The sequence below is a fragment of the Rouxiella silvae genome, from assembly GCF_002093625.1.
Taxonomy (GTDB): domain Bacteria; phylum Pseudomonadota; class Gammaproteobacteria; order Enterobacterales; family Enterobacteriaceae; genus Rouxiella; species Rouxiella silvae.
In genome coordinates, this window is sequence record NZ_MRWD01000001.1 from 1 (window position 1) to 115343 (window position 115343).

A 115343-nucleotide genomic window follows, 5' to 3' on the forward strand; every position below is an offset into this window, starting at 1 on the left:
GCATAAATAAATGCATGTCCGCACGGCAAACTCTTTCAAGCTGTATCAGCAACACGTTTAGCTCCCCCAAAAGTGACTCGGGCGGTGCTAAATAAATATTTTTTAGTCGCATTTTTATAAAATTATTAATTTCAAAAAGCAGCGCATCGGTATCAATACTGTTACTTTTCAGCAGCTCCTCGTGCCTGGAATAGAAATCAAACACGCTAACTCCCAGCCAAATTTCGGTAATCAAGTTGCCGCCCAGCGCCACATTGGGGATCGGATCAATTTTAATTCGCGGTAAAATAACATTCACTTTGTCGAGCATGCCAGAGACGTATTGCTGGCGGCCAAGCAGTGAAGACTTATTCATTTTAATCGTCTGCGTGAACTGCAATAGGTCTTTAATTCCCTTGCGCAGCGCACGCTTAGCCGTCCACGAGGGGCGCTTATTGCGAATGATCGCAGTGACTAGCACAGCGATCACAATGCCGACCACCGTTGAGATCGCCGAGTTAAGAATCGACAGCGGATCGGGCCTAAAGTCGTGGCTCATGCCCATAAAACTTGGGATTTGCGTCGCGATAATCAATCCAAAAATGTTGGTCGCTGGATTAGCAATAATGATCCCCAACGCTATCAGTCCTGGTGCAAGACAAATGATCAGTGCCTCGAAGCTGGTCGCCAGTGGAATAAGGATCACGGTATAAATCAGGCTGGCGGCAATGGCGATAATCACCGCCTTGAGAAACACCTGCAGTGACGCTATCGGGCTGTCGTGAGCGGCAAAAAATGAACAGGCGATGGCGGCCATTACCGGGGCGGTGCCACCATGTTTCCACCCGCTGCCTATCCAGAACAGGCAGCACAGCATGGTGACAATAAAAATGGTCAGCGAAGAGAGGAAAATCAGTCCTTTATCCGCATGTTTTTTAAACAGCGTAAACTTCGCCGGATTCCGTTCATCACCCAGCGCGTTAACCTTTTCTTTAACCGCCAGATAGGCCTGCGCGATACGAATGAAGTTTTGCAGTCGCTCTACCAGTCCAGTGAGTAGCAGCCCTTCTTCAGCACTCATTTCGCCCTCTACGTACAGCGCCTTAATTCTTTCCTGCGACGCGATCATCTCCTCGATTAATACGCCGGTATCGCCAAACTGTGCGGGATTATTCAGCCACTGTAGGAAGTGGGTGAAGGTTTCGGCAATAAAATCTGGAAAGCTAATGCCATGTTCGCTGAGCAAAATCAGACGTTTTTCAATCGCGGTAAGCGTCGGAATTAAATAGGAAAGATGCTGATACTGGACCGAAACCATGCGAATTAGCGTGCGGGCAGAATCCCCTTCATAGACGCAGTGGGTGATCAGCGCTTCAACGTTGGAAGGATAGTTCGCCATCTGGATTAGAATATGTTCATGCTCCAGCGATTTTTCTTTAGAAACGCGACTTACCATGTCCCCGCAAAGTTTCTTAGCGCTTTCAAACCAGTTATTGACGCTGTTTTCCAACAATGTGCTCATGCGTACGGGAAAAATAATCATGTGCACCAACGTGCTGCATACGATCGCCACCGCTATCTCTTCAATGCGAGAAATGACGGTATAGGTGATGTCCAGAGGGGAATCCACGTCAGCAAAGCCCATGATGGCAGCGCTGTAACCCGCCAGCATAAATACATAACTTTTCGGGGTACGATCATGCAGCGACAGATAGAGGCAAAATGCTATCCACAAAGAGACGCTTACACTAAAAAGTAGCGGATAAAGTACGGTAATTGGGTAGATAAAAAAGATGAAAGCGCCGCCGAGCAGCGTGCCGAGCAGTCGAAACACCGACTTTGACAGCGTTGAGGCGGAGTAGAGCTGGGAGATAATGAAAACGGACGTCAGCGACCAGGCGGGTTTATCCAAATTGAGTTTTAAAGCGATATATAAAGCCAAAAATGCGGCAATACAGGTCTTTACCGAGAACAAAAAAGCATTTTTTGTTAGCCACTTCATTTTCTAATTAAACAAATCACGTAGATTTTAAAGGATTATTTTATACCCCCACGAAACTTGTTATCTTGTTTTGTTTGTAACAAAGATGTTCGCAATTATGTACAAATAAAACAAAAAAGTCACCGCGAGGTGACTTGATGTATTAGGAATGCTGCTAGCTTTAGACAACTGGCCAGCGCTGGCTCGGGAACAGCGCCATACGGATGTTAAACAGATAAAAAAGCGGGCTGAAGAGCTGCATATCGGTGCGACACAGCCCCTCCGTTTTTAATAACAGATTGTCCAGTTCGTTAAGCAATGACGCCGGGGGAGCGAGGTAGATATTTTTCAATCGCATTTTAAAATATCCAGTTATCTCAGCCATTAACGCGTCGCTGTCGAGCATATTTTCTTTAAGCAATTCCTGGTGGCGCGCATAAAAATCATAGCAGTTGACCCCTAACCAGACTTCAGTGATCAAATTGCCACCCAGTGCCACGCCCGGCCTAGGGTCCACTTTGTTACGCGGCAGAATGATATTTATTTTATCAATCATGCTTGCCACATACTGCTGGCGCGACAGTAGCGACGAGGCATTCATTTTTATTTCAGAAGTAAACTGCAGCAGCTCTTTAATGCCACGACGCAATACGCGCCTAGCCATCCAGGCAGGTCGCTTGTTGCGAATGATTGCCGTGAGCACTACGGCGATAACAATGCCCACTACCGTTGATATCGCTGCATTAATAATCGACAGCAGATCCGGCTTAAGGTCGTGAGTCATGCCAATAAACCCAGGGATCTGGGTGGCGATAATCAGTCCGATAAAGTTGGTTGAAGGATTGGCAATGACTAAGCCCAATGCTATCAGTCCTGGCGCGAGAACAATCACCAAAGACTCAAAGGTGATCGTTAAGGGAATAAAAATACCGACGTACATGATGCTGATTACGATCGCCAACAGCACGCCTTTCAGAAACACCTTCATGGAGGCAATCGGGCTGTCTAACGAGGCAAAAAATGAGCATACCACCGCCGCCATCATGGGTGCCGTTGAGCCATCTTTCCAGCCGGTGCCTATCCAGAACAGGCACCCTATCATGGTGGCGGTAAACGCGGTAAAACATGAAAGCAGGATTAACCCTTTATCAGAGTGCTTGCGAATTAATTTAGTTTTGCCACGTTTTTTCTCGGGCGCAATCGATGTAACGCGCTCTTTGGCCCCCAAATAAGACTCGGAGAGGCGAATAAAATTTTGCAAACGCTCCATCAGGCCAATCAGCAGCAGCCCTTCTTCGGCACTCATTTCTCCACGGGCGTACAGCATTTTAATCCTTTCTTGCGATCCGCTGATGTCGTCCTGAATCGCCTGCGCATTGCCGCTCTGCTCAGGGCTGTTCAACCACTGCAGAAAATGGCTAAACGACTCGGCCACAAAGTCAGGAAAGGTAATGCCCTGCTCTGCCAATAAACTCAAACGCTTTTCAATTGCCGTCAGAGTGGGGATCAAATAAGAAAGGTGCTGATACTGAGCACTAACCAAGCGGATCAGTTTTCGAGCGGAATCCCCTTCGTACACCAGGTGGGTTATCAAAGCTTCGACGCTGAGGGGATAATTCGCCATCTGCACCAAAATATGTTCTCTTTCCGGTGAACCTTCTTTTGTTTCGGCAGTAAGCAATTCATTGCAAAGCTTCTTGGCACTGTCGTACCAGTGACTTACGCTGCTTTCCAGCAAATTGCGCATCCGCACTGGGAAAACCAACATGTGGATCAGACTGCTGCAAACGATGGCGACGGTTATCTCCTCAACGCGCGATATCACGGTATAAGTGATGTCGAGCGGAACGGTTACGTCGGCAAAGCCCATGATAGCTGCGCTGTATCCGGCCAGCATAAAGATGTAACTTTTCGGGGTTCGGTCATGTAGCGAAAGATAGAGGCAGCAGGCTACCCACAGTGAAACACTGAGGCTAAACAACAACGGAAAAGTGACAGTGATGGGATAGATAAGAAAAATAAATATCCCGCCCAACACGGTGCCAAGAAAACGGAACAGCGCCTTTGACAGAGTTGAAGCGGAATAAAGCTGCGAGATGACGTAAACCGAGACCATTGCCCAGGCCGGTTTATCGAGGTTAAGTTCAAGCGCAATGTATAGGGCTAAAAATGCCGCTACACAAGTCTTCACTGCGAACAAAATCGCATTTTTTGTTAACCATTTCATATTTTAATCAACAGCTCACAATATTCTAAAACAGTATTTTATACCGATTGAGATAAGAGTACTGCTTTTTAAATTTTTTAAGTTTGTAACAAAATAATCACAATTCATGCACTAAAAGGGCCTGACGTACGGCATAAATAACCGCACGACAGGCCCATCATTACCGCTTCAGTTTAAATTCTCACAATGTTGATCACCACCTCCATCTGCGACTGGGCCTGCTGGCGGAAGTTCATGTCTACCCCTGTCGTGTTATCAACAAAATCGACCGTAATGGCCGAGGTGCTATAACTCGAGATAACGTTGTGTGAATAGGTGCCCCCACTTGAAAGAACAAATATGCGGTAGGAACCGCAGTTCCCCGCATAGTTGGTTTTCAGGGTAATATCATAAATACTGCCTTCATCCAGGTGCTTGTCCTGCGCCGAGTCTTTGAGAGTCGTAATCGTGGTAGACGTGGTGCTGGACGGCCCCAGCTTGATGGCCACCGGTGTTCCCTCATACAGGCGATCTTGCATATAGAGCTTTTTCTGGAAATTAACGTAGTCCGCCGTCACATACGAGTAGGCTGAGGACTCAACCGGCGTGTTGATAAACGCCAACGTGGTGCCGGAGTTGGTCACGCTCAGTCCGTGGAAGCAGTCGGTCGGATCCTCGTAGGAGTTTTGGTATTGCAAATTGGAAGTATGCAGCAGGCCGCCAATAATTCCTGAAAGATATCCCGCCGTCACTTGAACTCTGCCAAACGCCGTCCTTTCAAAGTCATGGAAGATATCGAAGAAGTTGGTCTTGCTAGCATTATCCCCGCAGAGCGTGACGGCAGTATAAGTCAGACTCACGCCGGTGACTGTGGTGCAACTAATGGTTTGCCCCACGGTCCACGGAAAGACGCCACTGCCGTCATAAACTGAAATATTGCTGCTGGCAGCTACCACGGCGTAGGTGCTTCCTTGGTAGGTGTAGTAGAACAGAAACTCGAGCGGCGTAGTGCCATTGGTGAGCTTCAGTCCGGTCTGACCGGCAATCGACGACAGGCCGGTGGTAGAATCAAGTTCGACCACCCCGACGTAGCGACCGTTATAATCCCAATCGCCGCTCAACTGTGCGTACTGACCGCAGTCGAAGAGCCAGATCCCGCCCCAGTAGTTCGCCGCAATAAACTTGACCGAAACTTTCCAGCCTTCGACGATTGGGTTGGTCCCAGTGGTCCCATTTTTCAAGAATACGCCGACAAAGTTGCTCGACCAGTAATCACCTGTCAGTTGGTTCGAGGAATTTGGCCACTGATGCGCGCCGGTGCGAACCACCGCGATACAGTTGGTCGCTGAGCCGATATGAATATGCGACAACGCGAAACCATAGCCGGTTGGGACGACACCGTCGGCTTTGCTACCCCCGTCAAGTACGTTGATAAACAGATTCAATCCGGTGGCGTTACCGATCAGGTCGCCAATGGAAATCATCGGCGTTGCGTCCCAGAATGAGGTATTGCTCGGGAAGCTGCTGCTGACGCTCAGGGAGTGAATAGAAATATTCAAACCGTTGCCAAAAATATTACGAATTTTGACTGTGCCAGAAATCGAATAGCTGCCGGTGCCGCGCACCTCAAGAATTCCACGACTCACTGCCGCGTCAATGGCCGCCTGAATAGCCGTCGTCCAGTCACCGGCCGCAGAGTTGGTATCGGCGAAGTCTTCGATATCTAGATAGCGTGCCAGCTTATTGGTCTGTGAGGCCAGAGTGGTGCCCGAATAGTTGAAGGCTGAACCCAAGGTGCCGTTGGCGTAATCAATCGTTTGGTCATACCCCACGGAACCGGCCCCCGACGAGGTGGCAAGTGCAGACAGTTGATTGTTAATAGAGGTCAGATTGGTTGCCGCCGAATTGAAAGCCGAGCCTACAGTGCCACCGGCATAGCTCACCGTAGAGCTATAACCAACGGAACCGGCACCGGACGAGGTGCCGAGTGCCGCCAGTTGGTTGTTATTAGACGTTAAATTGGTTGCTGCTGAATTGAAGGCCGAGCCGACGGTGCCGTTAGCATAGCTGACCGTCGAATCATAACCCACCGAGCCTGCACCAGAAGACGTGGCGAGTGCCGCCAGTTGGTTATTGTTTGAGGTCAAATTGGTTGCCGCCGAATTGAAGGCTGCTCCGACCGTGCCGCTTGCATAGCTCACCGTTGAGTCATAGCCTACAGAGCCCGCGCCAGTAGAGGTCGCCAGTGCTGCCAGTTTATTGTTATTGGTCGTCAGATTAGTGGCCGCAGAATTGAAGGCTGCCCCAACCGTGCCGCTGGCATAGGTCACGGTTGAGTCGTAACCCACAGAACCCGAGCCGGTAGAGGTCGCCAGTGCCGCTAGCTTATTGTTATTGGTCGTCAGATTAGTGGCCGCCTGACTTAATGATGCCCCAATGGTGCCACTGGCATAGGTCAGAGTTTGGTCATAACCGACATAACCCGAACCGGTTGTGCCCGAGAGTGCTGACTGCATGGTCTCGAGCGCCCTTTGCGCTGCCGCAGTTTCAGCAGCAGAGGTAAAGATAACCGAAATGGTTTTTGAGGTTGCACCCGTTAACGCCGCAGTGACCACGTAAGAGGCCGCCGTAGTGCTGGTGACATAGCCAAACACGCTGCCGGCACTACCGGTAGTGACCGTGCTGGCAGTCAGAGTGGCGCCGGTGGTTACCGAAAGTGTTACCGTAACGTTCGCCACGCCAGCGCCGGTCACAGAATCGTTGACCAGTACCTGGAATGAGTTGTTCGAGCTGCCGTCTGCCTGTGCGCCGTTAGTGACGCGAGTTAACGTTAATACATTAGCCATGATAATATCCTTAGAGATTGATTAAGTTAGGGTTTGTGTGTTGTGGATCAGTGCTGTCTTGCGACTTCTATTTGGCGGATGCCGTCTAGCTGGGTGTTACAGTTTTCTAAATTGGTGAGTAAAAGCTCATTCCATAGCACCGATGCGCCATAAGTGAGGGGGTCACTGGGCGGTGGAGACGGCTGGCACTGCGCGAGCAGACCTGAGGGTATCGGTGTTACGGGAACTTTGACGTACTGCGTTGTAGTGGTTGAGCAAGCTGTCATTAGCGGCAGCAGCAACAGGCACCAAATTGCACGGCGCCGTTTGAAGAACTCGTTTAATGATAGTTTGTCTCCTCTGACTTGCGGTTTGGTTAGTCTGTTGGTCATTTAGCGTTGCCCCTGCAATCTGATTAAAAATACCCACGCTCAGCCCCTGAGACTGGACGATAAACTCGGCCTCCTTTTTCTGTTGGGTCAGTGTGGACAATGACGCAGCCTGAGAAACAGTTTGACCGTAGTAATGAAAAGCCAGAAACATCAGCAGGCCGATGCAGGCCATCACCAGCAGAGTGGTCATCAGCGCGATTTTATTGATCATGATTGCCCCATCAGGCAGACCTGCCGGTCAATCTCGCGCCGATTTATCAGGCCACGATTGCGTTTTTTATTGACGTAAACCCACCGCCGAAGGTCATCGCAGGCCTGCCTGGTATTACCGGCATTAATGTGCCTTAGTAAGGACGATCGTTTGAACGCGCTGACGCCTACGTTGTAGGCAAAGGAGTACAGTGCGGCACGGGTGTAGCGGTCCAAAGGGACGGTTACGGCGTTATCAACGGCCGTTTTAACCGGTGCCAAATGCTTGATAAGCAAAGCATCGCACGCTTTGTCGGAGTAATATTTTCCCGGTAATACGTCGGGACCGGTGATGCCGCTGCACACTGTCCATACCCCGCCAACGTCGCGATAGGGCGTGCTTCTCTGCCCTTCAACACCGTCAGGTCCGCCCAGCAGCGATATGGCGATGGTTAGCGCGGTTGCTCCGCCTAATTTAACCATTTTGCTTTTCAGTTCCGGTGACATAGCCATTATGTTTCTACCTTGTTGATGACTTCGTTGACCTCATTGGCAACGCCTGCTGGCTCGATATCGGCATTATTTTTTCTGCCGGCCAGATAGGACCGAAGTATCTCGGTTCTCTTTTCGTCCTCGCTTTGCCTCTCCTTTAAAGCAAGCTTGTTATTGCGATAAGAGTTAAACGACAGCAGTGCGCCAAAAATGGCGCAAAACACATAAATCCATTGCTCAGTGGTCAGACCCGCCGCACTAAATAGTGCGGTGATCGTGGCCCAGAAATGCGTCCAGAATCCGTCACTTTGTGGGTTCATTTTCATAGTCTCCACCTCCAACTGCCGTTGGCTGTGCACTGTTGCCATAGGGATTAGCGCCGGAATACGTTGCGACAAGAAGTCAGGGAAGGTTGAGTATTCGGCGCTAAGGATTTATTGAGGACCGCATGAGTATTTTTTAGAGGTATTTGCAAAGGCCTAAAGATACTTTTCTTTAAGCGCCACCAGTTCGGCTTCGGCGTCTTGCCCGAGCACCTCAATCCCTTTTTCAACAAAGGCAACAAACGCCTCAACCCTGGTTTTGAAGTCTGCCAAAGGAGAAGGTGTCGCCTCGTTTGAGATTGCGACCGGCGTTGCAACGGGCAGAACTGCGGCTGCGCTGGCCAGCGAGGCAATGGACTCGCCAGGCTGGGGTATGAAACTTAGGGTTTCGTTATTCATAGAATTCTCCAGATGCGTTGCGGTTTTACTCGCGGTGACGGGGATGTAATAGAGGCTTTTCAGCCAGTTGAACAAGTGTTGAATCATTTCGCCTCACCTCTGTTATTAAGGTTTGAACTGCATGAAATAATTGAGCCTGCGGGTCGCAGGCTCTTGAATATCTTACTGATACTTCGTTTTAAGCTGTAAAAATGCGGCACTGAGGTTTTGATTCAGTGTTGAAACATTTTGCTCGACGTACCCGTTGAACGTTTCATCATTAGTTTCAAACGCAGACAGGGCATCGGTCACACTGCTTTGGGTCACTGAGGCGCCAAGCTGTGACAAGGCGGCCTCCACGTTTTGGCCAACAGAATCGAGCTGCTGCTGGACATAGGCAATAAACGTAGCCACGTCGGTCTTGAACGCGGTGAGAGAATCATCGCCCGTTCCAGGCAGTGCCGTTTTAGAGACAAAAGTAATGATCTCCGAGGCAAAGGTGCCGTCTGCCAGTGTCGCGGTCAGATTGGCATTACCCACGGTATTACTGAATACATAGGCCACCGCCTGGCCGTTGGCGTCAGTGGTTGCCGGATTGACAGTGAGGTCAAGATTGGCGCCATTGTCCGCGCTCCAGGTCAGCGTCTGTCCCGCCGCCGCCGCGCCGGTAGAATCGAGCACCGTTGCCGCGACAGTATTGGCCGACCCGTTAGGCCCGGCCAGTTGATTACTGGTTCGGGATAACAGACTGATGCTAAACGGGCCGACCGGCGTAGTGACCGGCGGGGTCTCGGGCTTGGCGACAAAGTTGATCACCGTAGAAGCTGAAGTGCCGTCTGCCAGTGTTGCGGTCAGATTGGCATTACCCACGTTATTACTGAATACATAGGCCACCGCCTGGCCGTTGGCGTCAGTGGTTGCCGGATTGACAGTGATGTCAAGATTGGCACCATTGTCCGCGCTCCAGGTCAGCGTCTGTCCCGCCGCCGCCGCGCCGGTAGAATCGAGCACCGTTGCCGCGACAGTATTGGCCGACCCGTTAGGCCCGGCCAGTTGATTACTGGTTCGGGATAACAGACTGATGCTAAACGGGCCGACCGGCGTAGTGACCGGCGGGGTCTCGGGCTTGGCGACAAAGTTGATCACCGTAGAAGCTGAAGTGCCGTCTGCCAGTGTTGCGGTCAGATTGGCATTACCCACGGTATTACTGAATACATAGGCCACCGCCTGGCCGTTGGCGTCAGTGGTTGCCGGATTGACAGTGAGGTCAAGATTGGCGCCATTGTCCGCGCTCCAGGTCAGCTTTAATCCGGCTGTCGCAACGCCATTCGAGTCAACGACCTTGGCGGCAACCCTATTGGCAGTACCGTTTGGGCCCACGAGTTGATTACTGCTAAGTGCAGTGAAGCTAATTGAGTACATAACTTTTCCTAAATTGATTTAAGGTTTGGCAGAAATGCCAGGCAATAAAAAAGGGCCACCGAAGTGACCCTTAAACGAAAAAACCCCGCCGAGGCGAGGTTTTTACAGGAGTTGGCTACGTGACTAAGTAACCAGTATTGATAGAGTAAACGGCTTTTTGCGGACCGCGTGAGCGTTTTTTACTCCGCACGCCATTTATTTTTTCCCGTTAATGACGACGCGTTACTGATACTTCTGTTTGAGCTGTAAAAAGGCTGCATCGACGTTTTGACCCAGCGCCACCATGCCTTGCTGGAAATAAGTTTCAAAACTCTTCGCGTTGGTTTCGAACTGGGTCCACGCCGAGGGTACATCTTCAGCCGTGACCGAGGTTGAAAGCTGTAATAATGCGGAACCCACATTTTGCTCTAATGACGTAAAGGCTTGTTGCACATAAGTAATAAAGGTTGAGACATCGGCTTTGAAGGCGGCCAGTTCCGTTCCAGAGTCTCCTCCCGAGGCAACAAAACCTATCACCAGCTTGGCTGCCGTTCCGTCTGTCAGAGTAGCATTAACCGTAGCATCACCTGCTGTATCACTGAATATCGCGATACTGGTCGTGCCGTTACTTTGAGTTTTCATCTTATTTGAATCAATGAAATAGGCGCCATTATCTACGCTAAAACTTACCACCTGTTCGGCGATAGCCGCGCCCGTTTCATCAATCACCTTCGCCTCAACGACGTCCGGCGTACTGCTTACAATCTGATGATTAACAGAGGCATCGAGCGTTAGCGTCATTTTTCCGGTCGGGTTGACGACGGGGGGAGTTCCGGTGTCAGCCACAAAGGAAATCACTGTGTTAGCCGACGTTCCGTCTGTCAGCGTGGCACTCACCGCAGAATCACCGACCGTATTGCTGTATATGAGAATATTGGCCGTGCCGTTACTGCCGGTAATGACCTTGTTGCCGTCTAGGAAGTAGGCACCGTTATCTACACTGAAACTCACGGACTGTTTAGCGATGGCGACGCCGGTAGAATCGACAACCTTTGCCTCTACCACGTCGGCAATTTTGCCGACAATTTGATTATTGGTCGAGACGTTAAGAATCAACGTTAATGCCCCCACCGGTGTGGTGACCGGCGGCAGACCGGGATCGGCGATAAAGGTCACAACAACAGTGGCCGAGGTGCCATCGACAAGCTTTGCGGTTACCGTCGAGTTGCCCACGGTATGGCTGAATACTGAAATAGTGTTGGTGCCATTGCTTCCTGTCGTAACGGCATTTCCAAGAAAATAGGCGTTATTGTCGGCGCTAAATTTGACCACCTGCCCTGCTACGGCTGACCCGGCTTCATCGACAACTTTAGCCTCAACGACATCTGCAATTTTTCCGACAATTTGATTATTGGTTGATAGTGAAAGAGTCAAGGTATACATGGATGTGTCCTTCTTTATTTTGTAGGTACATGGGTCGAAAAAAAAGGGCCACCGAAGTGACCCTTTAAATGTAAAGACCCCGCCTGGGCGAGGTCTTTACTGACGTTGGCTACGTGACTCAGTAACCAGTATTAATACAGTAGCGGGCTTTTCGCGGACCGCGTGAGCACTTTTTTCGGTTCACGATAAATTTCTACAGTCGGGTCCATATCCAGCGGTACGTCGATCATCGCCAGGCACCCCTCAACAAAACCCTCAGCCATTTGCAGCATAATACGCACCAGCTTTTCATCCCTTTTCATGACCCGGGCAATGGCGCGCTTCGGCTGATTCATAACGTAATGCAGAACCAGCAGCTGATACTCCTCAGGCCTTAGGGTTTTTAAACGCGTGATACATCCATCAATCAGTAAACCGTCTTCATCGCAGCATGAAAGACGCGACTTTGAGGTGTTAGGTAACAGACTTTTGAAGCCGTTCGCCGTTCTCTGCCAGTCCAGTTGACTGTTATCCGCCGCCGCCCAACCGCCCCAGCGCTCTAAAACTTGTGGTATATCTCTCATAAGATGTCCTCTACAGGTCGCGTAATCATGCTTTGCCGCCTTGCAGCTGCGGGAACTTTTCCAGATTGAGGGCGCTAAACCCTGCGCTGGCTTCTCTAAGTTTCATTTGCAAACGTGCTTCACAAGCTAAGTTAACTTAGATAATATATCCAAGGTTAAATTTGATCAAATAAAACTAAGATAACTTAGTTAATTTTATTGAGAGTGGATTATGGAATCGGTTGGCGCGCGACTTAAAAGGCTTCGCAGAATAACCAAGACAACGCAGAAAGCACTGGGTGAGTACTGCGGCGTTTCGGATGTCACTGTGGGATATTGGGAAAAAGATCTCAACGTTCCTAAAGCTGAATCGTTATTGAAGCTTGCAAAATATTTCAATACCACAGAAGCTTATGTACTTTATGGTACTGATTTTGCAGGACTACAACCCCTAGTGACCAGCGTTAGAAAGATCCCTATTCTTTCGTGGGTTCAGGCAGGTGTATTCACGGAGTCAGAATCAAGTGAACTTTTTGAGAGAGCAGAATACTGGATGGAAACCGGCCTACGCGTATCATCAGACTCATTTGCTCTAACGGTGCGTGGTGATTCAATGACCAATCCTTCGGGGCTACCGAGTATCCCGGAAGGCTCAACCGTCATTGTCGATCCTCACGTAGAGGCCACTCATGGAAAAATCGTTGTCGCCCGCATTGCTGGAACCAGCGAGGCAACAATGAAGAAGTTGGTTATTGACGGGCCGAATAAGTATCTCGTTCCACTCAACCCGCGCTATGCCAACATTCCTATCAATGGCAACTGCGAGATTATCGGCGTAGTACGCGGCGTACAGTACGAAATATAATTTAATTAGCGCATGACCTATAAAAAGGAGCCAAGGCAGCGTTCACCTTTGCTCCTTTTTTAATGGCAGGCCCCTTTGCTCGGGAACTGTCAATACGGGCCTATTATGAATGGGTGCCGGGACATTGCTCTGACAAATTAGTCAGGTTCTCAGCCTCATGCTGGAAGCTGATTTTGTTGCTTGCGCTGCCCTGATTGATTTTTAGAACAAAAATACTGTCAAAATCACTGCCGGGCCAGGTAGGCACGGTGGTGGGGTCAGCCCCCTCAGCTTTCATAATATTTTTAACTAATTTATCGAGATTTTTGTGTTCCCAAGAAACAAATACCAGTGAATTGCTATACGTGTTGCTCAACAGTGCCTTTTGAACGCCAGCAATATCATCCGCATGGAACTGAATATCAATCGGCATAGAAAGCTGGATAGCCGTTGGGGTGATGGTGGTCAATGGTCTGAGAGAACTTCCTGACTTATCTTCCTTCGGCCCCGCGGCGAAGATAGCAGCCGGTTTTCCATAACGGGACAGCAAAACGCCAGGCAGAGCCAGTGCCCGGTTAAGTCCCTTACAGGTTAACTGCCCGCTGCTGTTAACCGGTTTTTCACCATGGCGGACAAAAACGATGGTTTGTTCGGCCTGAGCTACGGATATATTCGCGATGCCCGTAGCCAGCAATAAAGCAAATCCACCCATTCTAATTAGCGATTTCAATCTGGCACCCCTGATTTAATAATGTAGTTCAACGTGTTACATAGAGTTAATTCTGAGAAATCCGGTGAATTACCCAGCATGTGACAATAAAATCGCCAAGAATCCACCCTAAAATATGCCGCATTAAAGACGCTCAGTAAACGCAGTAATCGTTTCAATTTGCTTTCACAGAGGATGCTGCAAGATAGTGCAATTTCAATTGAGATGAAAATGATAGAGGGGTAAGGAGAAATATTATGAAACCCCAAAAACAAAAAAACCACCCGAAGGTGGCATAACGACATTACTACTTTATTGCTTTTGATTATTCAGCTAATTTTCCATGGTACCCGGGACGAGACTTGAACTCGTACAGCGCGAACGCCGAGGGATTTTAAATCCCTTGTGTCTACCGATTCCACCACCCGGGCTCCGGGAAAATTGGAGGCGCGTTCCGGAGTCGAACCGGACTAGGCGGATTTGCAATCCGCTACATAACCGCTTTGTTAACGCGCCTTAATTCTTTACTTTTCTTACTGTTAGCCAGAAATATGTTCTACCTAACGAATTTGGAGCGGGAAACGAGACTCGAACTCGCGACCCCGACCTTGGCAAGGTCGTGCTCTACCAACTGAGCTATTCCCGCTTTAATCAGAACTTACTGATTTTTTTAGCTTATCTTCTGGCTAACTGCTCACTGCCTTCCGATGCGTTGCATTCTACTTGGCTGACGCGATGAGTCAATAAAATTATCAGCTCATCGTGACTGATTGCCGTTTTTTAAATCAGTTCGATCAAGGTTCCAGCAGATCATTACGTGCAGCAAACAGATATTGGAACATTGACCAGAAAGTCAGCACCGCAGCAATGTACAACGCGACAACGCCGACGCCGACAGCGATATCGTTTGGACGCCATAATAGCGCCACCAACGACAGCATCTGCGCCATCGTTTTTACTTTACCTATCCAGGAAACCGCCACGCTGCTACGTTTTCCGATCTCCGCCATCCATTCTCTGAGCGCAGAAATAATAATTTCGCGCGCTATCATGGTCGCCGCCGGCAGCGTTATCCACCAGGCGTGGAAATATTCCGCCACCAGCACTAGCGCAATCGCGACCAGCACCTTGTCGGCCACGGGATCAAGGAACGCACCAAAGCGAGTAGTTTGCTTCCAGCGACGAGCAAGATAGCCATCAAACCAGTCGGTAATCGCGGCGAGAACGAAAATCAAGGCGCAAGCTGTAGGAGCCCAAACGTACGGCAGATAAAAAGCCAGCACGAAGAACGGGATCATGACAACGCGAAACAGGGTAAGGCACGTCGGTATATTAAATTGCATGTGCGTAGGTAACTATCTGTCCGATGTAGATATTATGAGTATGTTGCTACAATGAACCTAGTGTTTCAACGCATTATGAATTTTTTCTGCCAATGCGTGTGAAATACCCGGCACTTTTGCAATTTCCTCTGCACTGGCATTCAGTAAAGGTTGAATGCCTCCCATATATTTGAGCAAAACCTGACGCCTTTTCGGCCCCACGCCTTCTATCTCTTCAAGTGCACTGGTGTTTCTTACCTTGGCACGCTTCTGCCGATGTCCGGTAATCGCGTGATTGTGCGAATCGTCACGAATATGTTGTATCACATGCAGCGCTGGAGAATCAGAAGGCAAAGCAATTCCCTCACCTTCCGCTTTGAAGAATAACGTTTCCAATCCGGCTTTACGATCCGCGCCTTTGGCAATGCCAATCAACAGCGGTTTGGATTTATCCCATGATACATCCAATTCCTTGAACACGTCCAAGGCCATGCCCAACTGCCCTTTTCCGCCGTCGATAAAAATGACGTCAGGGATCTTGGCCTCCTCAATCGATTTACCGTAGCGCCGATTAAGCACCTGCGTCATCGCCGCGTAATCGTCACCGGGTGTGATCCCCGTTATATTATAGCGACGATACTCGGCACGCACCGGACCATTTGCGTCAAACACCACACAGGAGGCCACGGTTTGCTCCCCCATGGTATGGCTGATGTCGAAACACTCCATGCGATTTATTTCCGCAAGATTTAACGTCTTGGCCAGTTCGGCCAGCCGTTGATGAATCGTTGAGCGCTCAGACAAACGCGTAGTCAACGCCGTAGTGGCGTTGGTACGAGCGAGTTTGAGGTAGCGTGCACGGTCGCCGCGCGGTTTACTTTGTATTTGAACTTTACGACCGGCCATCTCGCTGAGCGATTCGGCGAGCAGGTCTTTCTCAGGCAGGCTAAAGTCGAGCAAAATTTCACCCGGCAAAGTTCTCGCCTGACTTCCTTGCAAATAGAATTGACCGACGAAGGTTTGAACAACCTCTGACATTTCAGTGCCGCCCGGCACCTTAGGATAGTAACTGCGGCTTCCGAGCACTTTCCCCTGACGGATGAACAGCACATGCAGGCAGGCCATTCCTGACTCAAAGGCAACGCCAATGACGTCTAAATCTTCACTGTTGCCGGTCACAAACTGCCTTTCGGTCACGCGACCCACGGCCTGAATCTGGTCACGAAAGCGCCCTGCATCTTCAAAACGCAGATTTTTACTGGCGTCTTCCATTCGCTCAATCAGCTGAGTCACCACCTGCTGGTCTTTACCCGCCAGGAACAATCGAACATAGTCGACCTGCTGCTTATATTCCTCTTCACTGACCAATCCACTGACGCACGGGCCAAGGCAGCGGCCAATCTGATACTGCAAGCAAGGACGCGAGCGATTGCGGTAAACGCTGTTTTCACACTGGCGGATAGGAAACAGCTTTTGCAGCAGTGCCAGCGTTTCTCTTACCGCATAGGAATTGGGAAAAGGACCAAAATACTCACCTTTGGCATGCTTCGCGCCGCGGTGGATAGTGAGTCGGGGATGATTGTCGGCGCTGAGAAAAATCAGCGGATAAGATTTGTCATCACGCAGCAAAACGTTGTAGCGCGGCTGATAAAGCTTGATGTAGTTATGTTCAAGCAGCAGCGCTTCTGTTTCGGTATGCGTAACCGTGACGTCTATTTGTTGAATGTTTTTGACCAGCGTCTCCGTCTTGCGACTCGAAACCTGGACACGAAAATAACTGGAAAGCCTTTTTTTAAGATCTTTGGCTTTCCCGACATAAATTACCGTCCCGGTTGCGTCGTACATTCTGTAGACGCCGGGTTGGCTGGTGACCGTTTTTAAAAAGGCCTGGGGGTCAAAATGCTCATTACTCACTGCCAGACAACGTCTCCGAGTTGAAAAGACCATGGCGTATTGCCAGATGAGTCAATTCTACATCACCGTTGATATTTAGTTTACTAAACATTCTATAACGATAGCTGTTCACCGTTTTCGGACTGAGATTAAGTTGTTCTGAAATCTCGTTGACCTTTTGCCCTTTGGTGATCATCAGCATAATTTGCAGCTCGCGTTCTGAGAGGCTGTCAAAAGGCGTTTCTGACTGTGGCTCGAGTTGGCTCAGGGCCATTTGTTGAGCAATATCAGACGCTATATAGCGCTGACCAGAATCAACCAGGCGGATAGCGTTAACCACTTCCTGAGGAGCAGCGCCTTTACTGAGATAACCGGAAGCGCCAGCCTGCATCACTTTTGCTGGCAAAGGGTTTTCGGTATAAATGGTCAGCATGATAATTTTGACGTCTGGGCAAAAACGCACAATTTTCTTCGTGGCTTCCAACCCGCCGATCCCCGGCATACTCATATCCATCAAGACAATATCGACTGAGTTGCTGCGGCACCATTTAACGGCGTCTTCTCCGCACTGAACCTCATCAACAACTTTAATGCCTTTGATATCCTCAAGAATGCGTCGAATCCCTGCGCGCACCAGTTCATGGTCATCTACAAGAAGAACGCTAATCAAAGAGAATTCTCCAAAATTAAGGGCGTCACACGGTCGTATTTTTCATTAGCTTGCTAAGTGACTGCGGTTTAGTAGGTAAACAACGGCGCAAATTCGCAAAAGAGACAGAACAATACATAAGCAAAAAAGAGTCTACCGCGTCAGGTCAAACACGTTACCGAGAAAACATGAAAACAACAAACTGACTGCGGACATATAAAATAAAGCGAATTAAATTAGCTGACCTATTTTACTGCATCAGGTAGAAATTAACCAAGCTTTGATCGTGAAAAAAATGATTTTTAATAATGTAAAAATTAACTTCCATCAAAGGTTACAACCCAAAATGAATTATAAGATTAAATCCTATAAAAATCATTTGCAAACCCGCCAAGCGCTCAAAAAAAGAGCAATCATTAAGAAGCCATCTGACTTTACTCATATAAGGTTTATTAATGCGCAAAATAACATCAGCGGAATCACTCGATATATTACTGATTTATCCTGAATTTATTTAACTCATGACGTAATACCCTCAGTTTAAATATGAAAAAACTGAAAAATATCTGAAGTAGTCTTATCTGTGACCATTCGTCTAGCATACTTGACGGTTTAGGATTATTTTTCTGTGCTAATTTCGTAAAACTTTGACCTTATAGCAAGAGTTGCACAACTGCCGTCTCCCAGCGTCACAGAGGAATGTGCTAGTATAGCGCCACATTTTCAGCAGCCTTCCTTTATAGAGGCTGTGAAGTTATTGAACGCGCTATCCGACCGCATACAGGCGGTTGGTTTTTTTTAAGGAGATTATAATGAGCACATGCAATTTTAACACCGAGGCCAGCGTTGAAACCCTGGCAACAGAGGTTGCCTGTCTTAAAGCGACTCTGACACTGATGCTTAAGGCAATTGGTCAAGCAGACGCAGGTAAAGTCGTTCTGAATCTTGAAAAATTTATTGCTCAGATTGAAGACCCTCAACAGGCAGAGATTTTCAATAACACCCTGCAACAAATCAAATTTGGATATCGTCAATAACGATAAGTATGACGCCATCTCGGGTCCATGTTTTGATGAAGCCGAAAGATCAAGAGAGCCCAAAATGGCTCTCTTTTTTTAGCCCACGTGGGTTTAGATTAAATCTGCTAAAATAAAGAACCGTTAATCTGCTTCAAGGTGTATCCCATGAGTGAAAAAAACAGCGAAAACAAAACAAAAGCTGATGATGTTCACGTCAGTGATGGATTGGCAAAGTTGCACAAAGTGGCTGAACAGTTGACAGAAGAAGAGCTTAATCGACTTGCGGAAGAGGCGAGAATGGCCGCCGAGAAGGCAAAAAAGAATCCTCACGCCTAGACGAATCATCTCTTAAAACCGTTTTTTGGATGTTATCTTCGCCATGCATGACAATATATTAGCTGGAAATCAATCGCTTGCCGCTATTGCTGTTGACTATCAACACGGTGATTGTGAGCCCCCGCACAGTCACAGCTGCTCCCAGCTAATCCATGCTCTCTCGGGCGTGGTTCAGGTTTCAACCCAACACGGCGTGTGGATGGTGCCACCCGGTCGCGGCGTGTGGCTTCCTGCTAACGTGACCCACAGTCTACGCTTTATCGGCGGCGTTCAGGCAAGAACCCTGTTTGTTGACTCTTTGGCGCGCGCCGACCTGCCCGCCCAGTGTCAGGTGGTTCAGATTTCTCCGCTGCTGCGCGAACTGATCCTCGCCTCCTTTAGCGTACCGGCCAACTATGCCGTAGGCGGACGCGACGAGCGAATCATTGAGCTTATTCTGGATGAGCTACGCTTACTGCCTATTTTACCGCTACACCTTCCCGAACCCAGTGACCCACAGCTGCTTACGCTTTGCCAGCGGATCCGTGCGGATTTTTCTGCTGCCTGGGAACTGGAAGAAATAGCCGCCAATATGGCGATCAGCGGCAGAACGCTGTCCCGTCGTTTTCAACGAGAGACCGGGCTACGTTTTAGTGATTGGGTAAGGCGGGCGAAAATTCTGGCAGCAATGAACGCACTGGCGATGGGACAGTCGGTTATTGATGTTGCGCTGGAGCTGGGTTATGACAGTCCCAGCGCGTTTAGTGCCATGTTTCGCAGAACGCTGGGTGTTTCACCCAGCGAATATTTCAATCCTGCGGCCCGTTTGGCGGACGCCTCAGCCGTTCTCTAAATGTTATACCTGAGTCATCTACACCAGCAATTGGGCACTGGCGTTGAATAGCGCCTGCAAAGATGCACTGGACACGTCACTGTCAATCCCGACGCCATAAACACGTTCCCCGTGTGGCCGCTGGCAGCTTACATAGGCTACAGCACGACTGTGGCTCTGATGCCCCAACGTATGTTCGTCATAGTCACCAATTTCCAACATCAGATCAAAGCTACGATGCAGAGCGTCAACTGCGGAAGAAAGCAGCCCGTTGCCACTGCCGTTAAGTGCCAGTTCCTGCCCTTGATAATTCACCTTCGCGCTGAAGTGGCGCAGATTATTTTCGTCGCTGCGAATATCATAGCTCAGCAATTTCATGGCCGGTTGATCAACCAGACCATAGCGCTGGCGGAACAGACGCCACACGTCGCTGGTGCTCATTTCTTTACCGCTGCTGTCGGTCTCTTTCTGCACCGCTTTGCTGAACTCTATTTGCAGGCCACGCGGCATTTTCAAGCCGTGATTTTGCTCAAGCAGCCATGCGGCACCGCTTTTTCCTGACTGACTGTTGACGCGGATAACCGCTTCGTAGCTGCAACCAACGTCGGCGGGGTCTAGCGGCAGGTAAGGAACCTGCCAATGTTGACCTTCGCGCTGCTTCTGTGCAGCAAAGCCCTTTTTGATAGCATCCTGATGCGAGCCGGAAAAGGCAGTGAATACCAGCTCACCGGCGTAAGGATGGCGAGGATGTACCGGCAACTGGTTACACTGCTCCACGGTTTCAACCACGCCTTTCAAATCACTGAAGTCCAGTCCCGGTGAAATCCCCTGAGTATAGAAATTCAACGCCAGCGTCACTAAATCGACGTTGCCAGTTCGCTCACCGTTACCAAACAGACAGCCTTCAACGCGGTCGGCACCGGCCATCATCGCCAATTCTGCGCAGGCCACGCCGGTTCCGCGGTCATTGTGCGGATGCACGCTGATTGAAACCTGGTCACGACGGCTGAAATGGCGGCAGAACCATTCAATCTGATCGGCGTAAACGTTAGGCGTGCTGACTTCGACCGTTGCGGGCAGGTTCAAAATCATAGGACGCTCGGCGCACGGCTCCCACACTGCCGCTACGGCTTCACACACCTCCAATGAAAACTCCAGCTCGGTAAAGCAAAAGGTTTCCGGCGAATACTCAAAGGTCCATTTAGTTTGCGGATATTTTTCACAAAGCTGACGGATCTGTTTCGCACCGCGCACGGCCAGTTCCAGCGTGGCCGCTTTGTCTTGGTTAAATACCACGTCGCGGAAAATCGGCGATGTGGCGTTATATAAATGCACGATGGCGCGTGGAACGTCGATCAGCGACTCAAAGGTGCGCTCGATCAAATCACTGCGTGACTGGGTCAAAACCTGGATATGCACGTCTTCAGGTATGGCTTTGTCGTTAATCAAGCCGCGAACAAAATCGAAATCGGTTTGCGACGCCGAAGGGAAAGCCACTTCAATCTGCTTGAAGCCACAGCGCAGCAACAGGTCGAAAAACAGACGTTTGCGCTGATTGTCCATTGGCTCGGCAAGCGATTGGTTACCGTCCCGTAGATCGCTTGAACACCATTGCGGCACCTTCGTGAGCGTTTTTCCCGGCCACTGACGATCGGGTAAATCCACGGTGGGGAATGCAACATACTTCTGCGACGGGTCGGCTAACATAGTTTTTCTCCATTCGTCGGCACGGACCAAATTCCGCTGCCTGACTTAATTATGGCGCAATGTTCTCTGAGCTGCGCCTCACTAAACGACATACACCCGTGCATAACGGACAAAATGCTGCTAATTAGGGAGGATTAATGCAACCGTTGGACTCAAACTGTAAAAATAAAGGTACATTTGCTGTTAGATTATTTACCTACGACGTTATAATTCGCTGGAATTTAACATTATTATGAGGCCAGTCTGCCCGAATGCAGTTCATCCTCACGCGGCAGAGCGCCCATAATATTAAAATTGAGAAAAGAGCCAGATAGAGCCCTTATTCCATACATGACAGGAAGAAATAACCTATGCCACACGATACTAAAACCATCGCACAATCTGGGAATGATTCCCCCGGTCACCTGCGCAGAAATCTCACAAACCGTCATATCCAGCTGATCGCCATCGGGGGTGCCATCGGCACCGGCCTGTTTATGGGGTCAGGCAAAACCATCAGCCTCGCCGGACCGTCGATCATCTTCGTGTACATGATTATCGGTTTTATGCTGTTTTTCGTCATGCGTGCGATGGGCGAACTGCTGCTGTCAAACCTCGAATATAAATCTTTTAGTGATTTTGCCGCCGATCTTCTGGGCCCGTGGGCTGGCTATTTCACCGGCTGGACTTATTGGTTCTGCTGGATTGTGACCGGCATCGCTGACGTGGTCGCCGTCACCTCTTATTCTCAGTTCTGGTTCCCCGGACTTTCACAGTGGGTCGCGTCGCTGATTTTCGTGCTGATTCTTTTTGGCTTGAATTTGGCGACGGTAAAAATGTTCGGCGAAACCGAGTTTTGGTTCGCGATGATCAAAATTGTGGCCATCGTTGGCCTCATTATCACCGGCCTGGTGATGGTATTAATGCATTACCAAACACCCGCGGGCTCGGTGGCGGACTTCAGCAACCTGTGGGACAACGGTGGATTCTTCCCTAAAGGCATCAGCGGCTTCTTCGCCGGTTTCCAGATAGCCATTTTTGCCTTCGTCGGCATTGAGCTGGTCGGCACCACGGCGGCGGAAACCAAAGATCCGAAGAAGTCCCTGCCGCGGGCGATTAACGCCATTCCTATCCGCATCATCATGTTCTACGTTTTTGCGTTGATTGCCATTATGTGCGTCACGCCGTGGAACACCGTGGCCGCCGACAGAAGTCCATTCGTTGAGCTGTTTGTGCTTGCGGGCCTCCCGGCTGCGGCCAGTATCATCAACTTTGTGGTACTGACGTCTGCCGCCTCGTCCGCCAACAGCGGGATCTTCTCCACCAGCCGCATGCTGTTTGGTTTAGGCCAAGACGGCATGGCACCCAAAGCATTTGGCAAACTCTCTTCGCGCGCGGTACCGTCAAACGGGCTGATTTTCTCCTGTATTTGCCTACTGTCTGGCGTCGTTTTGATTTATCTGATCCCCAACGTGGTGACGGTATTTACGTTAGTCACCACCGTGTCGGCGATTTTGTTCATGTTCGTGTGGACCATTATTCTCTGCTCGTACCTGGTCTATCGGCGTAAACGGCCCCAGCTGCACGCCACCTCTGAATACAAAATGCCATTGGGTATTGTGATGTGCTGGGTGTGCATGGCGTTCTTCGCCTTTGTTCTGGTGCTGTTAACCTTGCAGGATGATACCCGTCAGGCGCTAATGGTCACACCGCTGTGGTTCGTGGTCTTGGGTATCGGCTACTGGATCCGTAACAGAACTCAGCAGAAGACAAAATAGCCCTATCTGCATAATAAAAATGCCCATGCGGTTAACCTGCATGGGCATTTTTTTGCGCTGTAATCAGCTCACCCCACAGGCCTGATACCTTGGGCGATAATGTGTTGAATGTTGGCAACCGCCTGTTCGAAGAATGCGTCATCATTCAACGTTTGGCCGCTGATGGCCTCAATCTGCACGCCAAAATCAGCATAGTGCTGCGTGGTCGCCCAAAGAATAAACAACAAATGCAGGGGTTCAATCGGCGCAATTTGGCCTGCCTGCACCCACTCGCGAATAATGTCAGACTTTTCGTCCACCAGTTGCTTAAGATGCGTGCTTAAGACCTGTTTTAACAATGGCGCCCCCTGCAACATCTCCAGGCAGAACAGTCGCGAAGCCTGCGGATGGTCGCGTGAAACACAAAGCTTGAGATAGATGTACTGCTTAATGGCTTCCATCGGCTGCTGTTCAGCATTCAGCGCCTTGAGCGGCTCCAGCCAAATATCCAGTAAATCCTTCAGCACCGCCACGTAGAGTTCTTCTTTCGATGGAAAGTAGTAAAGCAGATTGGTTTTAGATACGTCTGCCCGCTCGGCTACCTGATCCAGACTGGTGCCGTGCATACCGTAGAGAGAAAAAAACTCCAGCGCGGCGCTCATAATGTTACTGCGCTTAGCCGCAACGGCTCGCGAACGCCTCGTCGGCGGCTTTTTACTGCCGGTAGCTCCATCAGCTGCCAATGGCTTCACCCTCTTCCTGTAAGCATTGCTTTCGTGAAGCATAACAAATGTGTCCCATCCCGACTACGACCAGCCACTGCTCCTGTGACTATTGCCCCTATGCTTTGAGCAAGAATTAACATTTGCGCACCATTTTCGCTCAATCATGTTCGTTTTGTGTGCAGTTATTTTTTACCAAATGGTCCACTTTTGACCATTTGCTCTACAAAACTTTCAACTTATTACTCAATACATTGATAAATAAGAAAATTAAAAAACTGGCATCGAGTTTGCAAACAATTCTGTAACGCGTCAAACAGCGTAGCGCAATTTGGAACCCGCAGGATGCACTCAAGCGGCGCTGCTTTGACCCAGGACATTGCGTGTTTTACGCGAGTGTCAAAGTCGGTAAAGGTCTTATTCAATTATGAGGTGTGCTATGAAAATCGGTGTCTTCATTCCTATCGGTAACAATGGTTGGTTGATTTCTGAAAACGCACCACAGTATCAGCCGACCTTTGAGCTGAACAAAACCATTGTGCAGAAGGCCGAGCACTACAATTTTGATTTTGCGCTTTCAATGATTAAGTTACGCGGATTTGGCGGTAAAACGGAATTCTGGGAGCACAACATGGAGTCGTTCACGCTGATGGCCGGACTGGCTGCCGTGACCTCCAAGATTCAGCTCTACGCCACCGCCGCAACGCTCGTCATGCCACCGGCGATAGTGGCGCGTATGGCTGCGACCATTGATTCAATTTCCAACGGCCGATTTGGCGTAAACGTGGTGACCGGCTGGCAAAAGCCCGAATACGAGCAAATGGGCATGTGGCCGGGCGATGACTATTTTAGCCGCCGCTATGACTACCTGACCGAATACGTCACCGTACTGCGCGACCTGTGGGGCACCGGTCACTGCGATATGCAGGGCGAATTCTTCAAGATGGACGACTGCCGCGTCAGCCCGCGTCCTAAAGCCGAAATGAAAGTGATCTGCGCTGGCCAAAGTGATGCAGGCATGAGCTTCTCTGCCAAATACGCCGATTACAACTTCTGCTTTGGCAAGGGCGTAAATACTCCCACAGCCTTTGCCCCAACCTCTGCGCGAATGAAAACGGCTGCCGAAGCTGAAAAACGCGACGTCGCCTCCTACGTGCTGTTTATGGTCATTGCCGACGAAACTGACGCCGCCGCCCGCGCCAAATGGGATTATTACAAGGCCGGAGCAGACAGTGAAGCCCTCGCCTGGCTTACCGATCAAAGCAGCAAGGACACTAAATCCGGGTCAGACACCAACGTGCGCCAGATGGCAGACCCAACGTCGGCGGTCAATATCAACATGGGTACTTTGGTCGGTTCCTACGCCAGTGTGGCAAAAATGCTCGACGAAATTGACACCGTTCCCGGCACCGAGGGCGTATTGCTGACCTTCGACGATTTCGTTCAGGGCATTGAAAACTTTGGTCAGTTTATTCAGCCACTCATGAAAACCCGTCAATATCTGTTCAATGAAACATCCGCTGAAAAAGAGGTCGCGTAATGAAAATTGTTGAAAACTCCGTCGTGCGTCGTGATCCAGGCTCCGTTGACAGTGAAGTGATTTTACCGGCTCGCCCCGAATCACTGGCATTTTCTCCGCAGCAGACCGCGCTGATTGTGATTGATATGCAGAACGCCTACGCCTCTCCGGGCGGCTACCTGGATCTCGCGGGCTTTGACGTGTCACACACTGGGCCGGTCATCACCAACATCAAACGCGCCATTGCTGCCGCGCGTTCGGCGGGTATAAAAGTCATTTTCTTCCAGAATGGTTGGGACAATCAGTACGTTGAGGCCGGCGGTGAAGGCTCACCTAATTTCCATAAATCCAATGCGTTGAAGACGATGCGCAAACGCCCTGAGCTGATGGGAAAACTGTTGGCAAAAGGCGATTGGGACTATGACCTGGTCGACGAACTGCAGCCACAGCCTGGTGACATCGTGCTGCCAAAACCGCGCTACAGCGGCTTCTTTAATACCCAACTTGATAGCCTGTTGCGCAGCTATGGCATTCATCACCTGGTGTTTACCGGCATCGCCACTAATGTCTGCGTGGAGTCAACCCTGCGCGATGGCTTCTTCCTCGAGTACTTCAGCGTAGTACTTGAAGACGCAACCCATCAGGCCGGTCCTGAATTTGTGCAGAAAGCGGCAATTTACAATATTGAAACTTTCTTTGGCTGGGTATCTAACGTCGATAACTTCTGCAATACCGTAGCGAAAAGCAGCGAAAAACTGAGTCAGACAACCTAGTAACGTCGCCTTTATCGAACTGATTGTTTTATTTACCAAGGATAAGCACCATGCCAAAAAGCATTATCATCCCCGAAGGCACCGGCGTCCCTATCGCGCCTTTCGTTCCCGGCACAATGGCCGACGGCATCGTTTACGTTTCTGGCACGCTACCGTTTGATAAAGAGAACAACGTGGTGTTTCCAGGAGACGCCGCCGCGCAAACCCGCCACGTTTTAGAAACCATTAAAAAGGTGATTGAAACTGCGGGCGGCACAATGGATGACGTCACCTTTAACTCGATTTTCATTACTGACTGGAGCAACTACGCTGCGATTAACCAAGTTTATGCTGAATATTTTCCGGGTGAAAAACCGGCGCGTTTCTGTATTCAGTGTGGCCTGGTGAAACCAGAGGCTTTAGTCGAAATCGCCTCTATCGCGCACGTGGGAAAATAGCCACGCGTACAACGAATCGAGTGGAATAAGCATGAGTAAAAGCACCTTGTACTGCAAAATATCGGGTAATACGTCGCCGACGGCGCAAACCGTCGTGCTCTCGTCAGGCCTTGGTGGCGTGCACAGTTTTTGGCAACCGCAGATGGCGATGCTGGAAAAGTATTTCCGCGTAGTGGTCTACGATCAATACGGGACCGGCGGCAGTCAGGGCGTGATTACCTCAGGCTATCGCATGGAGGACATGGCCGATGAGTTGGCAGGCCTACTCAACTCGCTGGAGATTGACCGCTGCCATCTGATTGGCCATGCGCTCGGCGGTATTATTGGCCTGCATCTGGCCAAGCGTTATCCAGCGCTGCTTGAAAGCCTGGTGGTCATCAACGGCTGGACAGTGCTCGACAGTCAGACTCGCCGCTGCTTTAACGTGCGTCAAAATCTCCTGCTTAACAGCGGCGTTGAGGCCTACGTGCAGGCGCAGCCGCTGTTTTTATACCCCGCAGACTGGCTGTCGGCACATTCTGATTTATTGCAGCAGGAGCAGCAGCATCAGGTTGCCCACTTCCAGGGCATGGAAAACTTGATCAATCGACTTCAGGCCCTGATGGCTTCGGATCTCAGCGACATTCTGAGCAGCATTTATACGCCTACGCTGGCTTTTGGTTGCAAAGATGACCTGCTGGTGCCGTGGCACTGCTCGACCGCGCTGGCAGAAAATCTTCCACACGGCGAACACGTACAAATGGCTTACGGCGGGCATGCCATGAGTGTGACGGACAGCACAACCTTTAACCCTATTCTTGAACAATGGCTGCTGCGCTTTGCCCCACAGGCGCCGGCAGCCAACGACACTCATTAATCAACGGAGATATTATGTATGGCCGAAGCATTAATCGATAGCGCACTCGCCACCCTCTTTACCGAGGCGCGCACTCACAACGGCTGGCAGGACACACCGGTCAGCGACGAACTGCTAAAGCAGGCCTACGATTTGGCGCGCATGGGGCCAACCTCGGCTAACTGTTGCCCGCTGCGCGTGGTGTTTATCCGCAGTAAAGAGGCGAAAGAAAAACTGGCGCCAGCGCTATCGAGCGGCAATCTGCAAAAAACCATGAGCGCGCCTGTCACCGCTATTTTGGCCTACGATCCGGCATTTTATGACCTTCTTCCCGAGCTGTATCTGCACGGCGATGCGCGTTCATGGTTCACCTCAAGCCCAGAGTTGGCGCACGAAACAGCATTTCGTAATGCCAGTTTACAGGCAGCTTATCTGATCCTCGCCCTGCGTTCGCTGGGACTTGATACCGGCCCGATGTCAGGCTTTGACCAAGGTAAAGTCAACGCATCCTTCTTGGCGGCAAGCGGTTGGAAAGCCAATTTCTTGCTAAATATCGGCTATGGCGACAGCAGCAAGGTTTATCCGCGCTCGCCGCGTCTCGACTTTGAGCGGGTGTGTCAGATTATCTGACCCATCGTGTCTGAACAGCGGAGTTAACCTGACCTATGCAAAATCAAAATCCTACGCCCATAAAAGAGTCAAAACAGATGAAAGACTTGCCGTTGGCCGAGCTGGCCGGCGTTGAAAAACAGGCGTTTCGCGACGCCATGGCACACCTTGGCTCGGCGGTGAACATTATTACTACCGACGGTGTCGCAGGTCGGGCCGGTTTTACCGCCTCGGCAGTGTGCAGCGTGACAGACTCGCCGCCAACGCTGCTGGTTTGCCTGAACCGTTCTGCTTCGGTTTATCCGGTTTTTCAGCAAAATCAGGTGCTGTGTGTTAACACGCTTTCGGACTGTCACGAGTCACTCTCCAACCTCTTTGGCGGCAAAACGCCAATGGAAACGCGCTTTGCGGCGGCAGAATGGGTCGCGATGGCTACCGGCTCTCCCGCGTTACAAGGCGCACTGACCTCGTTCGACTGCCGCATTAGTCAGGTAACCCGCATCGGCACGCACGATGTTTTATTTTGTGAAGTTATTGATATTTTACGCAGCGATGACAGCCATGGATTGGTCTATTTTGACCGACGCTATCACCCTCTGATACGTCAACAAGCACCGGTCTGATATTCAGGCCATTCCCCTGTTTTTATCTTATAGATAGCAACAAGACGTGGAGAAGATGATGGCGAATACTTGGTTTCCTCAGTGGCGTAAACGAACGGGCAGTCTGGAAGGTGCAGTGATAGCACCAGACGAGCGCTTACCTTTAGGATCAACGCTTATCATGGGATTACAGCACGTGGTGGCGATGTTTGGCGCTACAGTGTTAATGCCCTTGCTGATGGGTTTTGATGCCAATATGTCGATTTTGATGTCCGGCATTGGCACCCTGTTGTTCTTTATTATCGTCGGCGGTCGTGTACCGAGTTATTTGGGGTCGAGCGCCTCATTTGTGGGTTTGGTGATTGCGGTTACTGGCTACAGCGGTCACGGCCCCAATCCGAATATAGCCCTCGCATTGGGCGGCATTATCGCCTGCGGTGCGCTGTATACGCTGGTTGGCTTTGTGGTCATGGCTATCGGTACCCGCTGGATAGAAAAACTTATGCCTCCGGTAGTCACAGGTGCGGTGGTGATGGCGATTGGCCTCAATTTGGCACCGATTGCGGTAGGCAGCGTGTCATCTTCGATGTTTAACAGCTGGATGGCGGTGGTCACCGTGCTGTGTATCGGCGGCGTAGCGGTCTTTACCCGTGGACTGATGCAGAGGTTGATGCTGCTGTTGGGACTTATTGCGGCCTACGTTATCTATTTTATCATTACTAACGTGCTGGGATTAGGCAAACCAGTCGACTTCAGCGGCATCGCTACTGCGGCCTGGCTGGGTATGCCAAGCTTCACCGCGCCGGTGTTTGACAGCCACGCGATGATATTGATTGCGCCGGTCGCGGTGATTTTAATCGCTGAAAACCTGGGCCATATTAAAGCTGTAGCGGGAATGACCGGTAAAAATCTCGACCCTTTTCTTGGTCGCGCATTTGTGGGTGACGGTTTAGCAACCATGCTTTCGGCCTCGGCGGGCGGCACGGGGGTGACGACTTACGCTGAAAATATCGGCGTAATGGCGGTAACAAAAATCTATTCGACGCTGATTTTCGTGGCAGCAGCAGTGTTTGCTATTCTGTTGGGCTTCTCTCCCAAATTTGGTGCATTGATCCACACTATTCCAGGTCCGGTATTAGGCGGTGCATCCATCGTAGTGTTCGGTCTGATTGCAGTGGCAGGCGCGCGTATTTGGCTACAGAACAATGTGGATTTGAACCAGAACGGCAACCTGATTATGGTCGCGGTGACCCTTGTACTGGGGGCTGGCAACTTTTCGCTGACTTTTGGCGGTTTCACTATGGGCGGTATCGGCACGGCAACCTTCGGCGCAATTTTGCTCAACGCACTGCTCAAAAATAGAAAAATTGGCGTTATTGGCACAGATACTGCATTAAAAGATAACTGACGACCTCAGTTTCTCCTTAGCTCATCAACTTTGATGATCGCCAGCGGTTATTCGGTCCACCCGTCCGATTTAACCGCTGGTTTTTTTCTTTTAATCCCCCACTATTATCCTCAGTTTCAATGGCATACACACACCAAGATTCGTGCAAAACAACACAAGGGTTAGCCCTTCGCATCTTGCGGAAACTCAGAATCGGTGCCTACTTCAGGCAGGTCGTCCAACGGCGGACTGATGCCCTCGGAAATATAATCCTTGGCCGCTTTAACTTGTTCGTTACCCTGCTCGTCGCGTACTAAAACGTGTTTTATGGTGCCATCCTGCAAAATTTCGCGATGTATGCCAGTAAACTGTGCCATGCCGGTATCCTTTTTCAGTTTAGGAAACTATAAGCATAGCTTTTGTACAGCATTCGTGGCTCAACACGCTGGGGTCAATGAGTAAAAATTGATATCACTTCGTGGGTTATAAGACTCACTAATCGCCCAATAAAAATCCAAATTTTAGTCAGCGCCCGACACTAATTCCTGTTAAATTAATCATCTAGTAATTGGCACAGTTACTGCATTATCGCCGCAATATTCACAGGAGAACGACAAATTGGATGCGAGTACTATCAACACACTTTTTTTTATTGGCGCACTGTTGGTAGCAGCGAGTATTCTGCTTAGCTCGCTTTCTTCCCGCCTCGGGATCCCCATTCTGGTCATCTTTTTGGCTATTGGCATGCTGGCCGGCGTTGACGGCATCGGCGGTATCGCCTTTGATAACTATCCCGCGGCTTATCTGGTGAGCAACCTGGCGCTGGCGGTGATTTTACTTGATGGCGGAATGCGCACCCGCGCCTCTTCATTTCGCGTAGCATTATGGCCCGCCCTTTCTCTGGCCACCGTCGGCGTGCTGATTACCGCGGGCCTCACCGGGCTGGCAGCGGCCTGGCTTTTTCACATTAATCTCATGCAGGGCCTGCTTATTGGCGCCATTATCGGCTCGACGGATGCCGCCGCCGTATTTTCGCTCATCGGAGGCAAGGGTCTCAACGAGCGTGTGAGCGCGACGCTTGAAATTGAATCAGGCAGCAATGACCCGATGGCGGTATTCCTGACCATTACCTTAATCGACATGATAGCCAAGGGTGAACACGGACTGAGCTGGATGTTCCTGGTTGACGTTGTACGCCAGTTTGGCCTCGGCATAGCCTTCGGACTGGGCGGCGGCTGGTTGTTACAGCAGCTAATAAACCGTGTCACCTTGCCTACGGGACTCTATCCGCTGCTGGCTTTCAGCGGCGGACTGCTGGTGTATGCCGCCACCGTTGCGCTCGACGGCAGTGGAATTTTAGCGGTGTATCTTTGCGGCTTAATGCTGGGCAACCTTCCTGTACGTAACAAACACGGCATAATGCAAACCTTTGACGGACTGGCCTGGCTGAGTCAGATAGCCATGTTCTTGGTGCTGGGGCTTTTACTGACGCCAAGCGACCTGCTGCCGATTGCGATTTCCGCGCTGGCGCTCTCGCTGTGGATGATTCTTTTTGCCCGCCCGCTCTCCGTGTTTGTTGGCCTGTTACCGTTCAAAAATTTCACCCTGCGGGAAAGATTTTTTATCTCGTGGGTCGGCCTACGTGGCGCGGTGCCGATCATTCTGGCGGTGTTTCCGATGATGGCCGGCCTCCCACAAGCGCATCTTTATTTCAACGTTGCATTCTTTATCGTGCTGGTTTCACTGCTACTTCAGGGAACCTCGCTCGGCTTCGCGGCTAAAAAAGCCAAGGTCATTATTCCGCCAGCACCCGCGCCTATTTCTCGCGTCGGACTCGACATCGACATTTACACCCAGTGGGAGCACTTTATTTATCAGCTGGGCTCGGAAAAATGGTGTGTGGGAGCCGCGTTGCGTGACCTTAAAATGCCGAAAGAAACGCGTATTACCGCCCTGTTCCGCGGTACCGTGATGCTGCATCCGACCGGCAGCACACGCCTTAAAGAGGGTGATATTCTTTGCGTAATCGGCCAAGAGAAAGATTTACCGGAGCTAGGCAAACTGTTCAGCGATACCAATGCAGTGGTCATAGATGACCGATTCTTCGGCGATTTTATTTTGGAAGCCGATGCGCCATTGGAGGCAATTTCTCAGCTTTATGGCTTAAATCTGGATGAGGCAATCGATAAAACGCTTTCGCTTGGCCACTTTGTCATTCAGCTTTTGGGCGGAGAGCCGGTAATCGGTGACCACATCGAGTGGGACGGTCTGACATGGACCATTGCAGAAATGGAAGGTAAGCGGGTAAGCAAAGTTGGGGTACGCATTGTCACCCAACAGGCTTAAAGACTGATTATCACACTGAATAAAAAACATAAAAAAACCTGCCTTGTGGCAGGTTTTTCTTTGCAAGACAGGCGATAATTTAGCGATTAGCTACCTGACTGTGGGTCTTTATCGTAGTCAGAACAGGTCTGATAACCTTTATTCATTACATGACCGGTGTCGTTATAGCTCACGAAGTAGGTCTGTACTTTGCCATCACGTGGAGCAACGGCATAAGTCTGACAAGTACCCTTCGCGTGGATTAGGGTCGCTTCGGTTGATGGTGGACCAGCAATCGCACGTACCTGCGCTCTTGTCATCCCGACCTTAACGTCGCTCACGACAGGCTCTTTAACATAGCTTGCCGCGCGGTCATAAGTCTGACAACCCGCAAGCACTGAAACCGCTGTAGCAACCATAATCAACATTTTCTTATTCATGACTTCTCCTCCAGAAGTACTTTATGTCCTTTAAAGGTAGAAGAAAATGGTCCTTAATCAAATTTGTAATACTTTTATTTGTTGATTTTGGCCATATTTCGGTTTTTTCTGATAAATCTATGCCTTCTAACGCTAAAAAAACCTCAATGTGCCTGCTAATTTTTCGTGATATTCGCCGGATTTTGTTCTATACCTGATGAAGGTAAGCTATTGAGATTCATGCTGACTGATGAAATTTCACTCATCAGAAATGGCAGTTTTTTTAATTATCCTCGCAGACAGGGAGCCGTGCCAATGCAGCTGGATCGACGTCGCTTTTGTACTCTTCTCAGTTTAGTCCCTTTAATGGCGCTGTCGCGTTGGAGTATTGCAGAGCCAAGAGAGGTGGCTATGGAGACTCTGTACATAACTAAACCGGACGGCGGCGTGCCCAATAGTCCTTTACCGGTACTGATTTATCATCACGTTATTGCCCCCGAAGCCGTAGACAATGCCGATTATCTCGAGCATCTCTTTACCACCAACGGCTGGCCACCCCAATGGCGCTACGGCGTTTACCCCTTCACGCATTTTCACAGTAATACCCCTGAGGCGCTGGGCGTATTCGCAGGCTCGGCCAAGCTGCAGTTGGGCGGCGAGAAAGGCAATATTATTCAGGTCAATGTGGGAGATGTATTACTGCTGCCTGCTGGAGTGGGCCACAAGCAGGTTTCGGCTGACGAGAATTTTATGATGGTCGGGGCTTATCCGCCAAACGTGACTGCCGATTTGTGTCACGACGACGTCGCCAAACTGGCAATCCGCACCAAAGCCGTAGCAAAAGTTCCACTGCCGGAGACGGACCCCGTTACCGGTCACTCCGAAGGCAGCATGCTGTTATGGCGTCAGGCATCTGATAACAGCAAGAAGTAGTCGACAAACTGGCAGCAGCATTCAGCTCGTTTATAAATTCAATCCGCTTATAAAGCGAAACGCTACCCGCTGACACGTTCAGAAATGCATCGAGATAAAATGCAGACGAAAAAAAAGCCGCTAATTGCTTAGCAGCTTTTCTTCTGTTGTTTATGGCGGAGGAGGAGAGATTCGAACTCTCGAATGGTTTCCCATCGCCGGTTTTCAAGACCGGTGCCTTCAGCCGCTCGGCCACCCCTCCGCAACGGAACGCACTATAAACATTGGGAATGAGGATGTAAAGCCTAGCATTGTTCATTTGCTTGAAAAACCGGCATATATTCGATTTTTTTTAGTAATAACCCCCCCCTTGCTGATATTGCCGGTTTTACAGGCAAAAGATGCTGAAAAAATAGCAAGAAATGGGCCGCTAATTTATCCGCGCTGATGAACCTATCAATAGGGGTAAAAGGAAATGTTGGTCACGCTTGAGGTTTCGACGGCAGAATGGAAGATGCCGCTCAATGATGAGCGTTCATTCCCACCGATTGGGTGTTAGGCGTGAATTGAGGTGCTTCAGTATCTATTGAAAGCCAGCCAACCGGCTGGTTTTTCATTACGGGCTCAGGACCTCAAATTTTGGATACAAAAAAAGCCGCTAATTGCTTAGCAGCTTTCTTGTGTTGTTTATGGCGGAGGAGGAGAGATTCGAACTCTCGAATGGTTTCCCATCGCCGGTTTTCAAGACCGGTGCCTTCAGCCGCTCGGCCACCCCTCCGCAACGGAACGCACTATAAACATAGCCCTGCGAGTTGTAAAGCCTGATTTTATTCATTTGCGGCAAAAATAGCCGCTCGTTGCTTAAGTGGTGTTTTAATCGACGTTTTTTGCCAATCCTCTAAGGTCTTAGTCTAAAAATTCATCTTATCTCTGTTCTTCTCATTCATTTTGGGTAAAGAAGCGGTTGAGGTGGTAAAGAAGGGTAAACCCCCTTTAATCACCCTCAGCAACTATCTATTATCCTAGACTGAATGCTTTTTCACCGACTTCACTTTTTGTCGATAAGCGAGATTATAAAAATGGATCGTATCGTTGCCTCTTCTTCTTCACGCGCGGGCTCGCTGCTAAGCACGCATCGAGTGCTGCGTAACACTTATTTAATGCTGGCGCTGACGCTGGCTGTTTCTGCTGTAACCGCCACGGCAAGCACCGTTCTTAGATTACCGTCACCCGGAATGCTGATAACCCTGGTTGGTTTTTATGGGTTAATGTTCCTGACCTACCGCATGGCCGACCGCCCTGCCGGTATCCTTTGCACCTTCGCATTGACCGGATTTATGGGGTACACCCTTGGGCCGTTGCTGAGTTCACTGCTGGCCGCGGGCGCGGGCGACATCATCATGCTGGCATTGGGCGGTACGGCGCTGGTGTTCTTCTGCTGTTCTGCCTACGTGCTCACCACGCGTAAGGATATGTCGTTCCTTTCAGGCATGATGATGGCAGGTTTTGTGGTGCTGCTTGTCGCGGTCATTGCCAACCTGTTCCTGCAGATCCCGGCGCTGTCGCTGGCCATTAGCTGCCTGTTTATCCTGTTCTCCGCAGGCGCCATTTTGTGGGAAACCAGCAACATTATTCACGGCGGCGAAACCAACTATATTCGCGCCACCGTTAGCCTTTACGTTTCACTGTATAACGTATTCGTCAGCCTGCTGAGCATTTTGGGTCTGTCATCACGCAGTAACTGATGCAATAAGTTGAATGCCATTTGAGCCCTGCTTTTAGCGGGGCTTTTTGTTTGGCAGCAGGCCCTTTTTTGCTAAACTTGCGCCCTGCTTTTAAGATTTTTGAGGTTATATGTTGGAGTTTAACGGCCAGGTTATTGAAACCGATGCCAAAGGTTACCTAAAAAACAGTGCGCAGTGGCACGAGGCGCTGGCTCCGATACTGGCTGCGCAAGAGGGTATCACCCTGACTGACGCGCATTGGGAAGTGGTAAAATTTGTGCGTGACTTTTATCTGGAATTTAATACCTCTCCGGCGATCCGCATGCTGGTTAAGGCGATGGCAAAAAAATATGGTGAAGAAAAAGGCAACAGCCGTTATCTCTATCGCCTTTTTCCAGAAGGCCCCGCCAAGCAGGCCACAAAAATAGCTGGACTGCCTAAACCGGTTAAATGTATTTAAACAGCTTACAAGCCGCCGTTGGCGGTGTTTTAGCTTGCTCAGTGACGGATGCTAAAGTCATCGTAGTCCGTCAAGGTTTTTGGCTCGGTCAGCACGCGGTCAACTCGGGCGTATTTCGGTCCGCCCTGTCTGAGCCAGTCGAGCAGTAGATCGATGTTATGCTGTTCGCCACAGGCGATAATCTCTACGCCGCCGTCGTCGAGGTTCTTCGCGTAGCCTGTTAATCCCAGTCCGTTGGCCTGTTGCTGAGTGGCAAACCGAAAGCCCACGCCTTGCACTCGGCCATAGACGTAAGCGGCTATACTGGTTTTTGACATAATTATCTCCTCATAGCGATTTGATTCATTGCAATCTCATTCTCTTGCTCGGACAATGTCGCTCTTTTTTGTCTCCAGACTGACAGAACCTAATTATATGACTGCACGTTTGTATCTGGCCAAAGGCCGTGAAAAATCACTTCTTCGTCGCCACCCGTGGGTATTTTCCGGAGCTGTATTACGCGTCGAAGGTAAGCCGCTTTCCGGCGATACTATTGATATTGTAGACAACCAGGGAAAATGGCTGGCTACCGCGGCCTATTCTCCTGACTCGCAAATCCGGGCGCGCGTCTGGAGCTTTAAGCAAGACGAAGCTATCGATATCGATTTCTTTATCCACCGTCTACAGCAGGCACAAATCTGGCGCGACTGGCTGGCAAAGCGCGACGGCTTGGATGGTTATCGTCTGATTGCCGGAGAATCCGACGGTTTGCCGGGTATCACGATTGATCGCTTCCAAAACTTTTTAGTGTTGCAGCTGCTTTCTGCCGGTGCTGAATACCAGCGTGCGGCTTTACTGAGTGCACTACAACACTGCTATCCGGAATGCGCAATTTACGATCGCTCTGACGTCGCAGTCCGTAAAAAAGAGGGGCTTGAACTGACTCAGGGGCTAGTTTTAGGTGAAACTCCACCTGACCTGCTGCCGATTCAGGAACACGGCATGAGCCTGCTGGTCGATATCAAAGGCGGCCACAAAACCGGTTTCTATCTCGATCAGCGCGACAGTCGCTTGGCAGCACGCAACTATGCCGCTGGCCGGAAAGTGCTGAATTGCTTCTCCTACACCGGTGCGTTTGCTGTATCTGCACTGATGGGCGGCTGTGAAAAAGTGACCAACGTAGATACCTCGCAGGACGCGTTGGATATCGCTAAAAAGAACGTTGAGCTTAACAAACTCGATCTGTCGAAAGTGGACTTCGTGCGTGATGACGTGTTCCAATTGCTGCGTAAATACCGCACGCAGGGTGAGCAATTCGACCTGATTGTTATGGATCCGCCGAAATTCGTTGAAAATAAGAGCCAGTTAGCCAGCGCCTGCCGTGGCTATAAAGATATCAACATGTTGGCCCTCCAACTGATGCGTCCTGGCGGTATTCTGCTGAGTTTCTCGTGTTCAGGCCTGCTTTCTACCGACCTGTTCCAGAAAATTTTGGCAGACGCCGCACTGGATGCGGGTCGCGAGATCCAGTTCGTAGAACAGTTCCGCCAAGCTGCCGACCATCCGGTGACTGGGGCTTATCCTGAAGGCTTGTATTTGAAAGGTTTTGCCTGCCTGGTCACTGCTTAACCTTGAAAAGAGCGAGTTTGCCCCCATATCTCTTAAAAGATACTATTTTGAGGAGACTGCTATGATAGCCAGCAAATATGGGACCGCAAGCAAGTACGGCATTGGCCAACAGGTACGCCATCGGATGTTAGGTTATCTTGGCGTCGTTATCGATGTGGATGCAGAGTATTCACTCGATAAGCCTGAAGCAGACCAAATTGAAGCCGATGACCAAATGCGCGCCGCACCTTGGTATCACGTGGTGATGGAAGACGATGAAGGTCAGCCGATACACACCTACTTGGCAGAAATTCAAATCGATCATGAAGCGCGCATTGCCCACCCGGAACAAAGCTCGCTGGACGACTTGGCCGAGTCGGTTCGAAGTCAGTTACTGGCCCCGCGCCTTAGAAATTAAGCCTGCGTAATCAGCAAAAACCGGTCCTAAGTGACCGGTTTTTTTATGCCTTATGCGAGCAAGTTCTCACGCTTAATCATGTGTATTAATGCGACAATCCCAGACGCGGGATCTCAATTTTTGGGCAGCGATCCATAACAACGTGCATTCCCGCGTCTTTCGCCAACACGGCAGCATGCTCATTGATAACCCCCAATTGCAGCCACAGCGTTTTAGCGCCAATAGCAATGGCCTCCTGTGCCACACCGTAAGCAGCCTCTGGATTACGAAACACGTCGACCATATCCACCGGATGTTTGATATCAGCCAACGTCGCGACAACGGTTTGCCCTAATAAGGTTTGTCCCGCCAGCTTCGGACTCACCGGAGTGACCTCATACCCTTGGTCGAGTAAATATTTCATTACGCCATAGCTCGGACGCAACGGATTATCACTGGCGCCCACTAAGGCTATTGTTTTGATTTTTTTTAGTATTTGAGTGATTTCGCTATCTTGCACGGCTTTCTCTCCTTTGCGTAATGGTGACTTAAGTGTAATTCAGTCTGACTTTTTTAGCGGGATTTTCATCACGTATTCCGAGATGAAAGTTGTTTCTATTATCGGCAATAAAAATACATTTTGTAAAACTTTGACACATTATAAGCAATATTGAATAATGAGGCTGTGAGTCATAGAAGTTTGGAGAGAGTGATGAATCTTGGTTCAATGGTTGCCGGTATTATTTTGGCAAACCTGATAGCGCCTGCTTATGCGTTAAGCCTTAAGCTATCGCCAGAAGTCGATCTCCTGGTTGTGGACGGCAGGCAAGTCTCGGGGCCTATTTTAAAGGGTGCCGACAGCTTGGAATTAGATGCCGGGCAGCATCAAATACTTTTTCAAATAACCAAAAATTTACCGGCGAGTGTGGAAACATCCAACGTCTATCATTCCCCGCCTATCATCGTGGCCTTCAATGCAAAAAGTTTACACTCGGTGAGCATTAGTCTTCCAGCCTTGACCAGCGCACAGGAAGGCCGAGATTTCAGTAAGAATATGAATATCGCGCTGATAGATGAAAAAGGGAATAAGGTGGATTATCGTCAGGACCGACTTTCAGGAATAAACATCAAAAGCGTTCAAAATTTTGAAGCGGCAATGACACAGTATAATCTGTCGGGTCAGACGGCCTCTGTTCCGGCATTTGCTTTGACCGAAAAAAGCTCGATGACGCTTAATGCCAAAAATGTCGATCCCACCACGCTCTCACAGATGGAAAGATCAACGGGCCAACAGGCTTTTTCGCTGTGGTCGCTGCTGCAACATAACCCACGTTCATCGAGCGATGCCGGTCATTGGTTTTCTGCACAATAACCTGATTATTTTATTGAATAACGCGCATCTCGCCATAATTCCCCGCGAAGTACTTCCCTGAAAATCCGAGTTTAAGTAATCTATCAGCCAAACTTCCTCTTAAGGTCAGGCTGATGGAATACACGACTCGTATCATTACAAAACAAAAACATATCGCGTTAGTTGCCCACGACCACTGTAAAAGCAGTCTTTTGAGCTGGGTCGATGCCAATAAGGCGCAGCTTGCCGAACATATCCTTTACGCAACCGGCACCACCGGAAATCTGGTGCAAAAAAATACCGGTTTGCCGGTGAAAAGCATGCTTAGTGGACCCATGGGGGGCGATCAACAGGTGGGCGCATTAATCTCTGAAGGGAAAATAGACGTACTGATTTTCTTCTGGGATCCCCTGAACGCGGTGCCGCACGACCCAGATGTTAAGGCGCTGCTGCGACTGGCAACGGTTTGGAATATTCCCGTCGCCAACAACCGCTCAACCGCCGACTTTTTAATTCAGTCGCCGCTGTTTAAAGAAGACGTCGAGATAAGCATTCCTGACTATCAGCGTTATCTGCAAGATCGCCTGAAATAGACCCCATCGGTTATGCGTCGCCGATAATACTCGACGACGCATCGTGAGATTACGGCTTACGCTGCGTTGGAACGCCTAACGCCTCCAACTGCTCCACGAATACCGACGGACGGTTTTTGTCCTGCATTAGCCAAACCTGATGTTTTGCACGAGTCATCGCCACATACAGCAGGCGACGCTCTTCCGCATCGGCAAAATCCTCCGGCGCGGGCAGTAAAACCTCTTCCATCACTGACTCGCGCGCCGCTGCTGGGAAACCGTCGTTCCCCTCATGCAGGCCCACAATGATCACAAACTCCGCCTGCTGTCCCTTACTGGCGTGAATAGTCATAAATTCGAGGTTCAATTTCGGCCAGCGCGTTGCTGCCTTTTGAAGCACCTCGGGTCGCAAATGATGATAGCGGGCCAAAATCAGTATTTGGTCATCGTCTTCGGCAAAACCACTTAATTTATCGAGTAACTTCTCAAGCTGATCGTCAGGTAAAATCACTACACTTTTTTTATTGCCCTTAGTCAGGCTATTAAGCGGCTTTTTCAACTGATGGGGGTTTTGCAAGACAAACCGGTTGGCTATTTCGCCGATTCTGTCGTTAAAACGATAAGTAGTGTCTAACGCACACTGCGCGCCTTCGCCAAAATTCGCGGCAAAAGCGGTAGTTAATCCAAGCTCGGCGCCGCTAAATCGGTAAATTGCCTGCCAGTCATCCCCTACGGCAAACAGATTGGTTTGGCTGTTCTGCTTACGCAAAGCAGCAAGTAACATGGCACGCTGGGGAGAAATATCCTGAAATTCGTCAACCAGAATGTGCTTCCACGGGCTGATAAAGCGTCCCTTGTCTAAAATATTGATGGCCTGGTGAATAAGCCCTGAGAAATCAACTGCGTCTTCTTCTTTAAGCTTAGCTTTCCACGCTTTCAATAAGGGCGCCATCAGACGCACGCGTTTGGAAAACAGATCGCGCACCTCTTCAGAGGCTTGTTCAATCATATCGGCCTGACTGCCGCCATGAGTGCGCATCAGCCCAATCCAGCGCTCGAGACGACTGCCCAATCTTTCGGCTAACGCCTTGTTTTTCCAATAGTCACCTTCCGGTACGTCCCATTCAAGCTCATCGTTAAGCCACTGACGCCAGCCGCTCGCCTGCGCCTTTTTCTCACTGCACTGCTGTTGCCAGGTTTTGACTAATAGAGCGCGGCGCGTCTTACTGTCTGTCTCAAGCTTGCTGATTTTTGGTACTTTCTTGCTGCCTTCCTGAATTATCTGCAGGGCCAATGCGTGGAAGGTCTTGGCTTTTATACCGTCAGCGTGCAGTCGCTCTTTGATTCGGGTGTTCATTTCGTCGGCAGCTTGACGCCCAAAAGCCAGCAGCAGGATTTGTTCAGGTAACGCTTCCTGGCGAAGCAACAGCCAACCGGCGCGTGCCACCAGCACCGACGTTTTTCCGCTGCCGGCTCCCGCCAGCACCAGAACAGAATCTTCACCGTTAACTACCGCGCGACACTGGCTGTTATTGAGCGGCGTCGCCTCTACGCTGTCAAAGAAGTCACGATGCTGGTCGATAACCTGTTCCGTCCAGTCAAGGTTGCGTCGATCAACGCTCTGCGCGCCCTGTTTCAGCCAACGCAGGCAGATTTCATAATTATCACGACAGTTTTCAAACTCGCCAAGTCGCTCAACCGGCACCGGGATTGCCTCAAAAGCCCTGTTTATCTGCTTCTGCACATCAGCTAAACGAGAGCGTTTAAACCAGGCATCCTGCTGCTCGATGCGGGTGAGGCTCTCAATCTGCTGCTGCAAAACGCCAGCGCTGACTTCACTCATTTCTAAGCTCCAGGCCTGCCACTCCTTCATTAAATAGTGGTAGAACTGCTGTGTTTCCTGCCATTCGGTACCGTGCAGGCGCACAACTTTTTGCTCCGGCAGCTCAAACTCAAGCTCACCCCAAACGATGCCTCGCTTGCAGCGAATGTGAATAAGTTGATTAAAAGGAATAAGATAGTGGTGTTTATCACCGCTGACTTCGACCCCCGCGTTCAGAAGCCGCACCCGGTTATAAGGGTGCTGTGCCAGATGCTTGCCAAATGATGTCGATTTCAGTTCCATGTTAATGCGCCATGATTTTTTAATTTTATGAGCGATACCCGAAAGTAGTTTACCTGTGATTGGCAGTGGCGCTCCAGTCCCAAAAACGGAGTAGAATACATATGAGTAGAATTAAACGTAACGCAATGGCGTTGGAAAGCTTAAATTAAAGACGGGACTTTTTATGCGTACTGTATTGAACATTCTTAATTTCGTGTTGGGTGGTTTCTTCACTACCCTAGCTTGGCTGTTTGCCACACTGGTCAGCATTGTGCTGATTTTTACCCTTCCTCTGACCCGTTCGTGCTGGGAAATCACTCGCCTTTCCTTTTTACCCTTTGGGAATGAAGCGATACACGTAGATGAATTATATCCTGAAAAAAAGAATGCGTTGCTCTCGAGCGGCGGCACCTTGCTGAATATTTTCTGGCTGATTTTCTTTGGCTGGTGGCTGTGTCTTTCACACATTACCATCGGCATTGCACAATGTATCAGCATCATTGGTATTCCTGTGGGCATCGCCAATTTTAAAATAGCCGCCATTGCACTGTGGCCGGTAGGAAGACGTGTCGTTTCCGTTGAGCTTGCCAAACAGGCCAGAGAAGCAGGCGCTGCGCGTTTAAGAAATAACGGACGTTTCCGCTGAACCTATAATTTACTTTCTTGCTGGAGTTTTCCGTGCTTTCTATTGCAGCCGGTTTGAGACGCTATGCGTACAGCAGTAATTTGCTGTACAGCATTCGAATATTTATCGCCCTCGCGGGAACCGTTGCCGCACCCTGGCTGCTCTCCCAACCTAAACTGACCATCCCGCTTACCTTGGGGGTGGTCGCTGCGGGCTTGAGCGATTTGGACGACAGACTTGCCGGTCGCTTACGTAACCTGGTCATTACGCTGGTTTCATTTTTTGTTGCGTCGGTTTCAGTGGTACTGCTTTTCCCTTATCCCTGGCTTTTCGCCGTTGGGCTGACGCTCTCAACCTGTGGATTTATTTTGCTCGGTGCGTTAGGTCAGCGCTACGCCACCATTGCCTTTGGCGCACTGCTGATAGCCATCTATACCATGCTGGGCATTAATAATGTTTATCCGGTGTGGTATGAACAGTCTGTGCTGCTGCTGGTAGGCACCGTTTGGTATTACTTCCTGACGCTCATTGGCCACGTAGTTTTACCTATTCGCCCGCTGCAGGATCATATCTCCCGCTGTTATCAGCGTTTGGCCGTGTATTTAGATGCAAAATCCACCATGTTTGACCCCGATCAGGAAGGCAGCAACAGCCAGCAACTGGTCGCACTGGCCATGGCTAACGGCCAGTTGGTCAGCACGCTGAACGAAACCAAGACAGCTCTGCAAAGCAGGTTGAAAGGCGACCGAGGTCAAAAAGGAACGCGCCGCACACTACAGTATTACTTCGTAGCGCAGGACATTCACGAACGCGCCAGTTCGATACACGTGCAGTATGAAAAACTCAGTGCCGTGTTTCATCACACCGATATTTTATTCCGCCTGCAAAGGCTGATGAGTATGCAGTCCAGTGCCTGCCACCAGCTTTCTCAATGCATACTGTATAGGCAAAAATACCAACATAACCCCTTGTTCGAACGTGCCTTTGTCCGTCTCGGCGAGGCGCTTGATCGCCAGTCCAGCCTCGACCCGAGCAGTGGATTAATAAAGGCTCTCAGGCATTTAATCAAAAACCTGCGGGCTATTGACGGGCAGCTTTCTAATATCGAGTCAGAACAGGCATTTTCGGACAGTGAACCGGCAAGTCAGAAAACCTTTGCCGATGATAAAATTAGCGGCTTTCAAGATATGTGGCTGCGAATTTCAAGGCATCTTACGCCAAAATCGGCACTGTTTCGCCATGCGGTTCGCATGTCGATTGTGCTGTTAATTGGCTACATGTTCATTCAATTTAGTGGCCTCAGCCACGGTTACTGGATTTTGCTGACCAGCCTGTTTGTCTGCCAACCTAACTATAGCGCCACGCGGCGACGACTGGCCTTACGCGTAGTGGGTACACTCGCCGGCGTTGCGCTGGGTATCCCCATTCTCTTTTTCATCCCCTCGCTTGAAGGGCAGATGATCCTGATTGTTATCTGTGGAATGCTTTTTTTCAGCTTCCGCAGCGTGCAGTACGCGCAGGCCACTATGTTCATCACCCTACTGGCGCTGCTGCTGTTTAATTTGATGGGACAAGGCTTTGAGGTGGCTATTCCACGCATTATCGATACTCTGCTGGGCTGCTTTATTGCCTGGTTTGCAGTAAGTTTTATCTGGCCCGACTGGCGTTTTCGTCAGTTGCCAACGGTGGTCAGTAAAACCTTCAACGCAAACTGCCGTTATCTCGATGCCATTTTGGTTCAATACCATCAAGGAAAGGACAACGGTCTTGAATACCGGTTGGCCAGAAGAGACGCGCATAACTGTGACGCAGAACTGGCGTCAGTGGTATCAAATATGACGTCGGAAAAAGACAACGACAGTGAAACGTTAGATGCGGCGTTTCGTCTGCTGTGCCTTAACCACACGATGCTTAGCTATATTTCGGCGCTGGGTGCCCATCGTGAAAAACTGCAAGACAGTGAAACGTTAAGCCTGCTTGACGACGCTACCTGCTATGTTGACGCCGCGCTGCACCATGAGCGAGATGATGCGGGACATGTACAGCAACTTCTCAAACAATTGTCAGATAAAATGTCAGCTAAAACCACTGCCTCTGACAGTAAAGAGCAGTTGGTGCTCCAGCAAATCAGACTATTAATGGAGCATCTGCCTGAGCTGACGAATCTGAACACTAAAATTGCCTCGGTAGAAAAACCGGCATAGTCCTTTTTTTGTAAATCTACACCTCAGTAAACATAGCCGGCACGAAAATAATCGTGTCGGCCCCTCTCATTGCTAAATAACCCTTCCCTCCTGCTCAAAAATGCTAAACCAATGGGCGAGTTTATGACGCGATTGATCAGGCAATACCGACTTGTGGTATCCCAAAATTGCCCCCTCCAGCGCAAACAGCATGTTCAATCCGGTCCCCTTTTTGGCCGAACTGAGTTTTACATACGTCCTGATTGCTCCCTGTACACGCAGTTCTGCTGAATTTTTCACGCCGACTTGCCAGAGCAGTCGCTCCATCGATAAGTTGATGTTGGGCAAATCCTTTAACCTTTTAGGATTGCTACTGTGGGCTTTTTTCTCACTCTGCATGCCACGGATTGATTCGTCCGCCAGTGCAATAAGCCGTTCGGGTTGAAGCCAAAGTGCTTCGTTAACCTGAAAATATCGCAGCAATATTTCCACGCCACGCTTGCGATAGATAAATTGCGGCATCTCAAGCTGTTTCATCATGCCTTCGTTCTCCAACGTAGCACGCAGAAAAAGTTCACCTTCCGAAACCAGGGCAAACATCGCATTGCCTGACGAGAGACTGAAGCCGCCAAACTGCGTACGGGAGTGGATAAAACCCAGCGGCATAAAAAGCGCTATGGCTTGAACTATCCTTTTTTTAGTTTCATTTAACATACTGATTTCCTTATCTCTTAGGCCAGATTAAGTAATTCACACATTTACGTGAACCGCTTAGGGCAAAATACGCAAAGCCGGACATGCCGCCAAATCTAAACGCTCTTTATTGGCGATTAACTTTGAGAATTGCGAGACATCTTGGAAAATTTAGGTTGATCTCTCACCACAGTAGCAGTACTGTACATCCATACAGTAACTCACTGGTGGAACACACTATGCGAACTCATCATCGTCATCATGCTCAATTTAGTCAGCCTCACATTACATCCCGCCCAACTCCGGCTTGCCAGAATTCATCGGCGAACAGTGGCTTACTCAGTGAGTTCGTCTATAGTGAAAATCAACCTGCGCTGACTCAGCTACTTTTACCCTTGTTGCATCATCTCGGTGCGCAGTCGCGCTGGTTGCTTTGGCTAACGCCTACGCAGAAATTGAGCCGACGCTGGTTAGCCCAGTCTGGTTTGCCGGTGGATAAAATCGTTCAGGTTAATCAGTTGCAGGGTATCGCCTCTGTCGATGCTATGGAACGCGCTTTATTGACGGGAAATTACAGCGTTGTGTTGGGCTGGTTACCAGAATTAAGTGACTCGGATCGCAAAAGATTACAGGTCGCAGCAGAAATTGGTGGCTCATACGGTTTCATTATGAAGCCTCTTGAGGAGCGATTTTCCACAGGCGGACAACCCCCAGCAGTAAAAATTCACTCTTCTGTATACCATTAATTCAAATTAGGAGTAATCTTACAAAAATATCGTCTTTTTTAGTTTTTTGTGCTGAAAAGGCCATCGAGACCAGTAAAATAGGGTGTTTCCGCGGTTAAAAAACACATAGTTTCGTCAACATTTTGTCTATGATGTTAAGAAATGTGTACATTTTTCCGTTTTTTTCCTGAGCGTTATCACTTCAAGCTTGTAAGTTTCTCGCCACGTTGTAGACTTTAGTTCGCCAAGGTTGCTCTTATAATGCCAACGAAAAGTGGCAAGTACCTAAGTGAAGCAATAACTTGGACGAAGGAATTTAACCAAGGGCTCAAGGCTTAAAGCTAAATTGCCTATTTGGATGATAACGAGGCGCAAAAATGAAAAAGACAGCTATCGCATTAGCAGTGGCACTGGCAGGTTTCGCTACAGTAGCGCAAGCCGCACCGAAAGATAACACCTGGTACACCGGTGGCAAATTGGGCTGGTCCCAGTATCATGATACTGGTTTCGCTAACGCCTACAACGGCATTGGCAACGGCCCAACTCACGACAGCCAACTGGGTGCTGGTGCGTTCTTGGGTTACCAAGCGAACCCATACCTGGGCTTCGAACTGGGATATGACTGGCTTGGCCGTATGGCTTACAAAGGCAGCGTAAACAACGGCGCATTTAAAGCACAAGGCGTTCAGCTGGCTGCTAAACTGAGCTACCCACTGACTGACGATCTGGACATCTACACTCGTCTGGGTGGTATGGTTTGGCGTGCAGACGCTAAAGGTAACTTTGGCAACGGCAACCGCGTAAGCGACAACGACACCGGTGTTTCTCCACTGGCAGCCGTTGGTTTCGAATACGCTGTAACCAAAAACTGGGCAACCCGTCTGGACTACCAGTGGGTTAACAACATTGGTGATGCTGCTACCGTTGGTGCACGTCCTGATAACGCAACTCTGTCCGTGGGTGTTTCTTACCGCTTCGGTCAAGATGATGCAGTGGCTCCAGTTGTTGCTCCAGCACCAGCTCCAGCTCCAGTTGTACAGACTCACAAGTTCACTCTGAAATCTGACGTTCTGTTCACCTTCGGTAAATCTACTCTGAAACCAGAAGGCCGTCAGGCTCTGGATCAGCTGTATACCCAACTGAGCTCACTGGATCCGAAAGACGGTTCAGTCGTTGTTCTGGGTTATACCGACCCAGTAGGTTCAGAAGCATCTAACCAGAAACTGTCTGAGCAACGCGCTCAATCAGTAGTGGATTACCTGGTATCTAAAGGTATCCCTTCTAACAAGATCTCTGCACAAGGTAAAGGCGAAGCTGACCAAATTACCGGCAACCTCGGTTACAAATCAGGTCGTGCTACTAAAGCGCAGATCGCTGGTTTTGCTCCAAACCGTCGTGTAGAAATCGAAGTTAAAGGCATCAAAGACGTTGTTACTCAGCCACAGGCATAAGTAATAGCGCTATCTTTTGATAGACCTCGCTTCAAAAAACCCCGCATTGCGGGGTTTTTTTTATGGGCTAAAAACAGAAACGCGCAGTAAAAACGGAAAGGATCAGGCCGAAGCCTGACTTAGCTTTGTTTATTGTCGAGGATCTGCTGCAGATCCTGTTTTAGCGAGGACATTTGTGTCGCGTACTTCTCTTTACGCTCGGCATCTTCCAGCAGTTGGACGATAGTATCAGACAGAGTTACCCCTCGGCGCTGAGCTAACGCAGCCAGTCGCTGCCAAACCAAAAACTCAAGGTCAATAGACTTTTTACGGGTGTGCTGATGCTCAGAGTTAAAGTGGCGTTTACGTCGTGCGCGAATAGTCTGCTTCAAACGATTGTCTAAAGCCTTGCTCATGTGGGCATCTATCCACTCAAGAACTTTAACCGGCTCGTTTTCAAGCTTAAGTAGCTGCTGCACAGCATCCTCGGCCGCACTGTTCTCAACGTGGCGAGTGATCCTTTCGCCTTCCCGGTGTTTTTTTACCAGATACTTCCATTTCCAACCGCTCTCAAGGTTTTCCAGTTGCTGATATTTCATCGCAAGCTCTTCTGTGACCATGTAACGAAGGTAAGCATAGCAGCTTTATGTCACTTTTAACCCGAAATATGTCACTACATCGCGGGAATCAAAGTGGTTATTTTTCACCCATAAACTGCATAATGTCACATCTGAACGCGCTTAGCGCGACTCTGGTTCTATGCAGCAGGGCTTATTCTTGTATAATCGCGCTTTCCCTTTAAAAGACTACAGCTAACACATTGACCAATAACCGACTTGATTGGCAGCTCTTACTGCCGGATTCTACGCCATACCAGACAATCTTTGCTACTGCGGTTCAGTTGGCCCCGGTCGATTTTTCTGTGACCCAGCCGCGTCTGGAGAATGGGCTATCTCTATTTTGCCACCCCAATTCGCGTATGCGCTTTATGACGGTTAAGGCTCAAGAAAGCCGTGACTATCTCTCGCGCATTGCCGACGTGGTCACTGAGCTATTACCGGAAGCCGAAGAACTGCTGGGCAGTGAATACCAGATTGATGGAAGAAAAATTCAGGTACAACCTGCCGAGGACCCCAATGCGCCGTTCAGTGCTTCGGCAAGGTGTGTGTATCAGGAGTGGATTGAGCCCGAGCAGCTCTTTGGCTGTGTTCGTCTCTATAAGGACCAGATTGAGCTGCAACCCGGCTTGATTCATCAGGTTAATGGTGGTGTGCTGATTTTGTCAGTGCGTTCGTTGTTGGCTCAACCGCTGCTGTGGCTGCGTCTTAAGCAGATGCTCACGCAGGAAAGCTACCATTGGGTTTCCCCCGATGAGTCGCGTCCGCTGCCAGTAAGCATTCCTGCAATGCCGCTCGACGTTAAGCTGATTCTTGTCGGCGATCGCGTTTCACTCGGTGAACTTAACGAGATGGAGCCAGAGCTGCTTGAATCTGCTTTTTACGGCGAGTTTGAAGCTGATTTACCCCTGTCCGAAGCGGAGGACATGGAAAAATGGTGTGCTTATGTCAATACGCTGGCCGATGAGCTTGAAATACCCCGCTTGTCTGTCGACGCCTGGCCTGAATTTCTGAAAGCTGCGGTTCGGTTTAGCACCGATCAAGGATGCCTGCCCCTTTGCCCGTCGTGGATCTCAGCGCAGTTAACCGAGGCTGAACTTTACAACGATGAGCCTGAGTTGACGGCAAAAGCCTTTGATGCGGCGATTTCGACCCGCGCCTGGCGAGAAAGCTACCTGCAAGAACGTATGCAGGATGAAATTGAGTTGGGACAAATATTTATCGAGACCGATGGCGAAGTCATTGGCCAGATAAACGGTTTGTCTGTGCTGGAGTATCCTGGACATCCGCGTGCATTTGGCGAACCGTCGCGCATTAGCTGCGTAGTTCACACTGGCGATGGCGAATTCACCGATGTTGAGCGCAAAGCAGAGTTGGGCGGTAATCTACACGCTAAAGGCATGATGATTATGCAGGCGTTCTTGATTGCGGAATTAGAACTGGATCAGCCTCTACCTTTCTCTGCTTCGATTGTTTTTGAGCAATCTTACGGTGAAGTCGACGGCGACAGTGCGTCACTGGCCGAACTGTGTGCGCTAATCAGTGCCCTCGCGATGCAGCCTATTAATCAGCAAATTGCGGTGACCGGATCGGTCGATCAGTTCGGCAACGTCCAGCCGATTGGCGGCGCAAATGAAAAAATCGAAGGATTTTTCGAAGTTTGCCAACGCCGTGGCTTAACCGGTAAACAAGGTGTGATTATTCCTACTGCCAACGTGCGCAATCTTTGTCTGCATCAGCAGGTGATTGACGCCGTGCGTGAAGGCCAATTCCACCTGTGGGCCGTTGACAGCGCTGCCGATGCGTTGCCGATACTTACCGGCCTCCTTTATACCACTGTCGAAGAAAACGATGAAAGCCCTAACCTACTGAGTCTCATTCAAGAGAGAATCGCCCTGGTTATTGCACCGGAGCGTCCTCGCTTCCCGTGGCCACTTCGATGGTTAAATTTGCTATCCCGTAGCTGATCGGACTTGTTCAGCTTACAGGTGTTCGCTAAGATGCGTGCTTCAATAAAATAAGGCTTACAGAGAACATGGTAGAAAAACGCGATTCCTATACGAAAGAAGACCTCGAAGCCTCTGGCCGGAGTGAACTTTTCGGAGCAGGTGGACCCCCATTGCCGTCCGGCAATATGCTGATGATGGATCGCATCGTCAAAATGTCCGAAGATGGCGGGAGCCACAATAAAGGCTACGTCGAAGCCGAATTAGATATCAATCCAGATTTGTGGTTCTTCGGCTGTCATTTCATCGGCGACCCGGTGATGCCAGGCTGTTTGGGCCTTGACGCAATGTGGCAATTGGTTGGGTTCTATCTCGGCTGGTTGGGCGGTGAAGGTAAAGGCCGCGCGTTGGGCGTGGGTGAAGTCAAATTCACCGGACAGGTTCTGCCAACCTCAAAAGTAGTGACCTATCGCCTGAACTTCAAACGCGTGATCAATCGTAAACTGATCATGGGCGTGGCAGACGGTGAAGTATTAGTTGACGGTCAAGTGATCTATACCGCTACCGACCTAAAAGTAGGCCTTTTTAAAGACACCGCCGCTTTCTAAAGTATATTGTTATCCAACAGATTTTTGAGTCTTTCGGGTAAAAAAAACCTCCGCAATGAGTAATGTGCGGAGGTTATCCCTTTTCTATCAGAGTCAGCCTATGCGTTGACTGCCCTGACCTCCATGGCTTCTCGCCAGCCTCCAAGCCAGTGTGACCGTTGGTCTAATGATTGGTAAGGACAAATTTCTTTCGAACGTCCTCCAATGCCAGCTTGGTATCCACGTGATTGTGCCCGTTCCAGGCGATCTCGTTTTTGTCTCTTCATGCCTCGTGTCCCTCATTATTCAGGTCAAGTAGAAAGAAAACAGTGGCTCGCTGTTTGCGACCACCCCTAACAAATAGCCCTGATTCCGCCGCAGGTCAATGCGCAAATTTCACGCCATTGTCACAATATTGCGCTATCTTTATTGATTGCGTGCAAGCTAATCGCGCGGGCAAATCCTCAGGCGACTGATCGCCATAAAAAAAATCCCGTCACCTGCATCAACAGGAAACGGGATTTTTTATCAAACTAATAAAAAGAATTTATCTTATTTGTGACGCAATGCTGTTAGCTTCCTGCGCCCACCCCTGAGAAAGCGTTCTGACCAGCGCATCATAACCATCCGCGTTTTGCTTCAACTCGAGATCAAAGTTGTGCTGGCTCACTTGACCATTGCGCGTGAGAGTCCATGTGCCGCTCACTATGGCTCTTCCGTCGTAACGGCCGTGGAAGCCTGTTACGTTAACCGAAAGTTGCTCCTGATTGCCGTCATTGGCCTGCTGGCCCGATATCACCCATCCTGGCAAATTACGGCCCAGGTAGGTTTGCAGGGTTTGCTGCAACTGTTGGTCGAGTGGGCTCGCCCACAGATTGTTTGCCGCCATCACATACTGCACGTCGCTGGTTTGGTAAACCAGGCCCGACGTGCCGAGGAAATCGGCAACGTTAACCTGCGAAATCCACAGTTTCGGCTGCGAGGCGGCCGGTGTTAATCCACCGCCAGCACTCGCGGACGCAACTGACGCCGTAGAACTCACCGTAGGCAACTGGTAATAGGTCTTTTTACCGTCGCTGCTACAGGCAACCAGAAATAACGCTAAGACGACAGGTATCCATTTCATCATTATTTGGCCTTCTTCGGCTGAGGATCATCTTGCCCAGGGGCGGCGAATACCAGCGCGTTACTCTTATGGTTCAGAGTTTTGAGCACCGGCTGCAGTTCACGCAGAGTTTCATCCAGACGCTGCATATCATCGACCATTTTGTTGTAAGCCGGTGAACCAGGTTGGAAGCCCTGCATACTGCGGTTAAGCTGCAACAGCGTTTTTTGCATGTCCTGTGGCAGTCCTTTCATCTCTTTACTGGAGACCAACGCATTGAGCGAGTCAATGGTACGCTGCGTCGACTTCATGGTTTTCTGACTCTCGGCCAGCGTTTTGGTCGCTTCATTGATCATCGGATTCAACGGCAATGCGTTGATTTTGTCCAACGTTGCCATCAATTTCTGCTGGATTTGTGCCAGTCCGCCGCTCACCGTAGGCAGCAGGGCCTGACCGCCAAGGGTCTTAGGCCCAGTCCACGGCTTCGCGTTCGGATAGAAGTCCAAATCAACGTAAAGCGAACCGGTCAATAGGTTGGCAGACTTCAGCGACGCACGTAAGCCGTTTTTCAGCCCAGACTCCAGACGCTCATCAAAATTAAAATCTTTACCCAGCAGTTTGTTGAAGCGCTCAGGTTCAATACGGATCAGCACTGGGATACGGTAATCATTGTCGATTTGTCCGCCCATCCCCATCTTCTGATACGGAACTTGCGCGACGGTACCCAGACGAATGCCGCGGAACTCAACCGACGCACCAGGCTGTAGGCCACGCACCGAATCACTGAAGAACAGCACGTAATCGGTATGATTGGTGTATAGCGAATCCTGAATGCTGCGCTGGTCGTTAAAGAGCGCATAGGTGGCACTATTGATAGCCTTGGTGCCTTGATCCCAACCGTCCGGAACATCAAAGCTCACGCCGCCGCTAAACAAGGTGGTCAACGAGCCCATTTCAACGCGGATCCCCGCCGAGGACATGTCGAAATTCACACCGCTCTCTTTCCAGAAACGTACGTTGCTGGTCACCAGACCGTCGTAAGGTGCGCGTACAAACAGTTGATAGCGAATTTGGCGCGATTGGGGATCAAAGTGACTGGTTTCAACGCTCCCTACCTGGAAACCACGGAATAACACGGGGTCACCTGGGTTCAACTGGCCTGCACGATCGCTGGTGAGTACCACGCGGATCCCTTGGGCGTCCGGCGAGGCCAGCGGCGGTGAGTCAAGTAATTGGTACTGCTCCTTTTCCTCACCTTTCCCTCCCGGTTGCAGCTGAATATAGGCACCAGACAGCAGCGTGCCCAGCCCGGAAATTCCTTCACGCCCAATCTGTGGCTTGACCACCCAAAACACCGAATCGTCTTTCAGCATTTTTTCCATGCCGGAATCGAGGCGCGCCTTAATGATAACGTGCTGCAGGTCATCACTGAGGCTCACCGTTTCTACCTGACCCACGTTAACGTTGCGACTCTTGATAGCCGTTTTTCCGGCATCAATACCCTCGGCTGAAGAGGTTATCAGCGTCACTTCCGGCCCCTGATGGCTGAAGTGATAAAACAGGATCCAAGCCCCGATCAACGCCGTCAGAACCGGAATGATCCACACCGGTGACCAGCGTTTGATCGTGCCTACCTCCGCTTCCCCCGAGGTGTTTTCATCTCGGTTATGTTTATTGTCCGTCATCGAATTTTTCCTTATTTTCAAAGGTTCCTGAGCGATCCCAAATCAAGCGCGGATCAAACGTATTAGCAGCAAACATGGTGAGGATAACCACCAGCGCAAACAGCAGTGCGCCGATGTCCGGATAAATACTCATTAACTGCCCCATTCTGACCAGTGCCGAGAGCACTGCTATCACAAAAACGTCGATCATCGACCAGCGCCCGACAAACTCCACCATTTCATACACCACGTGCAGTCGTTCACGATCGACCTTTTTAGAACTCTTGGCATCCCAACAAAGCCAGGCAATCGCCAGCATTTTCAACGATGGCACCATAATACTGGCAATAAAAATCACCATCGCTATTGGATAAGAGCCTTCCCCCCAAAGCAGGACCACACCGGCCATAATCGTCGAGGTAAACTTGGTCCCCAGCGCCTGGGTAATCATGATAGGCAATAAGTTAGCCGGTATATAAAGCATCACCGACGTCACCAGCAGCGCCATGGTCCACTGCAAACTGTGCTTTTTGCGTGCGTGCCCTTTACTGCCACAGCGCGAACAGACCTGCTGTTTTACCGGCAGTATCGCCATGCAGCATTCACACGACCGCAGTCCCTGAGAGAGCCCACTTTGCCCCACCTTCAGCGGCTGATGAATAGCCGGTGCCGGTGAAACCTGCTGCCACAGCCACAGCCGATCGGTGCATTGAAATGCACGCACCTGTAATAAACAGAATAAAACGTAAGGGATAAAACTGGTGCCGATACCAACCTCCCCATAGGCAATCAGTTTGACAAAACTGACCAGCACACCGGCGAGAAATATCTCGACCATACACCAGGCTTTTAGATGAAACAGGATCCAGGCAATGCGAATGTTCCATCTTCCGGGCAAACGCACCGGCAGACAAAGCATAATAATCGCCAGCATACAGAACGCCGGAATAAGCTGTACCACCACCATAAACAGAGAAGCCATGCTGGCATAGTTGTCCGCCACCAGCACTTTGGGGATCTGAATCAGGGTGATTTCGCTGGTCAGGCCTTTAACGTTCATGTTCACAAACGAGAACATGTTAGCCAGAATCAGCATAAAGAGTGCGCTAAGTGCATAGCCAACCGGGCGTCTTCGCGGTTCTTGCCATCGCATCGTCAGCGTAGATTTACAACGAGGACAGTTAGCCTTTTGGCCGTATTTTAGCGTAGGCAGTGTCACCAACAGATCGCAATGGGGACACAATATGTGCGGGTCATGAGAGTGTGAACTCACATTCAACTCCTCAATGGCGAAACACGGGAAAAACAGAAACTCTTTACCGCCTTCCCATCATTGGGAAAGCGGTAAGAGCAAGACGCAGCTTTAGCCGTTCTTCTGAGCTTCAAGCGCTTCCCAACGCTCAAACGCCTGCTCAAGTTCGAGCTCGGCGCTGGCAAGGGCGTTCAATACCTGCTGGGTTTCATCATGCGGACGAGTAAAGAAGCTCGCGTCGCTCATCTGCTTGCCAAGATCTTCAATCAGCACTTCCAACTCGCTGATTTTCAGAGGCAACTGCTCAAGCTCACGCTGTTGATTGTAGCTCATTTTGCCGGCAGTACGTTTGGCAGGTTCAGCTTTGGCCGGTGCGGCCGCTTTAGTCTCTGCCGGGGCAGAATTTCGCAGCAGACGCTGAGATTTACGCTGATGATGCGCATCGTGATAACCGCCAACATAGCTGTTAATCACGCCATTGCCTTCATAAATCCAGCATTCGGTCGCCGAGTTATCGACAAATTCACGGTCGTGACTGACCAGCATGACGGTGCCCTGATAGCTGTCGATCAGCTCTTCCAACAGTTCCAGTGTTTCAACATCCAGGTCGTTGGTCGGTTCATCGAGAATCAACAGGTTACTTGGACGAAGGAACAGTTTTGCCAGCAGCAGTCGGTTACGCTCACCGCCTGACAACGCCTTCACCGGCGTCATGGCACGTTTAGGATGGAACAAGAAGTCCTGCAGATAGCCGAGCACGTGACGTGAACGACCGTTGACCATCACTTCTTGTTTGCCTTCGGCCAGGTTGTCCATCACGGTACGTTCCGGGTCGAGCTCGGCGCGGTGCTGGTCAAAGTAGGCGACTTCCAGCTTGGTGCCACAGTGGACGCGACCGCTGTCGGCTTCTAACTGGCTCAGCATAAGCTTGAGCAGCGTGGTTTTACCACAGCCGTTCGGGCCAACCAAAGCAATTTTGTCACCGCGCATCACCTGGGCAGAGAAATTGCTCACGAGTTGCTTGCCGGCCACGCTGTAGTTGACGTCTTCCATTTCAAACACAATCTTGCCGGAGCTAACGGCTTCAACCACCTGCATTTTGGCGGTGCCCATCACTTCACGGCGATCGGAACGCTCTTTACGCAAGGCTTTCAATGCACGTACGCGGCCTTCGTTACGTGTACGACGAGCCTTGATACCTTGGCGGATCCACACTTCTTCCTGCGCCAGTTTTTTATCAAACTCGGCGTTCTGCAAGTCTTCTACGCGCAGCGCTTCTTCTTTGCTGGTCAGGTACAACTCGTAGTTGCCCGGATAGGAGACCAACTTGCCGCGATCGAGGTCAACAATGCGGGTCGCCATATTGCGGATAAACGAACGGTCGTGCGAGATGAAGATAATGCTGCCCTGGAATTCCTTCAGGAACTCTTCCAGCCAGGCAATACTCTCGATGTCGAGGTGGTTCGTCGGTTCATCAAGCAGCAGCACCTTCGGCGCGCTGACCAGCGCACGGCCAAGTGCCGCTTTGCGCAGCCAGCCACCGGAAAGTGCAGACAGCTCGGTGTCCCCATCCAGCCCCAGTTGCAACAGCACTTCACTGATGCGGCTGTCGAGCTGCCACAGACCCTGATGGTCGAGGACCTCCATAATCTGTGCCAATTTATTCAGGTTCTTCTCACTCGGATCGCTTTCGACCAGATGTGAAATGGCGTGATAGGCTTTCAGATGCTCAGCCTGCTCAAACACCCCTTCTGAAACGAAATCGAATACCGTACCGCCGACGTTACGTGGAGGATCCTGCTGCAAACGCGCCACAATCAGGTCTTGCTCATAAACGATACGTCCATCATCCAGCGGCACTTCGCGGTTGAGGATTTTCATCAGGGTCGACTTGCCCGCCCCGTTACGCCCAACCAGACAGACGCGCTCGTTAGGTTCGATATGTAATTCGGTGTTGTCTAAAATTGGTGCATCGCTGAAAGACAGCCAAGCACCCGACATGCTGATTAACGACATAGACTTTATTTTTCCTCGCCGGCGTGAGTGATCAGCCAGCAGTTGTGAATTTGGCGGTTACGGGCAAAATCCTGAGACAGGGTTTGGCTGGTTATCTCTTTTGCGCTTAGACCGAGCTTGCTCAGACCTTCAGCGTCCATTTGGAATCCGCGTTTATTGTTTGAGAACATAATGGTGCCGTTGCGACGTAAAATACGTTTCAAATCTTTCATCAGCGCCAGATGATCGCGTTGTACGTCAAAACTTTCGGCCATACGTTTCGAGTTTGAGAAAGTTGGCGGATCGATAAAGATCACATCAAACTGCTCATCGGCATTGCTCAGCCACGACAGGCAATCAGCCTGAATCAGGCGATGCTGACGCCCTGTCAAGCCGTTTACACGCAGGTTTTTCTCTGCCCACTCAAGATAAGTACGCGACATATCTACCGTTGTGGTGCTTCGTGCGCCGCCCAGACCGGCGTGTACGCTCGCAGTTCCGGTGTAGGCGAACAGGTTCAGGAAGTCTTTCCCACTGCTCATTTCGCCCAGCATTTTACGGGCAATACGGTGGTCAAGGAACAGACCGGTGTCGAGATAATCAGTCAGGTTAACCCAAAACTTGGCGTTAAACTCCTCAACCATCAGGAACTCACCTTTCTGCGCCAGCTTTTCGTACTGGCTGGTGCCTTTCTGACGTTCACGCGTTTTCAACACCAGTTGGCTTGAGGAGATATCCAAAACCGACAGCGTCGCGTTGATGACGTCAAACAGGCGCTGACGCGCTTTTTGTGCATCAATCGTTTTAGGCGGCGCATATTCCTGCACCACAATTTTGCTGCCGTAGCGGTCAACCGCCACGTTGTAGTCCGGCAAGTCAGCGTCGTACAGACGGTAGCACTCAATGCCCTGCTGCTTCGCCCACTTTTCCAATTTCTTAACATTTTTACGCAGGCGGTTGGCGAAATCTTCGGCAAGCTGCGCACCGGCGGTTCCCAGAGGATTTTCCGCCAGCTGATAGTTTTTCTGCACACATTCAAGCGGGCCATTTTTAGCCTTGAACTGACGATCGGCGCGCAGTTGCAGGCAGCTTAACAGCTCTGGCGAAGCGCTAAACAACGAGAGCTGCCAGCCGCCAAACTGGGTTTTGGCGATGCGCCCCAGGAGGTTATGCAGCGCAATCAGCGCCGGTTCACTTTCAAGACGCTCTCCGTAAGGCGGGTTACTGATAAGGGTCCCTACCGGACCTTCCGGCAGCGGGTTTTTCAGTTTGCCGACTTCGGAGGCTTCAAAGCTAATCAGCTCAGACACACCGGCGCGACGGGCGTTGGATTTCGCCATCTCAATCACTCGGCGATCAATGTCAGAACCAAAGAAGCGCGAAGTGGTTTCCTGCACTGCGCGACGGGTGCGCACCTGTGCTTCGGTGGTCAGCTCGCGCCACAGCTCTTCATCAAACTTAGACCAGGCGGTGAAGCCCCAATGTGGTCGATGCAGGCCAGGTGCGCGATCGGCGGCGATCATCGCCGCTTCGATAAGCAAAGTGCCTGAACCACACATCGGATCGACCATTGGCGTACCAGCCTGCCAGCCGGAGCGCATCACGATGGCCGCCGCCAGACTCTCTTTCAACGGTGCCTGGCCGGCCAGGTCGCGGTAGCCGCGCTGGTGCAAGCCTTCACCGCTCAGGTCGAGGGCGACGCTTGCGGTATCACGCTGTAAAAATACGTTAACGCGAATATCAGGCTGCTGTTTTGCCACATTTGGACGCTCGTCCATTTTGCGAGTAAAGCTGTCGACGATCGCATCCTTAACTTTTAATGCACCGTACTGACTGTTGCGGATCTCGTCATTCAGGCCGCTAAAGTGCACGGCAAAGGTTTTTTCGACGCTAAAAATGGACGGCCAGTCGATCGCCATCACGCCCAGATAAAGGTCGAGATCGCTATGAACTTTAAATTCATTTAATGGAAGAAGGATACGCGATGCGAGTCGGCTCCAGAGCAGACTTTTATAAAGCAGGCGATCGTCGCCTTCGAAATGCACCCCGCCCTGCACCACTTTGCAGCCCTGTGCACCCAGCGTTTCAAGTTCGCTTTTTAATAGTTCTTCCAATCCACGCGCCGTGCTGGCAAACAAAGAGTTCATATTGACTTAATCACCTAGAAGTTATTTCCTACAGAACAAAACAGTATATTACCCGAGACCGTTTTAACGTCCGGGTAATGAGAAAACAGGGGCGCATTATAGCTAATCCTGACGACTTGTCATAAAGTCTCTTGTTACAACACAAAAAGAGCCCATACCCAAGCATCTGGCATCCCTTTGCGGAGCCTACCGCTGGTGAAGCCCGGAGGCATTAGTGGTCACCCTGTCGAGATTATACGTACACCCAGTCAAGTCCATGCGCGGTTTGCAACTTTCGCACGCCCAGGTTACCCCCAGCGGTTTAGCCTTCGATCGCCTTTTTATGCTGACCGACCCGCAGGGAACTTTTATTACCGCTCGCCAGTATCCGCAGCTGGTTCAGTTTACGCCGGCTTTATTACCGGATGGATTAATTTTAACCAGCCCCGACGGCAGCGACAGCGTGGTGCTAAAATTCAGCGACTTTGACAGCCAACCGCAGCCAACAGAAGTTTGGGGTAACCATTTTACCTCGCTTATTGCGCCGGAAAACATCAATACCTGGCTCAGCGTTTACCTCAAACGCGACGTTCAACTGCGCTGGGTGGGTCCAAGTCTTACACGTCGTGTTAAAAAACAGCCGGAGATCCCGCTCTCTTTTGCCGATGGTTATCCCTATTTATTATTAAATGAAGCCTCGCTGTTTGACCTTAAAAAACGCTGCCCGGCCAGCGTAAAACTGGAGCAGTTCCGTCCGAATCTGGTAATAACCGGCGCAGAGCCTTACGCCGAGGATACTTGGCAAACGATCCGCGTGGGGGAGGTCATTTTTGACTTGGTCAAACCCTGCAGCCGCTGCGTGTTAACCACTGTCAGCACTGAACGTGGCCGAAAACATCCCACCGGTGAGCCGTTAAAAACGCTGCAGAGCTATCGCACCGCCGAAGATGGTGATGTCGATTTCGGTCAAAACATGATTGCGCGCAACAGCGGCATTATTCGCGCAGGTGACAGCGTAGAGGTTCTTGCCACCAAGCCCGCACGCCCCTACTCGGCCGGCACGGTAGTTGAAAACGTCGAAATGCCCGCCACTGCCGCGCAGGAAGTCGCTATTACCTATAAGGGCACTTCTTTTAAGGGCAACAATCAGCAGATTTTGTTGGAGCAGCTTGAACAGCAAGGCCTGCGCATTCCCTATTCCTGTCGTGCAGGGATCTGTGGAAGTTGCAAACTGACTCTGGTCGAAGGCGAAATTAACGCACTGAAAGCGACGGCGATAGGGAAACAGGGTAAAATTCTTTCATGCAGCTGTGTGCCAGCGTCAGACTTGATACTGGAATAGTGGTTAACGTTAATAACGTTATGGCGTAATAAAAAAGACCAGAGAAAAAGCCTTCGGCTTCAGGGCGGAAATATCAAACCGCCCTGTCATATACGGCATCTAATTTAATCTGCGTGGGTATTAATCTGTCGTGCATGATTTTAATCGCGTCGCCTAATACCATGCCGCGACCGGCAATCGTCAGGCGCTCCTGCGCCAACAGGCACAGGCTGGCGTTGTCGCCAGATTCAACCACCAGCAGCGTTGCCTGCTCCCCGGACTCCATCACATTAACGCTGGCCAACTGGCCATTATCAGGCTGGAACGGATGATGTTGCTGAGTAAAATGCCAGCTTTTAGGCATAAGAGGTTTTAAAAATCGGAACGCCACTAACGCATTAAGCACTAATTCGGCACGCTGTTCGGCGGCCAATTTAATTTTCTTGCACTGCTCTTCAAAATCGAAATATAACGCCGCATCGTCAACACAAAAAGTGGATTCAGCGAATGCATCAGGGGTTAACATTTTGGCGGGAAAACGTGAACGGAAAATCATGCCATTGGCTAAGTCCAACATCAGTCGGTCATGTTCAGCATCAAAATACCAACGCCAATTGTCATCTGGTTTGATTTTCATTTCGTTATCCTATTTATCCTCGCCTGCTTTAACGGCAATCGCTCAATCTTGTTAAGCAAACTGCCACAAAACCCATCACTCAACGGTAACACTTTTAGCGGTAACCTCTATATAGGACAAATCGCAGGTTAGCCTCGTGTTAAGGGAATTAATGAATTTTAAGTACGTTTAATACTCAGTGAACAAAATATAAACGAGCCGGAGGGATAAATAAACCCCCGGCTGCCCTTGTTTACAAATTTATTGTGAGCGACAACTATATATTCATTAGAATATTTTTAATCAATTGCGGTCCATGGTAGATAAAGCCGGAATAGATTTGAATTAATGAAGCGCCCGCATCCATTTTTTCACGCGCAGCCGTTAATGAATCTATGCCGCCGACGCCAATAATTGGCAGCTTGCCGTTAAGCTCCTGTGAGAGCATGCGAACGATCTGCGTACTCTGCATCTGTACCGGACGACCGCTCAGCCCACCCGCCTCATTGCCGTGAATAAGACCGTCGACTAATTTACGCTCAAGCGTAGTATTGGTGGCGATAACGCCGTCCATATTATGTCGAACCAAACAGTCGGCTATTTGGATCAACTCTTCAGGAGAAAGATCCGGCGCGATCTTCACCGCGACAGGCACATATTTTTGATGACGCTGCTGAAGTTCAAGCTGCTTATTTTTGATTGAGCCGAGCAGATCGTCGAGCGCTTCACCATATTGTAAAGAGCGCAGACCTGGGGTGTTCGGTGAGGAGATATTAATGGCGATATAGCCCGCATAAGCATAAACCTTCTCCATGCAGATTAAATAATCGTCTTTACCGTTCTCAACCGGGGTGTCTTTATTCTTACCTATATTAATGCCTAGCACGCCGCTGAAGTGTGATTTCTTGACGTTATTGACTAAATTATCGACACCATGATTATTAAAGCCCATGCGGTTAATTAGGCCTTCTGCTTCCACCACGCGGAATATTCTTGGCTTGGGATTGCCGTCCTGCGCGCGAGGCGTCACTGTACCTACTTCAACAAATCCGAATCCCATTGCGCCAAATGCGTCGATACATTCGCCGTTCTTATCCAGCCCTGCGGCCAGGCCTAGCGGGTTTTTGAAGGTTAACCCCATGCAGGTTACCGGCTTGCTTGGCACAGATTGGCGGATTAAAAACTCAAAAGGGGAACCAGAAAGACGTCTAAGTTGGCTAAAGGTTAATTCATGCGCACGCTCTGGATCGAGCTGAAACAGTGCTTTCTTAACGAAGGGATAATACATGGATTCTCCTGAGGTCCCGGTGGCTAATGGCTGGTGGCCAGTCGGGGCGATATTATCGGCTAAGCCACCGCCAATTGGAATTGATTCCCGTCAAAAAAGGGCATTCTACGCAAACGATATCCTTTTTATTTTCTTCTGTAGAACATGCTGGTCACAGTAAACGCCCACGCAGTGACAGATTTCCCCTTCTTATCCATTTTTGAACTATTAAATCCTAAAATTTAGATTTCCAGTCATAAGCTATCGCCTGCTAATTTAAATCGAAATCTATAAAAATTTGTTAGTTATATAACTACTGGTTATAAGGGGTCGTAATGAAAGTCATATCACTGGCAGGTAGCCCACGTCAGCCGTCACGTTCTTCAGCCTTGCTCGCACTCAGCCACCAGTGGCTCACCGCACGCGGCGTTGAGGTTGTCTCCTACAGCCTTCAGGATTTTTCTGCCGACGATCTGCTGTTTGCCAATTTTAACAGTCCACAGCTAAAAGAGCTTATTGCTCAATTGGATACCGCAGATGGATTGCTGATCGCGACGCCAGTCTATAAAGCCTCCCTTTCGGGTGCGCTAAAGACGTTACTTGACCTGCTTCCCGAGCGCGCGCTCGAACATAAAGTGGTGCTGCCACTCGCCACCGCGGGTTCAACCGGTCACATGTTGGCGATTGACTACGCGTTGAAACCGGTTCTGAACGCCTTGAAGGCGCAAGAAGTGTTACAGGGCGTGTTTGCCGACGACAAATTGATTGGCCAATATCAACACTTCCCGGCGGAGCTGGAAGAAGGTTTGCAAGCACGTCTGGATGACTCGCTTGAAACCTTTATTACCGCGTTGGGACATCGTCACACCCTGGCTATCGCACGGGCAAAACGTCAACACGCTCACGCATAAACGGGAAGACGTTATGAAAATTTTTGGCTTACGTATTATTGCCGCATTGGCGCTGACCTTTGGGCTTGGTAGCATCTTGCCAGCTCAAGCGCAGGAAAAAGATCCGCCTCAGTTTCGCGTTGCCATTCAAAAAGGCTCGGTCGGACTCATATTGGCCAAAAATCATCACCTGTTAGAAAATCGTTTTCCTCATACCAAAATCACTTGGGTAGAATTTCCGGCAGGGCCACAGATCCTTGAGGCCTTGAACGTGGGCAGCATTGATTTCGGTGGTACTGGCGATCTGCCGCCGCTGTTTGCCCAGGCAGCCGGTGCAGACCTGCTTTATGTTGGCTATCAACCTCCTCAGCCTAAGGCCGAAGTGATTCTGGTGCCTGAAAACAGCCCGATAAAAACGGTTGCCGACCTCAAAGGTCACACTGTTGCTTTTCAGAAAGGCTCCAGCTCGAATAATTTCGTCCTGCGCGCTCTGCAACAGGCCAATCTGAAATTTACCGATATCAAACCCATTAATCTCGCGCCCTCCGATGCGCTGGCGGCTTTCCAACAGCACGACGTCGACGCTTGGGCGATTTGGGACCCTTACTATTCTGCCGCCTTTAATCAGGGAGGCGTGCGCGTGCTCATCGACGGCACCACGCTCAATCAGACTGGCTCTTTCTATTTAGCACCCAAGAAATTTACCGAGACCAACCCGCAGTTTATTTCTGACGTGCTGAAAGTGTTAACTCAAGCCAATGCGCTGGTGAAAACCGAGCCTCAGCAAAGTATTCAACTGCTGGCGAAATCTACCGGCCTGCCGGAAAAAGTTATCGCCACCTATTTCTCGCATTTACCCGATGAGCCGATTACGCCAGTCAATGCGTACACCGAAAAACTCCAGCAGGCGACGGCAGATTTGTTCTATCAAAACCACCTGCTACCCAAGCCGGTGGTTATCAAGGACCGCATCTGGCATGCCCCTGCACTGGCGCAATGATCGGCTTTGACACACGTTAATTAACCCGAATTGCTAGCTCACCGTCCGCGGTGAAAGAAAAAGGAATATCACATGAGTCTGAACGTATTTTGGTTTTTACCTACTCACGGTGACGGTCATTATCTCGGCACCAATGAAGGTGCCAGGGCTGTCGATCATGGCTATTTGACACAGATTGCGCAGGCGGTGGATCGCCTCGGCTTTGGTGGCGTGCTGATCCCGACCGGTCGTTCATGTGAAGATTCCTGGCTGGTCGCAGCGTCGTTGATTCCGGCAACCCAGAAACTGAAGTTTTTGGTAGCACTGCGTCCAGGCATAATTTCGCCTACGCTGGCGGCGCGTCAGGCGGCCACGTTGGACAGGCTGTCCAACGGGCGAGCCCTGTTTAATTTGGTCACCGGCGGTGACCCGGAAGAGTTAGCGGCCGAAGGGTTGTTCTTAAACCATGAAGAACGCTATGAGGCCGCAGCCGAATTTACCCATATTTGGCGCAGAGTGCTTGAAGGTGAAACCGTGACCTTCGAAGGCAAACACATCAGTGTGAAAGGCGCGAGCCTGCTGCATCCGTCGGTGCAAACCCCTCGCCCACCGCTCTATTTTGGCGGCTCGTCCGAGGCGGCGCAGGAACTCGCGGGTGAACAGGTGGAACTTTATCTAACTTGGGGTGAGCCGCTGGCGCAGGTCAAAGAAAAAATTGAGCAGGTGCGTGCCCAAGCGGCTAAACATGGCCGTACAGTAAGATTCGGTATTCGCCTGCACGTGATTGTACGCGAAACCACGGAGGAAGCCTGGAAAGCGGCCGACCGTTTGATAGCCAATCTCGACGATGAAACGATTGCCAAGGCACAGGCCAAGTTCGCCAAAACCGACTCGGTTGGGCAGCACCGCATGGCGGCGTTGCACGGCGGTAATCGCGACAAACTGGAAATAGCCCCTAACCTGTGGGCGGGCGTTGGCCTGGTGCGTGGCGGAGCGGGTACGGCACTGGTCGGTGACGGTCCAACCGTGGCGGCAAGAATGCAGGAATACGCTGACCTGGGTATTGATACCTTTGTGCTGTCAGGTTATCCGCATTTGGAAGAAGCCTATCGCGTCGGGGAACTGCTGTTCCCTCATCTCGATTTAGCCACTGAGGACGACGTTAACGCCCCGACACGGCGCGCCATTCAGGCGCACGGCGAGCTGGTCGCCCACGACTTCGCACCTCAGCGCGTATCAGAAAGTTGAGGACCACAGTATGAGCACCAAAACTGAGCGCTGGTTAGACAGAATTAGCCCGTGGGTGTTGCCGGTAGTGTTACTCGCCGCTTGGCAGCTGGCGGTGGAAGCTGGCTGGCTTTCAAACCGCATTCTGCCCGCCCCGAGCGCCGTGGTAGAGGCATTTTGGACGCTGGCAAAATCCGGCGATCTGTGGCAAAACCTGAAAATCAGCACCTTTAGAGCGTTAACCGGCTTTGTTATTGGCGGCAGTATAGGACTGCTGCTCGGCTTTATCACTGGGCTTTCCCGCTGGGGCGAGCGCCTGCTGGACAGTTCGATGCAGATGCTGCGTAACATCCCGCATCTTGCGCTGATCCCATTGGTCATTTTGTGGTTTGGTATTGATGAGTCCGCCAAGATTTTTCTGGTGGCGCTGGGTACGCTTTTCCCGATTTATCTCAACACCTATCATGGCATTCGCAATATTGACCGCGGTCTGCTGGAAATGTCGCGCAGCTACGGACTTTCCGGATTCCCGCTGTTTATTCAGGTCGTGCTGCCCGGCGCACTGCCGTCAATTATGGTTGGCGTGCGCTTCGCCCTCGGCTTTATGTGGCTGACGCTTATCGTAGCAGAAACGATTTCTGCCAACTCCGGCATCGGTTATCTGGCGATGAATGCCCGCGAATTCTTGCAGACAGACGTCGTCGTGGTGGCGATTGTGCTTTACGCCATTCTTGGCAAACTGGCCGACATGCTGGCACGAGCGCTAGAAAGCGTTTGGCTGCGCTGGCATCCCGCCTACCAGAAGAAACAAGGAGAGGAAGCATGAGTGAACCCACACGTATTCCTCAAGGCACGCCGGTCACACTGGCAGGCATTGTCAAAAATTACGGTAACCGTGCCGTCTTAAAAGATATTAATCTTCGCATCTCACCTGGGCAGTTTGTCGCGGTAGTCGGGCGCAGCGGCTGCGGCAAAAGCACGCTTCTGCGACTGCTGGCAGGTTTAGAAAAAACCACCCGCGGCGAACTGCTCAGCGGCAGCGCTCCGCTGGGCAACGTTCAGGATGATACCCGCCTGATGTTTCAGGATGACCGCCTGCTGCCGTGGAAAAAGGTTATCGATAACGTCGGTCTTGGCCTAAAAGGGAATTGGCGACCCGCGGCTCAGTCGGCGCTTGAAGAAGTCGGCCTGGCCGATCGCGCCAACGAATGGCCCGCCGCGCTATCCGGTGGCCAAAAGCAGCGCGTTGCTTTGGCTCGCGCGTTGGTGCATCGTCCTCGGCTGCTGCTGCTCGACGAACCGTTGGGCGCACTTGACGCGTTGACCCGCATTGAAATGCAAAGTCTGATTGAGCGCCTGTGGCAACAGCACGGCTTTACCGTACTGCTCGTGACACACGATGTCAGCGAAGCCGTTACCGTTGCCGACCGTGTCATTCTTATCGAACAAGGCGAGGTCGGGCTGGATCTGCTGGTTGATTTACCGCGTCCGCGCCGCCGAGGTTCCGTGCGGCTTGCGGAGCTGGAAGAACAGGTATTAGACCGCGTGTTGCGCCCACAGTTGCCCAATACCGAGGCCAAGCTGGCACAGCGTTAACTCTTTTCATGATCCATAAAAAAGGGCAACATTCCTGTCGCCCTTTCGCTTTTACCCCTTCAACCAATCAATCAGGCATCCAGCGCCTTGGTGATTTTCTCGTACAAGTCACCAGAAAGATTTTCCAGACCTTTTAACTGCTGCAACGCCTGGCGCATCAATGCCTGACGGCCTGCGTCGTAACGTTTGAGGCGGATCAGCGGCTCAATCATGCGTGCTGCAACCTGCGGGTTACGGGTATTAAGATCAGTCAGCATTTCGACCAAGAAGGCATAACCGCTGCCGTCTGTCGCGTGGAAAGCCGCTGGATTACCCTGAGCAAATGCGCCAATCAGCGAGCGAATGCGGTTCGGGTTACCCATGGTGAACGAACGGTGCGTCAACAGACTGCGAACCTGCGCCAACACGTCGGCGGCGGGGCTGGTGGCCTGCAGGATGAACCATTTGTCCATCACCAAGCCATCTTTGTGCCAGCGATCGTCGTAGGCAGCCAGCAAAGCATCGCGGCACCGCAGATTTGCCGCGACTGCCGCTGACATCGCCGCCAGAGAATCGGTCATATTATCAGCCTGTTCAAACTGCGTGCTGACCAGCTTGTCGGCCTGTGCCGCATCGGCGAATGCCAAATAACGCAGACACACGTTGCGCAGTGCGCGTTTACCAATGTCGGCATGCTCAACGCGATAAGTCGGCAGCGTATTGGCATGATAAACCGCCAGGAACTCATCGGTCATTTCAGTGGCCAGGCAGCGGGTAATAGACTCATGCACCGCGCTAATGGCTTCTGGATCAATAATACTAAACAATTCAGCGATTTCGTTTTCTGATGGCAGAGTCAGGATCTGCGCGGCCAGTGCGGGATCGATATTTTCATCCAACAGCACGGCGCGGAAAGCATCGGCCACGTGCAGCGGCAAAGACAGTGGCTGTTTCTGCTGATGACGCGCCACATTCAGCCTGATATAAATGGCCAGTAGACTCTGCGCCGAATCCCAGCGAGAAAAATCGTTGCTGGCATGTTTCATCAAGAAAGTCAGTTGATGATCGCCATACTTGTAGTCCAGCTTAACCGGCGCAGAAAACTCGCGTAATAAAGAAGGGATAGGCTGATAAGCAACGTCTTCAAAAACAAAGGTTTGCTCCGCTTCAGTCACGTTCAACACATTACTGACCTTCTGACCGCCCTGCTTAAGCTCGATAACGCCACCCTGCGAGTCGTAAAGTTCGATATCCAGCGGGATGTGCAGCGGCAGCTTTTCAGTCTGATCCGGGGTTGCTGGCGTTTTCTGGCTCACAGTTAAGGTATAGGTCTGCTTCTCAACGTCATAGTCATCACGCACGGTCAAAATCGGCGTACCAGACTGGCTGTACCAGCGGCGGAACAGCGATAAATCGACGTTGGATGCGTCTTCCATCGCCTGCACGAAGTCATCGCAGGTTGCTGCACTGCCGTCATGACGCTCGAAGTAAAGCGCAACACCGGCCTGGAACTGTTGCTCGCCTAACAAAGTGTGCAGCATACGGATCACTTCCGACCCTTTCTCATACACTGTCAGCGTGTAGAAGTTATTCATTTCAATAACTTTTTCGGGACGGATCGGGTGCGCCATCGGGCTGGCATCTTCGGCGAACTGCGCGCCGCGCATCACGCGAACGTTGTCGATACGATTCACAGAGCGGGAACCCAGGTCGGAGCTGAACTCCTGGTCGCGGAACACGGTAAGGCCTTCTTTCAAGCTCAGTTGGAACCAGTCGCGACAGGTCACGCGGTTGCCGGTCCAGTTGTGGAAATATTCGTGTCCTATTACGGCTTCAATGCCGAGATAGTCTTTATCGGTGGCGGTTTCCGCCTTGGCCAACACGTATTTAGAGTTGAAAACGTTGAGGCCTTTATTCTCCATTGCACCCATGTTAAAGAAATCAACGGCAACAATCATAAAGATATCAAGGTCATATTCTAGATTGAAACGCGTTTCGTCCCACTTCATTGACTGCTTCAGTGACTCCATCGCCCAGTCGGCGCGGTCAAGATTGCCGCGATCGACGAAAATCTCCAGCGCGATATCACGCCCAGAGCGAGTAATAAAGTTGTCACGCAGCACGTCAAAGTCACCGGCTACAACGGCAAACAGGTAGCAAGGTTTTGGGAACGGATCTTGCCATTTAATCCAGTGGCGACCGCCTTCCAATTCGCCACCGTCAACGCGGTTGCCATTGGAGAGCAAGTAAGGATAAAGCGCTTTGTCGGCTACGATGCGAGTGGTAAATCGCGCCAGAACGTCTGGACGATCCAGATAATAGGTAATATGACGGAAACCTTCCGCTTCACACTGGGTACACAGCGCCTCACCCGACAGGTACAACCCCTCAAGAGCCGTATTTTTGGCCGGATGGATTTCGTTAACAATTTTCAGCTCAAAGGCTTCTGGCACACCCTTAATCACCAGCGTGCCTTCACGCAGCTGATAGTTTGGCCAGTCCTGACCGTTAATTTTCAGGCTAATCAGCGTCAGGTCTTCGCCGTTTAACACCAGCTCAGCGCCTTCTGCACCCAGGCGTTTGACTTGACTGACGGCGGTGACCACGGTGGTCTGCGCATCGAGGTCGAAATCCAAATCAATATCAGTAATGGTGTAATCCGGGGCGCGGTAGTCGTGACGATATTTTACCTGCGGATGTTCTGATGCGTCGGTCTGTTGTTCCGTTTGCAGCTGGTCAGTCATAAAAGAACCTTTTGGCGTTTTCATTGGGATACGCGTGACGCGGTTAGAATAAACTTTATCACAGAAGGCGAAAATTCCCAGATTGTTGCCGGGATGTTGGCGACGACCGTCGAGCTTTTAGGCAAAGCGGTCAGCGTGGTCTCGCAAAGATAAAAAATAATCAGGCCAATCATTCACTTTTTTTTAACTTTTTTGTGCTATTCCCATTAACACCGCCACTAAATTATTTCGCCGGTCGTCAATTCATTGCGCAGGAGCCGAGCGCCGTATCACAGCCTCAAAACTGTGATCAACTCTCTGTATTTAATGAAATTAAAATGAAAGACATTAATTTTTAACGGGTTATTCTTTTGTTAAGACTTATCGGAAAGCGGTGTTTAATATCCTTAACAAGGCACAAATGGCCCTCGACCTGGCGCGGTGAATTGTGCTGAGATGAGGGTTCATTGGCTTGATAATGCGGTATACTTCCCGAACTTTGCCGATTTTACTCAGGTTATAAACAAATTTAATATTCGAAGTAGAAGGGGCCACGGCAAGGCAGTAAGCGAGTGAATTTCAATGCGCTGAAACAGATCAGTGATTTGGATGAACGAACGCAGATAATGCCGCTGTGGTTTCAAGTACTAAGAATATAGCCTGTTGCTGACGAGGATGTTGCGCGTATGACTTCATTCGCCTCCCCGATTTTGACTTCATTGTTAGATACCGATGCCTATAAGCTCCACATGCAGCAGGCGGTCTATCATCGTTATGCTACGAGTCGCGTCGTTGCCGAGTTCCGTTGCCGTGGTGACGAGCTGCTGGGCGAATACGCCGAAGAGATATATGACCAGGTTCAACTGATGAGTAAACTGGCGCTGACCGAGGAAGAGTTCAGCTATCTTTCCGGCCTGCCATTCTTCAGTCAGGACTATTTGCAGTGGCTGCGTTCATTCCGCTACAACCCTGAACACGTTGAGGTATCTAACCGCAGCGGGCATTTGCATATTCGCATCTCAGGCCCGTGGCGCGAGGTTATCATGTGGGAAGTGCCACTACTGGCGGTGATCAGTGAGGTGGTTCACAAGCATCGCTCCCCAGATGTTACGCCCGAAATGGCGGTTGAACAGCTGCGCAAAAATCTGCAAAAATTCAGGCAAGATTCTGCCGACGTTGATATCTCGGCCTTTAAACTAATGGACTTCGGCACGCGCCGCCGCTTTTCTGGCGCCGTTCAGCGGGCGATTGTTAGCACCTTAAAAGAAGAGTTCCCTTATCTGGTGGGCACCAGCAACTACGATTTAGCGCACAAGCTGCAGCTCAGTCCCGTTGGCACCCAAGCACATGAGTGGTTCCAGGCACATCAGCAACTGAGTCCGGTGCTGGCCAACAGTCAGCGCGCCGCCTTGCAAGCGTGGCTGGATGAATATCCTGACCAGTTAGGGATTGCTCTGACCGACTGCATTACCATGGACGCTTTCCTGCGCGACTTTGGTTCGAAGTTTGCCAATGCTTATCAGGGTCTGCGCCATGACTCGGGCGATCCGTTTGAATGGGGCGAGAAAGCCGTCGCTCATTACCAGAAATTAGGCATCGACCCGATGACTAAAACGTTAGTCTTCTCGGACAATCTGGACTTGGATAAGGCTCTTGACCTTTATCGCCGCTTCCACCAGCGTGTTAAATTGGTGTTTGGTATCGGCACCCGTTTAACCTGCAATATTCCCGGCGTAAAACCGCTGAATATTGTCATCAAACTGGTGCAGTGCAACGGAAAGCCGGTGGCCAAACTTTCAGATAGCCCAGGCAAAACAATTTGTCAGGACAAGGCCTTCGTTAAGGCTCTGCGCAAAGCTTTTGATTTACCCCTGGTGAAGAAAGCGTCTTAGTTCTGCGTCGCGACTCCCCCATTCCCCTTTCCTCCGCTGAAAAAGCCGAGGAAAGGGGAAACATCTCTTCAGAAACATCTCTTCTCACAGAGCTAAATTCTTCTTTATCTCTTTCAGGCTAGCGCCGTTACATCTTGTTCTTATTTTTTCTTCTTTATATAGAGGAATAGAGAGGAAGCGAAATAAGCTATTTTTTCACCACTTCCCCCCTCATTACTTTACTACCGTTTAAAGATAGGGCCGCTACAGCATAAATGTTGCGTTCCGGCGGCGATTTCTTCTTGTGTCCTGAAAAAGGCTAAGTAACATAGCAAAACCCTTTTTTATAAAGGTGTGGCTTTCCAAGCAGGTTTTTAATACGAATTTAAAACCATCGGTATCATCAGAACTATTTTAAGAGAGAAATCTATGAGCGTTGTGCCTGTAGTCGACGTACTGCAAGGCCGTGCTGCGGTTGACAGTGAAGTCACCGTACGCGGTTGGGTGCGTACCCGGAGAGATTCAAAAGCTGGCATCTCCTTCGTCGCCGTTTATGACGGCTCCTGCTTTAATCCGTTACAGGCCGTCGTTAATAATTCTTTGCCTAATTATCAGGACGAAGTGTTGCGCCTGACGACCGGTTGTTCCGTCGAAGTCACTGGCATTGTAGTCGCCTCTCCGGGCGAGGGTCAGAGTTTTGAACTACAGGCCACGGCAATCAAAGTGGTTGGCTGGGTGGATGATCCAGATACGTATCCGATGGCGGCAAAACGTCACAGCATTGAATACCTGCGCGAAGTTGCCCACCTGCGTCCGCGTACCAACCTGATTGGCGCCGTAGCCCGTGTGCGTAACACCCTTTCACAGGCCATTCACCGCTTTTATCATGAAAACGGCTATTTCTGGGTTTCAACGCCACTTATTACCGCCTCCGATACCGAAGGCGCCGGCGAGATGTTCCGTGTTTCAACACTGGACATGCAAAACCTGCCGCGTACTGACAAAGGCGAGATCGACTACAGCGAAGACTTCTTCGGTAAAGAGGCCTTCCTGACCGTATCCGGCCAGCTTAACGGCGAAACCTACGCCTGTGCGTTATCTAAAGTTTACACTTTCGGCCCCACTTTCCGCGCCGAGAACTCCAACACCAGCCGCCACCTGGCAGAATTCTGGATGGTGGAACCTGAAGTTGCCTTTGCAACCCTTGACGATATCGCTGCACTGGCTGAACGCATGCTGAAGTATGTTTTCCAAGCCGTTTTGGACGAACGAGCGGACGATATGGCATTTTTCCAGGAGCGCGTAGACAAAGATGCTGTTTCACGCCTTGAGCGTTTTGTAACGTCCGATTTCGCACAGGTCGACTATACCGATGCGGTTAATATCCTCATTGCGTCAGGTCAGAAGTTCGAAAATGAAGTGTCGTGGGGCGTCGATCTCTCTTCTGAGCACGAACGTTACCTGGCTGAGCAGCATTTTAAAGCCCCAGTGGTAGTGAAAAACTACCCTAAAGATATCAAGGCTTTCTACATGCGCATGAACGACGATGGCAAAACGGTAGCCGCAATGGACGTTCTTGCACCTGGTATTGGCGAGATTATCGGCGGTTCTCAGCGTGAAGAGCGCCTGGATGTGCTGGATGCACGTCTTGAAGAGATGGGTTTGAATAAAGAAGACTACTGGTGGTATCGCGATCTCCGTCGCTACGGCACTGTTCCACACTCGGGTTTCGGTTTGGGCTTTGAGCGTTTAGTGGCTTATGTCACCGGTGTGCAAAACGTACGTGATGTTATTCCATTCCCACGTACTCCACGCAATGCAACCTTCTAATTAATTAAGAGTTATTAATTTAACATCTTTAGATACAAATCTAAGGCCAGCGATGCTGGCCTTAGCTATTTTTAAACCTAGATCCCTGTCACAAAGTTCCGTAAATTTAATATTTTGTAACACATTCTTTCTCGCTGAAACAAGTTTAGGCGTTTAGTAGCATTTTCGATGTAGATTAAGCGCACCCTCAATGGAACACTGCGTTCAGACACAGGAGACACCAAACTATCAACAATAGTTCCGTAAATTATTGTAGGCAGTGGCAAGGTGTCCAAATAACACCAATGAGGGTAATAATAAATGATGAAGCGCAACATTCTCGCAGTGGTAATCCCAGCCTTGTTAGCTGCTGGCGCAGCAAACGCAGCCGAAATCTATAATAAAGACGGCAACAAGCTGGATCTGTACGGAAAAGTAGACGGTCTGCATTACTTCTCTAAAGACGACGGTAGCGATGGCGACCAGTCTTACGTTCGTTTCGGCTTCAAAGGCGAAACCAAGATCAATGACAACATCACCGGTTACGGCCAGTGGGAATACAACATTCAGGCTAACAACTCAGAAGGTGCTGACGCGCAAAGCGGCAACAAAACCCGTCTGGGCTTCGCAGGTCTGAAATTTAATGAATACGGTTCATTCGACTACGGTCGTAACTACGGCCTGATGTATGACACTATCGGCTGGACCGATATGATGCCAGAATACGGCGGCGACTCTGGTTACTCAGACGGTTACCTGTCTGGTCGTTCTACCGGCGTAGCAACTTACCGTAACACCAACTTCTTTGGCCTGGTTGACGGATGGGACTTCGCCGTTCAGTACCAGGGCAAAAACGACCGCGACAACGGTGATATCCTGCGCGGTAACGGCGACGGTTATGCGCTGTCAACGTCTTACACCTCTTCTATCGGTCTGGGCATCGTAGCCTCTATGGCGCAGTCTAACCGTACCGACGGCCAGAAAGCGCTGACTTACGGCAACGACAAAAACAAAGCACGCAGCTGGGGTACCGCGATTAAGTATGATGCTAATAACATCTACATCGCTGCTCTCTACACCGAAACGCGTGACGCAACTCGCATCACCAACTCGAATCTGACTACTGATAACGATGGTTTCGCTAACAAAGCGGTGACCACTGAAATGATCGCACAGTACCAGTTCGACTTCGGTCTGCGTCCGTCTATCGCCTACGTTCAGTCTAAAGGCAAAGACATCGAAGGTATCGGCGATGCTGACCTGTACAAATACTATGAAGTGGGCGCAACTTACTACTTCAACAAAAACATGTCTACCTATGTTGACTACAAAATCAACCGCCTGAGCGACAGCAACCCACTGGGTCTGCCGACAGACGACGTTGTTGCACTGGGTCTGGTATACCAGTTCTAATTTAGCCTAAGCCTCGCGCCTTCGGGTGCAACGCAAGTCTAAAAATCAGGCAGAGCTTTAGCTCTGCCTTTTTTTATCCCTCGATTTTAATTCGGCTTCATCCTCCTTTAATTCTCAAAGATCTCTCAGATTCTCTCTCTTCTTTCATCAGAAAAATTAATGCTGAAGGCTCGCTCACAACTCTGCTTTCTTTTTGCCGCAAACGGTTGGCAAAGGTCAAATCTGGCGGTAACCTAAATGCCTCATTCTGCTAGTTACTGGTCATGGAAGTATCCACATGTTTGAAAAAATCACTGCTGCACCCGCCGATCCGATCCTTGGTCTTACCGATCTTTTCCGCGCTGACGATCGTCAGGACAAAATCAACCTGGGTATTGGCGTCTATAAGGACGAAACAGGTAAGACGCCGGTGCTCGCCAGTGTTAAAAAGGCCGAGCAGTTCTTGCTGGAAAATGAAACCACTAAAACCTATCTGAGCATTGATGGTTTGCCCGATTTCGCACACTGCACGCAAGAGCTGCTGTTTGGCGCAGACAGCGCAATCATCAGTGAGAAACGTGCACGTACTGCGCAAACCCCAGGGGGTACTGGCGCGCTGCGTATCGCGGCCGATTTTGTGGCAACAGAAACCGATGCAAAACGCGTTTGGGTGAGTAATCCAAGCTGGCCAAACCACGTCGGTGTGTTTTCATCCGCAGGCCTGGAAGTAGCAGAATACAATTATTACGATGCAGAAAAACACGCGCTGGACTTTGACGGCATGCTCAAAAGCCTGAGCGATGCCAAGGCCGGTGACATCGTGCTGTTCCACGGCTGCTGTCATAACCCGACCGGCATCGACCCGACTATCGCGCAGTGGCAACAGCTGGCAGAACTTTCCGTCACCAAGGGCTGGTTACCGCTGTTTGACTTCGCGTATCAGGGCTTCGCTAAAGGTCTGGAAGAAGACGCACAGGGCCTGCGTATCTTCGCTTCACTGCATAAAGAGTTACTGGTTGCCAGTTCGTACTCTAAAAACTTTGGCCTTTACAACGAGCGCGTAGGTGCCTTTACCTTGGTTACCGCTGACGCCGAAACCGCCGACCGCGCATTCAGTCAGGTCAAGTCGGTTATCCGTACCAACTACTCCAATCCACCGGCACACGGCGCGGCAGTCGTTGCCACTATTCTGGGCAATCCAGAATTGCGCGCACAGTGGGAGCAGGAGCTGAGCGATATGCGTCAGCGCATTCACCGTATGCGTCAACTGTTCGTGACTACGTTGCAGGAAAAAGGTGCCAAGCAGGATTTCAGCTTTATTATTCAACAGAATGGCATGTTCTCATTTAGCGGACTGAATAAAGATCAGGTGTTACGTTTGCGCTCAGAGTTTGGCGTTTATGCGGTAAACTCAGGCCGTATCAACGTGGCGGGTATTACGCTCGATAACATGGCGCCGCTGTGCGAAGCCATTGTCGCGGTACTGTAATTCTCTGAATTATGGGTAATAAAAAAGCCAGCCGGAATACTTCGCGCTGGCTTTTTTAATGCATAGACGCTTACCAGATAGGTTGTTCGTCTTGCAGGAAGGGATTGGTTTTTCTTTCGTGGCCTAAATTGGACATTGGGCCATGGCCCGGCAGGAAGACAATATCGTCACCCAGTGGCAAAAGTTTGGTCTTGATCGAATGGATCAAATCTTCATGGCTTCCACGCGGGAAATCACTGCGCCCTACTCCGCCTTTAAAAATCACATCACCGGATACCGCAAATCTTGCCGCATCGTTAATGAAGACGATATGTCCAGGCGTGTGTCCCGGGCACTCAAGCACTGAAAGACTCTCTTCACCAACCTTGACCACATCGCCTTCCGCCAACCATGTGTCTGGGGTAAAAGCGGCGCAGTGTTCCAGACCAAACCTGCGCGCCTGTTCCGGCAAACCGTCGAGCAGGAAGGCGTCTTCCTTATGCGGACCAATAATGGGTACCTGATAATGTGCAGCAACGTCGGCTGCGGCACCGACGTGGTCGAGATGTCCATGCGTGAGCAAAACCTGAGTAATGTTTACGCCCAGAGCAGCAACCTCAGCTTTGATCTTCTCGGCATCACCACCGGGATCGACAACGGCGGCCTGATTGGTTTTAGGACAATAAATAACTGAGCAGTTCTGGCTGAATGCCGTTACCGGAATGATGTGATATTTCATGTATGCTCCACACATACCCCTGGCTCTTAAACGCAAAGCAAGTCCCAGAGGTATGATTTTTTCCTGATTTTCGCACACCGTCAGGACCAGGTTCGGTTCGGTCCCGTATCGATGTGCACAAAGTCACTTCGTGGATAATATCCTACACCACCCATCCGCATTTTTAACGCCGCTTTACGGATATTCGCCAAATCAACGCCCTGGATGTGGAAATCCATGGCTTTACCCAATGTGTGATAACTGTGTTTTGCGACGCCGCTGCCAGGTTTGCGCATGCTGTTGTTGGTCGCTAATGTACGGTAGCCCGAAATCAGCTGAACCGGTTTATTGGTTCCCAGCATGATCTGCAGACGATAGAGGTGGTCGAAAAGTTGCGGGTCGATTTTGGTCACCTGGCCGCCAGCACGATAATCGCGGAACAAATGATTCAATCGCGCCAACTCATCCCTGTTGTACTTCTTACCATCAAAAAACTCGGTTTTGAGGGTTTCACCAGTGTGGAGGTTGTTAATCACCAAAACCCGAGGTCTTGGTGTTGAAAGCGTTGCAAATGCCTTGCCAGGAAGCAGCGCAACGCCCATAGCCGCACCGCCAAGTGCAAGCCATTTACGTCGATATTTGTCTATTTGGTCCATTTAAAGTCAATTACCTGATAGCTATATCTAAAAGAAGGTGAGAAAAAGGGGCCATAATTTGACCCCTCGCAACCATAACCGCCTTGATAAAGTGAGTCAACCGGGTGAATACCCTATAATGCGGGCCTGCTCCGGGGTGGTGACACTTTATGAGTCAGTCTTTCAGACACTTATCAGGTTAAAATTACTGCACTTATTACAACAGTTTTTCGGCCTGTGACAATATTTGTGCGCCAGATCTCACTGTTGAATCATAATTGTAAATATCTGTTCTAAACTGCGGCTTACCGTCTTCAGCAACCCAAGCGGTTAAATAGAACAATTTAACTGGTATACGATGGCGGATTGGTACAAACGTCGTGCTACCGCCCTGAACCGTTGAAGAGATGCGCGCATCGTTCCAGCCGGTATCCTGTAGCAGCATGTTTGCCAACTCGGAGGCTTTGTTAACCCTCACGCAGCCCGAACTCAACGCACGCGAGTCTCGTTGGAACAGATTATGGTTGGGCGTATCGTGAAGATAAATCGCATCCGAACTCGGCATGTTGAACTTGTAACGGCCCAGCGCACTCATCGATCCCGCCTGCTGACGCACACGATACGGGAAGTGATCTGGAGACACCATGCTCCAGTTGATGGTTGAAGGATCAATCACTTCCGCGTCATTGCTCCAGCCCGAAAGCAGAGTAAAACCGTGCTTTTGCAAATAACCGGGGTCACGTATCACTTTGGGTACAATATCTTGGCGCACCAGCGTAGTCGGCACGTTCCAGGGTGGATTAAGCACTACGTTACTGAGCACGCTGCTCATTAACGGCGTTTTGCGGCTTGGACGACCAACGATAACGCGTGATGAGAGGACTTCATTGCCGTTGAGATAATACTTCAAAGAATAGTTGGGAATGTTCACCATAATTCCGTTAGTGACGTCACCCGGCAGAATGCGCAAACGCTGTATGTTCAACGCCAGCAGCGTTGCTCTGAGGCGCGGTGAAGCATTTAACCACTGACGCGTGCCCGGGCCAATGATTCCATCAGCCTCTATTCCCTGCCATTTTTGAAAACGTTTAACGGCTTCAACCAAATCCGGCGAATACTGATTATCCGACACCGCAACGGCCGCTGTCGCAGCAGTCTGCGTACCGGCGGGCTGAGTTGAATCTGGCGTTGGTGTCGGCAACACGTCTTGTACCGACGTAGCGGAAGGGCTCACGGCAGGCGACGGCTTTTGGGTCTTTTCAGCCGTTTCATCTACCGAAAAATCTTCAACATTATTGCTGGTGGTATTTTGTGCAATCGTTTCAGCCGTCGGCTTCGGGGTAGAGGTATCCGTTACGTCAATCATTGTCTGACTGCGTTCGAGGATCTGGCGCAGCGCCGGTACGTCATTACTGATTTGCCCAGGGCGTAGACTGACCAGGCTGGTCATTTGCGGCCACGTCCGTGAATCTGCCAACAGAGTTCTTAGCGCAGCATGCATTTTCTTATACTGCGGATGCTGAGGCTCCAGCGTCGTGACATAGTGCGCCGTGGTACCGTGGCGCACGGCAAGCTGCCACTGATTGATCACTGTCAGCGGCGGTGTGGCCATTTTGTAAGGCGTATTGCTGTACAGCCAATTGCTGCCGTTAACTTCGACACCGCTGGTAAATTGCAGATAACCGAGCATCGCATCGGACAGCACCACATCGCGCGCCATGCCTTTAATGCTGGGATCGGTTAGCCATCTAACCCACTGGGTAAATTGCGGCTGCACCCCAGAAATAGCCAGTTCGGCCAACTGCTGCTGGAATTGATGAATCGCATCGCGGTCTTGCCACATCGGCTGCATGTGATTCGCGGCGTAAAGAGAAGACAAAGTAGAGAGGTAAAGCGGCTTCACGCCAACGGGAAGCTCGGCCTGCAGGTGGTTCAGGCTCTGTACGCTAGAAAGCGTGGTGGTTTTAACCGGCATAGTCGGCATCGCCGCATAGCTCTGGGTTAATGGGGCGATACTGGCCGCCAACAAACTGCTGGCCATCAGCACCCTGAGAGACTCATTACGCTTAAGCATCATTCCCTGCCTCACTTAAATACTATAAAAGCGACATCGCTAAATGACTGCCAGAAACTGCCCGTAGATTAAGTATATAGACAGAATGTTAACTTTGCTCAGGTCGGCAAGATAATTGCCGCCCAAGTCATAACAAGACTTTATGTTACATGCGGCTCGAATTAAAGCATTAGACCGGCGTTTCTGATTTTTCGCCCTGTGAGTGGATGAAAAATCAGCCTATAACAAAAAGCCCTGACTGCTATTATTCAGTCAGGGCTTTCCGTTGGGCAATCAATTATCTGCCCTTCTTTGTTAATAAAAGTTGCAAGTAAACCCAGCTAATACAAAGACTAGCCTTCTGCAGCGATATCAACCTCAGTCTTTTCAATAGCCGGAAGCTCGGCAGCAAAGCCTCTCAGGCCGACCACGTGAACGTGCTCGGTATTTTGGAATACTTTACGCACCAACTTGTAAGTGGTGCCTTTCTCCGGGCTGATATTCTCCGGCGCAGCGATAATCAGCTGCATCTGTAGGCGGTCGCACAGCTCAAACAGCGTAGCGATCGACTTAGCATCCAAACGGGCGGCCTCATCAAGGAACAGCAGGCGGCAAGGTGAAATGTCTTTTCCGCGCAGGCGGCTCGACTCATCTTCCCAACTCTGCACGACCATGACCAGAATCGACATCCCGGTACCAATAGCTTCACCGGTTGACAGCGCCCCGCTCTCTGCGCGCAGCCAGCCGTCGGAACCACGGTTAACCTCAACTTCCATCTCGAGATAGTTGCGATAGTCCAACAGCTCTTCGCCAATGGTTTGCGGCGTACGCTGCCCCATATCAATCTGCGGATTCAGACGCTGATACAGCTTGGCCAACGCCTCCGAGAAGGTGAGGCGATTACTGGTGAACAAGTCTTGATGCTGCTCTTGCTGCTCTGAAAGCACGTCGAGTAGACCAGCATGAGCCTCACGCACGTTGACATTCAAGCGCACGCTTTTCACCTGTCCGAACGCGACGGCCTGTAATCCCTGGTTCAGCTGGCGGATACGATTTTGCTCACGCTGAATGGTTTTACGAATAATATTCGCCACGCTTTTTGAGCTAATCGCCAGCTGTTGCTCACGGGCAGTCAGCTCTTCAGTCAGTCGGCCTAGCTCGATTTCCATCTGTTCAATGGCTTCAACCGGATCGTCGGTGCGAATAATATCCTGACGTATGCGCTCGCGCAGATGCTGATAAACCGCAATGTAGAACTGAATTTTACGTTCGGGGCGTTTTGGATCTTCTGACATGCGCAGCACGTCACGAAGATGCTCATTATCCGCAACCGCCAAGCGCAGCGCACCCAGTGATTTATCCGACATTGAACGCAGCTCGTCGCCGTCCATGTAGGCCAGCTCGCGACGGTGCAGGCGGCGCTCAACGCCGTTGTCTTTTACCAGACGCATTACGGCACACCAGCCCGCCTTCGCGGTTACCACCTGTTCACGACTCTGATGATAGTCGCGCTCAAGCTTGCGCAGTTTCTTCTGCAGGTTGTCCATTTCGGCTTCGCAGAAGGTGATCTGTTTTTCGAGCTGATTACAGCGTGCGCGGTTGGTGCTGAGCAACTGATTCAGTTCATCACGACGTGCACGGGCGCGGGCTTCGGCATTCGGATCGGCCTGAACCCCGATGTCCTGCAGCTCCTGTCCCAGCTCTTTGAGCATGTCACGTTTGGCTTCAAACGAGCTTTTAAGTGAGGCCAAGACCTGGCTGTACTGCGTATACTGCGTTTGATGCTGGCGAACCTGCTCGCGAGCACGACTGCGCTCGCCTTCGGCGCTTTCGAGACGATGGCGCAGCTTGTCGTTCAAATCAGAGTTTTCGGTCAGCATGCCGGCAGAGTCGGTATAACCAAAGTGCGCACGACGCTGTACGACTTCCGTCAGGGCAAAGGCCTGCTGCTTGGCAAGACGCTGGCTGTGCTGCGCCAGCGCGTAGTCTTCTTTTAATTGCTCATGCTGTTCCGGGTCACTTTGCAGCACTGAAACCAGTGGCTCAAGTTTGGCCAGCGAAACGCCGTGCAATTGAATGAAACGCGCCGCGTCCTGCGCTTCGTCAAGCTCTTCGCGCAGTTCTTCAACCCGGTCAATGAGCGTTTCATCACACAGTAAACCGACGCGAGGCTGTAGCTTGTTGAGCAAGGCGGCGGCGTCTTTTGCCTGGTCGTACTGCTGACGTTGCTGCTGGTTCTGGCCTTCATGGGTATTCAATGCGCGTTCAAGCTCGCCGCGACGGCCGCTTAAGGCGCGGATATCCGCTTCCGGATCGGCATCAAAGGCAACCGCAAGATGGCTGCCGATAAAGCGGCTGAAAGCCTGATGCGAACGCTGAATTTTCTGAACGTCAAATGACAGATTGGCATAGCGCTCAGAGAGGTTTTCACGCTCTTTGTGCAGCACTTCGAGACGATTTTCACGGGCAGCGCGCCCAAACAGCGGCACTTCTGGATAGTGAGAATAGCGCCATTGACGATCGCCCGTTTTCACCAGCACCGCTTTTTGCATCTCTTCGACAGCAAAAACGCTGTCATCGAACGACTGCGGATCCCCTTCGATCAGATACAGGTCTTCAGGGCAGTCATCGAGTCCGTCGAGCTGGTCGCGAATGCGAGACAGGTCAGGAACGACAATCGCATGACGCGACGGGCCATACAGCGCAGAGAAGTAAGGCGCATCGTCGAGGGTCACATCGTCATAAATTTCGGACAGCAGAACGCCACCAAACCGTTCAGCGAGGGCAATCATCCGCGAATCTTCTGCACCGCTCGGCTGGCTCAGTCGGGTAATTTGGCCTTCAATTTTACGCTTGCGGGCCGCGACCTGGTCACGCTCAACCGTAGTGTCACGCTCCGTTTCAAGCAGCTGCTGCATGAATTCGGTGACCTGCTGGCTGTTTTCCAGTGGCTCTTTGCTCTGTTCACTCAGTTGGCTCAACGCGTCCTGTGCTGCTAGCCAAACGGGTGCACGGGCGGTCAACTCACGGATGCGAGACTGTATCTGCTCAAGCTCCTGACGCATTTCCATGCGGCGCTCACCGGCCTGGGAAACGGTGACTGAAAGCTCTTCAATTTGTACATCAAGTTCGCGCTGCAGCTCGTCGAGGTCTTCCGGCTGAACATCTTGACCGGTGCGCTTACAGAATTCTTGCAGCTGGCGTTCGGCGTCTTGCTGCTCGCGCAGGCGGTTTTCAAGCTCGGTCAAACGCATGCGTAACGGCTCAACGCGCTCAGCCTGATGCTGCTGAGAAGACCAGTCACGCAGCAGTTCACGGGCGGTTTGCCACGCGGCACTGCGGCTCACTTCACCGGCGATTTTTACTACCAGCTGATAGGCGTTTTCAAACTGACTGTGCGCGGCCTGCGCCACGCTCATTTTCTGTTCAAGCATCAGCAGTGTGTCGGTAGCTTCCAGCTCACGAGCGTGGAAAGTCTCGAGCCAGTCTTCACTATTTTCAAGCGCAAGGTCTGGCAACTGGCAAAGCTCGCGGGCGCGTTCAATCGCCTGCAACGCCTGTTGATATTGAATGGCGCGCGTTTGCTGCACGTCCAGTGCTTGCTGGTAATCCGCCAACTGGCTTTTCAGTTCGTCGACTTCAAGCTCGGCAGCTTCGGCGCGCGCTTCGTGTTCGGCGTGCAGTTCGCTGGCTTCGGCAACCACTTCATTTTGCTCTTCGAGGCGGTAAGTCAGCTCTTCCAAATCTGACTGGTAGCGCTCAATTTTTTCCTGCTGGCGCATGGCCGTTTGCACCAGATTCAGGTGGTCACTGGCAGCCTGATAATCAGTTTCTAGGTCACTCTGCGAACCGCTCTGCTCCGACAGCTCACGCGCCATCTCAACGTGGCGATACTGCTCGCTGGCCAGTTGTTTACGGCTGGTCAGCAGTTCATTGCGCAGCACCATCGCGCCGTCAAGATGAATGCGGCGCTCGTTAGCGTGGCGCATATAGTCCGCGGCAACATAGGAGGTGGCTTCCGAAATAAGGTGCTTAAACAGGTCGCGATCTGACTGCGTAACGCGAATGGCCTCGAGCGTCATGCGGTTTTCACGCAGCGCCGCCTCCATATCCTGGAAGGCTTTGCGCACACCGCTGTTTTCTGGCAACAAATAGTCGCGCAGCGAGCGAGTAATGGCGCTCGAGATCCCGCCGTACAGCGAGGCCTCAATCAGGCGATAAAACTTGCTGCGATCGGAGGCTGAACGAAGACGACGCGGGATAACGCCTAGGTCAAACATCAGCGAGTGGTAATCGGTGATGGAGTTGAACTGCTTGAACTGCACCCCTTCCATCTCTTCGACGCGCTCTTTCAGCTCCTGCAAAGACAACACGCGAGCCTGACGTTCACCGACGGTTTCAGTGAGGATCTCAGTCGGCTGAACGGAGGTTGGCAGCCCCTGAATGGTAAAAGGTTTGATGTCGACTTTACGGTCGCGACCGGCAACCTGCTGCAAGCGCACGCCGACAATTACGCGCTGATGGCGCGAGTTGACGACGTCTAGCGTCGAATAACACACGCCTGCGCGCAGCTTACCGTGCAGACCTTTATCACGGGAGCCGGAGGTGGCACCGGCTTCGGTGGTGTTACGAAAGTGCAGCAAGGTCAAGTCAGGGATCAGTGCCGTAACGAACGCGGCCATGGTGGTTGACTTACCGGCTCCGTTGCCGCCGGAAAGTGTGGTAACCAGCGCATCGAGGTCAAAGGTTCTGGCAAAAAAACCGTTCCAGTTGACCAGCGTCAGTGAGCGAAATTTACCGCGTTCAATCATTCCTGTTCATCCTCTACAGCTTCTGGCCCATTGTCTGCCTGCGCTTCGCTCTCGTCGTTTTCATCATTGAGCGACAGGCTGTTTTCAATTGGCATCGCTTCGCCATCGCGGATCATACGCAGCTGCGCTTCCCGCGCGTCGTCACCGCTGCGAACGTCTGCTCCAAAGCGGAACACGGCTTCGGTAATTCTAAACTTGGTGCTGTCAGCGCCCATAAAATAAACCATGCCAAGTCGGCGCAGTCGGTTAAGCGAAGTTCTGACTTTTTCCTGAAGTTTTTGTCTGTCGAGATCTGAACCGGTAGAGCGCTGGTTGACGTATTTCAGCAGCTTGCTTTCATCAGCCAAACTCAGCAATTCATCATATAACTCTTGCTGAGTAAAAATGCCTTCATGCGCCAGACGCTCTGGGCTAAGGTACAGATAACAAAGAATTTTTCCGACCATCATGTCCAGTTCTGATAATACAGAGCGTGGAATAAGCGTGGTTGAACGCGGACGAAGATAGAAGAAACCCTCAGGTGCGCGGATCAGCTCAACGCTGTAACGGCTGTAAAAAAGTTCGATTTCATCCTGATAATCCATCAGGAAAGCGTGATTATCTAATTCATCAATACCGATATGACGGCCAGAGCGAAGCTGACTGTCAAGAGCCGGAAACAGGGAATTAGCCAACGCCTGTGCCAGCTTGGCTGGCATTATTTGTTCAATATTTGTCGATGACATGGGCCTGCACCTTGGCTCCGTAATCATTGATTGCCTGCCACTGTGCCGGCAACCCTGAAAAATCTGCTTCAGCCACACCGAGGCGTACTGCCTGGTCGACCATGATTCGCGCCACATCAAAATGTCGCACGCGTGGATACTGTTCGAGATAATCGCGCATCACCAATCCTAGATTCAGCGGTACTTTATCCTGCTGATACACCAGCAGGGCTTTCTCAATCAGCGCCGCCAGCTGTTCGCGGATTTCGCTAAACTCTTCAAACTCGAGGTCTTCCGGCAGTTCACCGGTCACTTCATCACTGCGCAGCGCCAGCTCTTCGTCACGCATATCGAGTAAACGATCGGCATTAGCAAAGGTCAACGTCCACGGACTGTCAAAATAGTTTTGCACCGACAGGCGTAAACGTTGCGCAAATACGCGATTTTTATCCATGTCGATGGCGGTACGAATAAATTTGTGCACGTGGCGATCGTAACCAATCCACAGGTCGATAGCCTGCTGTCCCCAACTGGTAATGCGGTCGAGTTTATTCTGCAGGTCGTACACCAACTTATCGATAAAGCCCAGCTCTTGCGGGCCGGTCAGGGTGGCATCCTGAATACGCAGCAGGTGGGCCTGCAGCAGGTCTCCCGCCGCTTCCAGCGTATCCTGAAGTTCGCGCAGCGTACCCGAAGTTTCGGATAACAGCAGTTCACAGCTGGAAATCGCCGCACGCCAGTCTTTGCTTAACAACGCCGCGATGTCATCTTTCACGCCCTGCTGCTGTTCGTCCATAATGCGCTGCGTCATGTCAATACTGTCGAAAATCTCGGCGACGGAGTATTTCAGCGGGGCGAAAACATTGCGATGCCAGTGGAACTCGTCACCGCCTTCATCGGCAGCATCGGCCGCGCGCTTGAGCTCCTGGGCAACGATAGACAGCTGCATCGATAAACGCAGCGTCGAAAACTCGCGCTGGCGAATGTAGTAATCGGTAATTCCGATACCTAGTGGGGTTAAACGATAAATGGCGTTGCCGTCTGCCAGTTCACTGACAAAACGGTTAAGCAAACGTTGGCGCACCATATCATTGATGGCATTGTTGGCACGCACGGTGATGGTTTCGTTGGTTTGCTCAAACCCCTTACTGACGTGGCGAAACGCGTCAATCAGTTCGCCTTCGCTCATCTCTCCATCTAGACGCTCACCATTGAGTGTGGCAATCGCCAGAAGAAAGGCCAGTCGCTCCGTCGGCAATGAAATTGAGAAATCATTTTTACGTGCCCAGGCGACCAGTTCAGGGACGGTCTGGGAAAACTCACTCATAATTCGTCCTTCCGATCGGGTTTGTGCGCCATCACGTGGATGTAGCGCCCCAAACTAACAAAAGGCTCCTGTCGGCAATAACGCTGTTCCAGCGCCAGAAGCTCGTCAAAATCCTGTTTATGCTGTTGCCTGTTCCGCAGATAATCATGGAAAACCCTTACACCGGTCTTACCTGTTATCCGTAAATCCAACTGTTCCAACCACTGGTACACCTGATTAGGTTCCAGTGGATGGTCGGGCAGCAACGAGCTTTTTTTTATTTTGGGTAACCCTGCGTCGACGTGGCCAAAATTACCCAGCACCATATGGCGCATCACTAAACCGTTGACGTTATAAAACATCAAAGAAAGTGCGCCGCCCGGTAACAGGCAGTCGATTAATGCTTTAAGTGCTTCTTGCGGTTCGGCCAGCCATTCAATTACAGCATGAAACAATATCAGATCAACCGGCTGTTCCAAATACTGTGCGATGTCTTGAGCGGGACATTGTACGAATTGCATGTTGTCGCTCACACCTTTTTCGGCAGCAGCGGCCTTTGCCCGCTTGATCATCTCACCGGAAAGATCGCACAACAATACCTGATGTCCTAAAGCGGCCAATTCACAGGCCATTTGCCCTTCACCACCACCCGCATCGAGTATACGCAAAGGACGCTGTGGAAGCTCGGTTAAAAGCCCACGTAAATCTTGCCCAAGTACTGCCTGGCGAATAAGTCCTTTGGTCGTGCCGTAGATATTGCGAGAAAATTTCTCCGCCATATCATCGAAATTGCGACCCTGTGGCGAGGGCTCTTCCACCACTGTACGTTTTTTTTTGCTCAACTTTTTGTTTTACCAATAGGTATAGGAACCGGTTATGCTGCTATTTTGGCACAGGCTGGCCTAGAATAAATCATCCTGACCGAGAATCTCGCCCGGATGCCGTTTTTTCACCCAAAAGAGACGATTATCTGATGTTTTTCACCCTAAAAAAGTTTGTCGGCGGCCTGCTGATGCCCTTGCCGCTTTTACTGATAATCATGGCGATAGCGCTGATTCTGCTCTGGTTTAGTCGAAGGCAAAAAACGGGAAAAGTGATATTTTTGGTCGGTTGGCTGCTGCTGGGGCTATTGAGCCTTCAACCGGTGGCCGACAGTCTGCTCCGTCCGCTGGAAAACACCTATCCAACCTATCACGGCGGGACTCAGCTTAAATACGTCGTGGTGCTGGGCGGAGGTTATACTTACAACCCGCAGTGGGCACCGAGTTCGAATTTAATTAATAACAGCTTACCCAGAGTCACTGAAGGAATAAGAATTTATTTAATGAATCCGGGGTCAAAACTTATTTTTACCGGTGCAGCAGCCCCCGGTAACCCGGTGAGTAGTGCAGCAACGGCGGCAAAAGTAGCTGAAAGCCTGGGTGTACCGGCAACAGATATTATCACTCTCGACCAGCCACGAGACACACATCAGGAAGCTGAGCAGGTAGCGCAGCGCATTGGTCACCAGACTTTTGCACTGGTAACGTCGGCCAATCATCTGCCGCGCGCGATGGTATTTTTTCAAGAGCAAGGTTTGGCCCCTGTTCCGGCGCCCGCCAATCAGTTGGCAATAGACTCACCGCTCAATATCTGGGAACAAGCCGTGCCGCAGTCTCTCTACTTAGCCCATTCAGAACGCGCCTGGTATGAAACGCTGGGGCGAATTTGGCAGTATTTCACCGGTAAAACGGCGCCTGTGCAGCAAGAAAATTCAGCTTCTGAATAAAAAATTAAGGCCACTGAGTGAAGAGTGGCCTTTTTTGGCAGACAGCGCTTACTTAGAAGCAAAGAATGCGCGGACACGTTCCAGATCTTCAGGCGTATCAACGCCAACAGATGGAATGGCTTTGGCAACGGCAACGTGAATTTTTTCGCCGTACCACAACACACGCAGCTGCTCGAGAAGTTCAATTTTCTCAAGTGCGCTAGGCTCCCAAGTCACGTAACGACGCACAAAACCCGCGCGGTAGGCATAAATACCAATGTGACGCAGGAAGGTTTCACCGACGGTTTCTTTTGAACGAGCAAAGCGCTCGCGGTCCCACGGGATGGTAGCGCGTGAGAAATAGAGCGCGAATCCCTGTGCGTCCATCACCACTTTTACGGCGTTGGGATTAAAGGCCTCTTCAGCGTCTTCAATCGGCACCGCCAACGTGGCCATTCCAGCACCGCACTGAGCCAAATTCTCTGCAACCTGACGCACGATCACCGGTGGAATAAGCGGCTCATCACCCTGTAAGTTAACAATAATTTCATCGTCGGCAAAGCCGCAAAGCTCGATAACCTCAGCCAAACGCTCAGTACCCGACTGATGATCGGGACGCGTCATGCAAACTTCACCCCCGGCCGCTTCAACGGCAGTCTTCACATCCGGATGATCGGTCGCCACGATGACGCGTTTGGCTCCGGATTCACGAGCACGTTCCATCACGTGTACGATCATCGGCTTGCCATTAATATCGGCCAGCGGTTTACCGGGCAATCGGCTTGAAGCGTAGCGAGCAGGAATAATGGCAATAAAACTCATGGGTGGATCTCGTCAGCAGAGAGAGAACGGGCTTCTACTTCGAGTAGCACGGGAATGCCGTCGCGAACTGGATAGGCCAGACCGTCGGCTTTGCACACCAGTTCTTGAGATTCTTTATTGAAGTACAATTTGCCATTGCAAACAGGGCAAGCAACGATTTCGAGCAAACGATGGTCCATAGTTCCTCCTTGAGGCGTAGATAGAGCACTCATTCTGCGTCTATAAAAACGGACAGCAGCCAAGTCATTATGGTGACAGAGAATAGCACAGCCCCCACCTGCCGTTAACTGTCGTAGCTCAAGAAGTTTACGCCTGGATATTGCGAAATACAGAGGTCAGGCGTATGATTTTTATGTGACACAGATCACATAAATTCACCATTCAAAGAGACAAAAAATGAAAGTTTTCCACAAAATCATCGCTTTGTTCGCCAACTTCAGCAATTAATGCTGTACGGCGAAACGTAAACGGCTGCCGAATGCAGCCGTTTTCTATTTAAGCTATCAAAAAACCTGCTTCTACTCGATTAAACTCCACCCCTCTCCCCAAAGCTGTGCTAATTCAGCAGGAATATTACCTAATTTTACCTGACTGGCTCCCTGCCAACGAGCAAAACGGCTTATTGCATCCGCGACGTCCTTAGCACGACGAGATCCTACTGCCCCCCCCTTTTCGAGGTGCAGACTTTTGATCTCCAAAATGCTCTCTTTGCGGTGCATTTTGGCATCGGTTCGCCCAATGATTTCACCACGATTAAGAATAGGTAAGGTGAAGTAACCGTATTTACGCTTGGACTCAGGGGTATAACACTCTATGCGATAATCAAAATTAAACAACTCGAGCGCTCTTTTTCGATCCCACACCACGGGATCAAAGGGCGAGAGCAAGGTGGTAACGGTAGAGATGATTTTTCCACTCGCGGTTTCATTGAGCAAACTGAAGCATGACTGATGGACATACATGGGTGTCTCGATCCCTATCACCTCCACCTCAGTGATCAATCCAGCTTCCAACAACCTGGCAGTAAGTTTTTTAGCATTCACGCGTTTTAGACGGTAGTAGTCTGCTAACCATTCGATTTTGAATATACCCAACGCCTGGGCTGAACGGCAAAGCATTTCAAACTCGGCCTCTTCTTTGCTCAGCGTATGGGTTGCATCGTCCCACTGTGGCAGCACATTTTCACGAAGATCGTATACACGATGAAAATTACGCCTTTCAACTACCATCAGATCGCCGCGGGTAAACAGTGTTTCAAGATGCTTTTTATGCGGTTTCCAGTCCCACCAGCCGCTGGTTGCACGCTTTTCTGCCTTGAAATCTGCCGATCTTACTGGGCCGTTGGTTGAAATATGTTTAAGCAAAGCCTGAATGTCGGTCTGATGTTCGTCGAACCACGCCTGATTGAACTTCCATCCCATTTTATCTGGGTCAAGCATACGATGACGCAGCAGTCGATAGTCTTCTATAGGAATGAAGCAGGCTTCATGGGCCCAGTATTCAAAGATTTTTTGCTCAAACAGCGTGGACTCAAGCCACTCGGCGGGGTACTCACCCAAACGAATAAAAAGCACCAGATAAGGACTGCGGGCGACGACGCTAATAGTATCGATTTGCAGCAACGCCATACGCCGTATAGCTGAAAGTAGACAGTCAGGAGTTGCCAGGGTTTTTAACGGATATTGGAGTTGTTGCGCGGCGAGGTGAAGCGTGCGCGCTGCTTGGAGAGTAATACGTGGATTTGGCATATCGATATCCGTCAAACAGTTAGTAGGCGGATATCGATAACACATTTTAATCAGGGGGTAAAATGTACCGCCGCTGATTGTGGCTTAGTAGGCGATAACGTCCGCTGCCGCCGGGCCATGAGTCGAACTATTATAAATGGTGAACTCTACACTTTGACCAGCATTCAACGATTTGTTACGCGTATTCGCAATGGAAGTACGGCTGACATAAATTTCGGAAGAACCGTCGAGTGGAGAAATGAAACCATAGCCTTTAGCCTGATTAAACCATTTAACTAAACCCATTTTTAACATCATAATTTTATTTCCTTTTTTCGGGCATCCATGACAACGCTTTTTTATTATTGTTCGGATGCGCTTGCCCATACTAAAGTTGTTCTTATAAAAAACCCTCTAATGAGCATATTAAATCCTGCCGTTATTGGCAGGCGATAGCTTTGAGTGTAGCACCCTAGGCGATTTATGTTGTTGAATTGGACAACAATTACAATAAATCGTTCAGGTAACCTAACACATCACGTTGTGCCATAAGGCATCGGGGCCGTTTTTCAGAAAAATTACTTATGGAAGGTACTTCGAAGGTTCGTCTTTGTAGCGGAATCAAACTTTTTGGCAAGTCAAACTTTGGCGAGTCAAACAATAAAGATAACGTTTGGGAGGAACTGTCACTGCTAAGGTTAGCGGCACTTGCGGCTAACGATACTGTACATACTCATAAATAGCTCTGCATTCACAGGCCGTACTGCATTAACTCATAAATTGTGATGAAGGTCAAGTTTTAAACAGGCCTATCTTATCTAATCAGCCTTTTGATGGCACCAATGCGTTGATACGCTCAAGCAATTTCAAAGAGTCTGGTTGCGAAAGATGCGCATCGACCGGCAGATACCACCAGGTAGACTGGGCAAAGCTGCGGCACTTTACTGCATCTTTTTCGGTCATAAGCAGCGTTTGTTTCTCATCGGTCAGCGCACCAAGCTGTTCGAGCTGGTAAGCTTGGTGGTCGGCAAAGGGAATTTCTTTTTCAGCTTTAACCCCTAGTTGGCTCAGTGTCGCGAAAAAGCGAGGAGGATGGCCAATGCCGGCCATTGCCACAACATGGGTTAACAACTCAGCCTTGCATTTCTCACCGGTCAGCAAATTTACCGCATCTCCCGCCTGAAGCAGCATGCCGATTTCATTGCCCTGCCCTTTACCATTACCGTTCACAATAACTGCGTCGACACTCTGTAATCTTGAGGCCCTTTCTCGCATAGGCCCGGCGGGGAGCCAGTGACCGTTACCGAAACGCCGCACGCCGTCGATCACCACAATTTCAAAATCACGCTGCAGGGCATAATGCTGTAAACCATCGTCGGTCACAATAATATCTAGCGCCGAGGCTTTCAACAGCGCGTTTACTGCCTCTGAACGAATGGGGGAAACCGCCACCGGCGCACCTGTGCGCTGAAAAATGAGCACAGGTTCGTCACCGGCCTGCGACGTGGTAGTGGCAGAATTCAACACCAAAGGGTAGCTTTCCGCTTTGCCTCCATAGCCGCGGGAAACCACGCCAACGCGCAGTCCACGCTGCTGCAACTGCTCGACAAGCCAGATAACGACCGGTGTTTTACCATTGCCACCGGCGGTGAGATTGCCCACCACCACGACGGGAACCGGTGCTCGCCAGCTTTTCTTCCACCCTTTTTTATAACTATAACGCAGCACTAGCGAGACTATTCCGTACAGCCAGCTGAAGGGCAGCAACAGCAGATAAAGTGCGGATTGCCCCGACCAGATGCGCTCAATCATTGGCCAAACTGCATCCGATGAAGTTGAGCATAGGCCCCGTGCAGTGCGATCAGCTCATCGTGAGCGCCACGCTCTACCACTTTCCCATCCTCAATGACCAAAATTTGATCGGCTTTCTCAATGGTAGAAAGACGGTGTGCAATGACCAGTGAAGTACGGTTCTTCTGCAGTTCATCGAGTGCCGACTGAATCGCCCGCTCAGACTCGGTATCCAGCGCCGAGGTTGCTTCGTCCAGAATCAAGACCGGAGAGTCACGCAGCAATGCGCGAGCAATTGCAATACGCTGGCGCTGTCCACCGGAAAGCAGCACACCGTTTTCACCAATAATGGTATCAATGCCGTTTTCCATCTTGTTGATGAAGTCCATCGCGTGCGCCATGGTCGCGGCCTTAATAACGTCCTCGCGGCTATACTTTTCAGTACGCGCATAGGCGATGTTGTTGGCAATGGTATCGTTAAACAGATGAACGTTTTGCGACACCAGCGCAACCTGGTCACGTAGCGACGACAGCGTATACTCACGCAGGTCGTGTCCGTCGAGTAAAATCTCGCCCTGCTGAATGTCGTAGAAACGGGTCATCAGATTGGCAATGGTCGATTTACCCGAACCAGAGCGCCCCACTAATGCCACCGTTTTACCCGCCGGAATATCGAAAGAGATATCTTTCAGGGCCGGTTTCTCGCTGCTACCGTAACTAAAGGTGACATGTTTAAATTCAATATCGCCTTTGGCACGTTCAATAGTGCGTGAGCCTTCATCTTTCTCTTGTTCCATATCGAGGATAGAGAAAAGAGTCTGACAGGCCGCCATGCCGCGCTGGAACTGAGCGTTGACGTTGGTCAATGATTTTAGCGGACGCATCAGCGCAATCATTGAAGAGAAGACCACGGTGATAGTACCGGCAGTTAACGTTTCCATTACTGACGGGAAGCTGGCGGCGTAGAGCACAAATGCCAACGCCAGTGAGGCAATCAACTGAATAATCGGGTCAGAAATCGACGAGGCAGAAACCAAACGCATACCTTGACGGCGCATATGATTGCTGACTTTATCAAAACGTTCGGTTTCAATCGCCTGACCACCAAAAATCAGCACCTCTTTATGCCCTTTCAGCATTTGTTCTGCGCTAGTGGTCACCTGACCCATGGTGTTCTGCATGTTTTTACTGATATTACGAAAACGCTTGGACACCACGCGGATCACAATAGAAACGATAGGCGCGATAACAACCAAGATCACCGACAGCTGCCAGCTGTAGTAAAACATCATGATAAACAGGCCAATGATCGACGCACCTTCGCGCACCACGGTAACCAGCGCGCTTGAGGACGAGGACGCAACCTGCTCTGAATCGTAAGTAATTCGCGACAACAGAGTACCGGTGGACTGCTGGTCAAAGAACGACACAGGCATTCTCATCATGTGACCAAACAGGCGGCGCCGCATCTGCATAACCACTTTGCCTGAAACCCAAGAGATGCAGTAACTGGACACATATCCGCTGACGCCGCGAACCAGCATCAGACCAATAACCACCAGCGGCATCCACATCAGGATTGAGCGGTCAGTTTTACCAAAACCATCATCCAAGAGGGGCTTGAGCAGCGATAGCATGAGCGTATCACCGGCGGCATTGACCACCAGCGCGATAGCTGCGGCGATAAGCCCAGCCTTAAAAGGTGTGATCATCGGCCAGAGGCGACGGAATGTCTGCCAGGTGGAGAGATCTTTATCATTAATCATGCAATTAACCAGCAGCGATATAAACAGCGGCCCATTCTACTCATTATCTCCCCCAACGCCAAACCACTGATGATACCAACGGGGCATTAATTGTTCCCGCAGGCCCTTAATTACCCAATAATTGCTGAAAAAGAACGCACTGAGTTGGCCGGAACGCGCAGTGTCATGCCAAACCACCGCATTTTCTCGATAGCGGTCTTTTATTTTTTGCGCTGGCAAACGCCAAACATTGAACCGTGAAGCCGAGGCAATCGCCACCTCGGCCCCGCTTGCCCGTAAAAAAGGGCCAATGGAGGAAGTATTGCTGCCATGATGAGGAACCTGTAACAAATTAACCGGTAAACTTTTCCGACTTTGCTTCACTAAGTGCGTTTCCGACTGGCGCTCAATGTCACCCGTGAGTAAAACGCTGAATTTTCCGTCCGTAATACGCACAACGCAACTGTCATCATTTCCCGCGTAATCGTGCAAGGCCAGCGGCCACAGTACGGAAAACTTCAATTCCTGCCACTGCCAGCTCTGCCCGCTTATGCACGGCAAATTACCACGAAATGACGTTCTTAGGCTGGCCTTTGGAAAGGCAGCTTTAACGAGGTCGGTGCCGCCGTGGTGATCCATATGGCTGTGGCTAATAATTATCTGATCTATTTGTATATTGCGCCACTGGAGATAAGGCAGGATCTGCATTTCAGCCTGCGATCCTCCCTCCCATCTATTTCCCGTGTCATAAAGTACACCCCGACCATTTTTTTCAATTAACACCGCCAATCCATGTCCCACGTCAAGCATATCAACTCGCCAGTTTTCGCGGGCTGTTGATTGCCTCCACAGCATCATCAAACCGAAAAGTGCCACCACGCCCGCCGGATAGGTAAAAAGCCACCCCATTCTCCAGATGATAACGCCCAGCCAACCCATCAAGCTCAACCCTATTGCACCTTCGCCGAGTGGCAACCAATAATGCTCTGCCTGTTCAAGCCCGTATAGCACCCATACCAGACTGGCATCGGCCAGTGACCAAAGCGAAGAAACCACAGGAAGCGAGAGTTCATACGGCAGGGGACTTAGGACCAGTGCAATCAACACCAGGGGCACCGTCAACAGCGAGACAATTGGCACTGCCCACAGATTGGCAAAAAATGAAGCCGTACTTAACCCGTGAAACAAGCCAATTTGCATCGGCAGCAGTAAAAAGGTCATTCCGGTTTGAAGATGGGCATAGCGAAGCCAACCCCAGTACCAGCGATGCGAAAATCGATTTGGCAAAGGTGCCCATTGGAACCAGAAGATAAGTCCTGCCACGGCAAAACATGAAAGCCAAAAACTGTCTGAGACAATACCCAATGGATCTTGCATCATCAGCAATGCTACGCCCCAGGCCCATACCTGCCAGGGATGGCAACGCATCCGCCATAAACGCAGCCCCAACCATAGCGTGATGGCCAAAGCTGCTCTCATGGCGGGTGGATTTACCCCAGAAAGCCAGGTGTAATAAAGCACGGCCAGCCAGCTAACGACGAGCGGGAAGCGGTAGTCAATCCAGCGCATCGGCAACAGAAATTGCAGCCCTCGGGCTAAAAGCCAGCCAATAAGCGCCGCGACACCAATATGCAAGCCGGATATTGCCATCAGATGCGCAGTACCGGTAATTTTAAACAAATTGTTCATCTTTTGGGGGATTAACGAACGCTCACCAAATGCTAGCGCCATCAGAACCGGCATGCTGTTCAGGTCTTGGGTCTGCCGCTGTACCCTACTGATAATCCTCTGACGTACGGAGCATGCGCCCGATATAAGTTCGGCACTGCGTATCCGTCCGCTGAGCGTTTGTCTATTCGCAATCGCCCAGCGCTGCCCGTCAAAATTACCGAGATTCAATTGGCTATGCACTGGTCTGAGACTCAGTGTAAGCCGCCAGCGTTGCCCTGCACAATATCCATCAGGAAAGCCGTCACTCGACACTTTAGCCGAAAGCGGTGGAAAAACGCGATGCCCATTGACCTCTTTTAGCGCAATAACCACATTGTGTTTGTCTTCGCGCTGCAAAAAGGCACTGTTTATTTGTGCAACCACCTGCTGCCGTCCACCGCTAAAATTGTTGGTCTGCTGTAAAATTTGCTGGCCGTTTGCCGTCGCCCAAAGAAATCCCATTAGAGCTATGCAAAGCAGTTTTGAGAGGCAATATGGCAGATATCCCGCAACGCAGGCGACAACAAACAGGACAATACAGAAATACAGACCCGGCAACTGCGCCAGTACCGTTAAAGGTAGAATACCGCTGATTAATGCCAGCGAAATTTGAGTGAATGTAATCTTGATGACTCTATCCTTCAGTCAATTGAGGCAGTGTGCTTGCCGCATGGATGAAGGTGGATTGTTGGGGAGATGAGGGATTGAAGCAATTGTGGAAGGCATTTGCTGCGAGACGTTACCCAGAATTTAAATATTCATCAGGCTCGGCTGCTGATTTTAGGCAAAAAAAAACGGTGTCCGTTAAGACACCGTTTTGTTCGCTTTAGGCAGACATTCAGGAAAAGGATAAATCCTTAACCATAAATGTTCGCGCGATCGCGCAACTCTTTGCCTGGCTTAAAGTGAGGAACGTACTTGCCGTCCAACTCAACCTTGTCTCCAGTCTTTGGGTTACGCCCAACGCGCGGAGCACGGTAGTGAAGAGAAAAACTGCCAAACCCGCGGATTTCGATGCGTTCTCCATCAGCTAAGGTTGCAGCCATATGTTCAAGCATCTCTTTCACGGCATCCTCAACGGCTTTCGCCGGGACATGAGAGTGCTGTCCAGCAAGTCTTTCAATGAGTTCAGACTTGGTCATATAACCTCCAAGCTTTGCAGCTAAACTACCGTTATAGAAGCAGCTCCATTAAGGAGCTGCGTCCCGTTATTACTCGCCTTTTGCCGCTTTGAACGCTTCAGCCATAGCGTTAGAGAAGTTGGTTTCGTCTGGTTTGTTGTTAACCACGGCGATTGCATCTTTCTCGTCTGCTTCGTCCTTAGCACGGACGGACAGGCTTACAACACGGTTCTTACGGTCTACGCCAGTGAATTTAGCTTCAACTTCATCACCAACGTTCAGAACCAGAGTTGCGTCTTCAATACGGTCGCGAGAAGCTTCAGAAGCACGCAGGTAACCTTCTACGCCGCCTGCTAATTCAACTGTAGCACCTTTAGCGTCAACTGCAGTTACTTTACCAGTAACAATAGTACCTTTCTTGTTTACAGACAGGTAGTTATTGAACGGGTCTTCTGCGAGTTGTTTAACGCCAAGGGAGATGCGCTCACGCTCTGCATCAACTTGCAGAACCACAGCTGCGATTTCGTCGCCTTTTTTGTATTCACGTACTGCTTCTTCGCCTGCAACGTTCCAGGAGATGTCAGACAGGTGAACCAGGCCGTCGATGCCGCCGTCCAGACCGATGAAGATACCGAAGTCAGTGATTGACTTGATTTTGCCTTCAACACGGTCGTTCTTGTTGTGGGTTTCTGCAAACAGCTGCCATGGGTTAGATTTACACTGCTTCAGACCCAGGGAGATACGACGACGTTCTTCGTCGATGTCCAGAACCATAACTTCCACTACGTCACCCACGTTAACAACTTTGGATGGGTGGATGTTCTTGTTGGTCCAGTCCATTTCAGACACGTGAACCAGACCTTCAACGCCTTCTTCGATTTCTACGAAGCAGCCGTAATCAGTCAGGTTGGTTACGCGACCAGTCAGCTTGGTGCTTTCTGGGTAACGTTTAGCGATAGCAACCCATGGATCTTCGCCCAGCTGTTTCAAGCCAAGGGAAACACGAGTGCGCTCACGGTCGAATTTCAGAACTTTAACAGTGATTTCGTCGCCAACATTCACGATTTCGCTTGGGTGCTTAACGCGCTTCCAAGCCATATCTGTGATGTGCAGCAGGCCGTCAACACCGCCCAGATCAACGAAGGCGCCGTAGTCAGTGAGGTTCTTAACGATACCTTTAACTTCCATGCCTTCCTGCAGGTTTTCCAGCAGTTGATCGCGCTCAGCGCTGTTCTCAGACTCAATTACTGCACGACGAGAAACAACAACGTTGTTGCGCTTCTGGTCCAGCTTGATGACTTTGAACTCAAGATCTTTGCCTTCGAGATGCAGCGTGTCGCGAACAGGACGCACGTCAACCAGTGAACCTGGCAGGAACGCACGAATACCGTTCAGCTCAACGGTGAAACCGCCTTTAACTTTACCGTTGATAACACCGGTAACAGTTGCAGCTTCTTCGTAAGCTTTTTCCAGCATCAGCCATGCTTCATGACGCTTAGCTTTCTCACGAGACAGCAGAGTTTCACCGAAGCCATCTTCAACAGCGTCAAGTGCAACGTCAACTTCGTCGCCAACCTGGATTTCCAGTTCGCCCTGTGCGTTTTTGAACTGCTCTGCTGGAATAGCAGACTCAGACTTCAGACCGGCGTCAACCAGTACGACGTCTTTGTCGATAGACACAACAACACCACGAACGATTGAACCCGGACGGGTTTCGATTGTTTTTAAGGATTCTTCAAAGAGTTGAGCAAAAGATTCAGTCATATTGATAATCTTTAGTTTCTTAAGTTTAACGTCCATCTGGCTTCATGCTGGATGGGGTTGTTTCAAATGCCCCGCTACCGTCCTGGCGGCGAGGTTAAAAAAAACGGTAGCAAAACTGGCACTGACTCCCTTTTCTTTACAAAAAAGAATGGATCAGCACCAGATATTTGCTCGAATCACCGTGTTTGTTTTAGCGGCAATCCTAAAATTTCAGTGGCATACGCCAACGCTTTTTCGATAACTGCATCAATGGACATACTGGTTGAATCCAGTATTAACGCATCTTGCGCAGGAACCAAAGGCGCTATAGCCCGATTACGATCGCGGTCATCCCGCTCTTTTATCTCGGCTAAAAGACGTTCAAAGTTAACACTAAAGCCCTTTTCCTGCAACTGTAGCATTCTTCTGTTTGCGCGTTCTTCAGGGCTAGCATCAAGAAAAATCTTTACCGGTGCTTCAGGGAAGACCACGGTGCCCATATCTCGTCCATCGGCGATAAGACCCGGTTTTTCTTTAAAGGCACGCTGGCGGCGAAGAAGTGCTTCGCGAACCCGCGGAAAAGCGGCTGCCTGTGAAGCGGTATTGCCTACGGTTTCAGTGCGGATTTCATGACTGACATCCTCACCTTCCAAAATAACGTTAAGCTGTCCGTTGTTCGCCACGAAGCGAACGTCGAGGTGTGCGGCAAGCGGCACCAGCGCCTCTTCGGAAACGATATCAACCTGATGATGCAGCGCAGCCAGAGCCAGAACGCGATAAATTGCACCGGAATCAAGCAGGTGCCATCCAAACGCCTCAGCCAGAGCCTTACACAGTGTGCCTTTACCGGCACCACTTGGCCCATCAACGGTTATCACTGGGGTTATAGACGAGGTCATAGCCGTCATTTCTCTCTCCTTTCGGTGGGGAAAACCCCTCATCATTAACCCAACTGGGCTAATTCAGGTGCAGCATTATACGCTGCCTTTTGCCGAACTGTTACCCCACTTAAGCATGTTAAGAAAAATAAGCTGGGGAAAACGGCAAAGCGATTCAATAAACACGCAAAATAGAGAATATTTAAGCATAGCGACGGGAGGATGACTGCGCGAAAATAAAAAAACGGACACGATAATGTCCGTTTTAGAGAAAGGGATGACTAAAGGCTTAGGCCGAGGTGCAGAGTGACGCCAGTAGGTCGAAATACTCTGGGACAGTTTTCGCGGTGCATTTCGGGTCAAGAATCGTCACTGGCGTGTCAGAAAGCGCCACCAGCGAGAAGCACATCGCCATACGGTGATCGTTATAGGTGCCAATTTCAGCAAAAGTCAGTGAGCTTGGTGGAACGATGCTGATGTAATCTTCGCCCTCTTCTACTGTTGCGCCGACTTTACGCAGCTCGGTGGCCATTGCCGCCAAACGGTCGGTTTCTTTTACCCGCCAATTGTAAATGTTGCGCAACGTGGTTGGGCCTTGTGCGAACAACGCCGCAACGGCAATGGTCATCGCCGCATCGGGAATGTGGTTCATATCCATATCGATACCGTGCAGTTCACCGCGAGTACATTCAATATAGTCATCGGACCAAGTCACAGTGGCGCCCATTTTTTCGAGCACGTCGGCAAAGCGAATATCACCCTGCATGCTATTTTTGCCAATACCTGTCACGCGAACGGTGCCACCTTTGATGGCCGCCGCTGCCAGAAAGTAAGATGCGGAAGAAGCATCACCTTCAACCAGGTAAGTGCCTGGGGACGTGTAACTCTGGTTAGCCTGCACGCGGAACTGTTGGTAATCTTCATTAACCACGGTCACGCCGAAGGTTTTCATCAGATTCAAGGTGATATCGATATACGGTTTTGAAACCAGCTCACCTTTAATACGGATAACTGTGTCGCTTTCGGCCAAGGGTGCAGTCATCAGCAGTGCGGTGAGGAACTGGCTCGATACGCTGCCATCCACGCTGATTTCACCGCCTTTGAAGCCACCGTGCAGGCGCAGGGGCGGGTAATTTTCTTGCTCGAGGTAGTCAATCTGCGCGCCGCCCATGCGTAAGGCGTCGACCAGATGGCCGATCGGGCGCTCTTTCATACGTGGCTCACCGGTCAACACCACATTTTGCTCACCAAAGCACAGCGCAGCAGCCAGCGGGCGCATGGCAGTACCGGCATTGCCAAGGAACAGTTCCAGATTGTTGACTTTCGGGAAAACACCGCCCAAACCGTCAATGTCACAGCAGGTACGGTCTTCTGACAGACGGTGCGTCACACCCAACGCAGTCAACGCATTAAGCATGTGGCGAACGTCGTCGCTGTCGAGTAGGTTGGTCAGATGGGTGGTACCCTTGGCGAATGCGGCCAATAAAAGTGCACGGTTTGAGACACTTTTTGATCCAGGTAAATTAATTGTGCCGTTGACTCGTGCAACAGGTTGTAGGGTTAGGGCTTCCACAGCGTCTCCGTAAATCGGTAAGTATTTTAAAAACTAACCCCGGACACAGGGCCGGGGTTAGTTTAATTACGAACATTTCTAATAATAAAAATGCAAATCAAACAGTGAGTCTATACGCCAGATTAACCGTGGCGTTTTTCAAAGTCATTCATAAACGCGGTCAAGGCCTGAACGCCTTCCAACGGCATAGCATTATAAATAGATGCACGCATACCGCCAACTACGCGGTGGCCTTTTAGCGCATGTAGACCGGCTTCCAAGGACTCTTTCAGGAACACAGCATCCAGCGCAGAATCAGCCAACTGGAAAGGCACGTTCATGCGTGAGCGGTTAGCATCGGCAACCTGATTACGGTAGAAACCACTGCGGTCGATGGTACCGTAAAGCAACTCAGCCTTGGCTTTGTTACGTTTTTCGACTTCGTTCAGGCCGCCCTGCTCTTTCAGCCATTTGAATACCATACCCGACAAATACCAAGCAAACGTTGGCGGGGTGTTGAACATTGAGTCGTTCTCGGCCAACACGGTGTAATCCAAAATAGACGGCAGCTCTTTGCGTGCTTTACCTAACAGATCTTCGCGGACAATAACCAGCGTCAGACCGGCTGGACCAATATTTTTCTGCGCGCCGGCATAGATAACACCAAAGCGGCTCACGTCGATAGGACGCGAAAGAATGGTTGAGGAATAGTCGGCAATAACCACTTTATCGCCAAAATCAGGCATTTCATCAATGGCCAGACCATCGATAGTTTCGTTCGGGCAGTAGTGTACGTAAGCCGCATCTTTACTGAGCTTCCACTCGCTCATTGGCAGCAGGCCGCGTTTGTCACCCAGAGTCGTTGTGATGTCAATCACATTTGGCGTGCAATACTTTTGCGCTTCTTTAACCGCGCTGTGCGCCCAGTAGCCGCCGTCGATATAATCGGCAGACGCTTTGTCACCCAGTAGGTTCATCGGGATCGCAGCAAACTGCGCGCGCGCGCCGCCGTGGCAGAACAGAACTTTATAGTTCGAGGGGATATTCATCAGGTCACGAATATCCTTTTCGGACTCTTCGGCTACCTGGATGAACTCCTTGCTGCGGTGACTGATTTCCATCACCGAGGTGCCGAGACCGTGCCAATTACAGAGTTCTTGTTCAGCACGACGTAAGACTTCAGCCGGGATCATCGCCGGACCTGAGCTAAAATTATAAACCTGAGTCATTTCCCCTCACCACTTCTCTTAGATAGCCACTTGAAAGCCAATTGAGCCGTTGATTGATAGCATCATTGAATCGATTGCGTATACCAACAACCAGTTTATCGGTTTTAACACTGGTCACCCCCTGCTGCAATTGTTATTCGCCCCAGATTAATAATCAGTAATAAATTTCATATCTTCGGCTGTTATATTCTTTTTTCTTAGCACAATGAATACGTGGAGCTCAAACCAAAAAACCCGTATCATTGCGCGTTTTTAGAACGCACAAAAGTGAACTCAATGACGCAAACTTTTATCCCTGGCAAAGACGCGGCGCTGGAAGTCTCCATCTCCCGTTTTCAGCAAAAACTTACCGACCTCGGCTTTAATATCGAAGAGGCTTCGTGGCTGAATCCGGTCCCGCACGTCTGGTCTGTACATATCCGCGACCGCGACTGCCCGCTGTGCTTTACCAACGGCAAGGGAGCCAGTAAAAAAGCGGCATTGGCTTCGGCGCTGGGTGAATACTTCGAACGCCTGTCGACAAACTACTTCTTTGCTGACTTCTATCTTGGCAAAGAGATCGCAGAAGGCGACTTCGTTCACTACCCGAATGAAAAGTGGTTTCCAATTCCTGCAGACAATAGCCTGCCAAAAGGCATTCTCGACGAACGGCTCCATGCGTTCTACGACGAAGAAAAAGAGCTGACCGGCAGCGAACTTATCGATTTGCAGTCTGGTAATGCCAGCCGCGGTATCTGCGCCCTGCCGTTTACCCGTCAGTCAGACCTTGAAACCGTTTATATTCCGATGAACATCATTGGTAACCTGTACGTGTCTAACGGCATGTCGGCCGGTAACACTGCCAACGAAGCGCGCGTTCAAGGTCTTTCCGAAGTGTTTGAGCGTTACGTTAAAAACCGCATCATCGCCGAATCTATTAGCCTGCCTGAAATTCCTGCCGACGTGCTGGCTCGTTACCCTAGCGTGGTTGAAGCCATTGCCAAACTGGAAGAAGAAGGTTTCCCTATTCTTTCCTATGACGCATCATTAGGCGGCAACTATCCGGTAATTTGCGTGGTGTTGTTCAACCCAGCAAACGGTACCTGTTTCGCCTCTTTCGGCGCTCATCCTGACTTTGGCGTCGCACTTGAGCGTACCGTCACTGAACTGCTTCAGGGACGCAGCCTTAAAGATCTGGACGTGTTTACCGCGCCAACCTTTGACGATGAAGAAGTTGCCGAGCACGCAAACCTTGAAACTCACTTTATCGATTCCAGCGGCCTTATCTGTTGGGACCTGTTTAAGCAGGACGCAGACTTCGAGTTTGCTGACTGGAGTTTCAGTGGCAGCACTGAGCAAGAGTTCGCCACGCTGATGGCCATCTTTGATAAAGAAGACGCTGAGGTTTACATCGCCGACTATGAGCACCTCGACGTTTACGCTTGCCGTATCATCGTACCGGGCATGTCTGATATTTATCCTGCTGAAGACCTATTGCTTGCCAACAACAGCATGGGCGCACATTTGCGTGATCAGATCCTTGCACTTCCAGGCAGCGATTTCGCACCGGAAGAATATCTTGAAATGATAACTCAACTGGATGATGAAGGTCTGGATGACTTTACCCGTGTGCGTGAGTTACTGGGCATTGCTAGCGGCAAAGACAATGGTTGGTACACCCTGCGCGTGGGTGAGTTGAAATCCATGCTGGCACTCGCCGGTGGTGATATGGATCAGGCACTGACCTGGGCGGAATGGGCGCATGAGTTCAACGCATCAGTCTACAGCGATGAGCGCAATAACTATTACCGCTGCCTGCAAACGCTGCTGCAATTAGCGTTGGAGCCAGAGCGCGAAGCCTCTCAGTATTACAACGCCTTCGTTAAAATGTACGGCCAAGAAGCTGTTGAACGTGCTTCTGCCGCCATCAGCGGTGAGGAACGCTTCCACAGTCTGTTCGCCGTTGACCCTGAACTTAACGCGCTACCAGCCCATCAGGGACTGCTTGCTGCCTATGAGAAACTTCAGGTAGCCAAGCGTCGTTTCTGGTCAAAAGCGTAAGTAGCATCATTACATCAACCGGCGTGAAACCGCCGGTTTTTTTACGACCAAAGTTTCATGTTCCATCCGCTGTTCCATTTCAAAATTAAAGCGGCCTATCTGGTTTGACTCTTCGACGAAACAAGCGTTAAATATCGCCAAACTGAAAGATACTGTGGCTATCTTCTGTTGGATTGATTTTTTTCTTGTAAAATAATGAGATGCAAATTGTATGCTGCAAAATTTCAATTCGACATTTTCGCTTATAAATCAACGCAACCATCTCATTTAACCGTTTTTAGTTAAACTTTTTTTGTGAAAATTAAAAACATTTTTACCCATTAAAATCAGTAAATTAGCCCTATCCCACCCTTCTCATCTGCCTCAACTCGGCGATAGTCACGCCCAGTTATGATCCAAATCAATATCTCAACTACACTAGGTTGCTAATATTCGTCTTGCAGTACATAACCCTTAAGAGAGAGTTAATGTGAACGCTGACAACCCCTTCAATTTGTTATTACCTGCTGCCACGGCGAAAGTTGCCGAAGATGCAGGGGTGTATAAAGCCACCAAGCAACCTATAAAAACCTTTTTCCTGGCGATTACCGCCGGTGTCTTTATCTCAATTGCCTTCGTTTTCTATATCACCTCGACCACAGGTACCGCCAGCATACCTTTTGGCCTGGCAAAACTAGTGGGGGGTATCTGTTTCTCACTGGGCCTGATGCTGGTCGTGGTATGTGGCGCAGATTTATTTACGTCAACCGTATTAACCGTCATTGCCAAGGCAAGCGGTCGCATCACCTGGTCCCAACTGGGCTTTAATTGGCTAAACGTTTACATCGGCAACCTGTTCGGTGCGCTTTTCTTTGTGGCCCTTATCTGGTTTGCAGGCATGCACATGACCGACAACGGTCTTTGGGGCTTAAACGTCCTGCAAACTGCCGATCATAAGATGCATCATACTTTTATCGAGGCAGTTTGCTTGGGCATTCTAGCCAATCTAATGGTCTGTCTGGCGGTATGGATGAGTTATTCCGGCCGCAGCCTGATGGACAAAATGTTCGCGATGATCCTCCCGGTCGCCATGTTTGTCGCCAGCGGCTTCGAACACAGCATCGCCAATATGTTCATGATCCCCCTCGGTATAGTTATTAAAAATTTCGCGCCAGAAAGCTTCTGGCAGGCGGTAGGCAGTGCACCGGACAAATTTGCCGACCTAACTGTCTCCCACTTTATTATCGACAACCTGATCCCGGTGACGCTCGGCAATATCATCGGCGGTGGCTTACTGGTAGGCCTGACTTACTGGGTCATTTATCTGCGTGATGAGCAGCGTCATTAGTCATTAACGATGCTTTTCGCAAAATCTTTAACTGTTATTCAAGTTATCCCGATAACGCAATTTTTTGAAAAAAATCAAATTAGAAGGTAGGTGCAAAATGTCCAAGCTCAATGAAAAATTGACCACTGCATGGCAGGGTTTTAGCGCTGGTGACTGGCAGACTGAAGTCAACGTTCGTGACTTTATTCAGAAAAACTACGCCCCTTACGAGGGTGACGAGTCCTTCCTGGCCGGTGCAACAAAAGCGACGACCACCTTGTGGGACAGCGTGATGGAAGGCATCAAACAGGAAAACGCAACAAAAGCACCTGTTGATTTTGATACCGACCTCGCCTCAACCATCACCTCGCACGACGCGGGTTATATCAACAAATCTTTAGAGACCATCGTAGGCCTACAGACTGATGCACCATTAAAACGTGCCATTATTCCTTTCGGCGGCATTAAAATGGTTGAAGGCTCATGCAAAGTGTATGGCCGCGAACTCGACCCTCAGCTGAAAAAAGTCTTTACCGATTACCGCAAAACTCACAACCAGGGCGTTTTCGACGTCTACACCAAAGACATTCTTAACTGCCGTAAATCCGGCGTATTGACCGGTTTACCTGATGCCTACGGCCGTGGCCGCATTATCGGTGACTATCGCCGCGTAGCGCTTTATGGCATTGATTTCCTGATGGCCGACAAATTTGCCCAGTTCCAGTCTTTGCAGTCAAAACTGGAGAACGGTGAAGACCTGCAAATGACGATTCAGCTGCGCGAAGAAATTTCGGAACAGTACCGCGCGCTAGGCCAAATCAAAGAAATGGCGGCCAAGTACGGCTTCGATATTTCAGGTCCGGCAAGCAGTGCTCAGGAAGCGGTTCAGTGGACCTACTTCGGCTATTTGGCCGCTGTTAAATCTCAGAACGGCGCCGCCATGTCATTTGGTCGCGTATCTACCTTCCTTGACGTGTTTATCGAACGCGATATCAAAGCGGGTAAACTGTCTGAAGAACAGGCTCAGGAACTGATTGACCACCTGGTAATGAAACTGCGCATGGTGCGTTTCTTGCGTACTCCAGAATACGATGAACTGTTTTCCGGCGACCCAATTTGGGCAACTGAATCATTGGCAGGTATGGGCGTTGATGGCCGTACGCTGGTGACCAAAAACAGCTTCCGCTTCTTGAATACTCTTTACACCATGGGCCCTTCTCCAGAGCCGAACATGACCATTCTGTGGTCAGAAAAACTGCCGGTGAACTTCAAGAAGTATGCGGCCAAAGTTTCAATTGATACATCATCAATTCAGTATGAAAATGATGACCTGATGCGTCCGGACTTTGACAACGATGATTACGCCATTGCCTGCTGTGTAAGCCCAATGATTGTCGGCAAACAAATGCAGTTCTTCGGCGCGCGTGCCAACTTGGCGAAAACCATGCTGTACGCCATCAACGGCGGCGTTGATGAAAAAATGAAAATCCAGGTTGGCCCTAAAGAAGCGCCAATGATGGATGAAGTATTAGACTACGATAAAGTGATGGAACGTATGGATCACTTTATGGATTGGCTGGCCAAGCAGTATGTGACCGCACTGAACTGTATTCACTTCATGCACGACAAATACAGCTATGAAGCCGCTCTGATGGCACTGCACGACCGTGATGTTTATCGCACTATGGCCTGTGGTATCGCGGGACTGTCAGTAGCCGCCGACTCACTGTCAGCCATTAAATATGCCAAAGTAAGCACAATCCGTGATGAAGACGGCCTGGCTGTAGACTTCAAAATTGAAGGCGAATATCCACAGTTTGGTAATAACGACTCACGCGTTGATGACATCGCCTGCGACCTGGTAGAACGTTTCATGAAAAAAATTCAGAAACTGCCAACCTATCGTGACGCGGTGGCTACCCAATCAGTACTTACCATCACTTCAAACGTAGTGTACGGTAAGAAGACCGGTAACACGCCTGATGGCCGTCGTGCTGGTGCACCGTTTGGACCAGGTGCTAACCCTATGCACGGTCGTGACCAGAAAGGTGCCGTTGCCTCACTGACCTCCGTTGCCAAACTGCCGTTTGCCTACGCGAAAGACGGGATCTCTTATACCTTCTCTATCGTGCCAAACGCGCTGGGTAAAGATGATGACGTCCGTAAAGCCAACCTAGCGGGTCTGATGGACGGTTATTTCCATCACGAAGCATCTATCGAAGGCGGTCAGCACCTTAACGTCAACGTGATGAACCGCGAAATGTTGCTTGAAGCGATGGAAGATCCAGAAAAATTCCCGCAACTGACAATTCGTGTATCAGGCTATGCAGTGCGTTTTAACTCACTGACTAAAGAGCAGCAGCAGGACGTTATTACTCGTACCTTCACTAAAACGCTGTAAAAGTGATGAGCTTCCTGTAGTTGTTCATTAAGGCTCCACTTGTGTGGGGCCTTTTCACATTGGAGAACATCCGCAATGTCTGTTCAAGGTCGCATTCACTCCTATGAATCCTGTGGCACCGTAGATGGCCCAGGTATCCGTTTTATCGTGTTTTTTCAGGGCTGCCTGATGCGTTGCATGTATTGCCACAACCGCGATACGTGGGATACGCATGGGGGTAAAGAAATAAACGTCGAAGATTTAATGAAAGAGGTGGTGAGCTATCGCCACTTTATGAACGCTTCGGGTGGTGGCGTTACGGCTTCCGGCGGTGAAGCAATTTTGCAGGCCGAGTTCGTTCGCGACTGGTTCCAGGCGTGTCAAAAAGAAGGTATTAATACTTGCCTGGATACTAACGGCTTTGTACGACGTTACGACCCAGTGATTGATGAATTGATTGATGCAACAGATCTGGTGATGCTCGACCTTAAGCAGATGAACGATGAAATACATCAAAAACTGGTGGGTGTTTCGAATCACCGTACGCTTGAGTTCGCTCAGTATCTTGCCAAACGTAATCAACGCACCTGGATCCGCTACGTGGTAGTGCCCGGCTGGTCAGATGATGACCAATCGACACACATGCTCGGTGAGTTCACCAAGGATATGGGCAATATAGAAAAAATAGAACTCCTGCCCTACCATGAACTCGGTAAGCATAAATGGACTGCAATGGGAGAGAAATACGGCCTCGACGGTGTAAGCCCTCCGACCAAAGAAATCATGGAAAGGGTCAAAGGGATACTGGAGAGCTACGGCCACAAAGTGATGTACTGATATTTTTCTTTTTTGAAGCCGCAGCTAGCCACGCTGCGGCTTCAGGAAAAACAGTATTAAGCGGCAGCAACGGGGTTGTGGGTGTTCTCTGTCTTGCGCAGCAACATAATTAAATACACCAGCGCCACGGCGGCTATCATCACAAAGAGCACGCGGTCGGAATAGTTCTGCATCAGTATGGCGGTCATTGAAGGACCGGCAAGACTACCGATGGTATAACTCATCAACAGTGCCTGATTCATGGCGACCAACTCATCCGGATTCACTTTTTCACAGGCCCAAGACATTGCCACTGGATAAAGCGTAAAGCCGGCACAGCCTAACACAAACAGTGCAGGCGCCATGGCATAGCCACTCAGCATGGCAATACTACCGAGAATAACTACAAAAACCTGCACGCGCAGCACAGTCAATCGGCCATAGCGATCGGCCAGGCGCCCTACCGGCCATTGGCCGATTATTCCTGAACTGACAAGCAGCGCCATCCAGTAGCCAACATCGGCGTCGCTAAGGCCACGATGTGCCAAAAATAGCGGCATCAGTCCGTATAATGACCCCAACACGATGCCTGAAATGACACACCCGTTAATGCCCAGTCGGGCACTGCGGCGTTTTAACATTGGCCAAACGCTGGTGTGGGGTTGTTCACTGTCTTGGTTAGTGATGTGTGCAAACAGCAGTGGAAGCATGGCAATAACGATAATACCGGTCACCCAAGGAATGACGCTAAACAACTCGGTTGACACTTTTCCCAGCAGCAACTGACCAACAACGGTTCCGATATAATAAACAATCATATAGGCCGCAAGTAGTTGCCCACGATTTTTCACCGTACCACTACGCAGCAGAGCACTTTCGACAATCACCCAGATCAGTGCACAAGCAATACCGGCGATGAAACGCCAGCTAATCCAGCCAAAGAAGTTCATTGAAAGTGCAAGACCGGCTGTCGCAACAGCAAAAACAATGCATGAAAGCTGATAACTCAGGTTAAAACCTAGTTGCTTGATTAACCGACCCGCGATCAGAGTCCCCAATAAATTCCCGGCGTAATAAGAAGAACTAACAAGGCCAACTTTCCAGGTAGGAAGGGCTTCGTGCGTCAGCCAAAGAGGGACGAGCGTACTCAGTACCGCTATAGAAACGGTAAGCAACAAAAGACCACAGAGCAGCAACAGCACCGGGCGAGAATAAGCAGACATAGAGATTGGGCGACCAGAAATACAATGAAATTGCGCGCATAATGCCATTGGTTAGTAAAAAGTCAATCTGGTGAAATCGACCTTGCGCACAATCTGCATTTCCATGATTTAAATAACTAATCAATAGCCAAGAGTAGAGATTGCACACTTCAAAACAAAAATAAATATCACATTGATTAGTAAGTATTTTGTTTTGCAATCTAGAGAATCGTTTTATAAAAATTAACGCATCGTGTATGGGACGATTAAAAAATATCGCCGATAAACAAAGGTTGTTAAACGTATGCTTTCAATCAATAAAAAAGACCAATCGCATTAACGATTGGCCTTAGATTTTTCACGTAATTTAACCGTTTAAACGATTAATTAACCGATGACGTTCAGTCCACGCATATAAGGGCGCAATACTTCTGGAACTTCAATGCGGCCGTCTGCCATTTGGTAGTTTTCGAGTACTGCAACCAGTGTACGACCAACCGCTAATCCAGATCCGTTCAGCGTGTGAACTAGACGTGGTTTCTTCTCAGTTTTGCTGCGGGTACGGGCCTGCATACGGCGAGCCTGGAAGTCCCACATGTTTGAACAAGAGGAAATTTCACGGTAGGTATTCTGCGCAGGTAGCCATACTTCTAAATCATAAGTTTTGCAAGAACCGGCCCCCATATCACCGGTGCACAGCAGCATTTTACGATAAGGCAGATTCAGCAGTTGCAACACTTTTTCTGCATGACCGGTCAGCTCTTCCAACGCCTGCATGGAGTCTTCAGGGCGAACAATTTGCACCATTTCGACTTTATCAAACTGGTGCATACGGATCAGACCCCGGGTGTCACGACCATAGGATCCGGCTTCTGAGCGGAAGCACGGCGTGTGGGCGGTCAGTTTCAGCGGCAGAGACTCTTCTTCAAGAATTTCGTCGCGCGCCAAGTTAGTCAGCGGAACTTCTGCCGTCGGGATCAGCGCATAGTTGCTGGTGCCCGCTTCTTCACCCAACGGTTTGGTGTGGAACAGGTCTTCACCAAACTTTGGCAACTGACCGGTACCAAACAGCGAATCTTGGTTCACCAGATAAGGCACTGCCGTTTCAATATACCCGTGCTGCTCAGTGTGCAGATCAATCATAAACTGAGACAGTGCGCGATGCATGCGGGCAATTTGGCCCTGCATGACCACAAAGCGTGCACCGGTCAGTTTCACACCGGCGGCAAAATCAAGCCCACCGGCCATTTCGCCCAGCGAGACGTGATCGCGAACCTCAAAATCAAACTGACGCGGCGTACCCCAACGACTAACTTCGAGGTTTTCGCTGTCATCTTTACCAACAGGAACGCAGTCATCAGGCAGGTTTGGCAACGCCTGAGTCACTTTATTCATCTCTTCGAGCAGAGCTTCCAGTTCGGCCTTGGCCGTGCTCAGCTTGTCACCCAGTTCGTTAACTTCCTGACGCAGGGCATCGATGTCTTCACCGCGAGCTTTGGCCGCACCGATCGATTTCGATCGCGCATTCCTTTCAGCCTGAAGATTTTCCGTTTCGACTTGCAGTACTTTGCGACGTTCTTCATGAGCGCGCAATGTTTCTACATCGAGTTTATAACCTCTGCGAGCAAGTTTTTCTGCAACTGCGTCTAGCTCATTACGCAGCAGATTGGGATCGAGCATGCTAATCCTGTTCGTGTTGAATTAAAAATATTTAGATGATGCATACCGCCTGAAACGGCAGCATGTCAAAGAGTTATCAGGGATAACCTTACCGCAACAGCAAATTTATCGGTAGCGTTTTGTCGGGCTATTTTGATCTTGTTCAGTTAACCACGCCATCTTTTCCCCGATTTTGCCTTCCATACCGCGTGCAGTCGGATAATAGTACTGCGTTTTGGCCATTTCAGGAGGGAAATAGTTCTCACCGGCGGCGTAGGCGTTGGGTTCGTCATGCGCGTAGCGGTATTCTGCACCCAGCCCCATCTCTTTCATCAACTTGGTTGGCGCATTGCGTAAATGCTCTGGAACGTCATAGTCAGCCTGCTCTTTTGCATCGCGCATTGCGGCCTTGAAAGCCGTATAAACGGCGTTACTTTTGGGTGCACAGGCCAGATAAACAATAGCTTGTGCAATAGCTCTTTCGCCTTCGGCCGGCCCAACGCGGGTAAAACAATCCCAAGCGGCGATGGCTATCTGCATCGCACGCGGATCGGCATTGCCAACATCTTCCGAGGCAATGGCCAGAAGACGCCTTGCAACATAAAGCGGATCGCCACCGGCGGTGATAATGCGTGCATACCAATAGAGCGCAGCATCAGGGGCAGAGCCACGCACTGACTTGTGCAGGGCTGAAATCAGGTCGTAATAGCGGTCGCCTTTATTGTCAAAGCGCGCACTGCGTTCACCAGAGATTTCATTCAACAGCTCTGTGGTGAGTACCCTGACGCCCTGTGCATCAACCTCGGCCATATCGGCCATCATTTCAATGCTGTTTAAGGCGCGGCGGGCATCGCCATTGACCAATTCGGCTAGCATACGGCGGGTTTGCGGAGAAATACGAATATTTTGCCCAGCATAGCCACGGTCGGCGTTGTTCATTGCCTGATCGATGACCTTTTCGATGTCATCCGCCGTCAACCCTTTCAGTAAATAAACGCGGGCACGCGAAAGTAGCGCCGAATTCAATTCAAATGAGGGGTTTTCAGTGGTCGCGCCGATAAAGGTAATGGTGCCATCTTCAATATGCGGCAGAAATGCGTCCTGCTGACTTTTATTAAACCGATGCACCTCGTCGACAAACAAGATAGTCCGTCGACCGGCATTGCGATTCTGACGAGCGCGTTCAATCGCTTCACGGATCTCTTTAATACCGGACGTAACCGCCGAAATACGTTCAACGTCAGCGTTGGCATAACGGCCAATCAGCTCAGCCAGCGTCGTTTTCCCCGTACCTGGCGGTCCCCACAGGATCATGGAGTGCAGCTGTCCCGCTTCAATAGCGCGTGGCAACGGCTTGCCAGGGGCCAGCAGGTGCTGCTGGCCAATATATTCAGCCAAGGTAACCGGCCGCATTCTTGCGGCCAGTGGCTGAAATTCATTATGGGAAAAATCGAGTGACAGATTACTCACTAAGTCCTCACTGACGCTGATCGTCTACCGTCACACCCTGAGGTGGGGTGAATTTAAATTTGGAATCATCCACTGCGGCATTTTGCTCACCTTTTAACGCATAAGCACTGCGTTGACCATCTTGCTCAACGGCAGTAAAGCTTTTAATCGTGCCCGCAGGCGTCACAGTAATAGCAAATTGCTTAAGATTACCGGTGGCCGCTTTAGGGGTGAGGTTAAAATCATCCCCTTTTTGAGTGACATTGTATTTGGCCCAGTCGCTGCTGTCGTTACGCGTAATCAGCATGAACGGCGTGTTACCGGTGGCATTTTTCAGCCAAGTTGCCGTAACTTGTTCAACAAACGGATTGTAGAACCACAGCGTTTTACCATCAGAAACCAGAATGCTTTCATCCGGCGTGGTCATGTGCCAGTTAAACAGATTCGGACGTTTAACCCAAAGCTGCCCCTCACCCTGCTGAATGTTGGAACCATCATCACCGGTCACCGTTTGAGTAAAGCTGGCGTGAAAAGTATTCAGTTTACCAAGGCGGTTCTTTAAATCGCTGCTGGCATCGGCCAACACAGATCCTGAAATAAATGCGGTCAATAAACAGCTTACAGCGAGTAATTTTTTCATTGTTATTGCTACCTCAAAATCCATTGCGAACAGACGACATCTCCCAACAATTGGGGGAATACCTGAGAAAACAACCCCAGGAACTAAACTTTAGCCGAAGCAACTTGCCCCGCGATAGCTCAATCGTCTGAGAATTATAGCTTTTACGATTCTTTGCATTCCTGACTGTCTGTGAGAAATTTCACTACGGGTGAAGCAAAATTGCCAAGGGCCGCATTTGCGGCCCTTTATTACCCACCCAGATTATTCATGAGGGGGTGGAGCAAGAACTTCACGGTTGCCGTTGTGGCCCGGTGTGCTAACAATCGACTGCGCCTCCATTTGCTCAACGATACGTGCCGCACGGTTGTACCCGATACGGAACTGACGCTGAACGCCGGAGATTGAAGCGCGGCGTTTTTCAACCACAAACTCCACGGCCTGATCGAATAGCGGATCAAGCTCCTCACCCTCTTCAAGCCCTGCGGCACCTTCACCCTCTTCGCCGCCCTTAACGATACTGTCGATGTACTGTGGACGACCGCGCGCTTTCCAGTCCTGAACTACGGCGTGAACCTCCTGGTCGCGAACAAATGCACCGTGCACGCGGATAGGAATCGAGGAATTAGGGGCCATATACAGCATGTCACCCATTCCCAACAGCGATTCTGCGCCCCCCTGGTCGAGAATAGTCCTCGAGTCGATTTTGCTCGACACGGTAAAGGCAATACGCGTCGGGATGTTAGCCTTGATTAAACCGGTGATAACGTCAACCGAGGGCCGTTGAGTTGCCAGAACAAGGTGAATACCCGCAGCTCGCGCTTTCTGTGCGAGACGAGCAATAAGCTCTTCTACTTTTTTGCCAACGGTCATCATCAGGTCGGCAAATTCGTCTACCAGCACCACGATAAACGGCTCTTTACCCAGCATTCTCGGCTCATGACCCATGCTGTCGCTAGGCTTCCAGAACGGATCGGGGATTGGCCAGCCCATAGCTTCTGCTTCTTTAATCTTCTCGTTGTAACCAGCAAGGTTACGCACACCCAGAGCAGACATCAGCTTATAGCGACGTTCCATTTCACCCACACACCAGCGCAGCGCATTGGCCGCATCTTTCATGTCGGTAACCACCTCAGTGAGCAAGTGAGGAATGCCCTCATACACTGACAGCTCGAGCATTTTCGGGTCAATCATGATAAAGCGCACGTCTTCAGGCGTTGCCTTATACAGCATGCTCAGGATCATGGCGTTAACGCCCACCGATTTACCCGACCCTGTCGTACCCGCCACCAGCAGGTGCGGCATTTTTGCCAGGTCTGCGACCACCGGTTGACCAGAAATATCCTTACCCAGCACCACAGTTAGTGGAGAAGGATCGTTTTTGAACTGCGGACAGTCGAGCACTTCACGCAGGTAAACGGTCTGCCGCTTTTTATTCGGCAGTTCCAGGCCCACGTAAGGCTTGCCAGGTATGACTTCAACAATACGCACCGCCACGGTAGACAGTGAGCGCGCAAGGTCTCGAGAAAGATTCGAGATACGCGCGGCTTTTACACCGGGTGCCAAATCCAGCTCAAAACGG

Annotated in this window: 98 protein-coding genes and 5 tRNA genes (1 of these 103 running past the window's edge); 41 read left to right on the forward strand and 62 right to left on the reverse strand. The window is 50.4% G+C overall.

What is annotated here, in order from left to right; translation table 11 throughout:
- The 11 genes from BS639_RS00005 to BS639_RS00050 all read right to left on the reverse strand — a co-directional run.
- On the reverse strand, positions 1-1981 hold a 1981-nt coding region (locus BS639_RS00005), incomplete at its 3' end, for an FUSC family protein (RefSeq protein WP_084981918.1).
- Between the two features lie 160 nt (positions 1982-2141).
- Positions 2142-4187 (reverse strand): FUSC family protein, encoded by a 2046-nt coding sequence (locus tag BS639_RS00010; protein ID WP_084981919.1) that lies wholly within the window; start codon positions 4185-4187, stop codon positions 2142-2144.
- Positions 4188-4360: 173 nt separating this feature from the next.
- A complete protein-coding gene (locus tag BS639_RS00015; protein ID WP_084981920.1) occupies positions 4361-7012 on the reverse strand; it encodes a beta strand repeat-containing protein in 2652 nt (883 codons plus the stop codon).
- A 47-nt stretch (positions 7013-7059) separates the two neighbouring features.
- Positions 7060-7278, reverse strand: a complete 219-nt coding sequence (lysC, locus tag BS639_RS25335) for an Rz1-like lysis system protein LysC (RefSeq protein ID WP_456153885.1) — start codon at positions 7276-7278, stop codon at positions 7060-7062.
- Positions 7175-7594, reverse strand: a complete 420-nt coding sequence (locus BS639_RS24860; RefSeq protein WP_158086912.1) for a hypothetical protein — start codon at positions 7592-7594, stop codon at positions 7175-7177. Before BS639_RS24860 ends, lysC begins: the two co-directional genes overlap by 104 nt.
- On the reverse strand, positions 7591-8085 hold the full coding sequence (locus tag BS639_RS00025) for a lysozyme (RefSeq protein ID WP_084981921.1): 495 nt from the start codon (positions 8083-8085) through the stop codon (positions 7591-7593). The genes BS639_RS24860 and BS639_RS00025 overlap by 4 nt, the downstream gene beginning before the upstream one ends.
- Positions 8085-8390 (reverse strand): hypothetical protein, encoded by a 306-nt coding sequence (locus BS639_RS00030; protein ID WP_055782973.1) that lies wholly within the window; start codon positions 8388-8390, stop codon positions 8085-8087. The genes BS639_RS00025 and BS639_RS00030 overlap by 1 nt, the downstream gene beginning before the upstream one ends.
- A gap of 153 nt (positions 8391-8543) precedes the next feature.
- A complete protein-coding gene (locus BS639_RS25085) occupies positions 8544-8786 on the reverse strand; it encodes a hypothetical protein (protein WP_055783754.1) in 243 nt (80 codons plus the stop codon).
- Between the two features lie 162 nt (positions 8787-8948).
- The gene (locus tag BS639_RS00040; RefSeq protein WP_084981922.1) at positions 8949-10187 is read right to left on the reverse strand and encodes an Ig-like domain-containing protein; all 1239 of its coding nucleotides are present in this window, start codon (positions 10185-10187) and stop codon (positions 8949-8951) included.
- A gap of 222 nt (positions 10188-10409) precedes the next feature.
- Positions 10410-11609, reverse strand: coding sequence for an Ig-like domain-containing protein (locus BS639_RS00045; protein WP_084981923.1), 1200 nt, complete (start codon positions 11607-11609; stop codon positions 10410-10412).
- Positions 11610-11740: 131 nt separating this feature from the next.
- A complete protein-coding gene (locus BS639_RS00050; RefSeq protein WP_084981924.1) occupies positions 11741-12172 on the reverse strand; it encodes an antiterminator Q family protein in 432 nt (143 codons plus the stop codon).
- A gap of 211 nt (positions 12173-12383) precedes the next feature.
- On the opposite strand from BS639_RS00050, the gene BS639_RS00055 reads away from it, so the two are divergent.
- Positions 12384-13016: a LexA family protein gene (locus BS639_RS00055; protein ID WP_055778132.1), complete on the forward strand. Its 633-nt coding sequence runs from the start codon at positions 12384-12386 to the stop codon at positions 13014-13016.
- 103 nt (positions 13017-13119) lie between these two features.
- On the opposite strand, the gene BS639_RS00060 is transcribed toward BS639_RS00055, so the two are convergent.
- From BS639_RS00060 to uvrY, 7 genes are all read right to left on the reverse strand, one after another.
- On the reverse strand, positions 13120-13707 hold the full coding sequence (locus BS639_RS00060) for a histidine phosphatase family protein (protein ID WP_084981925.1): 588 nt from the start codon (positions 13705-13707) through the stop codon (positions 13120-13122).
- Positions 13708-14048: 341 nt separating this feature from the next.
- Positions 14049-14135 (reverse strand) — tRNA-Leu (locus tag BS639_RS00065).
- 11 nt (positions 14136-14146) lie between these two features.
- A tRNA-Cys gene (locus tag BS639_RS00070) sits at positions 14147-14220 on the reverse strand.
- Positions 14221-14274: 54 nt separating this feature from the next.
- A tRNA-Gly gene (locus BS639_RS00075) sits at positions 14275-14350 on the reverse strand.
- Positions 14351-14498: 148 nt separating this feature from the next.
- Positions 14499-15047 carry a CDP-diacylglycerol--glycerol-3-phosphate 3-phosphatidyltransferase gene (gene pgsA / locus BS639_RS00080; RefSeq protein WP_055778126.1) on the reverse strand — a complete coding sequence of 183 codons (549 nt, stop codon included), beginning with the start codon at positions 15045-15047 and terminating at the stop codon, positions 14499-14501.
- Positions 15048-15104: 57 nt separating this feature from the next.
- On the reverse strand, positions 15105-16973 hold the full coding sequence (gene uvrC, locus BS639_RS00085) for an excinuclease ABC subunit UvrC (RefSeq protein ID WP_072156459.1): 1869 nt from the start codon (positions 16971-16973) through the stop codon (positions 15105-15107).
- Positions 16933-17589, reverse strand: coding sequence for a UvrY/SirA/GacA family response regulator transcription factor (gene uvrY / locus BS639_RS00090; protein WP_055778123.1), 657 nt, complete (start codon positions 17587-17589; stop codon positions 16933-16935). Before uvrY ends, uvrC begins: the two co-directional genes overlap by 41 nt.
- Positions 17590-18380: 791 nt before the next feature.
- Between uvrY and BS639_RS00100 the strand changes: the two genes are divergently transcribed.
- The 3 genes from BS639_RS00100 to BS639_RS00105 all read left to right on the forward strand — a co-directional run bounded on the left by BS639_RS00100 (position 18381) and on the right by BS639_RS00105 (position 19755).
- Positions 18381-18605: a DUF2594 family protein gene (locus BS639_RS00100; RefSeq protein WP_055778120.1), complete on the forward strand. Its 225-nt coding sequence runs from the start codon at positions 18381-18383 to the stop codon at positions 18603-18605.
- 147 nt (positions 18606-18752) lie between these two features.
- Positions 18753-18923, forward strand: a complete 171-nt coding sequence (locus BS639_RS24995; RefSeq protein WP_173882046.1) for a hypothetical protein — start codon at positions 18753-18755, stop codon at positions 18921-18923.
- Between the two features lie 43 nt (positions 18924-18966).
- Positions 18967-19755 (forward strand): AraC family transcriptional regulator, encoded by a 789-nt coding sequence (locus BS639_RS00105; protein ID WP_055778117.1) that lies wholly within the window; start codon positions 18967-18969, stop codon positions 19753-19755.
- A gap of 18 nt (positions 19756-19773) precedes the next feature.
- On the opposite strand, the gene leuA is transcribed toward BS639_RS00105, so the two are convergent.
- Positions 19774-21441 (reverse strand): 2-isopropylmalate synthase, encoded by a 1668-nt coding sequence (gene leuA, locus BS639_RS00110; protein WP_055778115.1) that lies wholly within the window; start codon positions 21439-21441, stop codon positions 19774-19776.
- 350 nt (positions 21442-21791) lie between these two features.
- On the opposite strand from leuA, the gene cycA reads away from it, so the two are divergent.
- Positions 21792-23198: a D-serine/D-alanine/glycine transporter gene (cycA, locus tag BS639_RS00115; protein ID WP_084981927.1), complete on the forward strand. Its 1407-nt coding sequence runs from the start codon at positions 21792-21794 to the stop codon at positions 23196-23198.
- 68 nt (positions 23199-23266) lie between these two features.
- On the opposite strand, the gene rutR is transcribed toward cycA, so the two are convergent.
- On the reverse strand, positions 23267-23962 hold the full coding sequence (gene rutR / locus BS639_RS00120) for an HTH-type transcriptional regulator RutR (RefSeq protein ID WP_407690292.1): 696 nt from the start codon (positions 23960-23962) through the stop codon (positions 23267-23269).
- A 376-nt stretch (positions 23963-24338) separates the two neighbouring features.
- On the opposite strand from rutR, the gene rutA reads away from it, so the two are divergent.
- From rutA to rutG, 7 genes are all read left to right on the forward strand, one after another.
- Positions 24339-25439 carry a pyrimidine utilization protein A gene (gene rutA / locus BS639_RS00125; protein ID WP_055778106.1) on the forward strand — a complete coding sequence of 367 codons (1101 nt, stop codon included), beginning with the start codon at positions 24339-24341 and terminating at the stop codon, positions 25437-25439.
- Complete coding sequence (rutB, locus tag BS639_RS00130; RefSeq protein ID WP_084981929.1) at positions 25439-26191, forward strand: pyrimidine utilization protein B; 753 nt, start codon at positions 25439-25441, stop codon at positions 26189-26191. Before rutA ends, rutB begins: the two co-directional genes overlap by 1 nt.
- Positions 26192-26241: 50 nt before the next feature.
- On the forward strand, positions 26242-26628 hold the full coding sequence (gene rutC / locus BS639_RS00135; RefSeq protein WP_055778100.1) for a pyrimidine utilization protein C: 387 nt from the start codon (positions 26242-26244) through the stop codon (positions 26626-26628).
- A gap of 46 nt (positions 26629-26674) precedes the next feature.
- Positions 26675-27484, forward strand: a complete 810-nt coding sequence (gene rutD, locus BS639_RS00140; protein WP_084981997.1) for a pyrimidine utilization protein D — start codon at positions 26675-26677, stop codon at positions 27482-27484.
- Between the two features lie 18 nt (positions 27485-27502).
- Positions 27503-28093 (forward strand): malonic semialdehyde reductase, encoded by a 591-nt coding sequence (locus BS639_RS00145; RefSeq protein ID WP_084981930.1) that lies wholly within the window; start codon positions 27503-27505, stop codon positions 28091-28093.
- Between the two features lie 77 nt (positions 28094-28170).
- Positions 28171-28695 (forward strand): NADH-dependent FMN reductase RutF, encoded by a 525-nt coding sequence (gene rutF, locus BS639_RS00150; protein ID WP_055778094.1) that lies wholly within the window; start codon positions 28171-28173, stop codon positions 28693-28695.
- A gap of 58 nt (positions 28696-28753) precedes the next feature.
- A complete protein-coding gene (gene rutG, locus BS639_RS00155) occupies positions 28754-30082 on the forward strand; it encodes a pyrimidine utilization transport protein G (RefSeq protein ID WP_084981931.1) in 1329 nt (442 codons plus the stop codon).
- Positions 30083-30243: 161 nt separating this feature from the next.
- On the opposite strand, the gene BS639_RS00160 is transcribed toward rutG, so the two are convergent.
- Positions 30244-30438, reverse strand: a complete 195-nt coding sequence (locus BS639_RS00160; protein WP_055778087.1) for a hypothetical protein — start codon at positions 30436-30438, stop codon at positions 30244-30246.
- Between the two features lie 241 nt (positions 30439-30679).
- On the opposite strand from BS639_RS00160, the gene BS639_RS00165 reads away from it, so the two are divergent.
- Positions 30680-32407, forward strand: coding sequence for a potassium/proton antiporter (locus BS639_RS00165; RefSeq protein ID WP_055778084.1), 1728 nt, complete (start codon positions 30680-30682; stop codon positions 32405-32407).
- A gap of 86 nt (positions 32408-32493) precedes the next feature.
- Here the strand turns inward: BS639_RS00165 and osmE are convergent, their stop codons facing one another.
- Positions 32494-32826: an osmotically-inducible lipoprotein OsmE gene (gene osmE, locus BS639_RS00170; protein ID WP_055778081.1), complete on the reverse strand. Its 333-nt coding sequence runs from the start codon at positions 32824-32826 to the stop codon at positions 32494-32496.
- A 294-nt stretch (positions 32827-33120) separates the two neighbouring features.
- Here osmE and BS639_RS00175 point away from each other — a divergent pair, with 294 nt between their 5' ends.
- The gene (locus BS639_RS00175; protein ID WP_084981998.1) at positions 33121-33738 is read left to right on the forward strand and encodes a cupin; all 618 of its coding nucleotides are present in this window, start codon (positions 33121-33123) and stop codon (positions 33736-33738) included.
- A 153-nt stretch (positions 33739-33891) separates the two neighbouring features.
- Here BS639_RS00175 and BS639_RS00180 read toward each other — a convergent pair.
- Both BS639_RS00180 and BS639_RS00185 read right to left on the reverse strand, forming a co-directional pair.
- Positions 33892-33979 (reverse strand) — tRNA-Ser (locus tag BS639_RS00180).
- 428 nt (positions 33980-34407) lie between these two features.
- A tRNA-Ser gene (locus BS639_RS00185) sits at positions 34408-34495 on the reverse strand.
- Between the two features lie 301 nt (positions 34496-34796).
- Here BS639_RS00185 and yccA point away from each other — a divergent pair.
- Positions 34797-35462, forward strand: a complete 666-nt coding sequence (gene yccA / locus BS639_RS00190) for an FtsH protease modulator YccA (protein ID WP_055778071.1) — start codon at positions 34797-34799, stop codon at positions 35460-35462.
- Positions 35463-35571: 109 nt separating this feature from the next.
- Entirely contained in the window at positions 35572-35901 is a 330-nt protein-coding gene (gene tusE, locus BS639_RS00195; RefSeq protein WP_055778068.1) for a sulfurtransferase TusE, read from the forward strand.
- A 38-nt stretch (positions 35902-35939) separates the two neighbouring features.
- On the opposite strand, the gene yccX is transcribed toward tusE, so the two are convergent.
- Positions 35940-36218, reverse strand: a complete 279-nt coding sequence (gene yccX, locus BS639_RS00200; RefSeq protein ID WP_084981932.1) for an acylphosphatase — start codon at positions 36216-36218, stop codon at positions 35940-35942.
- 97 nt (positions 36219-36315) lie between these two features.
- On the opposite strand from yccX, the gene rlmI reads away from it, so the two are divergent.
- Positions 36316-37509 (forward strand): 23S rRNA (cytosine(1962)-C(5))-methyltransferase RlmI, encoded by a 1194-nt coding sequence (gene rlmI / locus BS639_RS00205; RefSeq protein ID WP_055778062.1) that lies wholly within the window; start codon positions 36316-36318, stop codon positions 37507-37509.
- Positions 37510-37570: 61 nt separating this feature from the next.
- The gene (gene hspQ / locus BS639_RS00210) at positions 37571-37906 is read left to right on the forward strand and encodes a heat shock protein HspQ (protein ID WP_055778059.1); all 336 of its coding nucleotides are present in this window, start codon (positions 37571-37573) and stop codon (positions 37904-37906) included.
- A gap of 85 nt (positions 37907-37991) precedes the next feature.
- Here the strand turns inward: hspQ and BS639_RS00215 are convergent, their stop codons facing one another.
- Positions 37992-38405 carry a CoA-binding protein gene (locus tag BS639_RS00215; RefSeq protein WP_055778055.1) on the reverse strand — a complete coding sequence of 138 codons (414 nt, stop codon included), beginning with the start codon at positions 38403-38405 and terminating at the stop codon, positions 37992-37994.
- Between the two features lie 192 nt (positions 38406-38597).
- Here BS639_RS00215 and BS639_RS00220 point away from each other — a divergent pair, with 192 nt between their 5' ends.
- Together BS639_RS00220 and BS639_RS00225 are read left to right on the forward strand one after the other, a co-directional pair.
- On the forward strand, positions 38598-39257 hold the full coding sequence (locus tag BS639_RS00220) for a DUF2057 family protein (protein WP_084981933.1): 660 nt from the start codon (positions 38598-38600) through the stop codon (positions 39255-39257).
- Between the two features lie 113 nt (positions 39258-39370).
- Positions 39371-39829 (forward strand): methylglyoxal synthase, encoded by a 459-nt coding sequence (locus BS639_RS00225; RefSeq protein ID WP_055778050.1) that lies wholly within the window; start codon positions 39371-39373, stop codon positions 39827-39829.
- Between the two features lie 49 nt (positions 39830-39878).
- Here BS639_RS00225 and helD read toward each other — a convergent pair whose 3' ends face one another.
- Complete coding sequence (helD, locus tag BS639_RS00230; RefSeq protein ID WP_084981934.1) at positions 39879-41933, reverse strand: DNA helicase IV; 2055 nt, start codon at positions 41931-41933, stop codon at positions 39879-39881.
- A 163-nt stretch (positions 41934-42096) separates the two neighbouring features.
- Here helD and BS639_RS00235 point away from each other — a divergent pair, with 163 nt between their 5' ends.
- Positions 42097-42558 carry a YccF domain-containing protein gene (locus BS639_RS00235; RefSeq protein WP_084981935.1) on the forward strand — a complete coding sequence of 154 codons (462 nt, stop codon included), beginning with the start codon at positions 42097-42099 and terminating at the stop codon, positions 42556-42558.
- A gap of 32 nt (positions 42559-42590) precedes the next feature.
- Positions 42591-44741, forward strand: a complete 2151-nt coding sequence (gene yccS / locus BS639_RS00240; protein WP_084981936.1) for a YccS family putative transporter — start codon at positions 42591-42593, stop codon at positions 44739-44741.
- A gap of 72 nt (positions 44742-44813) precedes the next feature.
- On the opposite strand, the gene BS639_RS00245 is transcribed toward yccS, so the two are convergent.
- Positions 44814-45434 (reverse strand): TfoX/Sxy family DNA transformation protein, encoded by a 621-nt coding sequence (locus BS639_RS00245; RefSeq protein WP_084981937.1) that lies wholly within the window; start codon positions 45432-45434, stop codon positions 44814-44816.
- A gap of 218 nt (positions 45435-45652) precedes the next feature.
- Here BS639_RS00245 and sulA point away from each other — a divergent pair, with 218 nt between their 5' ends.
- The gene (sulA, locus tag BS639_RS00250; RefSeq protein ID WP_055778036.1) at positions 45653-46159 is read left to right on the forward strand and encodes an SOS-induced cell division inhibitor SulA; all 507 of its coding nucleotides are present in this window, start codon (positions 45653-45655) and stop codon (positions 46157-46159) included.
- 356 nt (positions 46160-46515) lie between these two features.
- Positions 46516-47589, forward strand: coding sequence for a porin OmpA (ompA, locus tag BS639_RS00255; protein WP_055778033.1), 1074 nt, complete (start codon positions 46516-46518; stop codon positions 47587-47589).
- A 119-nt stretch (positions 47590-47708) separates the two neighbouring features.
- Here ompA and matP read toward each other — a convergent pair whose 3' ends face one another.
- Positions 47709-48167 carry a macrodomain Ter protein MatP gene (gene matP / locus BS639_RS00260; RefSeq protein WP_055778030.1) on the reverse strand — a complete coding sequence of 153 codons (459 nt, stop codon included), beginning with the start codon at positions 48165-48167 and terminating at the stop codon, positions 47709-47711.
- A 221-nt stretch (positions 48168-48388) separates the two neighbouring features.
- On the opposite strand from matP, the gene BS639_RS00265 reads away from it, so the two are divergent.
- On the forward strand, positions 48389-50152 hold the full coding sequence (locus BS639_RS00265; protein WP_084981938.1) for an AAA family ATPase: 1764 nt from the start codon (positions 48389-48391) through the stop codon (positions 50150-50152).
- 68 nt (positions 50153-50220) lie between these two features.
- Positions 50221-50739, forward strand: a complete 519-nt coding sequence (gene fabA / locus BS639_RS00270) for a bifunctional 3-hydroxydecanoyl-ACP dehydratase/trans-2-decenoyl-ACP isomerase (protein ID WP_055778025.1) — start codon at positions 50221-50223, stop codon at positions 50737-50739.
- 98 nt (positions 50740-50837) lie between these two features.
- Here the strand turns inward: fabA and rmf are convergent, their stop codons facing one another.
- From rmf to rlmKL, 6 genes are all read right to left on the reverse strand, one after another.
- The gene (rmf, locus tag BS639_RS00275; RefSeq protein ID WP_009636604.1) at positions 50838-51005 is read right to left on the reverse strand and encodes a ribosome modulation factor; all 168 of its coding nucleotides are present in this window, start codon (positions 51003-51005) and stop codon (positions 50838-50840) included.
- A 260-nt stretch (positions 51006-51265) separates the two neighbouring features.
- Positions 51266-51847: a membrane integrity-associated transporter subunit PqiC gene (gene pqiC, locus BS639_RS00280; protein ID WP_084981939.1), complete on the reverse strand. Its 582-nt coding sequence runs from the start codon at positions 51845-51847 to the stop codon at positions 51266-51268.
- Positions 51847-53508, reverse strand: coding sequence for an intermembrane transport protein PqiB (gene pqiB / locus BS639_RS00285; RefSeq protein WP_055778019.1), 1662 nt, complete (start codon positions 53506-53508; stop codon positions 51847-51849). Before pqiB ends, pqiC begins: the two co-directional genes overlap by 1 nt.
- Complete coding sequence (gene pqiA, locus BS639_RS00290; RefSeq protein ID WP_055778015.1) at positions 53495-54760, reverse strand: membrane integrity-associated transporter subunit PqiA; 1266 nt, start codon at positions 54758-54760, stop codon at positions 53495-53497. Before pqiA ends, pqiB begins: the two co-directional genes overlap by 14 nt.
- Positions 54761-54850: 90 nt before the next feature.
- A complete protein-coding gene (locus BS639_RS00295; RefSeq protein ID WP_055778012.1) occupies positions 54851-56755 on the reverse strand; it encodes an ABC transporter ATP-binding protein in 1905 nt (634 codons plus the stop codon).
- A gap of 5 nt (positions 56756-56760) precedes the next feature.
- Positions 56761-58881: a bifunctional 23S rRNA (guanine(2069)-N(7))-methyltransferase RlmK/23S rRNA (guanine(2445)-N(2))-methyltransferase RlmL gene (gene rlmKL / locus BS639_RS00300; protein ID WP_055778008.1), complete on the reverse strand. Its 2121-nt coding sequence runs from the start codon at positions 58879-58881 to the stop codon at positions 56761-56763.
- 214 nt (positions 58882-59095) lie between these two features.
- On the opposite strand from rlmKL, the gene BS639_RS00305 reads away from it, so the two are divergent.
- Complete coding sequence (locus tag BS639_RS00305) at positions 59096-60202, forward strand: YcbX family protein (RefSeq protein ID WP_084981940.1); 1107 nt, start codon at positions 59096-59098, stop codon at positions 60200-60202.
- Positions 60203-60275: 73 nt separating this feature from the next.
- On the opposite strand, the gene BS639_RS00310 is transcribed toward BS639_RS00305, so the two are convergent.
- Entirely contained in the window at positions 60276-60818 is a 543-nt protein-coding gene (locus tag BS639_RS00310; protein ID WP_084981941.1) for a cell division protein ZapC, read from the reverse strand.
- A gap of 256 nt (positions 60819-61074) precedes the next feature.
- On the reverse strand, positions 61075-62085 hold the full coding sequence (gene pyrD, locus BS639_RS00315) for a quinone-dependent dihydroorotate dehydrogenase (protein ID WP_084981942.1): 1011 nt from the start codon (positions 62083-62085) through the stop codon (positions 61075-61077).
- A gap of 314 nt (positions 62086-62399) precedes the next feature.
- Between pyrD and ssuE the strand changes: the two genes are divergently transcribed.
- From ssuE to ssuB, 5 genes are all read left to right on the forward strand, one after another.
- Positions 62400-62975 (forward strand): NADPH-dependent FMN reductase, encoded by a 576-nt coding sequence (gene ssuE, locus BS639_RS00320; RefSeq protein ID WP_055777996.1) that lies wholly within the window; start codon positions 62400-62402, stop codon positions 62973-62975.
- A 13-nt stretch (positions 62976-62988) separates the two neighbouring features.
- Positions 62989-63954 carry an aliphatic sulfonate ABC transporter substrate-binding protein gene (locus tag BS639_RS00325; protein WP_084981943.1) on the forward strand — a complete coding sequence of 322 codons (966 nt, stop codon included), beginning with the start codon at positions 62989-62991 and terminating at the stop codon, positions 63952-63954.
- A 72-nt stretch (positions 63955-64026) separates the two neighbouring features.
- On the forward strand, positions 64027-65181 hold the full coding sequence (gene ssuD, locus BS639_RS00330; protein WP_084981944.1) for an FMNH2-dependent alkanesulfonate monooxygenase: 1155 nt from the start codon (positions 64027-64029) through the stop codon (positions 65179-65181).
- A gap of 10 nt (positions 65182-65191) precedes the next feature.
- Entirely contained in the window at positions 65192-65986 is a 795-nt protein-coding gene (gene ssuC, locus BS639_RS00335) for an aliphatic sulfonate ABC transporter permease SsuC (RefSeq protein ID WP_055777988.1), read from the forward strand.
- Positions 65983-66756, forward strand: a complete 774-nt coding sequence (gene ssuB / locus BS639_RS00340) for an aliphatic sulfonates ABC transporter ATP-binding protein (RefSeq protein ID WP_084981945.1) — start codon at positions 65983-65985, stop codon at positions 66754-66756. The genes ssuC and ssuB overlap by 4 nt, the downstream gene beginning before the upstream one ends.
- Before the next feature lie 71 nt (positions 66757-66827).
- Here the strand turns inward: ssuB and pepN are convergent, their stop codons facing one another.
- Complete coding sequence (gene pepN / locus BS639_RS00345) at positions 66828-69479, reverse strand: aminopeptidase N (RefSeq protein WP_084981999.1); 2652 nt, start codon at positions 69477-69479, stop codon at positions 66828-66830.
- 665 nt (positions 69480-70144) lie between these two features.
- Between pepN and pncB the strand changes: the two genes are divergently transcribed.
- The 4 genes from pncB (at position 70145) to BS639_RS00365 (ending at position 76019) form a co-directional block, all read left to right on the forward strand.
- Entirely contained in the window at positions 70145-71350 is a 1206-nt protein-coding gene (gene pncB / locus BS639_RS00350) for a nicotinate phosphoribosyltransferase (protein WP_084981946.1), read from the forward strand.
- A 408-nt stretch (positions 71351-71758) separates the two neighbouring features.
- Positions 71759-73159 carry an asparagine--tRNA ligase gene (gene asnS, locus BS639_RS00355; RefSeq protein WP_055777980.1) on the forward strand — a complete coding sequence of 467 codons (1401 nt, stop codon included), beginning with the start codon at positions 71759-71761 and terminating at the stop codon, positions 73157-73159.
- 300 nt (positions 73160-73459) lie between these two features.
- On the forward strand, positions 73460-74551 hold the full coding sequence (gene ompC / locus BS639_RS00360) for a porin OmpC (protein WP_055777975.1): 1092 nt from the start codon (positions 73460-73462) through the stop codon (positions 74549-74551).
- Between the two features lie 277 nt (positions 74552-74828).
- The gene (locus tag BS639_RS00365) at positions 74829-76019 is read left to right on the forward strand and encodes an amino acid aminotransferase (protein WP_084981947.1); all 1191 of its coding nucleotides are present in this window, start codon (positions 74829-74831) and stop codon (positions 76017-76019) included.
- A gap of 70 nt (positions 76020-76089) precedes the next feature.
- Here BS639_RS00365 and BS639_RS00370 read toward each other — a convergent pair whose 3' ends face one another.
- The 7 genes from BS639_RS00370 to cmoM form a co-directional block, all read right to left on the reverse strand.
- Positions 76090-76737, reverse strand: a complete 648-nt coding sequence (locus BS639_RS00370) for an MBL fold metallo-hydrolase (RefSeq protein ID WP_055777968.1) — start codon at positions 76735-76737, stop codon at positions 76090-76092.
- 80 nt (positions 76738-76817) lie between these two features.
- Positions 76818-77372 (reverse strand): YcbK family protein, encoded by a 555-nt coding sequence (locus tag BS639_RS00375; RefSeq protein ID WP_055777966.1) that lies wholly within the window; start codon positions 77370-77372, stop codon positions 76818-76820.
- 196 nt (positions 77373-77568) lie between these two features.
- Positions 77569-79428, reverse strand: coding sequence for a L,D-transpeptidase (gene ldtD, locus BS639_RS00380; protein WP_139804017.1), 1860 nt, complete (start codon positions 79426-79428; stop codon positions 77569-77571).
- Between the two features lie 329 nt (positions 79429-79757).
- Positions 79758-84215, reverse strand: a complete 4458-nt coding sequence (gene mukB / locus BS639_RS00385; RefSeq protein ID WP_055777962.1) for a chromosome partition protein MukB — start codon at positions 84213-84215, stop codon at positions 79758-79760.
- The gene (gene mukE, locus BS639_RS00390; RefSeq protein WP_084981948.1) at positions 84212-84940 is read right to left on the reverse strand and encodes a chromosome partition protein MukE; all 729 of its coding nucleotides are present in this window, start codon (positions 84938-84940) and stop codon (positions 84212-84214) included. The genes mukB and mukE overlap by 4 nt, the downstream gene beginning before the upstream one ends.
- Positions 84921-86246, reverse strand: coding sequence for a chromosome partition protein MukF (gene mukF, locus BS639_RS00395; protein ID WP_055777956.1), 1326 nt, complete (start codon positions 86244-86246; stop codon positions 84921-84923). The genes mukE and mukF overlap by 20 nt, the downstream gene beginning before the upstream one ends.
- Positions 86243-87067 carry a tRNA uridine 5-oxyacetic acid(34) methyltransferase CmoM gene (gene cmoM / locus BS639_RS00400; RefSeq protein WP_072156458.1) on the reverse strand — a complete coding sequence of 275 codons (825 nt, stop codon included), beginning with the start codon at positions 87065-87067 and terminating at the stop codon, positions 86243-86245. Before cmoM ends, mukF begins: the two co-directional genes overlap by 4 nt.
- Positions 87068-87198: 131 nt before the next feature.
- Between cmoM and elyC the strand changes: the two genes are divergently transcribed.
- Positions 87199-87993 carry an envelope biogenesis factor ElyC gene (gene elyC / locus BS639_RS00405; RefSeq protein ID WP_084981949.1) on the forward strand — a complete coding sequence of 265 codons (795 nt, stop codon included), beginning with the start codon at positions 87199-87201 and terminating at the stop codon, positions 87991-87993.
- 48 nt (positions 87994-88041) lie between these two features.
- On the opposite strand, the gene kdsB is transcribed toward elyC, so the two are convergent.
- From kdsB to serC, 12 genes are all read right to left on the reverse strand, one after another.
- Entirely contained in the window at positions 88042-88794 is a 753-nt protein-coding gene (gene kdsB, locus BS639_RS00410) for a 3-deoxy-manno-octulosonate cytidylyltransferase (RefSeq protein ID WP_055777950.1), read from the reverse strand.
- Complete coding sequence (locus tag BS639_RS00415) at positions 88791-88973, reverse strand: Trm112 family protein (protein WP_009636632.1); 183 nt, start codon at positions 88971-88973, stop codon at positions 88791-88793. Before BS639_RS00415 ends, kdsB begins: the two co-directional genes overlap by 4 nt.
- A 339-nt stretch (positions 88974-89312) precedes the next feature.
- The gene (locus tag BS639_RS00420) at positions 89313-90542 is read right to left on the reverse strand and encodes a winged helix-turn-helix domain-containing protein (RefSeq protein WP_084981950.1); all 1230 of its coding nucleotides are present in this window, start codon (positions 90540-90542) and stop codon (positions 89313-89315) included.
- 84 nt (positions 90543-90626) lie between these two features.
- Positions 90627-90839: a cold-shock protein gene (locus tag BS639_RS00425; protein WP_055777944.1), complete on the reverse strand. Its 213-nt coding sequence runs from the start codon at positions 90837-90839 to the stop codon at positions 90627-90629.
- A gap of 504 nt (positions 90840-91343) precedes the next feature.
- Positions 91344-92333 (reverse strand): tetraacyldisaccharide 4'-kinase, encoded by a 990-nt coding sequence (gene lpxK, locus BS639_RS00430; protein WP_084981951.1) that lies wholly within the window; start codon positions 92331-92333, stop codon positions 91344-91346.
- Positions 92330-94078 (reverse strand): lipid A ABC transporter ATP-binding protein/permease MsbA, encoded by a 1749-nt coding sequence (msbA, locus tag BS639_RS00435; protein ID WP_055777937.1) that lies wholly within the window; start codon positions 94076-94078, stop codon positions 92330-92332. The genes lpxK and msbA overlap by 4 nt, the downstream gene beginning before the upstream one ends.
- Positions 94079-94114: 36 nt before the next feature.
- Entirely contained in the window at positions 94115-96397 is a 2283-nt protein-coding gene (locus tag BS639_RS00440; protein WP_324615963.1) for a ComEC family protein, read from the reverse strand.
- Positions 96398-96624: 227 nt separating this feature from the next.
- Positions 96625-96909: an integration host factor subunit beta gene (ihfB, locus tag BS639_RS00445; RefSeq protein ID WP_009636638.1), complete on the reverse strand. Its 285-nt coding sequence runs from the start codon at positions 96907-96909 to the stop codon at positions 96625-96627.
- A 69-nt stretch (positions 96910-96978) separates the two neighbouring features.
- Positions 96979-98652 (reverse strand): 30S ribosomal protein S1, encoded by a 1674-nt coding sequence (gene rpsA, locus BS639_RS00450; RefSeq protein ID WP_139804018.1) that lies wholly within the window; start codon positions 98650-98652, stop codon positions 96979-96981.
- A 176-nt stretch (positions 98653-98828) separates the two neighbouring features.
- Positions 98829-99530, reverse strand: coding sequence for a (d)CMP kinase (cmk, locus tag BS639_RS00455; RefSeq protein WP_055778265.1), 702 nt, complete (start codon positions 99528-99530; stop codon positions 98829-98831).
- A 268-nt stretch (positions 99531-99798) separates the two neighbouring features.
- Positions 99799-101082: a 3-phosphoshikimate 1-carboxyvinyltransferase gene (gene aroA, locus BS639_RS00460; RefSeq protein WP_084981953.1), complete on the reverse strand. Its 1284-nt coding sequence runs from the start codon at positions 101080-101082 to the stop codon at positions 99799-99801.
- 122 nt (positions 101083-101204) lie between these two features.
- Complete coding sequence (gene serC / locus BS639_RS00465; RefSeq protein ID WP_055777928.1) at positions 101205-102290, reverse strand: 3-phosphoserine/phosphohydroxythreonine transaminase; 1086 nt, start codon at positions 102288-102290, stop codon at positions 101205-101207.
- A gap of 276 nt (positions 102291-102566) precedes the next feature.
- On the opposite strand from serC, the gene ycaO reads away from it, so the two are divergent.
- From ycaO to pflA, 4 genes are all read left to right on the forward strand, one after another.
- Positions 102567-104330 (forward strand): 30S ribosomal protein S12 methylthiotransferase accessory factor YcaO, encoded by a 1764-nt coding sequence (ycaO, locus tag BS639_RS00470; RefSeq protein WP_084981954.1) that lies wholly within the window; start codon positions 102567-102569, stop codon positions 104328-104330.
- 469 nt (positions 104331-104799) lie between these two features.
- Positions 104800-105657 carry a formate transporter FocA gene (gene focA / locus BS639_RS00475; protein WP_055777922.1) on the forward strand — a complete coding sequence of 286 codons (858 nt, stop codon included), beginning with the start codon at positions 104800-104802 and terminating at the stop codon, positions 105655-105657.
- Between the two features lie 97 nt (positions 105658-105754).
- Positions 105755-108037, forward strand: coding sequence for a formate C-acetyltransferase (gene pflB, locus BS639_RS00480; protein WP_084981955.1), 2283 nt, complete (start codon positions 105755-105757; stop codon positions 108035-108037).
- A gap of 75 nt (positions 108038-108112) precedes the next feature.
- Entirely contained in the window at positions 108113-108853 is a 741-nt protein-coding gene (gene pflA, locus BS639_RS00485; RefSeq protein ID WP_055777916.1) for a pyruvate formate lyase 1-activating protein, read from the forward strand.
- 56 nt (positions 108854-108909) lie between these two features.
- Here pflA and BS639_RS00490 read toward each other — a convergent pair whose 3' ends face one another.
- From BS639_RS00490 to BS639_RS00510, 5 genes are all read right to left on the reverse strand, one after another.
- Entirely contained in the window at positions 108910-110055 is a 1146-nt protein-coding gene (locus BS639_RS00490) for an MFS transporter (RefSeq protein ID WP_084981956.1), read from the reverse strand.
- A gap of 366 nt (positions 110056-110421) precedes the next feature.
- The gene (gene serS, locus BS639_RS00495) at positions 110422-111714 is read right to left on the reverse strand and encodes a serine--tRNA ligase (RefSeq protein ID WP_084981957.1); all 1293 of its coding nucleotides are present in this window, start codon (positions 111712-111714) and stop codon (positions 110422-110424) included.
- A gap of 105 nt (positions 111715-111819) precedes the next feature.
- On the reverse strand, positions 111820-113163 hold the full coding sequence (locus tag BS639_RS00500) for a replication-associated recombination protein A (protein ID WP_055777907.1): 1344 nt from the start codon (positions 113161-113163) through the stop codon (positions 111820-111822).
- Positions 113164-113170: 7 nt separating this feature from the next.
- Positions 113171-113782, reverse strand: coding sequence for an outer membrane lipoprotein chaperone LolA (gene lolA, locus BS639_RS00505; protein ID WP_055777904.1), 612 nt, complete (start codon positions 113780-113782; stop codon positions 113171-113173).
- A 243-nt stretch (positions 113783-114025) separates the two neighbouring features.
- Positions 114026-115343, reverse strand: partial view of a DNA translocase FtsK 4TM domain-containing protein gene (locus BS639_RS00510; RefSeq protein ID WP_084981958.1) — the final stretch only. The gene runs 2153 nt beyond the window's last position; the window shows 1318 of its 3471 coding nt (coding positions 2154-3471); its start codon lies off the right edge, out of view — the gene reads right to left on this strand; it ends in the stop codon at positions 114026-114028.

Bases quoted from the DNA above. Each gene is read 5' to 3' on its own strand.
- BS639_RS00010 (WP_084981919.1), bottom strand. From the start codon at position 4,187: ATGAAATGGTTAACAAAAAATGCGATTTTGTTCGCAGTGAAGACTTGT.
- BS639_RS00015 (WP_084981920.1), bottom strand. From the start codon at position 7,012: ATGGCTAATGTATTAACGTTAACTCGCGTCACTAACGGCGCACAGGCA.
- lysC (WP_456153885.1), bottom strand. From the start codon at position 7,278: ATGACAGCTTGCTCAACCACTACAACGCAGTACGTCAAAGTTCCCGTA.
- BS639_RS24860 (WP_158086912.1), bottom strand. From the start codon at position 7,594: ATGATCAATAAAATCGCGCTGATGACCACTCTGCTGGTGATGGCCTGC.
- BS639_RS00025 (WP_084981921.1), bottom strand. From the start codon at position 8,085: ATGGCTATGTCACCGGAACTGAAAAGCAAAATGGTTAAATTAGGCGGA.
- BS639_RS00030 (WP_055782973.1), bottom strand. From the start codon at position 8,390: ATGAAAATGAACCCACAAAGTGACGGATTCTGGACGCATTTCTGGGCC.
- BS639_RS25085 (WP_055783754.1), bottom strand. From the start codon at position 8,786: ATGAATAACGAAACCCTAAGTTTCATACCCCAGCCTGGCGAGTCCATT.
- BS639_RS00040 (WP_084981922.1), bottom strand. From the start codon at position 10,187: ATGTACTCAATTAGCTTCACTGCACTTAGCAGTAATCAACTCGTGGGC.
- BS639_RS00045 (WP_084981923.1), bottom strand. From the start codon at position 11,609: ATGTATACCTTGACTCTTTCACTATCAACCAATAATCAAATTGTCGGA.
- BS639_RS00050 (WP_084981924.1), bottom strand. From the start codon at position 12,172: ATGAGAGATATACCACAAGTTTTAGAGCGCTGGGGCGGTTGGGCGGCG.
- BS639_RS00055 (WP_055778132.1), top strand. From the start codon at position 12,384: ATGGAATCGGTTGGCGCGCGACTTAAAAGGCTTCGCAGAATAACCAAG.
- BS639_RS00060 (WP_084981925.1), bottom strand. From the start codon at position 13,707: ATGGGTGGATTTGCTTTATTGCTGGCTACGGGCATCGCGAATATATCC.
- pgsA (WP_055778126.1), bottom strand. From the start codon at position 15,047: ATGCAATTTAATATACCGACGTGCCTTACCCTGTTTCGCGTTGTCATG.
- uvrC (WP_072156459.1), bottom strand. From the start codon at position 16,973: ATGGTCTTTTCAACTCGGAGACGTTGTCTGGCAGTGAGTAATGAGCAT.
- BS639_RS00100 (WP_055778120.1), top strand. From the start codon at position 18,381: ATGAGCACATGCAATTTTAACACCGAGGCCAGCGTTGAAACCCTGGCA.
- BS639_RS24995 (WP_173882046.1), top strand. From the start codon at position 18,753: ATGAGTGAAAAAAACAGCGAAAACAAAACAAAAGCTGATGATGTTCAC.
- BS639_RS00105 (WP_055778117.1), top strand. From the start codon at position 18,967: ATGCATGACAATATATTAGCTGGAAATCAATCGCTTGCCGCTATTGCT.
- leuA (WP_055778115.1), bottom strand. From the start codon at position 21,441: ATGTTAGCCGACCCGTCGCAGAAGTATGTTGCATTCCCCACCGTGGAT.
- cycA (WP_084981927.1), top strand. From the start codon at position 21,792: ATGCCACACGATACTAAAACCATCGCACAATCTGGGAATGATTCCCCC.
- rutR (WP_407690292.1), bottom strand. From the start codon at position 23,962: ATGCTTCACGAAAGCAATGCTTACAGGAAGAGGGTGAAGCCATTGGCA.
- rutA (WP_055778106.1), top strand. From the start codon at position 24,339: ATGAAAATCGGTGTCTTCATTCCTATCGGTAACAATGGTTGGTTGATT.
- rutB (WP_084981929.1), top strand. From the start codon at position 25,439: ATGAAAATTGTTGAAAACTCCGTCGTGCGTCGTGATCCAGGCTCCGTT.
- rutC (WP_055778100.1), top strand. From the start codon at position 26,242: ATGCCAAAAAGCATTATCATCCCCGAAGGCACCGGCGTCCCTATCGCG.
- BS639_RS00145 (WP_084981930.1), top strand. From the start codon at position 27,503: ATGGCCGAAGCATTAATCGATAGCGCACTCGCCACCCTCTTTACCGAG.
- rutF (WP_055778094.1), top strand. From the start codon at position 28,171: ATGAAAGACTTGCCGTTGGCCGAGCTGGCCGGCGTTGAAAAACAGGCG.
- rutG (WP_084981931.1), top strand. From the start codon at position 28,754: ATGGCGAATACTTGGTTTCCTCAGTGGCGTAAACGAACGGGCAGTCTG.
- BS639_RS00160 (WP_055778087.1), bottom strand. From the start codon at position 30,438: ATGGCACAGTTTACTGGCATACATCGCGAAATTTTGCAGGATGGCACC.
- osmE (WP_055778081.1), bottom strand. From the start codon at position 32,826: ATGAATAAGAAAATGTTGATTATGGTTGCTACAGCGGTTTCAGTGCTT.
- BS639_RS00175 (WP_084981998.1), top strand. From the start codon at position 33,121: ATGCAGCTGGATCGACGTCGCTTTTGTACTCTTCTCAGTTTAGTCCCT.
- yccA (WP_055778071.1), top strand. From the start codon at position 34,797: ATGGATCGTATCGTTGCCTCTTCTTCTTCACGCGCGGGCTCGCTGCTA.
- tusE (WP_055778068.1), top strand. From the start codon at position 35,572: ATGTTGGAGTTTAACGGCCAGGTTATTGAAACCGATGCCAAAGGTTAC.
- yccX (WP_084981932.1), bottom strand. From the start codon at position 36,218: ATGTCAAAAACCAGTATAGCCGCTTACGTCTATGGCCGAGTGCAAGGC.
- rlmI (WP_055778062.1), top strand. From the start codon at position 36,316: ATGACTGCACGTTTGTATCTGGCCAAAGGCCGTGAAAAATCACTTCTT.
- hspQ (WP_055778059.1), top strand. From the start codon at position 37,571: ATGATAGCCAGCAAATATGGGACCGCAAGCAAGTACGGCATTGGCCAA.
- BS639_RS00220 (WP_084981933.1), top strand. From the start codon at position 38,598: ATGAATCTTGGTTCAATGGTTGCCGGTATTATTTTGGCAAACCTGATA.
- BS639_RS00225 (WP_055778050.1), top strand. From the start codon at position 39,371: ATGGAATACACGACTCGTATCATTACAAAACAAAAACATATCGCGTTA.
- helD (WP_084981934.1), bottom strand. From the start codon at position 41,933: ATGGAACTGAAATCGACATCATTTGGCAAGCATCTGGCACAGCACCCT.
- BS639_RS00235 (WP_084981935.1), top strand. From the start codon at position 42,097: ATGCGTACTGTATTGAACATTCTTAATTTCGTGTTGGGTGGTTTCTTC.
- BS639_RS00245 (WP_084981937.1), bottom strand. From the start codon at position 45,434: ATGTTAAATGAAACTAAAAAAAGGATAGTTCAAGCCATAGCGCTTTTT.
- sulA (WP_055778036.1), top strand. From the start codon at position 45,653: ATGCGAACTCATCATCGTCATCATGCTCAATTTAGTCAGCCTCACATT.
- ompA (WP_055778033.1), top strand. From the start codon at position 46,516: ATGAAAAAGACAGCTATCGCATTAGCAGTGGCACTGGCAGGTTTCGCT.
- matP (WP_055778030.1), bottom strand. From the start codon at position 48,167: ATGAAATATCAGCAACTGGAAAACCTTGAGAGCGGTTGGAAATGGAAG.
- fabA (WP_055778025.1), top strand. From the start codon at position 50,221: ATGGTAGAAAAACGCGATTCCTATACGAAAGAAGACCTCGAAGCCTCT.
- rmf (WP_009636604.1), bottom strand. From the start codon at position 51,005: ATGAAGAGACAAAAACGAGATCGCCTGGAACGGGCACAATCACGTGGA.
- pqiC (WP_084981939.1), bottom strand. From the start codon at position 51,847: ATGATGAAATGGATACCTGTCGTCTTAGCGTTATTTCTGGTTGCCTGT.
- pqiB (WP_055778019.1), bottom strand. From the start codon at position 53,508: ATGACGGACAATAAACATAACCGAGATGAAAACACCTCGGGGGAAGCG.
- BS639_RS00295 (WP_055778012.1), bottom strand. From the start codon at position 56,755: ATGTCGTTAATCAGCATGTCGGGTGCTTGGCTGTCTTTCAGCGATGCA.
- rlmKL (WP_055778008.1), bottom strand. From the start codon at position 58,881: ATGAACTCTTTGTTTGCCAGCACGGCGCGTGGATTGGAAGAACTATTA.
- BS639_RS00310 (WP_084981941.1), bottom strand. From the start codon at position 60,818: ATGAAAATCAAACCAGATGACAATTGGCGTTGGTATTTTGATGCTGAA.
- pyrD (WP_084981942.1), bottom strand. From the start codon at position 62,085: ATGTATTATCCCTTCGTTAAGAAAGCACTGTTTCAGCTCGATCCAGAG.
- ssuE (WP_055777996.1), top strand. From the start codon at position 62,400: ATGAAAGTCATATCACTGGCAGGTAGCCCACGTCAGCCGTCACGTTCT.
- BS639_RS00325 (WP_084981943.1), top strand. From the start codon at position 62,989: ATGAAAATTTTTGGCTTACGTATTATTGCCGCATTGGCGCTGACCTTT.
- ssuD (WP_084981944.1), top strand. From the start codon at position 64,027: ATGAGTCTGAACGTATTTTGGTTTTTACCTACTCACGGTGACGGTCAT.
- ssuC (WP_055777988.1), top strand. From the start codon at position 65,192: ATGAGCACCAAAACTGAGCGCTGGTTAGACAGAATTAGCCCGTGGGTG.
- ssuB (WP_084981945.1), top strand. From the start codon at position 65,983: ATGAGTGAACCCACACGTATTCCTCAAGGCACGCCGGTCACACTGGCA.
- pepN (WP_084981999.1), bottom strand. From the start codon at position 69,479: ATGACTGACCAGCTGCAAACGGAACAACAGACCGACGCATCAGAACAT.
- pncB (WP_084981946.1), top strand. From the start codon at position 70,145: ATGACTTCATTCGCCTCCCCGATTTTGACTTCATTGTTAGATACCGAT.
- asnS (WP_055777980.1), top strand. From the start codon at position 71,759: ATGAGCGTTGTGCCTGTAGTCGACGTACTGCAAGGCCGTGCTGCGGTT.
- ompC (WP_055777975.1), top strand. From the start codon at position 73,460: ATGATGAAGCGCAACATTCTCGCAGTGGTAATCCCAGCCTTGTTAGCT.
- BS639_RS00365 (WP_084981947.1), top strand. From the start codon at position 74,829: ATGTTTGAAAAAATCACTGCTGCACCCGCCGATCCGATCCTTGGTCTT.
- BS639_RS00370 (WP_055777968.1), bottom strand. From the start codon at position 76,737: ATGAAATATCACATCATTCCGGTAACGGCATTCAGCCAGAACTGCTCA.
- BS639_RS00375 (WP_055777966.1), bottom strand. From the start codon at position 77,372: ATGGACCAAATAGACAAATATCGACGTAAATGGCTTGCACTTGGCGGT.
- ldtD (WP_139804017.1), bottom strand. From the start codon at position 79,428: ATGATGCTTAAGCGTAATGAGTCTCTCAGGGTGCTGATGGCCAGCAGT.
- mukB (WP_055777962.1), bottom strand. From the start codon at position 84,215: ATGATTGAACGCGGTAAATTTCGCTCACTGACGCTGGTCAACTGGAAC.
- mukE (WP_084981948.1), bottom strand. From the start codon at position 84,940: ATGTCATCGACAAATATTGAACAAATAATGCCAGCCAAGCTGGCACAG.
- mukF (WP_055777956.1), bottom strand. From the start codon at position 86,246: ATGAGTGAGTTTTCCCAGACCGTCCCTGAACTGGTCGCCTGGGCACGT.
- elyC (WP_084981949.1), top strand. From the start codon at position 87,199: ATGTTTTTCACCCTAAAAAAGTTTGTCGGCGGCCTGCTGATGCCCTTG.
- kdsB (WP_055777950.1), bottom strand. From the start codon at position 88,794: ATGAGTTTTATTGCCATTATTCCTGCTCGCTACGCTTCAAGCCGATTG.
- BS639_RS00415 (WP_009636632.1), bottom strand. From the start codon at position 88,973: ATGGACCATCGTTTGCTCGAAATCGTTGCTTGCCCTGTTTGCAATGGC.
- BS639_RS00420 (WP_084981950.1), bottom strand. From the start codon at position 90,542: ATGCCAAATCCACGTATTACTCTCCAAGCAGCGCGCACGCTTCACCTC.
- BS639_RS00425 (WP_055777944.1), bottom strand. From the start codon at position 90,839: ATGATGTTAAAAATGGGTTTAGTTAAATGGTTTAATCAGGCTAAAGGC.
- lpxK (WP_084981951.1), bottom strand. From the start codon at position 92,333: ATGATTGAGCGCATCTGGTCGGGGCAATCCGCACTTTATCTGCTGTTG.
- msbA (WP_055777937.1), bottom strand. From the start codon at position 94,078: ATGATTAATGATAAAGATCTCTCCACCTGGCAGACATTCCGTCGCCTC.
- ihfB (WP_009636638.1), bottom strand. From the start codon at position 96,909: ATGACCAAGTCTGAACTCATTGAAAGACTTGCTGGACAGCACTCTCAT.
- rpsA (WP_139804018.1), bottom strand. From the start codon at position 98,652: ATGACTGAATCTTTTGCTCAACTCTTTGAAGAATCCTTAAAAACAATC.
- cmk (WP_055778265.1), bottom strand. From the start codon at position 99,530: ATGACCTCGTCTATAACCCCAGTGATAACCGTTGATGGGCCAAGTGGT.
- serC (WP_055777928.1), bottom strand. From the start codon at position 102,290: ATGACTCAGGTTTATAATTTTAGCTCAGGTCCGGCGATGATCCCGGCT.
- ycaO (WP_084981954.1), top strand. From the start codon at position 102,567: ATGACGCAAACTTTTATCCCTGGCAAAGACGCGGCGCTGGAAGTCTCC.
- pflB (WP_084981955.1), top strand. From the start codon at position 105,755: ATGTCCAAGCTCAATGAAAAATTGACCACTGCATGGCAGGGTTTTAGC.
- pflA (WP_055777916.1), top strand. From the start codon at position 108,113: ATGTCTGTTCAAGGTCGCATTCACTCCTATGAATCCTGTGGCACCGTA.
- BS639_RS00490 (WP_084981956.1), bottom strand. From the start codon at position 110,055: ATGTCTGCTTATTCTCGCCCGGTGCTGTTGCTGCTCTGTGGTCTTTTG.
- serS (WP_084981957.1), bottom strand. From the start codon at position 111,714: ATGCTCGATCCCAATCTGCTGCGTAATGAGCTAGACGCAGTTGCAGAA.
- lolA (WP_055777904.1), bottom strand. From the start codon at position 113,782: ATGAAAAAATTACTCGCTGTAAGCTGTTTATTGACCGCATTTATTTCA.